This window comes from Brucella ciceri, from assembly GCF_041930145.1.
In the GTDB taxonomy this organism is placed as follows: Bacteria; Pseudomonadota; Alphaproteobacteria; order Rhizobiales; family Rhizobiaceae; genus Brucella; species Brucella intermedia.
On record NZ_JBHEEV010000002.1, the window covers coordinates 512,295 to 624,580 of the forward strand.

A 112,286-nucleotide genomic window follows, 5' to 3' on the forward strand; every position below is an offset into this window, starting at 1 on the left:
TGCAGCACAGCCAGAACAAGAACCGTATAGGCAAACACGCGGTGCACGAACTGGACCGTTTTCGGGTTCTCGAACAGGTTGCGCCACCATGGCGACTGGATGAACAGATCCGACGGCACCACAGCACCATCCATCAGCGGCCATGTGTTATAGGTCAGACCGGCATGCAGCCCGGCCACGAGCCCACCCAGGTAAATCTGCACAAGCACGGCGAACACGATCCAACCCGCAAAGCGCTGGACCGACCGTTCCGCCGGTCGTTCGCTATAGGTGACAAGGCCCCGCGCAATGTAGAATACCGCCGTTATGATGACGCAGGCCGTCGTCAGATGGATCGCCAGGCGATACTGGCTGACGCTCGTCAGCTCGCTCAGGCCGGAGGCCACCATCCACCAGCCGATAGCGCCCTGCAGGCCGCCGAGCGCCAGCAGACCCAGCATGCGGTATTTGAGGCCACCCCGGAGGCGTCCCGTCACCCAGAAGAAGGCCAGCGGAACGGCGACCAGAAACCCGACAAAACGCGCAAGCAGGCGATGCGCCCATTCCCACCAGAAAATGTACTGGAATTCCTCCAGCGACATGCCCTTGTTGATCTGCTGATACTGGGGAATCTGGCGATACTTGTCGAACTCTTCCACCCATTCGGCATGGTTCAGCGGCGGAATGACGCCGTGAATGGGCTTCCATTCGGTTATGGAAAGGCCAGAACCCGTCATGCGTGTGGCACCGCCGACCATGACGATGGCAATCAGCACGACGAAAACTGCATAAAGCCAATAACGCACGAGGCGACGGTCGCGGTCCTCTTTCGATGACCTGCCCTGTCCTACACGCTGCGCCGTTGCTGCCGTCATGCCATTCACCCTTCGATAACAAGAGAAGGATACATGCCGCATAGGTGAAGCCGTTACAAGTTGGTGTCACGCGACATGCCGCCGCGTTTTTACCCTTTCACTGTCACCGTTCACCGGTTAGTGAAGAAACGGGAAAAGGAGAACTGCGCCATGCCCGTTCGGCTGAAGAAACTGATCGGCACTTTTTTGCTGGTTGCACTGGTTATCATCTACGCGGTATTCGCGACCATTATCGCCGTGGCGCATCTGGCCCAGTCAAGCGCGTGGGTGCATCTCCTTTATTTCTTCGTGACCGGCATTCTGTGGGTTCTGCCAGCCATGGGCATCATCTGGTGGATGGCGCAGCCACCACGCAAGAAACAACATTAATCCCCTCCGAGGAAGCTGCAGACAATGGCGGGTGAAGTCGCAGCGCACGTTCTGACGGATTTCAGCGAGATCGCGCGGCTCTGGAAAGATGCCGAGGCCGTTCACGGCGCGCCCCAATCGCTCGAATGGATCGATAACTGGCGCGCCATCGTCAATGCCGACAGTTTTGTCGTCGGGCTTTTTCACGGAACCACGCCGATCCTGCTCGTGCCGCTGGAAGCTGTCAGCCACAGGGGTGTAAAAATTGCGCGCTATCCCGGCGGAAGCCACGCCAATTGCAATTTTCCCTGGCTCAGCAAGGAATTTGATGGCGTTGCCGGTCGCGAGGCAGTCAATCAGCTACTCGGCATCATCCGCAAGGTGCGACCGGACATCGATGCACTGTCGCTGACACGCCAGTTTTCTGAAATGCAGGGTGCAGTCAACCCACTGCTTGCTCTCGGAAAAGCGCCCAATCCAAATCCGGTTCTCGCCGTCTCTCTTAATGGCGGCTTCGATGCCGTGCTTGATCGCGCCAATCGCAAGCGAAAGCTGAAAAAGCATCGCCAGCACGACCGCCGCTATGAGGAAAGCGGAGGCTGGAGAATTGACGCACCCCGAAGCCCTGCGGAGTCAGAAAAGGTTCTCGATCTCTTTTTCGCGATGAAGGCGCAGCGTTTTCGGCAAATGGGTATCAGCGACCCATTCTCCGACGAGAATGTGCGCAATTTCTTCAAAGTCTTTTTCTGCGCGGGCCTGACGAAAGATCATCAGTTGAACGAATTGCGCTTTCTTGAGGTGGGCGGGACCATACGTTCGATCATCGGAAAGGTGTTCGGCGTTGCAGGACCGACCGTTGAGTTCGGCGCAATCGCACAAGATGAACTGATGACGGCAAGTCCGGGTGAATTCCTCTTCTTCGAGGATATCAGCCGTAGTTGCGGTGAAGGCCATTCGGTCTACAGTTTCGGCATTGGCGACGAGCCCTACAAGCGCGAATGGTGCGACATCGATCTTGCGATCTATGACACGCTGGTGCCGCTATCAGCCAAGGGCAGGTTTTTCACGGCGCTGCAATCAGCCCGCAACGCGGTCGCCGGAAGCCTCAAGCGCAATCCGCGTCTCTGGGGCATGGCCAAGGCGCTGCGCAGCAGGTTCGCGAAAAGGTAGAGCGTGCTGGCGATCCGATTCAGGAACCCGTTGCAAGACATTGTTCCAGAATCAGATTCCGGCAATCAGGCCGGTTCGTCCATCAAAATGACGACGTCTTCATAACCACCTTGGTCGAGGTCGAGCGCGGCGAGCGCGACGCCCTTGTCGTCCGGATCGACAATGCTCATCACCACGGAAGCGGGTCCATCCGCAATGCGCCCGATCTGTTCCGAAGACGACGGACCGCACTCTACGACGACAAAATCATAGACCGTTTCCAGCGCGTCGAGAATGAGCGGCAGGCGATCGGCGGAGCGCATGGCGATTTCGGGATCCGCCTCCCCTAGCGGCACAACGTGAGCCTGTGAGAACCGGTCGCTGTGGATGACCTCGTTGAAACGCCGCTCGCCGGACAAAAGCTCGGTAATGCCGGGCAGATGCGTACCGTCCAGCATGGCCAGACCTACAATTCCCTGAGCAGTCATATCCACGAGAATCGCCCGCTTGCCGCGATCCGCGAATTCACGCAACAGACGCACCGTCCCCGCCGATGCCTTGTCACCTTCGGGAGAAACAACCACGATGCGCTTCTCCTTACCGCTGGCAAGCAGATCGGCGACAGCTTCCACACCATTGGGATTATGCTGGCGCGTTTCGCGCTGGCTGGTCTTGTCCCGCCTGATCATGGGAAACTCCTCCACGGTTTTCCGTGCATCCGAAACCGGTGGCCTCACCGCAAACGGCATATTCCATGAACGGCGCGGTGCCACAATTGTTTCATTCGAAACTGCATCGCCGCCTTCGGCTCTCGATGGCGGCACAGCAGCAGCTTCGGCGGCAGCGGCAATAACCGGCATCTCGATTTCCTCCACTGCGGCAGCCCTCTGGCCACCGGTCGTCACGAAGGCCCGACCGCTGAACAATTCACGCAGCAGAACGAAAATAGACAGCAGCAGCAGGCCCGCCACGAAAGTCGAACCGACGATCGGCAATATCATCGGATAATAGGGAACCGCCGGGGTTTCCGCCGAAGAAAAGACGCGGGCATCGACCGGCACATAGTTGCGGTCGGTACGGGACGCGGCTTCGCGATAGCGCGTCAGATAGGTTTCAAGAAGCTGGCGCTGTGCCGCCGCTTCGCGCTCCAATGCGCGCAACTCGACTTCCTGATCGCCAGCCTGTGCCGCCTGTGCCTTCACCCGGTTCAGTTCGCGATTGAGTTCGTCCTCGCGAAGCTTTGCTGCGGAGACTTCATTGTCGAGGCTGGCAACGAGCTTGCGGCCTTCGTTCCTGATCTGCTGGTCGAGATCGGCGAGCTGCGAACGCAGCGCCTTGATACGCGGATGGCCATCGAGAAGTGTCGTCGAAAGATCGGCAATCTGGGCATTGAGCTGGATGCGCCTTTCGGCAAGACGCTGCATCATTCCGGAAGCCAACACATCCGGCAGCGTGTCGATGGGCGCACCGGAGGCGAGCGCCTTGCGAATGCTTTCCGCCTTGGCTTCCGCAGAAGCGCGGTTGGTGCGAACCCGGGTGAGTTCGGTCGAGACTTCAGAAAGCTGCTGTGTCGCGATGGTGCTGTTGCTCTGCCCGGTCAGAAGCCCGCGCGAAGCACGGTAATCCGCAACCTTCCTTTCCGCGTCGCGGACACGGTTGCGCAGGTCGTCAATTTCAGGGGCAAGCCAACCGGTCGCATCGTCGTTCGATTCAAGCTTCGCGGCCTGTTGAAACAGGATGTACTGATCGGCCAGCGCGTTGGCGACATTCTTTGCCGTTTCCGGGTTCGCCGACGTATATTGCACCACGATGACGCGCGAAGCAGTAACGGCAAAAACCTGCATGTTCTTGCGCAGTTTCTGCAAGACGCGCTCTTCCGGGGTCAGGCGCTCCGGATCGGTCCGCATGCCAAGCATGATGAGAACGCGGGTCCAGGGCTTCACTTCCGTTGTCGTGAAGGCTTCATTGCTGGTCAACTTGAGCTCGTCGGAAACTTTCTTGAGAAGATCGCCGGAGGAGAACACCTCGACCTGGCTCTTCACCCCTTCGGCATCGAAAAGCGGACGCTCGGCAGAAGTCTCGCCGTTGGGGCGGGTATAGATGGATTCACGGGCCTCGATCATGAGGCGTGCTTCGGCGCGGTAATCCGGTGTCAGGAGAAGGCAAATGGCCCAGGCAAGCGCCGCCATGAGAAGCGCGCCGCCCACAATGAACAGCCAGTGACGGCGCAGGCTGGAGAACAGCGCACCGATATCAATATCTGCGTCCCTTGATAACGGATCGACTTCTGCCATTCCCCATTCTCCATGGACTTCGCGAGTGCGCTTGCGCGCGTGATCGCTCTCGCCCGCGTGGGATGAAACACCCCCGAATCTGGGCGGAAGGTAAAGGAACAAGGTAACCAGAGGGTTAAGCAGGGTAAGTTCGCCACCGTGACGAAGCATAAAGATTTTGCACCGGACCCTGTCTTCTTTACCAGCCATTAACCCTAATCAATCGATAACGCTTGCAACCGATATTCGTAATCGCGCTGTCGGTACCGCGTCGATTGCGTGCGTTGAGAAATATTGCTTTTCGGAAGAACCGAGGCGGAAAATGACGGCGAAGACAATTCAGAACAAGCGCAAAGGCCACACTCTGCTCGTGGCACTCGGCCTTGCCGCCATGACGCTTTCTGCCTGCTCCAGCTATCGCCCTGCCCCGCCCGCTTTCCACGAGGCGCTGAACCAGCCCTATATGCTGGATGCCGGCGACCGGGTGCGTATCACGGTTTTCGAGCAGCCGAGCCTTACCAATACCTATAGCGTCGATCAGGCTGGCTATATCGCTTTCCCGCTCGTGGGCAGCATTCCGGCACGCGGCAAGACATCCAAACAGCTGGAGGGCGTCATCGCATCCAAGCTGCGGGGCGGCTATCTGCGCGACCCTGACGTCAGCGCTGAAATCGACCGCTATCGTCCGATTTTCGTGATGGGCGAAGTGGGTGCTGCCGGCCAGTATTCCTATGTTCCGGGTATGACCGCGCAAAAAGCGATCGCCGCAGCGGGCGGTTTCAGCCCGCGCGCCAATCAGGAGAATGTCGATATCACGCGCCAGTTCAACGGCAAGGTCCTGACGGGCCGCGTGCTGATTTCCGATCCCATCCTGCCGGGCGACACGATCTATGTGCGCGAACGTCTATTCTGATGGCGATTGATGGCTGATGATACCAATGCCTCCCCGCTGCGCATCCTCCACTGCTTCCGCGAACCGACCGGCGGGCTCTTCCGCCACGTCCGCGATCTGGTGGGCCTGCAGGCGGAAAAAGGCCACGCGGTCGGCATTGTCTGCGACGCAACGACCGGCGGTCCGCGCGAAGACGCGCTTATGGAGGAATTGCGGCCAAAGCTCGCGCTCGGCCTTCACCGCATTGCCATGCAGCGCCGTGTCGGACTGGGCGATGCAGCGGCAGCCTACAAAACATATCGCATCATCAAGAAATTGCAGCCGGACATATTGCACGGACATGGCGCCAAGGGCGGCGTCTATGCGCGTTTGTTCGGCTCAGTCTTACGGGTATTAAGGTCTCGCGTAGCCCGTATCTATTCACCGCATGGCGGAAGCCTGCATTTTGACAGAAAGACGCGCCGCGGCGGCGCCGTCTTTCTGATCGAGAGGTTGCTGGCCCCTCTGACCGATGCGGTGATGTTCGTCTCGAACTTCGAAAAGCGTATTTACGAAGAAAAGGTAGGGAGGCCCTATGGCCTTCATGCCGTCATCTATAACGGCCTGGCCGAAGATGAATTCATACCCATCGCCGACGCAGCCGGTGCCAGCGATTTTCTGTTCGTGGGCACGATGCGCGAACTGAAGGGACCGGACGTCATGATCCGCGCCCTTGCCCGCCTGCGCGACCGGAACCAGCGCGCCCTCACCGCGACCATGGTGGGAGACGGCGCGGAAAAGCCCGGCTTCATCGCCCTTGCCGAAGAACTAGGCCTTTCCGGGCAAATCCGCTTTCTGCCCGGCATGGCTGCGCGCGAGGCCTTTGCCCTGGGGCGTATAATGGTGGTTCCGTCACGCGCCGAAGCGTTTCCCTATATCGTTCTGGAGGCGCTCGCTGCCGGAAAGTCCGTCATCGCCAGCAATGTTGGCGGCATTCCCGAAGTGTTTGGGCCTCGCTCCCCCGCACTGGTGGAGCCGGAGGAGGAGGCGCTTGCGCATAAGATGCTGGGCGTTGCGGATGATCCCGCAGCGTTTCGCGCCGCGATGCCGGACGCGGCGCGGTTGCATGAGCGTTTCAGCCTGCAAACCATGGCCCACTCGATCGAGACGATCTATTACGAGGCACATCCCGACCGGACAGTGCCGGAAGATTGACGGATACCCCTCACCCAACCATCGCGGCGAAGGGTTCGGAGGCGGACACAGCTCTGTCCACCTGTGACCGAAATCCGCCCCGCGCCGCAAAATAGATATAGTGGAAGGCGTCGGCACGCCCGCCGATCAACGATATATCCTCGCGTTGCCATTGCCAGGGCAGCATGTCCAGCTTGTCTTCAAACGGGTCGGATATGGTTGCGGACCAGAACGCGGCGACGCCGTTCGGCTTCAATGCCCGTTTCACCACCCTGAGCCCATCGTCCTCGTAGATGACTCCGTTGGCGGCGCGGACGGTAAAATCCGGTCCATTATCCGTATCCATCAGTATGGCATCATACCGGTCCTGCTCAGCGCGAAGGACATCCATCACGTCGGCAACCCGGACATCGACCCGCGGATCGTTCAGCGGATGATCGGCAAGATGGCCGATATGGGTCCGGTTCCAATCCACGATCTCTGGAACAAGCTCGCACACCGTCACCCTGGCGTCGGGTCCAAGCAAGTCAAGCGCGGCCCGAAGCGTGAAGCCCATGCCGAGCCCCCCGATCAGCATGTGTGACACCGCCCGTCCGTGCAGGCGAAGCGACCTCTCTGCCAATACGGTCTCGGACTGAAAGTTGACGTTCGACATCAATTCCAGGCCGTTATAACGGATTTCATAGATGTGATCGCGTTTTCGCAACAGAATTTCATCGCCGGCATGATTGCCCGCTCTCGCCAGTTCGGCCCAGATAGTCATGATCAACCCTAGCGCGCCTTGTCGAATGCCGCTAAGGGCTCGGACAAAACCGCATCAAAACAAACAGTTAATACGACCTTCAAAGGTCGCAGCGTGAATTGCTCTCATCAGGATTTTGGGTCGCTGTGCGGTCAGGCGCGCAGCAACCCCATGACATCGTCCGATCTGGTGCCGATCAGGAGTGGGAAGAGAGCCTGCCTGTTGACGGCAATATGCGCCGAACAGTTCGACGGCAAAATGCCGCTTGCTGCTTTATCTTCCAACGGTTCCATATCACCGTCCTAGGCAATATAATCCGACAAGGCAAGCCTTGCGGCTGCTTGGGTTGCGACAACTGGCGCATACCAGCAGCGGCTGCCAATGCTGTAACAGTGCGGGCAGAAATCTTTTTATTTTAGCCGTTGCTAACAGTAACGGCTTTCAGTCATGTATTTAATCGAGTGTTTACCTAAGCCATAAGCTTGTCCGGCGACGTTTATATTCTGCTTAGGACTTTGGGGCTAATCACTACGCGTCATTTTATGATCAGGGGCAATGTTGTGCGAGATAATGATGCGCTTTCTCCTTTTGGCCGAAAAGCCATGGAAGCCAGCAGCAAGCAGGATGCCGGGACACACGGTCCCGTGAAACTCGGCCCCCTTGCGCGCCAGATGGCAGAGCAATATCAGCGCGAAACATTTTCGCCGCTGATGTTGAGCGGCGTCATGCGCATGGTGGAGTTCGGGCTTGTCTTCCTGTCCGGCATTGCGAGCTTTCTGCTTTATGTCGGCCTCGGTACGCATCTCATCTTCTATTACCCACTCACAATCATCGCGGGGGGCGCGCTTTTCGTCCTGATGATGGAGATCAACGACGGCTATCAGATCAACGTGCTGCGCAGTCCAGGCCGTTATCTGCGGCGGCTGTTCATCAGCTGGGCTGCCGTACTGGGAACGCTGGCCATCGCCGGCTTCCTGATGAAGTCCTCCTCCGATTTCTCGCGCGGCTGGTTCCTTTACTGGGCGCTCAGCGCCTGTGTTCTACTCGTGCTCTCGCGTCTCTTCATCGCCTGGAAAATCAAGCGCTGGGCACGAAACGGCACGATGGAACGCCGCGCCGTCATCGTTGGCGGGGGGCCCAATGCAGAACTGCTCATTCGATCACTGGAACAGCAGCCCGACAACGATATCCGCATTTGCGGAATTTTCGACGATCGCGATGACAAGCGCTCGCCGCCCATCGTCGCGGGTTATCCCAAACTCGGCAATATCAATGAATTGATCGAGTTCGCCCGCATTGCCCGTATCGACATGCTGATCGTGTCGCTGCCGATCAGCGCCGAAGCCCGCGTGCTGGCCCTGTTGAAAAAGCTCTGGGTCCTGCCTGTCGATATTCGCCTTTCAGCCCTCAACAATCACCTGCGTTTCCGCCCGCGTGCCTATTCCTATGTGGGCGCGGTGCCAATGCTGGATATTTTCGACAAGCCGATCAACGATTGGGACTCCGTCGCCAAACGCGTCTTCGATGTCGTGTTCAGCATTCTGGGCATCGTTCTGCTTTCGCCCATCATGATCGGCACGGCGATTGCCATCAAGCTGGACAGCAAGGGTCCTGTGATCTTCAAGCAGAAGCGGCATGGCTTCAACAACGAAATCATCAATGTCTGGAAGTTCCGGTCGATGTACACCGAGATGTGCGACCCTTCTGCGAAGCAGGCCGTTACCAAAAACGACCCTCGCGTCACGCGTGTCGGGCGTTTCATTCGCAAGGCTTCCATCGACGAGCTGCCGCAGTTCTTCAATGTTCTGGCAGGCTCCCTGTCTCTCGTAGGCCCACGCCCGCATGCGGTCGCAGCCCATTCGCATAATGTACTCTATAACGAAGTGGTCGACGGCTATTTCGCACGGCACCGCGTGAAGCCCGGCGTCACCGGGTGGGCGCAGATCAACGGCTGGCGCGGCGAAATCGACAATGAAAACAAGATCCGTATGCGGACGGAATTCGATCTCTACTACATCGAAAACTGGTCGCTCTGGCTTGATCTCAAGATTCTGTTCCTGACGCCGATACGGCTCCTCAATACGGAAAACGCCTATTGACCAGCGTTGCGCAAAGGCTTGACGGAAATCCGCGTCCAGCTTTGACGCTGCCGGCGGATGCGGCGCGCAAGCGCGCGCTCAACCGCCTCATCGCCAACAGCGCAATCGGCCTCGGCGTCTTTCTGCTCGGCTTTGTGATGAGCGAGCCTGCGCCGTATGAACTCTACATGGTTGGCCTTATCGCGCTGGCATTGCTGTTCGGCCTGCGGTTGACGCGAACCAGCCTGATGCTGCTGGCGATCCTCGCGGTGTTCAATTTCGGCGGCATGATCTCGGTCATGCAGATGGCTGACGTCAAGAAAGCCCCGCTCTATATTGCCGTTTCGCTGTTTCTGGCTTTTACATCGGTATTCTTCGCGGCGGTGATCGAAGCAGACTACCGGCGCCTGCGAACCATCTTCAACGCCTATCTTCTCGTCGGCATGCTCTCGTCCCTCCTCGGCATTGCAGGTTATTTCGGTCTTTTCCCGGGAGCGGAAAACTTCACGCGTTATGGACGCGCGCAAGGCGCTTTTCAGGACCCCAATGTCTATGGGCCCTTCCTGATATTGCCGCTGACCTGGACGCTTTATCGCATCATGCGCGGGAGCCTGCGCGATGTGGCTGTCTATCTGCCGCTCTGCTGCCTGCTCACGCTTGGCGTACTGGTGTCCTTTTCGCGCGCGGCATGGGCGATGGTCCCCCTGTCTTTCGTCGTATTGTTTGGGGTGCTGTTTCTACAGACCAACAGCAATCGCTTCCGCCTTCGCCTGATCGCAATCGGTCTCCTTGCCGTTGTGGTCATCATTCTCGCGATCCTGATTATCCTGCAGATCCCCGGCGTCGGCGAGTTCTTTCGCGAGCGCGCACGTCTTGAACAAAGCTACGACAGCGCAAGGCTTGGACGTTTCGCGCGGCATTGGCTTGGAATGGTTCTGGCCACGCAGCGTCCTCTGGGTATCGGGCCGCTGGAATTCGGGCCGATGTTCGGCGAAGACACCCACAATATCTGGCTCAAGGCCGTGCTCGACTATGGCTGGATCGGCTTCATGGCTTTTCTGACACTGACATTTCTGACACTCGCGATCGGCTTCAAGCTGCTGTTTCGCAATCGCCCCTGGCAGCCATTTCTATTGGTGGCCTATGCAACCTATCTCGGGCATGTCCTGATCGGCAATGTCATCGATACCGATCACTGGCGTCATTTTTATCTGCTTTTCGGAATAATCTGGGGTTGTGCGGGGCTGGAATACAAGTATCAGCTTTCACTCAAACTCAAAGAAGGCTCAGGAGAGCAGAACCTTGCAATTCGCGATATACGCCGCCGCAGCCCTCTTTGAAATTGCCGGATGCTTCGCCTTCTGGGCATGGTTGAAACTCGACAAGTCACCGCTCTGGCTGGCGCCCGGCATGGTGTGCCTCGCATTGTTCGCCTATCTGCTGACACTGATTGAAAGCAATGTCGCCGGTCGCGCCTACGCGGCTTATGGCGGCATCTATATCATCGCGTCGATCCTTTGGATCTGGTTCGCAGAGGGCGCCCGCCCCGATCGCTGGGATGTCGTCGGCGCATGCACGGCCTTCGCCGGTACATGCATCATTCTGTTCGCGCCGCGCTCCTGATTTCGAAGCTGAGACCTGCAGCGCGCCTATAAGCGAGATGCCTGGAATTCGCCGCCGCCCATAAGCTTAGAGAGACGGGACGGACGCGGTTCTACTTCGATTACCCAGACCGCATATTGGCCCGGCATGTTACACCAGACATTCGCCCGGCGACGACCGTCAATCAGGATGTCCGTGTCCTGCGTGCGGACCACAACCAGACACCCGTCGACATAACGGGGCGCTTCCTCTGTCCGCACTTGCTTTTGTGCTGATCGGGCATCGCTGACTTTCTGCATCTGATCGAGAAGCTCACCAATACGGCGGTTCGACCATTTCTCACGGACGACATTTCCCCGAAACACGTCGACCCGCCGAAGGCCGTAAAGCCGGGTCCACTCGCGCGCCAATCTCTGGATCGCCAGCACCCCGTCGCGATGAAAGAAGAACAACGGCAATATATTCTCCCAGACCGGCTCGCGATTGACCGCCAGATGCGCCCGCCAGAAATCAAGCGTCTTGAAAAGGTGACTGATTCTCATCCGACGATACCCTCCTTCCCCCAATTTATTAGGAGAGGCATAGCTGCTATCGAAGGTGACAGATTGTCACAATTTCTTCACAATTTCGACACAATGCGCCGCTGCCGGATTGGAGCAACGTTTGCGATATCGCGCATGACGCAAAGTCCGTGTGCAATTTAACAGTTTCGAGAAATTATCCCTTGCGCACCAAGTCGTTATATTCTACGGCTTTCCCCGGCTCGGAGCGTAGCGCAGCCCGGTAGCGCACTTGACTGGGGGTCAAGGGGTCGTGGGTTCGAATCCCGCCGCTCCGACCATTTTTCCCCTTAAAATTTAATGCCTTGCAATTCCTTTCAATCGGGACTGCAATGGCATTGAAGGGAACGAAACGGAATCCAGGTCCCGTAAAGAGCGCCAGAAGTCCGGAATAATACTGAAAATTCCCGCACAGTTCCCCGACTCACTCTCCGCTGTTTCAAAAGAAAAATCCACTACCAGTAATTAGCCCGGCAGGGGGAATGTGGGGAGCCAATCCCCGAACACGGAAATTCGTTCAGAACGAGTGAAGAGGAGTTTGACTACACTATAAGATTGCGGTTACTTGCAGCGCGTTGGGGAACTATTGGGAGGGGGCCAATGATCGCCAGGCGTGACAATAATCGTTGCAATTGGACGTACAGCGAATTTGCGTCAGAACGATTTGGCGCGTGGGTCGGTTATAAACTTGACCCGATCAAGAAATCCGAAGGCAAGACCATTTATATTGCTGGAGCTGTTCGCTCCAATGGCAAGGTTATGGCTAATACCCAAATCGGCCTTGGTCACACGCCGGAATTCGCCATTGAGGAGTTTCTTAGAAATAACGGAATGCCGGTATCCGAAACAGCGCAGAAGAATTTCGCCAGGCTATTGTAAATTAAAACAAAGATTCGGAACGAGAGAAAAACTCGTGAGGTGCCCCCGTGTTTCATTCAAGCGGGAAACCAATAGCACGCCTTCCAACGATTGCATTTTTCATTTCGGATGCGTAACAAAATGACGTGATTGAAATGATCGCGCGTCCCAGAGGCGGTCCCGGGTAGAACGCCGTGGGTTCGAATCCCTCCGCTTCAACCCTTTCCTCCCCCCAAACCTTTATTTTCATACGATCTTTCCTTTGCACATAAAGTGCAAATCGGATTACCTCTGCCATGGTTGGCATGGAGGAGAGCATGAGGAACGTTCTGGTCACCGGTGGAAGTCGCGGCATCGGTCGCGCTGCTATCCTGCGCAGTGCGGCGCAGGGTTGGTCCGTGGCCTTGAATTATGCCGGGAACGAACGGGCTGCACAGCAAACAGCGGCCGAAGCAGCGAGGCTCGGTGCGAAAGCGCTGGCCATCCAGGGCGACATATCCAGCGAAGAGGACGTGATCGCCATGTTCGACAAGGCCGAAGCGGGGCTTGGTCCGCTGAAAGGCGTGGTCCTGAACGCCGGCATCGTGGCCCAGACTATGCCGCTTGCGGACATGAGCGCCGAGCGCCTGAAAACCATGTTCGACGTGAATGTTTATGGCACATATCTGTGCGCCCGCGAGGCGGCGCGACGCTTGCAGCCGGACAGCTCCATCGTCATCGTTTCGTCCATGGCGTCACGTCTCGGGTCGCCCTTTGAATATGTGGATTATGCCGGAGCGAAAGGTGCACTCGATACGCTGACGATCGGCCTGTCGAAGGAACTGGCGCCAAAGGGCATCCGGGTCAATGCGGTGCGACCGGGCCTGATCGATACCGATATTCATGCAAGCGGAGGCAACCCGGATCGCGCGGCGCGACTGGGCGCCGGTACGCCGGTGGGGCGGGCCGGAAAGGCGGAGGAGGTCGCCGAAGCCATTTTCTGGCTGTTGAACGACGCTCCCGCTTATGTCACCGGCACATTCATCGATGTTGCCGGCGGACGCTAGAGCGCTTCGGATTTAAACGGAATCGTCGGAAGCGCTCCAAGTATTTGTTTGCCGCGTTTTCCAACGCAAAACCGCTTCGCATTTTTGCTGGAAATGCTCTGGACGAGCGGTCATCGCTCGAAACTATTTCTCACGGAGCTGATAGGTTTCCGCGATGTAGCGATAGCCCTCACCTTCCCGCTTGAGATAGGCCAAGGCGGGAAACGGCATATGATAGCCGATGAAGGGCAGCCTGTCCGTCGCGATCATGTCGAACATGCGCTTGCGGGTCTGGACGGCGGCCTCCTTGTCGATATCGAAGGAAACGTGCCATTCGGGCCGCTGCAAGGTGATGACGAAATGGTTTGCCGTGTCCGAGATGAGCATGAGTGACTTGCCGCCCGTTTCGATCCGGAAAGCAAGGTGACCCGGCGTGTGGCCGTAGGCGGCCACGGAATGGATGCCGGATACGACCTCGCTGTCATCCCCCAGAAACGTCATCTTGTCGGCCAGAGGCTTGACGTTTTTTGCCACCATTTCGGCAACTGTCTTCGCGGGACTGTCGAGCCGCGCGGGGTCTGTCCAGAAATAGAACTCCTTCTGTCCCGCCGCGTATCGGGCATTGGCGAAGGCTGGCTTGCCGTCTTCCATCAACCCACCGATATGATCGGGGTGGAAATGGCTCAGCACGACCAGCGAGACATCATCCGTCTTGTAACCAGAGGCTTCCAGCGCGCTGGCCAGCCTGCCGAGCCCCGCCTCGCGAGCGCCAGCCCCCATGCCTGTGTCGAACAGCACAAGCTCCTTGCCTGTATTGATGAGCACCGGTGTGAAACTGTTGACGAAACGGTCAGCGGGCAGAAGGTTTTCCTCGAGAAGTGCGGCGACCGCCTTCGGGTCCTGTCCCACCGCATAAGTCTTTTCGGGCGCCTCGCCTGCCCTGCGCCCATCGGAAAGGGTGGTGATTTCGAAATCACCGAACTGGAAACGATGGAAGCCCGGATTTTCTACCTGTGAAGGATTTGGCACTTTGGAACCGCCTGTTTCGGCTGCTGCCCTGGCAAGCTCCAGCGGCGACAAGGCCAGTCCGGCCCCGGCAGCAGATGCTGTAACAATGAAATTACGTCTTGAGATGGTCATGGATCGATCTCCCGGCATAATCTGTGGTTAAGAACGGTAGAATACGCGAAAAAGCTCCCTGATACATGGGATGCGTGATCAAGTTTCTGTTGGGCTTTCCAGAAGCGTCAATCCTCTTGCCTCTGCCAGCAAGAATCACTATTTAAAATGCCGCGCGGGACGACCTGCGCCAGTGTTCGCATCGGGGACGGCCCCATAGGAGGAAGTCCTATGGCAGGACCGATCGAACAATTTGCAATCAAGCCCATCGTTGAACTTGGCGAAATCGGCGGACAGCCGGTTGCTTTCACCAATTCCGCACTTTTCATGATGCTGACAGCGCTGAGCGCGGCTGCATTCATGTTCCTCTCGTCCAAAAGGGGCAGCGTGGTCCCGGGACGCTGGCAGTCCTCCGCCGAGATTCTCTACGAATTCGTGTCGAAGACATTGCGCGAGAATGCCGGTGAGAAAGGCATGACCTTCTTCCCCCTCGTCTTCTCGCTGTTTCTGTTCATCCTGTTCGCCAATCTGATCGGCATGTTTCCCTACGCATTCACGGTGACCAGCCATATCATCGTGACCTTCGCGCTGGCCATGCTCGTCTTTCTGACAGTGACGATCTACGGGCTTGTGCGCCACGGCTTCGGGTTCTTCCGGCTGTTCATGCCTGCGGGCGTACCGGTCGTGCTCGCACCGATCATCGTGCCGATAGAGATCATGTCCTATATCTCGCGCCCGGTCAGTCATTCAGTCCGTCTCTTCGCCGTCATGCTGGCGGGGCACATCACGCTGAAGGTCTTTGCCGGCTTCGTCATCGGGCTCGGCAGCCTTGGAACGCTAGGCATATTGACCGCCGTACTGCCGCTTGCCATGACCGTCGCGCTGACGGCGCTCGAATTGCTGATGGCGATCATTCAGGCTTATGTCTTCACCATGCTGACCTGCATGTATCTCAACGATGCACTGCATCCGTCGCACTGATCAAGGACTTCGCAGGAAGGACGACCTTCCTGCCCTCATCAACGAACGGGACGGCCCGTTCAGAACCCTCATCAGGGAGCATTAAAATGGCATGGATTTATCTGGCCGTGGCCGGGATTCTCGAAGTTGTCTGGGCCTTCTTCATGAAAAAATCGGAAGGGTTTTCCCTTCTCAAACCGAGCGTCATCACCATCGTGACGATGATCGGCAGCTTCGCTCTGTTGTCGATAGCCATGCGCAGCCTGCCGCTCGGCACGGCCTATGCAATATGGACGGGTATCGGCGCGGTGGGCGCTTTCGTGGTGGGGATCGTCATCCTCGGCGAAGCGGCCACCTTCTTCCGCGTCGCAAGCGTGACGCTGATCCTCGCCGGTATCATCGGATTGAAACTCTCATCCAGTTGATCCAGTTCGCCTACAAAAGAAAAGGGAGGCAAAAGCCTCCCTTTTTCATGGGTTAGAGTCGATCAGCGAACCTGATCGAGAAGACGCTTGCATTCGAGCAGGTCGAATAATGCCTCCTGCAACAGCGAGCGATTATCCTTCGACGGACGCCTTCCATCAGCGCCAATGGGACCATCTTCCTCGCCCTTCAGGAGACCGAAAAGCTTGCGGGCCGGTTGCGGCGCCTTGATGCCGCTAGGCAAAGCCATTTCATTATCCGCCGCCTCTTCGGCAGCCCGCTTGTCGGCGGCGGCCTGCTTCTGGCGCGTGATCGCCTCTATGGCCTGCACGTCGCCATTGCCAAGCGCGATGATGAACTGCGCATTGTTTTCGCGGAGCAGACGCTGCACACCCTTGATGGTGTAGCCCTGATCATAGAGGAGATGGCGAATGCCCTTCAGCAATTCCACGTCGAGCGGGCGATAATATCGGCGGCCACCGCCACGCTTCATTGGCTTGATCTGGGTAAAGCGTGTTTCCCAGAAACGCAGCACATGCTGCGGAAGATCGAGGTCCTCCGCTACTTCGCTGATCGTCCTGAACGCATCAGGGCTCTTGTCCATTCCACTTGCCCTTTCCAGAGGTTCGGGTTTCGCCGTCGCGGCGCAACCTCGCCGATCCAGATAGTTCAACTCGCCAACGCGAACGCGCTTGCTACACAAAAGGCGTTTCAGCATCGGATTTTAAAGGACGGGGAGTTAACAATCTCCAGCATGCAAAAAGGCACGGCTCAACGTCATTCAAAACCGGACGGCGCTCAACGCAAACTCTTTCTGAAAAACCTGCCATTTTTCAGATTGCAATATAGCAAAGCGATTCGCCCTGCAAAATCCATTATATAATATCAGAGCTTTATAAGCATCCCTTCACGCAGAACGGAAGGCAGCGCGGCTGGCACCGGCGCATAGTTAGAGCGGTTCCTGTTCTAACAGGAACGCCGGAACCGCTCTGACTACTTGTTTTATCGCATTATCCAACACATCGAAGCGGGTTAAGAAATCAGTCCAGTGAACTGATTTCACCGCGTAGACGTTTCACACTTTTGCTGGAAATGCTCTAGCCATGCAAATGGCAACCTGCATCAGGCAAAAGCCGGTCCCTTTGCGCTTGACCCGGGGTCAGGCGCAGAAGGAACCGATGTCAGTTTGAGATGATGGCGCAAAAACAAAAATGCCGCCCGTTGGGCAGCATTTCAGGAATTATTTCTGGCTTTTGGCTTCGCGCTTCTGATGTTCCTGCAGAATACGCTGCTTGAGAACGTTAGAAGCTTTGAAAGTCATCACACGGCGGGGAAGAATTGGAACTTCCTCGCCTGTTTTCGGATTACGGCCAATGCGCTCGTTCTTGTCGCGAACCTGAAATGTCGCGAAGGACGACAATTTCACCGTTTCGCCGTTGACGATAGCGTCACAGACTTCGTCGAGGATCATCTCGACAAGAGCCGCCGACTCCGTTCTGGAAAGGCCTACCTTCCGGTAAACAGCCTCTGCCAGATCAGCTCGCGTGACCGTTTTACCTCCCATGACCGAACCTGCCTGGTTAGCGTTTGAACAGATAATATCCTTACGTGACAGGACGTTACACAAATAAAAGCGCAACGGTCAAGCAGCGAGTTTCCTCACGGCAGATCAAATTTATCGCTTACCAACGCAACAGAACCGCGCCCCAGGTGAATCCGCCGCCCATTGCCTCCAGAAGAACGAGGTCGCCCTTCTTGATGCGACCGTCCGCAACAGCGGTTGCGAGCGCCAGCGGAACCGAGGCAGCAGAGGTGTTGCCATGACGGTCAACGGTGATGACCACCTTGTTTTCCGCAATATTCAGCTTCTTGGCGGAAGCGTCGATAATGCGCTTATTGGCCTGGTGCGGGACGAACCAGTCGATATCCTCGGCAGTAAGGCCGGTTTCATCGAACGAGGCCTCGATAACGTCGGTGATCATGCCGACTGCGTGCTTGAAGACTTCGCGGCCTTCCATGCGCAGGTGGCCGACGGTCTGCGTCGTGGACGGGCCGCCATCGACAAAGAGCTTTTCCTTGTGATTGCCGTCCGAACGCAGGTTGGCGGCGAGAACGCCGCGATCCGAGGTCAGGCCATTGCCCTCGGCGGCTTCCAGCACGAGCGCACCGGCGCCATCGCCGAAAAGAACGCAGGTCGTGCGGTCACTCCAGTCGAGAATACGCGAAAAGGTTTCCGCGCCAATGACCAGAACGCGCTTCGCCATGCCGCCGCGGATATAGAGGTCCGCCGTGGTGATGGCATAGATGAAGCCGCTGCACACGGCCTGCATGTCGAATGCAAAACCGGTGGTGATTCCAAGCTCGCGCTGGATTTCCACGGCACTGGCCGGAAACGTATGGTTGGGTGTGGAGGTGGCCAGCAAGACGAGATCGATATCGGTCGGCTGCAAGCCTGCATTCTCGATCGCCGCGCGCGCTGCTGCGGTGCCAAGCGAAACCGTGGTTTCATCGTCGCCCGCAATGTGACGTTCACGGATACCCGTGCGCTGCACGATCCATTCGTCCGAGGTTTCGATGATACCTTCGAAATCGGTATTCTTCATGACCCGCTTCGGCAATGCCGAACCGATACCCCGCACGACAGATCTTATCATCTCTTATTTCCTGTCCTTACATGCGACCGGCGCGGCGAACATCGTGCGCGCAGTCGAGAATTCTGGCCCTACACATAACCGGTAAAAGTTACTTCACCGCTTCGGCGCCGAAGGATATCCGGCAATCCGCAAGTCTTTCAAATGCACTTCCTGGATGGCGTTGCGGAATTCAAGCCTTCGCAGCCTCGTCACCTTCACTCGAAACATGCGGATGACTGTGGTGGAAATGCGCCAGATCGGCCTCGATCTTTTCCAGAAGGCGATTTCTCACCATGTCATAGCCGACTTCCACCGCCGAACAGAAGCCTTCGGCATTCGCGCTGCCATGACTTTTGATAACAATTCCGCTCAAGCCAAGGAAAACGCCGCCATTGACCTTGTTCGGGTCCATTTTCTCGCGCAGGCGGTCGAACGCGCCCTTGGCGAAAACGTAGCCAATCTTGGCAAGCAGCGTGCGGCTCATGGCCTGACGCAGCAGCTCCGCCATCTGGCGGGCCGTGCCTTCCGCGGCCTTGAGCGCGATATTTCCGGTGAAACCTTCGGTCACGACCACATCCACCGTACCCTTGCCGATGTCGTTGCCTTCAACAAAACCGGAATAGGCAAGTCCTTCAAGCGGCGTATCGCGCAGAATCTGGCCTGCTTCCTTGATCTCGTCGAGGCCCTTGACCTCTTCCGTGCCGACATTGAGAAGCCCGACGGTCGGCTTGCGCACCTCGAACAGGGCACGCGCCATACCCGCGCCCATGACGGCATAGTCGACGAGCTGGCGCGCATCGGCGCCAATGGTGGCGCCTATATCGAGGACGATGCTTTCACCGCGCAGCGTTGGCCAGATGCCCGCAATCGCCGGACGCTCGACATCCGACATCATACGCAGGCAAAACTTGGACATGGCCATAAGCGCGCCGGTATTGCCGGCGGAGATACATGCCTGGGCGTCGCCGGTCTTTACGGCCTCAATGGCCTGCCACATGGACGATTTGCCACGACCGGCGCGCAGGGCCTGGCTTGGCTTGTCGTCCATGCTGATGGCAACCTCGCTCGCGCGGAACTCCGATGCGGCCTTCAGCTTCGGATAGCGTGCCAGCACCGGCTCCACCTGCGCGGGGAGACCGAAGAATATGAAGCGGATGTCAGGATGACGCTCAAGCGCCTTCGCTGCGCCGGGGATGACCACTTCAGGGCCAAAATCACCGCCCATCGCGTCAATCGAAATTTTGATCACTCTTGATTATTCCTGTGCGACCCTGCTCCTGCTCTGCCTTTTGCAGCAGACAGGTTTTCGGCGAAAATAGTGCTTTTGCGTTTCCACACAACCAAATTCTGACAAACTCACTGTGAATTACGGCTTCTTTTGCCATTCCGAAAGTTTCGCAAATGGCGAAACGGGCTTCTCTTCCCCATCATCGTCCCCGAAAACCTTCGGCTCGCTATCGTCCGGCAAGCCTGGCTTGCGGGGATAGGGATCGATGGCGAGATCGAAGAATTCCTCCGCAATCGCACCGACATCGATCTTGTCGCCGACAAAAACTTCCGGACTGTCCGCGCCTTCCGCATCGAGCAGCATTTCGCCGCTATCATCAAGCTGAATTCGCGCCAGCCGTGAATTTTTCGGCACGAAAATCGTATCGACTTCCTCGGCAATGCTGTTGGTCAGCGGTTCCAGCGTCACGACGCAGGATTGAACGATTTCCGCGTCGATACGGCCACGCACCCGGATACCATCCTTTTTCCAAGGCGTAATCAGAAACTCTGCGGCAAAGGCATTCACGGCCTCAAGCCCATGGTCTGCCGCGAGCGCTGCGCGCTCTTTCTCATCCGTGCCTATTTTCACCGTTACGCCCTTTTGCGGCAGGTGAAGAACCGGAACAGGATAGGTGAGCGCCGGTTTATCAGTCATTCTCATTGGCCTTTTTCAGCATTGTTCGTTGGCGCAAAGTCGCCTTTGGCGCGCATCTTATCCGAAAACTGTTTTACACTTTTCAGGATGCGCTCTTAAGTTTTGTTCCCATGCATGTCTCCCAAAACCGGTTCCCACTTTTCGGAGACATGCTTTAGTCTGCATCCATATAGGAAATGTCGCCTGCCACCAAAGCGTCGTCTGCAATTTTTTGCAGCCGGTCGCGGCACGCCAGCACATATTCAGCCAAATGGTGGGCATGCGGCCAGAATTCGAGATCCGGGCGGATGTTTCGCGTCAGGGCCGCCGCCAGCGCATCGCCATCATTCGCGTCGAGCGCCTCGCCATAAGCCGCGACGCGGCCATAGAACATGCGCGCAAGCTTTTTCATGCGCTTCGGCACGCCCTGGTCGCCGATGCCCAGTTCGCGAAGCGAATGGTCGACATCCTTGAAAAACTCGTCGGCGATTTCCTGCGCGAGATCGGCAAGCGCCCTGTTTTCTCCCCTCATGCGGTGAAGCGCGAGGAAAATATGAAGGGAAAGCATTTCATAACGGCCCAGCGGCGTGTCAGGCACCTGAAATTGTGCATAGAACCGTTTTTGCCGCGCCGCCGCCACGATCACCTCGTAAACGCGAAGCATAATTGCCTCGTTTGCTTTGGATTTGCGGCGGAAAAGTTGGAGAATCATGTCCGTACGACCGTTCCAGTTGCATAAATAAGCAAGGTGGTTTACCGAAGTTCTCCCGACGGCGAAAGTGCCGCGCTGATTTAGAATGTATGGAGAGGTCTTTGTTGCAGCGAATTTTTCCAAGCATGCGCACGCAGCGTGCTCTTCTCGCAGGCACGGCAATTCTCGTCTCAGTGGCGCTTGCGGGGTGCAATACTGCATCCACGCTTAATCCGTCCGAAACTCTGACAGAGGGTTACGTACTCGATCAGAACGCGCTTGATTCGGTCCCTGTCGGCTCCAGCCGCGAGCAGGTGCTTCTGGCGCTCGGCACGCCGTCCACCACCGCGACCTTCGACAATGAAGTGTTCTATTACATTTCGCAGAAGCGTTACCGCGCCGCGCAGTTCATGAAGCCGAAGATCATCGAGCGACAGATCCTCGCCATCTATTTCGACAAGGACGGCAAGGTCGAGCACATCGCCAATTACGGCCTGAAGGACGGCAAGCTGTTCGATTTCGTGTCGCGCACGACGCCGACCGGCGGCAAGGACCAGAGCTTCCTCGGCCAGATCATTCAGGGCGTGTCCAAGGCCCCGACATCCTTGCCGGGCGCCGCAGGCGGCCCCAGCAACTGATCCTGCCGATACCTCCAAAACGAAAAACCCGCCTTCACGGCGGGTTTTCTTTGTTTGAAGCTCAGTCCGTCAGGACATATGCGCCAGCACAGCCAGCAGCAGCAGGGCCACGATGTTGGTGATCTTGATCGCCGGATTGACGGCTGGACCGGCAGTATCCTTGTAGGGATCGCCGACCGTATCGCCCGTCACCGATGCCTTGTGCGCTTCCGAACCTTTCAGGTGCTTCACGCCATCGGCATCGGTAAACCCGTCCTCGAAGCTCTTCTTGGCGTTGTCCCATGCACCGCCACCAGATGTCATGGAAATTGCGACGAACAGGCCATTGATGATGACGCCCAGAAGCGATGCACCAAGGGCTGCAAAGGCCGCAGCCTTGGAGCCTGAAATAAGCAAAACGCCGAAATAGACGACAATCGGCGCCAGCACAGGCAGGAGCGACGGGATGATCATTTCGCGGATTGCCGCCTTCGTCAGAAGATCGACCGCACGGGCATAATCCGGGCGTTCCTTGCCGGTCATGATGCCCGGCTTCTCGCGGAACTGGCGGCGCACCTCCTGAACCACCGCGCCCCCGGCCCGGCCCACGGCGGTCATCGCCATGCCACCGAACAGATAAGGGATAAGGCCGCCAAAGATCAGTCCCGCAACTACATAGGGGTTGGAGAGATCGAAGGAGACAGGCCCCATATCCGCGAAATAGGGATAGGTCTGCCCGTTGGCGGCAAAATAGGCCAGATCGTTGGAATAAGCCGCAAACAGCACCAGCGCACCAAGCCCCGCCGAACCGATGGCGTAGCCCTTGGTGACAGCCTTGGTTGTGTTGCCCACGGCATCCAGTGCATCGGTGGCCTTGCGGACTTCCGGGTCGAGACCGGCCATTTCCGCGATGCCGCCGGCATTGTCGGTAACCGGGCCGAAAGCATCGAGCGCTACGATCATGCCCGCAATGCCGAGCATGGCGGTAACGGCGATAGCGGTCCCGAACAGGCCCGCAAGCTGGTAGGTCGAGATAATGCCGCCAACGATCACGATTGCCGGAAGCGCGGTCGATTCCAGCGAAACCGCCAGCCCCTGGATGACGTTGGTGCCGTGCCCCGTCACAGAGGCCTGCGCGATGGAATTGACCGGGCGCTTGTTGGTGCCGGTATAATATTCCGTAATCACCACGATCAGACCGGTAACGATGAGGCCGATCAGCCCGCAGATGAAGAGATTGGTGCCAGTGATGCTTTTTCCGGCGACCGTTCCGATCTCGCCCCAGCCGATCGTCAGCGTGTTGGCGACGGCAAGCCCGACAATGGAAAGCAGGCCCGTTGCGATCAGCCCCTTGTAGAGCGCGCCCATGATGGAGCCATCGACGCTGAGCTTGACGAAGAAAGTGCCCACGATCGACGTAATCACGCAGGCGCCGCAGATCATCAGCGGATAGAGCATGACGCTTGAAAGAACATCCGATCCGTTGAAGAAGATCGCGCCGAGAACCATGGTGGCAACAACTGTCACCGCATAGGTTTCAAACAGGTCGGCGGCCATGCCTGCGCAATCGCCGACATTATCGCCGACATTGTCCGCAATGGTCGCGGGGTTGCGCGGGTCATCCTCCGGGATACCGGCTTCCACCTTGCCGACGAGATCTCCGCCAACGTCTGCGCCCTTGGTGAAGATGCCGCCGCCAAGACGCGCAAAGATGGAAATAAGCGAAGCGCCGAAGCCGAGCGACACCAGCGCATCGATAACGGTGCGATCAGAGGGCGCGTAACCAAGCCAGACGGTGAGAATGAAATAGTAGACGGAGACGCCGAGCAGCGCGAGCCCGGCCACCAGAAGACCGGTAATGGCCCCGGACTTGAAGGCCAATTCCAGCCCCCCGGCAAGGCTGAGCGATGCCGCCTGCGCAGTGCGCACATTGGCGCGAACCGAAACGTGCATTCCGATGAAGCCGGTGACGCCCGACAGAACTGCACCGATCAAAAAGCCGATTGCCGCACTGATCGACAGCAGATACCAGGCGGCGAGAAAAACCACGACGCCAACGATGGCAATCGTTGAATATTGTCTTGTGAGATAGGCTGAGGCACCCTCGCGGATGGCTTCAGCAATTTCCTGCATGCGCTGCGTCCCCTGATCGGCTGCGAGAACCGAACGGATCGCCCATATGGCGAAAAGAACGGAAAGCACGCCGCAGGCAATGACGAGAACTAAGACTGCCACTCCCATTTGCATAAAGGCCAACTCCCATTGAGCGCATCCCGAAAAATGTGAAACGATTTTCGGAAAATATGCGCGGCCACCCAGACAATTGGAGCGCCGGCCTGCCGCAACAGATCGGAACGCGCTCCATAGCTCGCGCTGGCTGCCGTCTGACCGCGAGCCGCGATGTCGGCAGACACGTGCGCAGGATAGGCCCGAAAACCCCTCCCCGGACCCGACTGAGCGGCATGGAAGTGCCTGAAGCCAATGCAAGATACCGGGCTTCTTCGGTATATTCGCCAGGAAACTTACGCCTTGGATTCAATGAATTGGCGCGATTCCCTGCATTTCAGCATTCTCAATGCCGCGCGACCAACATGCGAAACGGTTTAACAAACGTCAAGTCGTTCTTTGCCAGCGTACAATGAAAGAAGGGCTGCGATTTCTCACAGCCCTTCTTTCAGGATTATCGTCGGCGAAGCCGGATCAGCGCGGCTTCACGCCACGGCTCTCGCCACGAATGACAAACGCCAGACGATCGAGCACGGCATTGACCAGCTTCGGCTCTTCCTCCGTATAGAAGGCCTTGGCGATATCGACATATTCCGACACGATGACTGCCGTCGGCACGTCCTTGCGCGTCTGCAATTCCCATGCACCGGCGCGGAGAATGGCGCGCAGCGTCGAATCGAGACGCGACAGCGGCCAGTCCTCCGTCAGCGCCTGATGGATCATCGGGTCGAGCTTCAGCTGCTCATCCACGACGCCGGCTACGATTGCGCGGAACCATTGCGGATCGGCATCGAGATACTGCGTGCCGTCCACTTCCTTGCCGAGGCGGAAAGCTTCGTATTCGGCCACCACTTCCAGGACGCCCGTCCCGGCCACATCCATCTGATAGAGCGCTTGCACGGCAGCAAGACGGGCGACGCCGCGCTTGTTGGCCATGCGCGGGGCATTGGGAGTCGGGCGGCCTCCGGTAGAAGAACTCATAACGATCAGACTCCGAACTTCTTGCGCAGGTCGATCATGGTCAGTGCGGCGCGGGCAGCAAAACCGCCCTTGTCCTTGTCAGCGCGGCGGGCGCGAACCCATGCCTGCTCTTCGTTCTCGACGGTCAGGATGCCGTTGCCGATGGCGATGCTCTCCTCGACCGAAAGGTCGGTGAGCGCGCGACAGGATTCATTGGCAACGATATCGAAGTGATAGGTTTCACCACGGATGACCGTGCCCAGCGCGACATAGCCATCATATTCCGTGCCGCCATTTTCTTCACCGTCGAGCGCAAAGGAAATCGTCGCCGGAATTTCGAGAGCGCCGGGAACCGTCACGACATCATAGGTCGCCCCTGCCTCATCCAAGGCTGCCTTTGCGCCATCCAGAAGCGCGTCGGCGAGATCATCGTAGAAACGCGCTTCAACAATAAGCAAATGCGGCGCATGCGCCTCGTGCTTGGACATGAGAGACTCCATGACAAATCTTGCGGACCGCAACGATTGCGGTCAACGCTTAAAATCGGGAAATGCTGTTACAGCTTTAGAGTTTTAGGCTCTAAGCCTATTTCTGATATTGCGCAAGCCTTGCTGCGTATCGTGCCAGCTGGTCGATCTCGATATTTACCTTATCGCCCGCTTTCCGCTCGCCCCATGTTGTGACTTCCAGCGAGTGGCGGATCAGGAGCACATCGAACTCGTTTCCATCGACACCATTGACCGTCAGCGACGTACCATCAAGGGCAACCGAACCCTTCTGGGCGATGAACGGTGCCAGTTCTTCCGGCGCGCGCAAGGTGAAACGCACGGCGTCGCCCTCTTCCTTGCGGTCGATGATTTCAGCCTGTCCGTCCACATGGCCGGAAACCAGATGACCGCCCATTTCGTCGCCAAGCTTCAGCGAACGCTCCAGATTGATGTTGCGTCCGTTCTGCCAAGCGGAGATCGTGGTGAGGCGCAGCGCCTCTTCCCATGCCTCCACCTCGAACCAGCGGGCATTGGTGCCTTTTTCCGGCAGCGCCACCACCGTCAGGCAGACCCCGGAACAGGCAATCGACGCGCCCAGTTCAATCGTTTCCGGGTCATAGGCGGTCTCGATACGCAGAAGGACGCCTTCATTCAGCGGCTTGATCCGGTCAACCTTGCCTATATCGGTGATAATGCCTGTAAACATCAAATCTTCCTTACATATTCTGCATAGGCATCGTCGCCATAGCGCGCCTGCCTCAGAATTTTGAATTCGTCTGCGATATGGGTTTCAAGGCCGTCCACGGCAACCCCATGTTCCGAGCCGATTTCAACCGGCGAACGGAAGATGGCAAGCCGGTCCACCAGCCCCTCGTCGAGAAAGCTCTTTGCAACGCCCGCGCCGCCTTCAACGAGAACCGAGGAAATGCCCTGCGCGGCAAGATCGTCCATCAACTCGGGCAATGCGATGCGGCAATCGTCGGCTTCGGTCGCGAGGATGCGGCAACCGGCAGCCGTCAACTCATAACGCCGTTCGGGCGACGCCTCCTCGCCGCAGGCGATCCACAAGGGCTGGGCATCGGTGGTCTGTACGAGTCTTGACGAAAGCGGCAGGCGCAATCCGCCATCGAGCACCACGCGGACCGGCGAACGCTGTCCCAGCCCCCGAAGGCGGCAGTTCAGAACGGGATCATCCGCAAGCGCTGTTTCAATACCGATCAGGATAACATCTGTCTGCGCGCGGAGGATATGGGACTGCGCACGCGCAATCGGTCCCGTTATCGCGACCTGTCCCTCGCCGCGCCTGCCGATCATGCCATCAGCGGAAAGCGCAAGTTTCAGAATCACTTCCGGGCGCTTCTTCGCAGATCGATTCAGATAGCCCGCCAGATCGTCGGCAGCCTGATCGGCGAGAATGCCGGGTACGACCTCTATCCCTGCTTCACGCAGGATGGCGAAGCCCTTTCCGCTGACCCGCTCGTCCGGATCGGTCGCCGCCGCCACGACACGCGCCACCCCTGCCCGCACCAGCGTTTCGGCGCAGGGCGGCGTGCGCCCGTGATGGGCGCATGGCTCCAGCGTCACATAAGCCGTCGCGCCACGCGCGGCGTCTCCCGCCTCCGCCAGCGCCTGCGGTTCCGCATGGGGCCTGCCGCCCAGCGCGGTCACGCCGCGCCCGACGATGACGCCATCCTTGACAATGATCGTGCCGACGGACGGATTGGTGCCGGTCAGCCCCTTGTGACGGCGCGCATAACGGATCGTCGCCTCCATGAAGCGAACATCATCCGAAGTCACGTCCGAATGCGGAAACTTGCTGCCACTCATGCTCAAGCGTCCAGATCGTCCTCGGTTTCAGGAACCGTCAGCTCGTCGATGACATTGTGGAAATCGACGGCCTTGCTGAAATTGCGATAGACTGACGCAAAGCGGATATAGGCGATATCGTCGATGCCTTTCAGCGCATCCATGGCCAGCCGCCCGATCTCGTCGGAGGTGACTTCCGCTTCGCCTGAACTTTCAAGCTGGCGGACAATGCCTGAAATAGCCCGTTCAACCCGGTCATTATCGACATCGCGCTTGCGCAACGCCACCTCGATGGACCGCGTGAGCTTGTCGCGATCGAAAGGAACGCGACGCCCGCTTTTCTTCACGACCATCAGGTCGCGCAACTGCACGCGCTCGAAGGTCGTGAAACGCCCGCCGCAAACCGAGCAGACACGACGCCGGCGGATGACAGCACCGTCTTCCGCCGGGCGGGAATCCTTCACTTGCGTATCTTCAGACTGGCAATAGGGACAACGCATGGAACTCTTTCAATTTCAATATCGGCAGCTTCAAAACTGGCAACCTTAACACTGGCAATGGACCGCTCATATGTGGGGTCACTCCCCTTGAAAACTCAAGAGCGCGCTCTCCGTAGCCGATTCCTGCCGATCATAGCCGATTAGTGGCAATCCACCTACCGGATGGGAGAATGAAAAAAACCCCGCTCAACAGGGTTGAACGGGGTTTTCTCTCGATCATGGAAACCGGCTTATCCCTGATAACCGTACATCGGGAAACGGTCGGTAAGCGCGATGACCTTTTCCTTCACGGCCTGTTCGACAGCGGCATTGCCTTCGTCGGAATTGGCAACCTTCAGGCCGTCGAGAACTTCGGCGATCAGCGAACCGATTTCCTTGAATTCAGCAACGCCGAAACCACGCGTCGTGCCGGCAGGCGTGCCAAGACGAACGCCGGACGTGACGAACGGCTTTTCAGGGTCGAACGGAATGCCGTTCTTGTTGCAGGTGATGTTGGCGCGGCCAAGAGCAGCTTCTGCACGCTTGCCCGTCGCGTTCTTCGGGCGCAGGTCAACCAGCATCAGGTGGTTGTCGGTGCCGCCCGAAACAATGTCGAGGCCGTGGGACTTCAGCTCTTCGGCCAGTGCGCGCGCATTGTCGACGACGTTCTTCGCATAGAGCTTGAACTCCGGCTTCAGTGCTTCCGCGAAGGCGACAGCCTTGCCAGCGATGACGTGCATCAGCGGGCCACCCTGAAGGCCGGGGAAGACAGCCGAATTGATCTTCTTGGCGATGTCGGCATCGTTGGTGAGGATCATGCCGCCACGCGGACCGCGAAGCGACTTGTGCGTCGTCGTGGTGCAGACATGCGCATGCGGGACCGGCGAAGGATGAACGCCACCGGCAACCAGCCCGGCGATATGCGCCATGTCGACCATGAGATAGGCGCCGACTTCGTCGGCAATCTCGCGGAAGCGCTTCCAGTCCCAGATACGCGAATAGGCGGTGCCACCGGCAAGGATGAGCTTCGGCTTGTTTTCGCGTGCAAGGCGGGCAACTTCGTCCATGTCGAGCAGGTGGTCGTCCTTGCGGACGCCGTAGGAAACGACATTGAACCACTTGCCGGACATGTTGACCGGCGAACCATGCGTCAGGTGGCCACCGGAATTCAGGTCGAGGCCCATGAACGTGTCGCCCGGCTGGAGCAGCGCGAGGAACACGGCCTGGTTCATCTGGCTGCCGGAATTCGGCTGAACGTTGGCAAATTCTGCGCCGAAGAGCTTTTTGGCGCGTTCGATGGCCAGTTCTTCCACAACGTCGACATACTGGCAGCCGCCGTAATAGCGCTTGCCCGGATAGCCTTCGGCATATTTGTTGGTAAGGATGGAACCCTGTGCTTCCAGAACAGCGCGCGAAACGATGTTTTCCGAGGCGATCAGCTCGATTTCATGACGCTGACGACCGAGTTCGTTGCGAATTGCACCGAAAATCTCGGAATCGATGTCCTCGAGGCTTGCATTGAAGAAAACGTCGGAAGACGCGTTCTTGGCGGCGGCGTTGGCTTGAGACATGTTTCACACCCTCCGGGTTAGCCGGTAAAAGCTATATGGATGAGGCGCATTATCACACTTGAGCGCACAAGGCCAATGGCCGCAAAGCGAAAAGCTTATTCCAAAATGCGGCAAACCGATTTGATAATTGAGCCAAGACGAAAAAGCCGCCCGGAACGGGTCCGGACGGCTTGAAACGCGCAGTCGAGATGAGAATCAGGTGTCGGTGCCAAGCGCGAGGGCCGTTGCACCGTCCATCTTGTAAATGTCGTCGCGGAACTGCACCACGCCGTCGCCGGTGGACCATGCGGAAATGTAGACGAAGTGCAGCGGAACCGGATCGGCAACCTGGATCGGCGTGTTCGTACCCGACTTGATCGTATTTTCGATGGTCTGGCGATCCCAACCGGCCGTGTTCTTCAACAGCCATACGTCGAGATCGCGGACATTCTGGACGCGGACGCAGCCGGAAGAGTCGAAGCGCATGAGCTTGTTGAAATAGCTCTTCTGCGGCGTGTCGTGCATATAGACCTGATGCTGATTGTGGAAGTTGATCTTGGTCGAGGACATGGCGTTGATCTTGCCCGGGTCCTGACGGAACATCAGCTTCACTGCATCATCCGTGTTCCAGTCCACGGTTTCAGGCGCAACTTCCTGACCGGACTGGTCGTAGAGACGGATTTTGTTCTTCGCCAGATATTGCGGATCCTTCCGCATCAGCGGAATGATGTCCTTCTGGATGATCGACTTGGGCGCGGTCCAGTAAGGATTGAGAATGACTTCGTGAATCTTTGAGTTCAGGATCGGCGTCTGGCGATCGATCTTGCCGACAACCGCCGTATGACGCTGCACGACGCTGCCGCCTTCAACGGCTTCGATGCGCGCGGCCGGAATGTTGACCATCACGAAACGCTGTTCCTGCATGCCCTGATCGGCCAGTGGCGAAAGCCGCTGGAGATTGGTCTGGAGCTGTCCGAGGCGCGTATTCGCGTCCACGTTCATCGCGGCATAGGTGAACTGCCCCATGACGCCATCGGCAGGCAGGCCGTGACGGGACTGGAAGCGCTTGACGGCAGCATCGACATAGGTGTCGAACGAGCTGGAAAGACCGGCTTCCTGCGGCAGGTCGCCGGAAATCATGAGACGCTTGCGCAGCGCCTGCACGGCGGGATCGGTCACGCCGATCTGGAGCTTTGCATTGCCCGGCACGCTCGGCCAGCCGCCGCGACCGGCAATGTCGGTATACTGCGCGATGGCAGTCTGGAGATTGCCGACCGTCTGGGGGCTCAGAACCGGCTGGTTGGTCGCGACGCGTTGTCCGCCCGTTGCACGGGCATCGAACTGGTCGTCCCAGTTGCCGCGCCGCGGCGCTGCGATAACATCAGTCAGAACCTGCTGGGCATAGGCCGAGGAAACCATGGCGGAGGCTGCCACGGAAAGGCCGGCGGTTGCCGCGCCGCGCAGGAAACTGCGGCGATCTACTTTGAAAGCATCGGCTGGTCTGTCGGTCTTGGTCATCTTGCGTAGTCCCAAAAGGCTAACCGCTCGCGCGGGATCTTCCCAGAGAATATCAGCAATAGTTCAGCAAGGCGATATCCGGACAGAAAGCGATGCGACGATGCCCGCTTATCCGAAATTCGACTTTCGAGCCCATTCCTGAATGAAGGAGGCACAATATTGCCCGTGCCATTGTAAAACGCTTATGTCGTTTTTTATGGCTTAATCATGTCGCATGGCCGGAATTTCAAGCCACGCGCCTTACGATTGAGAGCTTCACAGCGCCTTATTCTTCTCAATGGCAGCCTGTTGTGACAGTTCTGCAACAAACCATCAGTCAGCCAGAGGCGGCGAGCCGAGATCAGAGGCGGTATGCGATGCTGTCGTTCCAGAAGCGGTCGAGACGCTGCAGCGACTTGTTCATCGCCATGAATTCATCGACCTGAATACCGCCAATCTGCTCGATGGAAGAGATATGGCGTTCGTAGAGCGCGGCCACCTGATCGGCGATGGCATTGCCCTTGTCCGTCAGGCTGACGCGCACCGAACGGCGGTCGACACGCGAGCGCTGATGATGGATGAAGCCCATCTCGACCAGCTTCTTCAGATTGTACGAAACGTTGGAGCCGAGATAGTAACCGCGCGAGCGCAGTTCGCCTGCCGTCAGTTCCGAATTGCCGATGTTGAAAAGCAGAAGCGCCTGCGTCGCATTGATGTCGCTCTGGCCGTTGCGGTCGAACTCGTCCTTGACGACGTCGAGCAGGCGGCGATGCAGGCGCTCGACCAGCTGGAGGGCTTCCAGATAGAGCGAGCGAAGTGCGGTTTCCGGTGTCGTGAGCGGAACGGACAACTCCGTCTTGCGCTGTGCGTTGATCATTTCTTTTGCCTCTCTGCCGGAGCCGCATTCCATGAAACCATGATGCAGCTCTCTGTCCTGTTTTACGCGGTGTATTGTTTCTCACCGTCTTGAGAGCAATTTAGGGGAGATGCATAAAATTCGACTTAAAAGTCAGCCTTAACAGTAACTTACCGGCAAAATTGGCCATTCAGGCTTAATGTTTGCTTACTCCGCGGCGACCTTGAGCCTGCTCCGCAATGCGCTGTTTTGGCGTAAAATGCCGGTTTTCCGGGCCTTGGAAAGCGCGTCACATTAAACTTTCGTCATTTGAGAAGTATGTGGACAGGAGCTAGTTACCGGCTATCAACATTCCATTGGAGGGACCATGACGCTTCGTTTCGCACAGTATTTTGTGGTCGGCGGACTGTTAAGCTTTACCGGCTTCACGAATTTCGCTCATGCCGAACCCGTTTCCGCCGCTCCGCAAATGACCATGTACAAGGACCCTTATTGCGGCTGCTGCGACGGCTGGGCCGAACATATGAAAGCCGCCGGGTTCAATGTGACCGTGAAGGTCGAGGAAGCGATGGACAGCGTAAAGGCAAAACATGGTGTCGCCGCCAATCTTGCCTCGTGCCACACGGCGGTCGTCGATGGATATGTCATTGAGGGGCATGTTCCGGCTGGCGCGGTCAAGCGGCTTCTGGCGGAACGTCCGCAGGCAACGGGGCTGACCGCCCCCGGAATGCCCATGGGCTCGCCCGGCATGGATATGCCGGGCAGCAAGGCCCAAACCTATGATGTGCTGCTTTTCAAAGGCCAGATGACGAAGCCCTTCGCCCGCTATGAAGGAACGCAGCCGCTATAGAATCTATATCGGCAGGCTCGCGCGGGCCTGCCGTTTCTTCTCAAAGAAGAGCAGAATGCGAAATGCGATAAATATGACGATGCAGGCCGCGTTGAACCCGACCGTGAGCGGCTTGTACTCGAAATGTCGCGAAAAAACGGAATAGATGGCGATTTCGCCGAGTGCTGCCACGAACCATAGCACAGGCCCCCAGGGCGCCCGCATCCATAGTCCCGTTGCCGCGACCGGCATCAGAACAGCCAGAGCGACGACCGCCGTCTGCCAGGTCCATGGCATCAGGTCGAACCGCCACAGAAGCCCGGGATGAATACCGATCAGCCTGACCCAGTAGAACACACCGCTGGCCAGCGCCACGAGCGCGAGTATCCGGATGAACCATGTGAAGGCCCATTCGGTTCCGCTGGGCTGGATATGCTGGCGCAGCTCGTTCATATGCATCAGGAGATCCTCACAAGGTCAGTTCCCCGTCGCCGAGATTTGCAAAATAGGCGTTGACCTGTTCGGGCTTCACGTCATCGAGCGTTGCAGGCTTCCATGTCGGCGCGCCGTCCTTGTCGATAAGCAATGCGCGAACGCCCTCATAGAAATCATGCCCTTCCAGCATGCGGTTGGCGATGCGGTATTCCATGCGCATGCAATCGTCGAGATCGAGCGCGCGCCCATCGGCAATCTGGCGGAAAGTGACAGCGACACTGGTCGGGGAGCGCGTGGCGATCACCTTCACAATGTCCATTGCGGCCTTGTTGCCGGCTTCCGCTTCTTTTTCCAGCGCGGCCATGCAGTCGGCAAGCGTTGCGCCCGAAAAACACTCCGCAATGATCTGGCGGGTTTCGACGGAGGTTTCAAAATCGGGGTACTGGCTGCGCGTCAGCGCCGCGTCGATGTCGGCGGTAGCGATGATGTCTTCGCGCAGGTCATGCAGATCGCTTGCGGCGACCGCATGGGTTGCGATCCCGCTCTGCAGGCAGTCGCCCCAGCGGATGCGGTTGCCGGTGAGCGCCAGATAATACCCGAAATTATCATGCAGATGCGGGAGAAATGCGCTACCCCCTACATCGGGGAAGAAGCCAATGCCGGTTTCCGGCATGGCAAACATGGTGTTTTCCGTCACGATGCGATGCGAACCATGAACGGAGATGCCCGCGCCGCCGCCCATGACGATGCCGTTGATCAGGGAGATATAAGGTTTTGGAAAACGGCCAATGCGCGCATTGAGCCGATATTCGTCGCGGAAGAATTCGTAAGCTGGTGTTCCGGCCTGACCGGACTTGTAGGCAGCGACCACATCGCCGCCGGCACAGAAGGCCCGCCCCTCGCCTTCGAGAATGACGCATGCCACTTCAGGGTCGTCTTCCCAGGACTGCAATGCGCGGTCGAGCGCCAGAATCATCTTATGCGTGAGCGCATTGAGGGCTTCGGTCCGCGTAAGCTTCACAAGCCCCGCTTTTCCCTTGCGTTCAAAGCTGATTTCGCTGCCACCGCCGAAGTCAATCTGCATATCGTGTCTCCCGTTCCTGTAAATGGGTAGAAAGTGAGACGCCCCGCGTCAATCCTGCACAGGTCAATGTTCTTGGTTTCGGCACTTTTCCCATGATAAACGAAGCGCATCCGATACTAGTGGATTGAATTTGACGTTTGATATCCGTCCGATATTAATCCCGTTTCAAACGTCAAATTCGAAAATCCACTAGATCCATAAAGTTACCGGTGGTCTTTTTGACCAGCCCTGCGATTTCATGTTCCAGGGCCTCCATTCTCGGGAATAGCCTCATGACCGATCGCCAGTCCAAATATCTGCCCGCCAATATCAGCCAGCATGTCGATGACGTCACCGGCAGCAGACGCCTGCGCCGCATGCGCAAGGCCGACTGGTCGCGCAGGCTCGTGCAGGAAACCCGGCTGACGGTCGATGATCTTATCCTGCCGTTCTTCCTGACCTATGGCACCGGCGTTGCCGAGCCCGTGGAAGCCATGCCCGGCGTCGAGCGCTATTCGGTCGACATGGCAGTGCGCATGGCGGAGAAAGCCGCCAAGCTCGGCATCCCCGCCATCGCGCCCTTCCCGCGCGAGAAGCTGGAAGTGAAGACCGAGGACGGCGCTTTCGTCGCAAGCCCGGACAATCTGATCAATCGCGCCGTGCGCGCAATCAAGAAGGAAGTGCCGGAAATCGGCATTATCACCGATGCGGCGCTCGACCCGTTCACCACGCATGGCCATGACGGCATCCTGCGCAACGGCGAAATCATCAACGACGAATCGGTCGCCATGGTGGTTCGGGGCGCGCTTTCGCAAGCCGAAGCCGGTGCCGACATCATCGCACCTTCCGACATGATGGACGGTCGCGTCGGCGCCGTGCGCCAAGCGCTGGACGAACATGGCTTCTGCCACATTCCCATCATGTCCTATGCAACCAAGTTCGCTTCCGCCTTTTACGGTCCATATCGCGACGCCATCGGCACGCAGGGCCTGCTGAAAGGCGATAAGAAGACCTATTATCTCGATCCGGCCAATCCGGAAGAAGCCGTGCGCGAAGCCGAGCAGGACATTGCCGAAGGCGCGGACATGCTGATGGTCAAGCCGGGCCTGCCCTATCTCGACATCATCCATCGCCTGAAGAGCGAATTCCGCCTTCCCACCTATGCCTATCAGGTGTCGGGCGAGTATGCGATGATCAAGGCCGCCGGGATCAACGGCTGGATCGACGAAGAAAAGGTGATGATGGAAAGCCTGCTCGCCTTCAAGCGCGCCGGCTGTGATGGAATTCTCACCTATTTCGCAATCGAAGCAGCTCAAAAGCTTAAACAGCAAGGCTGACCGGCAAGGCACCCTTTCGGGAAATCATCACATTTCCTTGAATCCGCCGGTTTTGGTTCCCATGTTGATGACTGTTCCGCCGAGGTGGCGGGGCAGCGCCGGTTGTCAAATCCCCCCGGGCGCTTCTTTTGAAACGACTGGAAGGAAAAATGTCCGACCATATCCTGCACGGCGAAGTCATGGGCCCGCGTTATGAAAGCCGCGCATTTTTTGAAGGCGTGCGCACGCGCCGCATTATGGCTTTTCTCATCGATTACCTGATTGTTTTCCTGCTCTGCATCCCGGCAGCAATCGTCATCGCAATCCTGGGCATAATCACGCTCAGCCTCGGCTGGATGCTCTACGGCATCATGTTCCCGATGGTGGCGCTGTTTTATGTCGCGCGGACCCTGGGCGGGCCGCAGCAGGCCACCAAGGGCATGCAGATGATGAATATCAAGCTCGTCCGGCTTGAAGGCGGCACGGTCGATCCCATGCTCGCAATCGTCCATACGGTCCTGTTTTGGGGTCTGAATGTCGTCCTGACGCCGCTGATCCTGCTTGCAACGCTGGTTCTCGACCGCAAGCGCACCGTGCACGATCTTCTGCTCGGCACGGCTGTCATTCGTTCTGATCGATAAACGACAGAGCATTTCCTGATTCTTCATGAAACACCGGAAATGCTCTGCTTTTTTATCGGCCATCCTGGCGCGAAAACCGGCTCCCACTTTTCGGGGTGCGCTTCAGATCAAAAAAATTCAGAGCCGGCTGCGCAAAATGCCTATTGACGTTTTGTGCGGTCGGCTCAATCCTTACAAAAAGTATCGTGATGGTTTCGGTATTGCCATTTCGTGGATATTGAATGACCCATCAACCGCAACAGTCTCCGCAGTTCTTTCTGACAGCTCCGTCTCCCTGCCCGTATCTCGAAGGCCAGATGGAGCGAAAAGTCTTTACGCATCTGGTCGGCGACAAGGCGAACGAAATCAACGATCTCCTGACGCAGGGCGGTTTCCGCCGATCCCAGAACATAGCCTATCGTCCGGCCTGCGAATTGTGCCGGGCCTGCATATCCGTTCGCATCCTTGCCGGAGAGTTCAAGATGACGCGCAACATGCGGCGCGTCTGGACGCAGAATAACGATCTGATCGGACGCGTGCACAAGGCCCAGCCCAGCACCGAGCAATATGCGCTTTTCCGCGATTATCTCGATGCGCGCCATCGCTCGGGCGGCATGTCGGACATGACGGTTCTCGATTATGCGATGATGATCGAGGATACGCATGTGAACACGCAGATCATCGAATATCGCAAGCGCGGCCCGGAAAGCTTCATCAGCGCCAAGGGCGATGGAGAGCTGGTCGCGGTAGCACTTACCGACGTGATGGCCGATGGTCTGTCGATGGTCTATTCGTTCTTCTCACCGCATATGCATGATCGGTCGCTTGGCACCTATATGATCCTCGATCATATCCAGCGCGCGCATGCCGCCGGTCTGCCGCATGTCTATCTCGGCTATTGGGTCGAGGGATCACGCAAGATGCAGTATAAAATCCGCTTCACACCGCAGGAGCACCTTGGCCCCCGCGGCTGGCAGCGGTTCGAGGGCTAGCCTACCAGCGGTTTTTCCATGGGATATGAGAGCTCTCCGCCGCGCCTTATCTCCGCTTCGCCTACCGCTACATACCCTCGTCCGGCATAAAAACGGCGCGCTGTTTCGGTACTGACAAGACGCGCAACAGCCACCTTTCGAAATAAAAGATATTCCTCGAGTTTTGAAATGAGCGCCTTGCTGACACCATGAAAGCGAAATTCCGGCGCAACATAATTCAGCAGGATCTCTCCCTCATCCGTCGCCAGCCCCACACCGGCTATGGCATTCCCTATTTCAGCAACGAGCATCAGTTGAGATGGAGCTTCAATCCACTTGAACACGTTTTCAGGCGTCTTGTTGGCTAGCCACGGCGCGAGGATATCATCGCGATTATGGTGATCTGCCTCGCACAGTTCACTGATCGAACGCCTTAAAATCTCGCAATGAGTACAGCGTCATTGAGTAAGGCCGGACGAACCTGCATGATTTTCTCCTTACAACACGACCCGCTGGGTCGTGTTGTAAGTAAAGCCGCAATCAGCTCGAAAATCGATCACAACTTGTAGGCTCTCGAGCAGCCTCCAACTGCAAGTTTAAAACTTGCCTGAACGCGGGAAGCCCTTTGGCACCAGACGGCCCGCAGAGGCGCGCGCGCCGATCCATTCCACAAGCTCTTCCTTGCTGCGATTGAACGTGCGCTCTGCCGAATCCTGCCAGGAAAGTCCTTCGGCAATTGCAAAGGTGCGGACGTCGGACACACCGCCATCCTTGTATTTTTGCAGGCGCACGCCCTTGCCGCGGGTCATTTCCGGAATGTCGGAAAGCGGGAAGACCACCATCTTGCGGTTCTCGCCGACCACTGCGATATGATCGCCGGAAACACGCTGGCAAAGCTTCGCCTCGTCCGGCGCCTTCACGTTCATCACCTGCTTGCCCTTGCGGGTATTGGCCACAGCCTCGCTTTCGGGAACGATAAAACCGTTACCCTCGTGGCTGACGAGAAGCAGTTTCGCCGCCGGATCGTGCACGAAGGCTGTCAGAATGTCCTGATCGTTTTCCATATCGACAAGGATGCGGATCGGCTCTCCATGTCCGCGACCGCCCGGAAGCGTATTCGCGCCGATGGTGAAGAACTTGCCGCCTGTCGTGAAGAACAGGAGCTTGTCGGTCGTCTCGGCATGGAAAGCGAGCTTGAGCTTGTCGCCCTCCTTGAAGGCGAGCGTCGAGAAATCGGCCAGATGCCCCTTCATCGCCCGCAGCCAGCCCTTTTCGGATACAACGATCGTGACCGGCTCGCGCTCGATCATTGCCTGATGGATATCTTCCAGATCGTGGGTTGGCGCGTCGGCGAAGGTCGTGCGGCGCGCACCAAGTTCGGTCTTCGGGCCGAACTTTTCGCGTACCGACTTGATTTCGGCGCTGATCTTCTTCCATTGGCGCGTGCCGGAGGCGAGCAGCCCTTCAAGGTCCGTCTTCTCCACCGTGAGGTCATCGAACTCCTTGCGGATTTCGAATTCCTCAAGCTTGCGCAACGAACGCAGGCGCATGTTGAGGATCGACTCGGCCTGAACGTCGGTCAGTTCAAAGGTGCGCATCAGGTCCTGTTTCGGCTCATCCTCCTCACGGATGATGCGGATCACCTCATCAAGGTTGAGATAGGCGATCAGCAGGCCGCCGAGAATTTCCAGGCGCCGTTCTATTTCCGCCAGCCGGAATTGCGAACGGCGGACGAGCACTTCCTTGCGATGGTCGAGCCACTCGCGCAGGACGGCTCCCAGCGACAGGACATTCGGCACCTTGCCGTGCGACAGCACGTTCATGTTGAGCGAAACGCGGCTTTCCAGCTCGGTCAGCTTGAACAGCGATTCCATCAACAGTTCGGGATCGACCGTCCGGTTCTTCGGCTCCAGAACGATGCGAATGTCTTCCGCCGACTCGTCGCGAACATCGTCAAGCAATGGAAGCTTCTTTGCCAGAAGCAGTTCGGCGATCTTTTCGATGAGGCGCGACTTCTGCACCTGATAGGGAATTTCGGTGATGACGATCACCCAGGTGCCGCGATTGCCCTCTTCCTTTTCCCAACGCGCGCGGACACGAAACGCGCCGCGGCCCGTGCGATAGGCATCGAGGATATTGCCGTGCTCTTCGACAAGAATGCCGCCGGTCGGGAAATCCGGGCCTCGCACCTTGCATTTCAGCAGAGCTGCCGGATCGGTCTCGGCTTCGCGCTTCAGTTCTTCCCATTGTTCGGGCGAGGTAACAAGTTCCTCCACCGGCGCTTCGGGATGATTGATCAGATAGAGCGCCGACGAGCAAAGCTCCGCCACATTGTGCGGCGGAATGTTGGTCGCCATGCCGACCGCGATACCGGCGGAGCCGTTGGCGAGCAGGTTCGGGAAAGCGCCGGGAAGGACGATGGGTTCCTCGTCTTCCTCATTATAGGTCGGACGGAAATCGATGGCGTTTTCGTTGATGCCTTCGAGCAGCAGCGTCGCGACTTCCGTCATACGCGCTTCTGTGTAACGCATGGCGGCAGCATTATCGCCGTCGATATTGCCGAAATTGCCCTGCCCGTCCACCAGCGGATAACGCACCGCGAAATCCTGCGCCAGACGCACCAGCGCATCATAAATCGATGCGTCGCCATGCGGATGGAACTTACCCATCACGTCGCCGACGATACGGGCGCATTTCGCATAGGCCTGATCGGGATTGAGGCGCAGCAGGCGCATGGCATGCATGATGCGGCGATGCACGGGCTTCAGGCCGTCGCGCACGTCCGGCAGCGCGCGATGCATGATCGTCGACAGCGCATAAGCGAGGTAACGTTCCTCGAGAGCCGATTTGAGATCGACCCGCTCGATGTGTTCTTCGCCGTCGTCCGGCGGAATCAGACTTTTTCCCATGTCTCTTCGTACCAACTGCGCGATTCGCCAGCAAGAGTTCAGGAGAACCAATCCAGTACATTAGTGTGCAATAGTCGCAATCCTGCCGCCATTTGCGTCCTATAGAGCTATCAGGGTGAATTTCCCCCGCTGCAATCGCAGGCTGAGGAAATCATGTTGTTATTGCGAGTGATTTCCGCCTATGAATGCCGCGCTACATCAGAGCGCCGATCCGATTGGAACAGATCGGCGCTCTGATCCTTTGTTTTGATGCGCATCTCATCCGAAAGCCGTTTCACGCTTTTCGGGATGCGCTCTAAAGATCAGGCAGGAGCTTCGAATGCAGGTTTTCGTCAATATCAGGCCAGCGGCACGTGTTCTGGCTGCCGGAACAGCGCTTTCGCTGGTATTCGGCAGTGCTGCCATGGCCGCAGACGCCAATGCAGTCGCCGAGCGCATCAAGGCGCTCTATGCCAAACAGGGTGGCGAACTGAGCTTCGCCAATGTCCAGGCGAGCGGCTCCGACATCGTGCTTCAGGGCACCAAGATCAAGCTGCCGACCATCGGCGAAAAGGAAACCGCCATCGGTGACGTGACGCTGCAGAACGTTCAGGATGCACCGGACGGCGGCTACAGCATCGAGCAGGTCACCGTGCCCGACCTGGCGCTTGCCGGTGAGACCGACAAGAACGACAAGGCCGAAATGAAGGGCCTTGCCCTGCAGAACGTGCACATTCCGTCGGAAAAGGCCAAGGGCCCGCTCGACAGCGTCGTCATGTATGACAAGCTGAAGGTCGATGAAATCCTGTTCGGCACGCCGGGCAAAGACGGCGCCACGGTGAAGGGCTTCGACCTGTCGCTCGACACCACCAACAAGGCCGAGAAGATCGGCTATGTCTGGACCATCGCCAATATCGACGCGACATTTGAAAAGGGCGGCAAGAACCCGCTGGCGCCGCTCGACATGAACACGTTCAACGGCTCGCTGACCTCGAAGGGCAGCTGGTCGCCGACTTCCGGCGACACGTCGCTGGACCAGCTGGAGCTTGAGGCGAAGGAACTCGGCAAGATCAACATCACCGGCAGCCTCGGCGGGTATGATCTGGCATTCCTCGAAGCCGTCCAGAAGACGCAGGAAAACATGAGCAAGGCCGATGCGGACAAGGACGCCGCCGGTCTCGCCATTCTTGGTCTGGCGGAACAGCTCAACCTAAAGAACCTGTCGATCCGCTTCGATAACGATACCCTGACCCAGAAGGTCCTGGATTATTATGCGAAGCAGCAGGGCGCGGACGGCAAGCAGCTCGGCGAGCAGATGAAGATGATGGTTCCGCTGATGGCGACACAGCTCAAGAACCCGGAATTCGCCCAGCAGCTCAAGGTCGCGGCCGACAAGTATTTCACCGATCCGAAGTCGCTGACCATCAGCGCATCGCCGGATCAGCCGGTGACCTTCGCGTCCATCGTTGCGACCGCATCGCTGGATCCGACCAAGATCATCCAGCTTCTGAAAATCAGCGTCGACGCCAACAACTAGAGCATTTCCAGCAATAGCGCGAAGCGGTTTTGCGCTGAATAATGCGGCAAAACAAATACTTGGAGCGATTCCGACCATCCCGTTTCAATCGGAAGCGCCCCAGAATGAAAAAAGCCCGGTGCATTTCCACCGGGCTTTTCTCTCAGTTGATAAAAAACCCGGCTCAAGGCCGGGTTTTTCTTTCTGTAAAACCGCTCAGCTCTTCTGTACCGGAGCCAGCCGGATATGCAGGTCGCGCAGCTGCGCGGGCGTCACATCCGAAGGCGCGTTCATCAGGAGATCGAGCGCCTGCTGGTTCATCGGGAACAGCGAGATTTCGCGCAGGTTCTTCGCGCCGACCAGAAGCATGATGACACGGTCGATGCCGGCGGCCATGCCGCCATGCGGAGGCGCGCCGTACTGGAATGCGCGATAGAGACCGCCGAAGCGCTCTTCCACGTCCTGCTGGCTGAGGCCGACCTTCTCGAATGCCTTGACCATGACGTCCGGCAGCTGGTTACGGATCGAGCCGGAAGCAATTTCAAAGCCGTTGCAGACGAGATCGTACTGGTAAGCCTTGATCGCCAGCGGGTCCTGGTTTTCCAGCGCGTCCATACCGCCCTGCGGCATGGAGAACGGGTTGTGCGCGAAGTCGAGCTTCTTGTTGTCCTCGTCCCATTCGTAGAACGGGAAGTCGATGATCCATGCCAGTTCGAAACGGTCACGATCGACGAGGTTCAGTTCTTCACCGGCGCGCGTGCGGGCGTCGCCCGCGAACTTGTAGAACTTGGACGGCAGGCCAGCCACGAAGAAGCAGGCGTCGCCATCGCCGAGGCCGAGCTGGTTGCGCAGCGCTTCGGTGCGTTCTTCGCCGATGTTCTTGGCAATCGGGCCGGCGCCTTCAAGCTTGTCGCCTTCCTTGCGCCAGAAGATATAGCCGAGGCCCGGCTGGCCCTCACCCTGCGCCCAGGAATTCATGCGGTCGCAGAATGCGCGGCTTCCGCCGGTCTTGGCCGGGATTGCCCAGACTTCGACCTTCGGATCGTTGGCGATCATGTTGGCGAAGACCTTGAAGCCCGACCCTGCAAAATGTTCGGTCACGGCCTGCATTTCAATCGGGTTGCGCAGGTCCGGCTTGTCCGAACCATAGGTGCGGATCGCATCGTCATAGGCGATGCGGCGGAATTTCTGCGTCACCGGCTTGCCTTCGGCAAATTCTTCGAAGATGCCGCGCATGACGGGCTCCATCGTTTCCCAGACTTCTTCCTGGGTCACGAAGCTCATTTCGAGGTCGAGCTGGTAGAACTCGCCCGGCAGGCGGTCGGCACGCGGGTCTTCGTCGCGGAAGCAGGGCGCAATCTGGAAGTAGCGGTCGAAACCAGCAACCATCAGAAGCTGCTTGTACTGCTGCGGCGCCTGCGGCAGCGCGTAGAACTTGCCCGGATGAATACGGCTCGGCACGAGGAAGTCGCGCGCGCCTTCCGGCGAGGAAGCCGTCAGGATCGGCGTGGTGAACTCGTTGAAACCGATCTCGGTCATGCGGCGGCGCATCGCGGCAATGATCTTCGTGCGGCTCATGATGTTCTTGTGCAGCGTTTCGCGGCGCAGGTCGAGGAAGCGGTACTTCAGGCGAATGTCTTCCGGATAGTCCGGTTCGCCGAAGACCGGCAGCGGCAGTTCCTTGGCAGCCGCCAGCACTTCGATTTCCGTTGCGAAGATTTCGACTTCGCCGGTCGGCAGGTTGGCGTTGACCGCATCGTCTGCGCGGGCCTTCACTTCACCATCGACACGGATAACCCATTCGCCGCGAACGGTTTCGGCAACCTTGAAGGCGGGCGAATCGGGATCGGCCACGATCTGGGTAATGCCGTAATGATCGCGAAGATCGATGAAGAGAATGCCGCCATGGTCACGGACGCGGTGAACCCAGCCGGAAAGGCGAACGTTGGAACCAACGTCCGTCTTGCGAAGGGCTGCGCAGGTATGGCTGCGGTAACGGTGCATGATTTCTGCCTTTTGGTAAGATAAATCAGTGCAGGCAAAGCGCTGCAAATTCTGGCGGAAAAGCGCATTTTGACCAGGTTTTGTCAAGTCTGCACTCTCTGCAAGCGTCGAGGTTCGGGCGCCTTGACGCAAAGTATCGACAAAAAACACTATTTGCACTTGTTATACGGCGCGTTTTGCGCATTCTTTCGCGACAAGCGGCCGCGCTTTCTCTAAAAGGTAACCATGCATCTTATTACGACGACAGAGGCCCTCGAAGAGGCCGTATCCGCCCTTGCCAAATCCGATTTCGTCACAGTCGATACGGAGTTCATCCGCGAAACGACGTTCTGGCCGGAATTGTGCCTTATCCAGATGGCCTCGCCCAACCACACGGCGCTCGTGGACGCTCTCGCGCCGGGACTGGACCTCGCACCCTTCTTCAGCCTGATGGCCGACGAAAAGGTGGTCAAGGTTTTCCACGCCGCGCGGCAGGACATCGAAATCGTCTTCCACCTCGGCGACCTGATCCCCTCTCCCGTCTTCGACAGTCAGGTGGCAGCAATGGTCTGCGGGTTTGGCGACGCCATTTCCTACGACCAGCTCGTCCAGAAGGTTACGGGCAAGCACATCGACAAGTCATCGCGGTTTACCGACTGGCGGCGCCGCCCCCTTTCCGAAAAGCAGCTCGACTACGCGCTGGCGGACGTGACCTATCTGCGCGACATCTATCTCTATCTGAAGCAGGAACTTGAGAAAGAGGGTCGCAGCGAGTGGGTGAACGAGGAAATGGCGGTGCTCACTTCCCGCGAAACCTACGACCTTCATCCCGACGACGCATGGCGGCGGGTGAAGGCGCGCGTTCGCAAGCCAATCGAGCAGGCGATCGTGCAGGCCGTTGCCGCCTGGCGCGAGCGCGAAGCCCGCGAACGCAATGTGCCGCGCGGACGCATCATCAAGGACGACACGATTGCCGAGATCGCCCAGCAGCAACCGCGCGACGCGGAAGCGCTTGGACGTCTTCGTTCCATCCCCAAGGGCTGGGAGCGTTCCGCTCAGGCTGCCGGTCTGGTCGCTGCGATCCAGTCGGCGCTTGAAATCCCCAAGGAAGACCTGCCGAAATTGCCAAAGCAGTCGCATTCGCCGGAAGGCAGCGCAGCGGCAGCCGATATCCTCAAGGTCCTGCTCAAGCTTGTGACAGAGGAACACGGCGTCGCGGCAAAGATCGTGGCGAGTTCCGACGACATCGACAAGATCGCCGCGGAAGGCGACAATGCAAACGTGCCTGCCCTGCATGGCTGGCGCCGCGAGGTTTTCGGTCAGAAAGCTCTCGATCTCATCGACGGCAAGATCGGCATCAAGTTCGAGAACCGGCGGATAAGGGCGGTGGAGTTAGGGCAATAAGGCAGTAAGGCAGTAAGGCAGTATGTGAATGCTCGCGCTGAACATACTGCCTTCCTGCCCTACTCGCTTACTGCCTTATTCCCTTGTCCCCTCAATCGCGCCGTCGCCGACCGCGAAATAGATGTTCTTGCCCGTCAGTTTCGCCAGTTGCTGCAACCGGCCTTCGGGGCGGTCTGAAATCAGATCGGCGAGATCGCCGGGGACGACCAGCGCAATCCCGTTTTCTTCCTCGCGCCAGAAAAGACGCGGGATGACGCCCGGCATCGAAGCCGACAGAAGGTAGACCACGCGCAGAAGCGCCCCGAGCAGTTTGGCCCGTTCGCGCAGACGCGGTGTGGCGAGCTGCATGATCTCCGGTGCGATTTCGTCCTCGATCAGCCCTTCGTGACGATAGTAATTGGCAAGCGCCATGAAGGAACGTCCTTTATGGTCGATGCCGCCGAACGAGCCATGGGCGATGATGTTCAGCGCCTGCGAGCCGCGATAATCGGGATGCGCGCGCCAGCTTATGTCGGCCACGAGACAGGCGGCCTGCCTGTAGCGCGCCTCGTCATCGGTTTCGTCAAAACCGAGTACCGGCAGGGACAATGTCGTCCACGTCGCCAGCTCACGGGCATGGCGCGGAGAGCGCGAGCGCAGAATGGAAAACTCTTCCGCCGAGGCCAGGAGCGGATCGAGAAGCTGCTCGTTCTTGGGCAATAGCGAATAAAGATAGCCTTCGCGCACGCCGAGCGCCGAGAAAACGATCTTGGAAGGCTTCATCAGGCGGATCGTCTCAAGCAGCACCGTCGCGCCGTAGGACAAGAGCTGGCGGCGGTTCTTCGAAACTGCCTCGATGCCGCGCATCGTGTCGAGATTGCCCTTGGCGACGCGCTTCAGGAAGCTTTGTGCCTCCACCGGGTTCATCTCGTAGCCGTGCATGACGTGCAGCGGATAATTCTTCGCCGTCATATGCAGCTTGGCAAGGTTACGCCACGTGCCGCCTACGGCATAGAAAACCTGTCCCTGATGAGCTTTCAGAAGCGTCGCCTTCGCCAGTTCCGCGCGCGCAATCTTCGTCGCCTCGGGCAGTTTCTCGTTGGACATATCCTGCAAGCGCAGGCCGCCGAGCGGCAAGGTGATCCCCTCGCCCACCTCGTGGTCATCCACGGCGACCAGTTCTAGGCTGCCGCCGCCAAGGTCGCCCGTCACGCCCTTCGGCTTGTAGAAGCCGGAAATGATGCCGAGCGCCGAATAATAGGCTTCTTCCTTGCCGGACAATACCTCGATGTGCCGGCCAAGAATGGCTTCCGCCTGAGCGATGAAGTCGGGGCCGTTCTTCGCTTCACGCGCGGCGGCAGTCGCCAGCGCATGAATGGAAACCGCGCCCGCCTGTTCGGCCAGGGCGCGAAAACGTTTCAGCGCGCGAAGCGCCGCCTCAACGGATTTCTCGTTGAGCTTGCCGGTCTTTGCGAGGCCTTTGCCAAGGCCGCAGAGAATCTTTTCGTTGAAAAGCACCGTCGGCGAACGGACGATGCCTTCATAAATGACGACACGGATCGAGTTCGAGCCAATGTCGATGACCGCAACGGGTTTCAGCCCCTTGAGGCGGCCTTGTGCTACAGCTGGACTCATGCAGTCGTTTTTCTTTCCGCCTGCGCACGCTTGCGATGCGCGATAAGGCGGGGGGCCGAAGACTTCAGCGACTTTCCGCGACCCGACAGGCTAGGATTGGTCATGAAATATTCCTGCGCGTTGAAAGCTTCCTCTCCTGCCTCTTTTTCTATCCGGCGAGAGGTGCCGTCCGCAAGTAGCTGATAGCTCTGTTGGTTATCAATTATGTTGGCAAACATGATTTGCGACAGGATTTGCTGATGCACTGTGGCATTTGTGATCGGAACGAGGGTCTCCACGCGGCGATCAAGGTTGCGCGGCATCATGTCGGCGGAACCGATATAGACGATTGCCTTGTCGGAGGGCAGGTCGTTGCCGTTTCCGAAGCAGAAAACGCGGCTATGCTCCAGAAAACGCCCGACAATCGACTTGGCGCGGATATTGTCCGAGAGCCCCGGAACGCCGGGACGCAGGCAGCAGATGCCGCGCACGACGAGATCGATCTGCACGCCAGCCTGGCTCGCCATGTAGAGCGCGTCAATTATCTGTGGATCGACCAGCGCGTTCATCTTCATCCAGATCGCAGCCGGACGTCCAGCCTTCGCATGCGCCACCTCATCCTCGATGTGCTTGAGGATTCGGGCGCGCAGCGTGAAGGGTGAAATCGCGATCTTCATTTCCTCGGCAGGCTGGGCATAGCCGGTAATGAAATTGAAGATATGCGCCACATCGCGCGCAATATCCGCATCCGAGGTGAAGAACGACAGGTCGGTATAGATGCGCGCCGTGATCGGATGATAATTGCCGGTGCCCAGATGCACATAGGAGCGCAGCTTCTGGTCTTCACGGCGCACCACGAGCGACATTTTGGCGTGTGTTTTCAACTCGATGAAGCCGAACACCACCTGAACGCCCGCGCGTTCCAGATCGCGCGCCCAGCGAATGTTGGCTTCCTCATCGAAACGGGCTTTCAGCTCCACCAGCGCCGTCACCGACTTGCCTGCCTCGGCTGCATCGACCAGCGCGCGCACGATCGGGCTGTCGTTGGAAGTGCGGTAAAGCGTCTGCTTGATGGCCAGCACGTCCGGGTCGGCTGCGGCCTGCCGCAGGAACTGCACCACAACGTCGAAGGATTCATAGGGATGATGGACCACGATGTCCTTTTCGCGAATCGCAGCGAAGCAATCGCCGCCATGTTCGCGAATGCGCTCGGGGAAGCGCGGATTGTAGGACACGAATTTCAGGTCTTCACGCGGGATCGAAACGATCTCCGAAATCATGTTCAACGCCAGCAGGCCTTCGTGCACGCTGATCCGGTTTTCCGAAACGCCCAGTTCCGTCGCCACGAATATGCGCAACGCTTCGGGCATTTCGCCGTCGAACTCGATGCGGATCACCTGACCGCGGCGGCGGCGCTTCAACGCCGTTTCAAAGAGACGAACCAGATCCTCGGCCTCTTCTTCCACTTCGATATCGCTGTCGCGGATGATGCGGAACGTACCGGCGCCACGCACTTCATAACCGGGGAAAAGCCGCCCGATGAACAGGCTCACCGCATCCTCGATGGTGATGAAACGATAGTCGTTGGTCTGCTCGGTCGGCAGTTGGATAAAGCGCTTCAGCGCGACCGGAATGCGCAGGAGCGCGGTCATCGGATGATTGTCGGCGCGGCGCGCAAGCTGCAACGCGATGGAGAAGCCAAGATTCGGAATGAACGGGAACGGGTGCGCAGGATCGATGGAGAGCGGCGTCAGGACCGGGAAAATCGTTTCGAGGAAGTGGTTTTCAAGCCATTCCTTTTCGGGCCGGGAAAGCGCGGAGGGGCGGACGATCTCGATGCTTTCCTGTTCCAGTTCCTCGCGTAGCGCGCGCAGACGCCCCTGCTGTTCTTCCTGCAGCCGCCCCACTTCGTCCAGAACGAAATCGAGCTGTTCCTGCGGCGTGCGCCCATCGGCACTGCGCAGCGCCACGCCAGCACGCACCTGTGCGGCAAGTCCGGCGATGCGAACCATGAAGAACTCATCGAGATTGGCGGCGGAGATGGACAGGAAGCGCAGGCGTTCGAGCAGAGGCTGGCGCATGTTTGCGGCTTCTTCGAGAACGCGGCGGTTGAACTGCAACCAGGAAAACTCGCGGTTCACGAAGCGGTCGGCGCTCTGCATCAGTTCGCCGTTCAAAGCTTTGTGAACCTCGGGGTCCGCTTCCATATCGGGAACGACGGTTGGGTTGGGGGCCAGTCCGGCTGTCATCTCGTGGTTCCCGCCTTCGGTCACGCTGGGGGTTTCGCTCGCCATAACGCTGTTTTCGCTCATGTTTCCTGTCCCGACCGCCACCGGAACATTCCGGCTCCGTCTGTCTGTTTCTCCGCGCATCCTGATCGAAAATTGCTTCGCACTTTTCCGGACGCTCGATAAGCCTATGGCTGTCATATGACAGTTTGATAGCAAATAGCTTGAAATGTCCTCAGAATTGATGAAAACGCTTCCGGAAACAAGACTTTCGCGGTACACGCATGCCAATGTCCAGCATGATCCTGTCCGGCACCCGGCGCAAGACCATGCCCATACCGCCCATCGACCAGAACCGGAGCATGTTATGTCCGATCACATCATTCCTCACTTTCAGAACGACGCCGGCCATGCTGCCATCGAAATCGGCGTGAAGGAATTCATGTGCGTCGGTGCCAACCCGCCTTTCGATCATCCGCACGTGTTTCTCGACATGGGCGATGAAAGCGAAGCCGTTTGCCCGTATTGCTCGACGCTCTATCGCTACAATGCAGAGCTCCATGCCGACGAAACCGTTCCGGCTGGCTGCGCCTACGAAGCACCTGCCGATAAGGCAGCCTGATCACGGCTGTTGATCCGGGCCGAACTCCGGATGGTCTCACCGACATGAGCAGAGGGCGCATATTGATTGCCGGGGCCGGAGTTGCCGGCCTGTCGGCAGCGCTGGAACTGGCAGCACGCGGCTGGAACGTCCGGCTCGTCGAAAAGGCAGAAACCCTTTCGGAAGTCGGCGCTGGCCTGCAACTTGCCCCCAATGCAATGCGCCACCTGCAACGGCTCGGCGTGGCCGACCGTCTTTCCACCCAGGCTGTCACGCCGGAAGCGCTCTACCTCATGGACGGGCGCAAGGCGCGCGCACTGATGGAAATGAAGCTCGGCGACAAGGCCCGCCAGCGCTGGCACCATCCCTACGCCGTGTGCCATCGCGCCGACCTGCAATTGGCACTGCTCGACGCCTGCCGCGAACAGCCGGGCATCGAGATCAGCCTCGGCGCAGAAATCACAGATCATCACGTCGAGAACGGGACCGTTGTGGCCACCGTCCGCCTTGGCAATTCCGAAGAGCCTGCCGACGCTGCCTATCTGATCGCCTGCGACGGGGTCTGGTCGGCTGAACGATCCAAGGCAGGTTTCAGCAAGGCGCGGTTCAGCGGGCATATTGCGTGGCGCACGACGCTTGCCGCCAGCGCCCTGCCCGCTTCCTTCCTCAACGCCATGCCGGAACGCAAAGCCGTCTCAGCCTGGCTCGGCAACAAGGCGCATTTCATCGCCTATCCGGTCAAGGGCGGCAGTTTCTTCAATTTCGTTGCCATCACGACCGGCGAGAATCCCGGTGAAGTCTGGTCCAGAACCGGCGACCTCGCGCGTCTGCGCTCCATCTACGCCGATTGGGGCGCGCCCGTTCGCGACGTGCTGGCGGCTGCCGATGAGTGGACCTACTGGCCGCTTTTTGAAATGCCGGATGCTCAATTCGTCGGGCCGGACCGGACGATTTTTCTCGGCGACGCATCGCACGCGGTCACGCCTTTTGCGGCGCAGGGCGCTGCCATGGCGATCGAGGATGCGGCGGCGCTGGCGCAGGCGCTGGACGGCAGCGACCGCGAAGCCGGGCTGAGGCGCTTCGATGCGGTCCGCAAGGAGCGGATCGCTGCGGTCGCCAAACGGGGCCAGCTCAACAGGTTTGCCTATCACGCCACCGGTATTTTTGCGCTTGGCCGCAACACGCTCTTCGCCCTGCGCAGCCCGGACAGCTTCCTCAAGGATCTGGACTGGCTTTATGGCTATGACGCTATTGCGGCCATGCGGGACCAAGGCAGGTCCTGACCCTAGGCCGCGTCGCGTGCGGCTTCCAGCGCTGCAACATCGATCTTGACCATCTTCATCATGGCATCGGCGACGCGCTGGCGCACGTCCGGCGGACCGTCCTGCAGGATATCCAGCAGCATGTCCGGCACGATCTGCCACGAAAACCCGTATTTGTCGGTCAGCCAGCTGCATTCCATCGGCGAGCCGCCTTCCAGCAGCTTTTCCCAGAACGCATCCACTTCCGCCTGGTCCCTGCATCGCACGATCAGCGAACTTGCCGGTGAAAACTTGAACTGGGGTCCGCCGTTCAGGCCGCATATTTTTTGCCCGTCGAGCGTAAAGTTCACCACAACCGGCTGGTTCTCGTTTTGCTGATGGCCATGCCTGAAACGGATGGCCCCGTCGATCGAAGCCGGTCTTCCGCACGCGCGGAAGACCGAAACATAGTGGTTGGCGGCTTCTTCAGCATTTCCGTCGAACCAGAGACAAATCGTCAAACCTGACATTTTCTCCTCCATTGTCCGGGGTAGTCATTCTCCCGAATGCTAGCCCATGACCTTTTTGGCTTCTTCCATGTCCATCCACATGATCTCCCAGATATGGCCGTCGAGATCCTCGAAGCTGCGTCCATACATGAAGCCGTAATCCTGCTTCGGGCCGGGGTCGGCCTTTCCGCCAGCGTTGACCGCCTTCTCCACAGTCGCATCCACTTCGGCCTTGCTTTCCGCCGACAGACAGACCAGCACCTCGCTGACCGTGTTGGCATCGGCGATCTTCTTCGGCGTGAACTGGCTGAACTTGTCGTGATCGAGGATCATCACGTGGATCGTATCCGAAAAGACCATGCCGGAAGCCGTTTCGTCCGAGAACATTGGGTTCCGGGTGGCGCCGATGGCTTCGTAGAAGTTTGTCGACTTCGCGACATTCTTCACAGGCAGGTTCACGAAAATCATTTTCGGCATGGGATTTCCTCCGTTGGTGGGCCGGCGGCCCGCTCCTGTTTTTTCGATTATCTATCGCCTGCCCGGTTCCCCGGCGATAACAAGGTCGAGCCTTCCGGCGCAGAACTCACGCAATTGGCATCGGAAGAACTCAAAGTTCGCTTGTACATAATGGCATATAAGTTATAATTAGCAACCATGAAGTTAGAAAAAATAACCAACTCGCAAAAACCATCGGCGAAGCGCAGCTATGACGATGCTTGTGCGGCGGCCCATGCCCTTGATTTGATTGGGGAACGCTGGTCGCTTCTGGTGATGCGCGAATTGATGTTCGGCCCCAAACGCTTCAGTGATTTGCGGGCTGACCTGCCGGGCGTGAGCGCCAATGTCCTCACGCAACGCCTTGAAGGGCTGGAAGAAGCAGGCATTCTTTGCAAGAAAAAACTGCCCCCTCCCGCCTCGGTCCAGGTCTATGAGTTGACCGAGTGGGGTTATGAGAGCGAACCTATTCTCCAGACACTGGGCCGATGGGCGGCGCGCTCGCCGAAACATGATCCCAACCTGCCGATTTCGACCGTTTCCTTCCTGCTTTCGCTGCGGACCATGATCGATCATGACAGGGCTGCGGGCCTGCGGGCGGTGATCGGCCTTTGTCTGGAGGCGGAAGACTTCACGGCTCATCTTGACGATTCCGGGGTTCGGATCGAACGCGGCGCGGCGCAGGAATATGACCTGCATTTCGAAAGTTCACCGCGTATGCTCGCCGCTGCCATCTATGGCGGGCAACCTCTTTCGGCGCTGGAAAGCGCCAGTGTTCTCAAGGTCATGGGCGACCGCGCGCTTGCAGAAAAATTCGTGACGCTGTTCCCGCTTCCCGACAAGGCCCCACTGCCTGAATAAGATATGCAACTTTTTGGTTGCTTATTTCGCCCCTACCCCTATATTGGCAACCATGAAGTTGCCAATTACGGAGGATGCAATCATGACCGTTGAAAGCAATACCGACCGCATTGTGAAGACTGTGGACATCCGCGCGGGGATTGACCGCGTATGGCGCGCCCTCACCGACCATGAAGAATTCGGGAGCTGGTTCCAGGTCAAGCTCGACGGCCCGTTCATCGTCGGCACCAGGTCGACCGGACACATCACCTATCCGGGTTTCGAGCATGAACCGTGGGAATCCTTCATCAAGGAAATGAAGGCTCCGTCCTATTTTGCCTTCACATGGCATCCTTACGCGGTGGACCACAGCATTGACTATTCCAAGGAGCCGCCGACCCTGGTGGAGTTCAGGCTGGAACCGATCGAGGCGGGAACGCGGCTGACGGTGATCGAAAGCGGTTTCGATGCCCTGCCCGCAGAACGCCGGCCGCTGGCGCTGCGGATGAACGAAGGCGGCTGGGAGGAACAGGTCGGCAACATCAAGAGACACGCCGAAAATGGACGATAGGCCAGAAATGACCGGCACGGACATGTCCATGGTTTTCGCAGCGCTTGCCGATCCAACCCGGCTGGCGCTCATCGAGACCCTGAGCGACGGCGAAAGCCGCTCGATCGTGGTTCTGTCGCAGAATGGCAGCATCACCCGGCAGGCCGTCACCAAGCACCTGTCCGTGCTGGAGCAGGCAAATCTGGTCGAACGCGAAAAGGTCGGCCGGGAAAGCCGGTTTCGGCTGCATCCCGCCCCGCTTGTCGACGCCCGCGCCTATCTCGCGAGCGTTTCCAGCCAGTGGGACGGTGCACTCCAGCGCCTGCGCCGGTTTGTCGAAGATTAGGGTTGCCTGAACAGAAGCGACGAAGTGCCCTTCACGAAGCCAAGCTTCTCGTAGAAGGGCACAAGCCGATCCGGGCAGTAAAGCTCGAAGCTTTTCACGCGCTTCAGCTTTTCATGGTGGAGTATGCGCTCCACAAGGGCCTGTCCGAGGCCCTGCCCGCGATAATCTTCGGCCACAATGACATCGAAGATCATCGCCTTGAAGGTGAAATCGCTCAGCACGCGCGCAAAACCCGCAATACGGTCATTGCCATCAGACAGAACAACAGCAGGTCGCAATGGGCCAGCATATGGGTGACGTCTTCCAAGCTGCGCTCCCTGGTCCCATTCGTTGCAATAGAATGTGTGGAACTCCTGATAGCGCTCGGCTGGAAGCTCTTCGATCCATTGAATATTCGTCACAATGCCCCCTGCTGTTCTCGTAAAAACACCCGCCGGCGGACCGGCGGGTGTTTTAATTTCGAGCGATGAGCCTGATCAGTGCAGGATCTGGCTGAGGAACAGCTTGGTGCGTTCGTGCTGCGGATTGTCGAAGAACTCGTCCGGCGAGTTCTGCTCGACGATCTGGCCCTGATCCATGAAGATCACGCGGTTGGCGACCTGACGGGCAAAGCCCATTTCGTGCGTCACGCAGATCATGGTCATGCCTTCGGCGGCAAGGCTCACCATCGTATCCAGCACTTCCTTGACCATTTCCGGGTCGAGAGCCGATGTCGGCTCGTCGAACAGCATGACTTTCGGGTTCATGCACAGTGCGCGCGCAATGGCGACGCGCTGCTGCTGGCCGCCGGAAAGCTGGCCCGGATATTTGTTGGCCTGTTCGGGAATCTTCACACGGGCCAGATAATGCATGGCGATTTCTTCCGCCTGCTTCTTCGGCATCTTGCGCACCCAGATCGGCGCCAGCGTGCAGTTTTCCAGAATCGTCAGGTGCGGGAAGAGGTTGAAGTGCTGGAACACCATGCCTACTTCGCGGCGCACTTCGTCGATCTTCTTCAGGTCATTGGTCAGCTCGATGTTGTCGACGACGATCTTGCCCTTCTGGTGTTCTTCCAGACGGTTGATGCAGCGGATCATGGTCGACTTGCCCGAGCCCGACGGGCCGGCCACAACGATGCGCTCGCCGCGCATGACCTTCAGATTGATGTCGCGCAGAACGTGGAACTCCCCGTACCACTTGTGCATGTTGGTGATTTCGATGGCGACATCGGTTTTGGAAACCTGCATCTTTGAACGGTCAACTTCCACTCCGAGCTCGGATTGCGGGAGGGCGCTTTGTGCACTCATTTCCATTATTCCCTTTATTCTTATCGTTTATGACCCGTATCGAGGCGTCGTTCCATGAATATAGAGTATCGCGACATTGCGAAACAGAAAATCCAGAAAACGAAGCCCGCAAAGATCAGACCAGTAGCAGGCGTCTGTGGAGAAGCCCAGTTAGCGTCGGCGAAGTTCTGACGGACGATGCCCAACAGGTCGAACATGCCGATGATGTAGACAAGGCTCGTATCCTTGAAGAGACCGATGAAGGTGTTGACGATTCCCGGAATGACCAGCTTCAGCGCCTGCGGCAGGATGATCAGTCCCGTTTTCTGCCAGTAGCTGAGGCCAAGCGCATCCGCGCCTTCATACTGCCCGCGCGGAATGGCCTGGAGGCCGCCGCGCACCACTTCCGCCATATAGGCCGAAGCGAAAAGCGCCACGCCGATCAAGGCACGCAGCAACTTGTCGAAAGTCACGCCCGGCGGCAGGAACAGGGGCAGCATGACGCTGGCCATGAATAGCACCGTCACCAGCGGAACGCCGCGCACCATTTCGATGAAGATGATCGAGAACGCCCTGATGACCGGCAGCTTTGAACGCCGTCCGAGCGCCAGCACGATCCCCAGCGGCAGCGACACGGCGATGCCGACAAAGGACAGGACAAGCGTGACCAGCAGCCCGCCCCACAGCGGCGTTTCCACATAGGGAAGGCCGAACCAGCCGCCGACCAGCAGGAAGAAGGCGACAATCGGAAAGACGAAGAAGAACAGGATCGCGTTGAGCCCCTTCTTCGGCGCCTTCGGAATCAGGAGCGGCACCAGAAGAACGGCGAAGATCAGCGCCGTCAGGTTGACGCGCCAGCGCTCCGAAATCGGATAGCGGCCATAGAGAAACTGCTCGTATTTCGCATTCACGAAAGCCCAGCATGCGCCCGACCAGCCTTCCGGCTGTGCGCCGCCCTGCGCGACGGTGAGGCAGGCGGTGCGATCCGCACCGGTCCACACGGCCTTGACGAACAGCCATTCGATGATCGGCGGAAGAAACCAGGCCACGACCAGCAGGCCGAGAATGGTCAGCGCCGCATCGACGGGCGTTGCGAACAGGTTGACGCGCAGCCAGTGGGAAAGCCCCTGCACCGAGCGCGGTGGCGCTTCGCCATCCACCATCTGCGTGCGTACATATTGGAGATCTGCGTTTTCCATTGTCATCTCTCCACCAGCGCCATCTTGGCATTGAACCAGTTCATGAGGCCCGAGGTAATCAGGCTGATGCCGAGATAGATCACCATCCAGATCGCCACGACCTCGACCGATTGACCCGTCTGGTTGAGGATCGTTCCGCCGACGGCGACAAGATCGGGATAGCCGATGGCGATTGCGAGCGACGAGTTCTTGATAAGGTTCAGATACTGGCTCGACAGCGGCGGGATGATGATGCGCAGCGCCTGCGGCACAATGATGAGGCGCATCGTCTGGCCGGGACGCAGGCCAACGGCATAGGCCGCTTCCGTCTGCCCCTTGTTGACGCCCAGAACACCGGCGCGGACCGTCTCAGCGATGAAGGACGCGGTGTAGAAGGACAGCGCCAGGAACAGGGCGAGGAACTCCGGCTTGACCTGCGCACCGCCGGTCAGATTGAAGGTCCCCAGTTTCGGCAAATCGAACGAGATCGGAAAGCCGGTCGCGATCAGCGCCAGGACGGGCAGGCCGATGATGAGCGCCGCCGCCACGCGTATCGTGTGGAAAGGCTGGCCCGTCGCCATCTGGCGGCGCTTTGCCCAGCGCGCAATGACGATCGAAGCCACGATGCCGATGAGCAGCGCCACGGGCAGAAGCCATGCCCCCTCGCCCCATACCGGCGCGGGCATGAAGAAGCCGCGATTGTTCATGTATGTGCCGAGCGGCAGGGCGATGCTGTCGCGAGCCTGCGGCAGCACCGAAAGCACGCCGAAATACCAGAAGAAGATGACGAGCAGCGGAGGAATGTTGCGGAAGACTTCGACATAGACCGTGCAGATCTTGCGGATCAGCCAGTTGCGCGAAAGCCGCCCGATACCGACCAGAAATCCGATGATTGAAGCCGTCACGACACCGAGCGCGGCGACGTAAAGCGTATTCATCAGGCCGACCAGAAAGGCCCGGCCATAGTTCGAGTCGCTGCTGTATTGAATGAGCGTCTGACTGATATCAAAACCGGCGCGGCCACTGAGGAAACCGAAACCGGACGCGATGTTCGCACGCTGCAAATTGGTGACCGTGTTGCCCACGATCCAGTAGATTGCCCCGATGACCACCCCGAAGACGATCACCTGATAGAAGATGCCGCGAACCCGCGGATCATACAGGAGCGAGGTTCCGCCGCTATCTTGGCGGCGTTCAGTTGCAGAATAGGAAGCCATATGTTTCCTGTGCCTCTCGGCTGACAGCATCAAACCCGAAAAATTGACTTGGCCGCCTTTGCGGGCAACGCCTGAAATCGGAATATCGAATGCCGAACCGTTCGGTCCTGCCGTTCCTGTCCGGGCTCGGTTCGAGCCTTCGAGGACTGCAAGACGCGGTTGAATTCCAAAAAGCAGCTTGTCAGCATCCTATGCCCGGCAGATGCGGGATCGACAGCAAACGGACAAACTGCAAAGCCGACAAATCCGGCGGGCGCTGCTGCACCCGCCGATGATCAGTCCGGAGAGTAATGCCCGTCAGCGGACGGGGATGCCATATTGCAGGCCGCCCTTGTTCCACTGGGCATTGATGCCGCGTGCAATCTTGAGCGGGCTGCCGGAGCCGATGTTACGCTCGAAAATTTCGCCGTAATTGCCGACGCCCTTGATGATCTTCACCACCCAATCGTTCTCGAGACCGAGATCGGTGCCGATCTTGGTGTCCGCTTCCACGCCGAGAAGACGCTTGATGTCCGGGTTGTCAGACTTCTTCATCTCTTCGACATTGGCCTGCGTGATGCCATATTCCTCGGCGTTGAGCAGCGCGTTGTGCACCCAGCGAACGACGTCCGTCCACTTGGAATCGCCCTGACGAACGGTCAGGCCGAACGGCTCCTTGGAGATGATTTCCGGCAGGATGACATGATCGTCGGGATTGGCGAGCGCCAGACGAACGCCGTAAAGGCTGGACTGGTCGGTCGTATAGGCGTCGCAACGGCCGGAATCGTAAGCGGCGTTCGCTTCTTCGATCTTTTCGAAGACCACCGGATTATATTCCATCTTGTTGGCGCGGAAATAGTCGGCCATGTTCATTTCGGTCGTCGTACCGGCCTGAACGCAGATGGAAGCGCCGGAAAGCTGCAATGCGGAATTGATGCCCGACAGCTTCTTCGAATTGATCATGAAGCCCTGACCATCGAAGTAATTGATGCCGGCAAAATCGAGGCCGAGCGCAGTGTCGCGGCTGATGGTCCAGGTCGTGTTACGGATCAGGACGTCGATTTCGCCTGACTGCAGGGCCGTGAAGCGCTCCTTGGCGTTGAGCGGCGTAAACTTCACCTTCGCCGGATCACCGAAAATCGCAGAAGCCACGGCACGGCAATAATCTACGTCGAAGCCGGACCACTCACCCTTGTCGTTGGGGGAAGAGAATCCAAGCAGACCCGTATTAACGCCGCACTGTAGAAAACCTTTCGCCTTCACATCGGAAAGCGTGTCAGCGGATGCTCCCGAAGCTACGCAAAACAGCGCCGCCGCACCCAATACACCCGTCATAAGAGTTTTTTTCATCTGGCCTGCAACCTTTTTCGTTCCCTGGAGAGCGCCGGACCTATGGCCCATGGCGTCTCTTGTTGCTTTATTTTTTGCATAAACCCGTTGGATAAGTCGCGTGACCTCCCAAGCCCATGCCCTACAACAGCTTGCCCTCGCCCGAGACCGCTATCCGGTCTTCAATTTTTCTTTTGAGCGCAGTGACAAACCTGTCGCCTTCACGGGTCTTATCGAAGGCGAAATTTTGTCTTTGGTCAAGGCTTTAACGCAGGCGAGCGAAAAGGCTTTCAAAAAAGATGAGGGAGAAATATTCGAAAATTTACACGATTTCCCGATTTCTGGGTAGGAAGGTCGTCGGGTGCAGCCCACATTGCACGCGAGGACGGAGCACAGGTTTTTTCAAATAAACACAGATTGTTAGGCAGTACTACCATACCAGATGGGCCGCGATTCCGGCAATTTCCGGTAGAAATCAGACGCGCGGCATCGTGCTTTCGTCGTCCAGAGAAAAAATAATATTTCGCGTGGCCATATAGCGAGCCACCCACCAGGTCGTGACGAATCCGATTGTCAGACCGGCGACCACATCCGTGGGGTAGTGCGCCCCGGCTGCGAGCCTGCTTATTCCGAAGAGAATGCAGATCATAACGGTAAGGATGCGCCAGCGCGGCAGGAATATCCAGAGCGAAACCATCATGACGCCAGCCATCATGGAATGGCCGGAAGGGAAGCTTTCATAGAGGAACTGGCCCTTGAAAGGCGAGAAATAGGCTGCGCCGACGTCATCGAGCAGGAACGGGCGTGCCCGGCCAATCGCGAGCTTGCCGATTTCGACCGGCACACTTGCGACGATGATCGAGGTCAGGATGAGCGTTGCCCAGCCGTGGAGCTTCACCAGCCACGCTCTGGCGCCGGAACGCAATTTCGGTGAGAGCAGTATCGCCGTGGCGAGCCATACGACGATGCCGATTGCAAGCCATACGACGGTGCGAATCGCATCCGTTACCGTCCGCAGGAGCTGCATGATGAAATTGGTGCTTTGCGCGGTCACGCGAATGATGTCCGCATCCCACAGATGCAGCACGAGAATGATGAAGGGCAGAAGCACGACGATTGCTGTCATTTCCAGCGTCCACGAGGACGGCGCGCCCTTATAGGCCGGACGCAGAAGAGCTTGAAGGAGTTCCAGCGCTGCGCGAAAGGGATAAAGAAAAGTGCTTCCCGTGCCTGACGCCGCCATACTGAAATGTCCTTTCACAAGCTTATTACGCAACAAATGGCACGCGAGGTTGCATCCGGAACGCGCGCATCCTATCCAAGTATTCAAAATTTCCGCCGCAGACGGAATCGCAGATCTTTTTGCCGCAGCCGACCTTGATGCGACCCGGCAGAATCCTCTCTTTCGAGAATCGGCAGGCGAGAATCAGCGGGATAGCATGCAACATGGTCTGGAGGCATTTTCGTGACTAAGCAGCAGGTCAAGACAGAGAAGCTGGGTATAAACACGCGTCTCGCCCACGACGGTTATCAGCCGCGCGACTATCATGGCTTCGTGAACCCACCCGTTGTCCGTGCCTCAACCGTGCTTTTCCCCGATGCGGAAACAATGGCGACCGGCGGCCAGAAATACACCTACGGCACGCGCGGCACGCCGACCAGCGATGCCCTTTGCGCCGCGATCAACGCGCTGGAAGGTTCGGCGGGCACGATCTGCGTCCCGTCCGGCCTTGCCGCCGTCACGGTTCCGCTTCTCGCTTTCCTGTCGCCCGGCGACCATGCGCTGTTCGTCGATTCGATCTACAATCCGACCCGCCATTTCGCCGATACGATCCTCAAGCGCTTGGGCGTGGATGTCGAATATTACGATCCGGAGATCGGGTCCGGCATCGCGAAGTTGATGCGTGCGAACACCAAGGTCGTGTTCACGGAATCGCCCGCCTCGAACACGTTCGAGATGCAGGATATCCCCGCTATCGTCGAAGAGGCGCACAAGGGCGGCGCCATCGTCATGATGGACAATACATGGGCCACCGCGCTCTACTTCAAGGCGCTCGATTTCGGCGTGGATATTTCCATCCACGCCTCGACCAAGTATCCGTCCGGCCATTCCGATATTCTGTTCGGCACGGTATCGGCCAACGAAAGATGCTGGCCGCAGCTTCTGGAAACGCACGGAACGCTCGGTCTTTGCACTTCGGCTGACGACACCTACCAGATATTGCGCGGCATGCGCACCATGGGCGTGCGGCTGGAACAGCACCGCAAGAACGCGCTGGAAATCGCGCGCTGGCTTGAAGGCCATCCGGCGGTTGACCGCGTGCTGCATCCAGCGCTGGAAAGCCATCCCGGCCATGAAATCTGGAAACGGGACTTTTCCGGCTCCTCCGGCATTTTCTCCATCGTGCTTGCCGGCGGCGGGCAGAAGGAAGCCCATGCCTTCCTCGATGCGCTGGAGATTTTCGGCCTTGGCTATTCCTGGGGCGGCTATGAAAGCCTCGCGGTTCATGTCCGCCTCAATGACCGGACCATCGCCAGGGGCGACTATCCGGGACCGGTGATCCGCCTGCAGATCGGTCTGGAAGACGTGCCGGATCTCATTGCCGATCTCGAAAAAGGTTTCGCGGCAATTTGATACCGAGGCACTGAGATACTCAATCGCCGCAGGGGCTTAACAAAAGCGCGATGAGTCAGGCTCATCGCGTTTTGTCTATGCGGGCTTTGCAGCGGTTGCCTTGCGCGACTGTGCGCGCGCCGTCTTGCCCGCTGCCTTCAGCGGCTTCGGCTTTGTTTCCGACAGCCCTTCAACGACGGCCTCAATCATGGTGCAGGCGACGAAATCCGCCTGCATCTCCTCCCGCAATGCCTCCCGGTCGACAGATCGTGCTTCGTTCGGCTCATGCCACAGCACCACGCCTACCCTCACAGCGGGTTGCAGCCGCCGCAGACGGCGCACCGCAAACCGGGCGTGACGCGCCGCCTGCCGGTCCAGAAAACAGATCATCAGCGTATCCCTGCCGGAAATATCCAGCGCCTTCAATCTGGCGGGAGTGAGCGCATCATGCGCGACCGCCTCTGCCGAGGCGCCCTGCACGGCAAGCACCTGCGCCAGCATGACCGCCGCCGTGTCATCGAGCCCCCTTCGCCCGCCGAAGGTCAGGAGCGACCGACCTTCGCCGGAAGGAAGCTCCAGATCGGTTTTGCTGCCATCGCCATCAGGATTTTCAATCGCGATCTCTTCATCGTCGCCCTCCTCCTCGGTTGCAATCTGCTCCAGATTGGCCACCAGCGTCTTCGTGCTTTCAGTGACGATCTGCAACTGCTGCTCTGTCAGCACGCTGCGAAGCCGGTCGCGCTCCGCCATCAGAAGTGCGGGAACAGCAACCGAGCCGTAGAACTCGACCAGATATTTCTGTTCCAGCATTTCCTCGGCATTGTCAGTGGCTTCATCCGGGTCGCCTGCAAGGAGGCGTTGATAGAGGCGTTCCTTCGGGTCAAGCACAGGCTCGTTGCCGAAGAGGATTTCCAGGAACTCGAATTTCGGTACATGGCGGCCCAGCACCACGAGGCAGACCGTCAGAGGCGTCGACAGAACGAGCCCGACCGGCCCCCACAGCCACGCCCAGAAAATGGCCGACACGATGATGGCAAGCGGCGACAGGCCGGTGCGTGAACCATAAAGCCACGGCTCGATCACGTTGTTTATAAGAAGCTCGATGACGACGAACAGCCCGATCGTCCAGAGAAGCAGGTTCCAGCCGGGCGCCACGGCAAAGGCAAGGAACAGCGGCAAGATGGCCGCGATGACCGGGCCGATATAGGGCACGAACCGCAAGACGATTGCCAGCATTCCCCACAGGGCCGCGTTGGGGATGCCGAGAATCCAGAGACCGAAGGCGAGAGGCACACCATAGGTTATATTCACCACGAGCTGCGTCAGCAGATATTGGCCGACCCGCTTTCCCGCATCCTGCAAGGCTTCGGTCGTTCGATGAAGATCGCCGTAACCCACCAGCCTTATGAAGCGGTCGCGCAGTTCCTCCCTTTCGAGCAGCATGAAAATCACCACGACAACGACGAGACCCGTCGTCGCCAGCGGTCCGATAAGCGGTTCGATGATGCTCCTAAGCGTTTCCACCGGATGGCGTGGTGCGAATATCTGGACAAGGAGCGGCTTTTCCTCGGGCTCATCGGAAGGGAGCGCCTGCGTTTTCTGTTCCGGCCGGTTGATTTCCGTGCCTATGCGCTCGGCGAAGCTGTTCAGCCTGTCGAAGAAACTGTTGTCGGAACCCGCTTCCTTGAGTGTCCTGATCTTCTCGATGATGTTGTACTGATAGTATGTAACATTCTGCGCGACTTCGGAAACCTGGAAGGCAACCACGGCGCTGAAAACGGCCACGATCAGGAAGCCGCCCGCCACGCTGGTAATCACCGCGAACAGGCGCGGAAGGCCCGCCCGGCGCAGAAAGGCGACGATCGGCGCCAGCGCGAATGTCAGCAACACCGCGATGGCAAGCGGCAGAAACACATCCTTTGCAAAGTAAAGGATGGCGACGGTGACCGCCATTGCTGCCAGGGTGGGCAGACGCGGCGGCGCCGACGTGATCGGCCGCACGGCAGAATCCGGATTGTCGATATTTTCCATGAACCCCTCTTTTGCCGCTTTATGACTTTCGGCTTGTCAGCCGGGTAACTGCAAAAGGCGCGTTCGGTTCCATAGAACGAGGGAACATATAATAAATTTAATTAGCGGGTACTAATAATAATATTACGCGGAATAAATTGCCTGCAATGGAAGTCAATATTAATATAATTCAAATACAGAAATCGGCCAGATTGAAGCATCTGCAGGAAGTTATGGGGGATACCGTGTCGTTAAAGGCAGCAACGAGCTTAATCAGTCGCAACTTATGGAAAGCTCTGCTTACTCTACTATTGGTAGCGGCTTCTTCATTCGCACACGCCCAGCAAACGCCGAGGCCTGTTCAGGTGGGTGTGTATGTAAGCGAGCCTTTCGTCAACAAGGAAGGCGATTCCTACTCCGGCATGGCCATCGACATCTGGCACGATATCGCCACGCGGATGAATCTTGCTTCGCAATATGTGGAATATCCCAACTATGGGGAGCTGGTGAAAGCTGTTTCCGAAGGCAAGGTTGAAGCAGCCGTCACCAATCTCACAATCACGGAGAGCCGGGCTGAAATCATCGATTTCACGCATCCATGGTTCGATGCGGGCCTGCGCATCATGATCCACACCCAGGCGGGCAGCGGCTGGGACGATCTGATCAATCGCCTGGATGATGCCGGGCATCTGGCGACCTATGCGTGGATATTGTTCATCCTCCTCGCCGCTACGGTGGTGCTGACGATTTTCGACCGGCGTTTTGATGAAGGTTTTCCAAAGCGGTGGCGCGAGGGGCTTGCGGAGAGCTTCTACCACGTCGTTTCCATTGCCACTTCGGGCAAAACCTCGCGCAAAAACCTGTTCGGCTGGGTGGGACGCGTCTGGCAGACATTCTGGATGGTGTTCGGCATTGCGATCATCGCCTATGTGACTTCATCGGTTACCAGCGTCATGACGGTCGCCCATATCGACAACAGCATTTCCAGCCTGTCGGACCTGCAAGGGAAATCCGTGGGCGTGCGCGCGGGCAGTGTCGCGGAGCAGTTCCTGAAATCACGCTCCATCGCGACCGTGCCTTTCGATCACCTGCCTGAAGCCGTCGGCGCGCTCGTGAACGACGAGATTGCGGCAATCGTCGGCGACGGTCCGGTCCTCGACTATTATGCCCATCAGCATGCCGACCAGCCTATCGATCTCGTCGGCAATGTGTTCAGTCCGGACAAATATGGCTTCGCCTTCCCGCGCCAGAGCGAACTTGTCAAACCGGCGAGCGTGGCGATCATCAGTGCCCATGAGAATGAGGAAATCCCCAAGCTGAAAGCCAAATATTTCGGCCCCGAGAACTGATGCGCAGACGCAAAAAAGGCGGCCAGTGGCCGCCTTTTTCATTTCCGCCAGTGATTTACCGACCCGCGACGATCGACGAAATGATGCCGGTTGCGATGCCGATCAGCAGGTAATCGTTGTTGACCTTGACCCAGTGATAACCACGCGGCGGCTGGCGCAGCTTGTAGCGCGAATAGTTTTTCACGACGTGACCGCGATAGTTCGGCGGCAGGCGGTTGCCCTTCCTCCAGCTCTGATGACGGCGGTCGTCATATCTGCGCGCATCATATTTCGGGCCGCCCTTGTGCATCTGGCCGTGAGACGGCTTGCCGTGATGCGACGGATAAGACTGTGCCATCGCAGCAGGCGCGGCGAGAAATGAAAGGGCAGTGAGAGCAATAACGATCCGCTTCATATCGGCTTTCCTTTGTTACATTCGATGGGAGGACAATGCGCCCGCCAATGTGAATGCCAAGTGAATGCGCCCATTAAATTAATTTAATGATTTCATCGGCCTGGCACAAAGCAGCAGCCCCGCATTTCCCATCCGTGCAAAATGCGCTAGGTAAAGCCCGAATACATGCGCACCCGCAAGGGCAAGGCTCAGAGGACTGGATCATGATGAACTGGGTTTTCATTCTGCAAGGCGTTATCGCGTTCGGACTGGCCGCATTGGCCATCGCGGTCATCCTGCGCCATCGCCGCCACTGACGCCGGTTCGCACCGCTATATTTTTGCCTGGACCTTGCCGGTCCGACGCAACCGAATTTGAGATCGATCGTTCATACATGGTCTGGTATTTTTTCTGGAGGAGATGGGGATGCGGAAAGTAGCACTTGGGCTGGTTGCCCTTCTGGCCATAACGGGCTGCACCACTACGGAAAAGGATCTTTCCATCGGCACGGGCGCCGGGGCCATCATCGGCGGCATTGCCGGTGGCGGACGCGGCGCCTTGATCGGCGCCGGTGCGGGTGCGCTGGGCGGCCTGCTGGTGCGTGAACTGCGCAACGGCAATTGCCAGTATCGCGACCGTCATGGCCGCATCTATGTGGCGCGCTGCCGGCGATAATCCCCAAACCGTGCAAGGTTGTCGAAAGCGCCGGTTCTCCGGCGCTTTTGCTTTCGGGGATTGCGGCCCGCCTGCCCTCGCTGGAACCTTCCCGCGCCGATGGCGTTTTACTGGAAATAACGACAGGGAGAACTCCGATGAAGCTTGCTCTCAAAGCCGCCCTTGTTGCCCTGGGCGTGTTTGCGGCGGGCGCAGCGCAGGCGGCGAACGCCATTTCCACCACCAATCTCAATATCCGCACCGGCCCCGGCACGCGCTATGCGACGCTGGGCTCCATCCCGAGCGGAGCGCCCGTGACGGTGCGCGGCTGCACAGCCGGCTACGGCTGGTGTCAGGTGAGCTATGGCCCGACCTTTGGCTGGGCCTCGTCACGCTATCTCGCGTTCAGGGAAGGAACTTCCGGCGGATATTCCGATGATTTCGGTCGAACCGCTGCGTTGATCGGCATTCCGCTGATCGCCGGCCTTGCCATAGGCTCGGCCCTCAATGATCGTGACGATTACTGGTATCGCGACCGTCGCTATTACCGGAACAGACATTGGGATCGTCGCGACTGGCGTGACCGCCCGCGCTGGCATGGCAATCACGGGCCGCGCGTCTACCTGAGGCAGCGCGGACCGGACGGCCCGCACGGTCAGTGACTGACAATTCACGTAGAGACGGCAAACGCCGCGAAGCGAACCACTTCGCGGCGTCTGCGCGCAGTTTTGTCGAGTTTCGCGCTAAAACCTGCATTATCGGATTACGGAAAGCGTCGCCCTCGACAGGTGCCGCAGGGAAGCGATCAAGCAAATAATTGATGAGGCGAAGATGGCGATCCCGGCAGGATTCGAACCTGCGACCTACGGCTTAGAAGGCCGGTGCTCTATCCAGCTGAGCTACGGGACCTGATCTTTCGATTAAGATCGAAGATATTCAATGAATGCAAGGCTTTGATGGCAAAGCCCTGCCGAACTAACCTATTGCCGGGCCTGATGCAATTGTCAGGCCATACAGGCAATCAGTGCGTCCAGGGCATCGTCCGGTCGAACCGGAAATTGTCAGAATAGGAAACCTTGCGGCGCTTCTGCTCGTTCGGCTCGAAAACGCGATAGGCGATGCCATTGCGCTTCGCATAATCGACGGCTTCCTCCCGGGTGGCGAAGAAAAGACGAATCTGGCTCTTCATATCGCCGGAAGACGTGTAGCCCATCAAAGGCTCGACCATGCGCGGGCTTTCCGGCTCATATTCCAGAAGCCACTGGTCTGTCTTGGCCTGACCGGACTGCATGGCAGTCTTAGCTGGACGGTAAATACGTGCAACCATTTGAAGAACCCTGAACTGCTTTGCTCCGCCGGGGAGCTGAAAATCCACCAAGGCAATAGTTTACACGTGAATGCATGTCAACGCGATAAAGACGCACGCCACAGCCTCTGCCGGGGCATCCAAAGTGTCGACCATTTAAACCTTGGGGAAGATGGTCGGAGCGGCAGGATTCGAACCTGCGACCCCCTGATCCCAAATCAGGTGCGCTACCAGACTGCGCTACGCTCCGTCGCTTTCAAGCGGGTGCGGCTTCACTAGATAATCAAACGAGATAAAGCAAGAGGCAAAATTGTCAGATTGCGCTTTTTCCCTTCAATCCGAACAGGATGGCGGGAAGAGCGGGTTTTCGCAGTATTTCGCTCGCCGCCCTCGACGTCCCGCCAGCATGAGCGCAACCTCCGGCAGCAGAAACCGGGTCGCTTGCAACGGATAAAGCCATTCTCCGTCCGAAAGTAGCAGAATCACCGAATTGACAGCGCTGGTAAAGTAAGCTTACCAATTATCTGCCTACATAAATTAGCAACGCACCACATGACTGCCGTTCGGGGAGAGAATGGCCGTTCATTGCATAACCGTCGGCGAAATTGCGGCGGCGTATTTCATGTCAAGGAAAGGAACGCATATCCAGGAAGGGAGGACTGATGCCCTGGAATCAAGTTTATGACCCTTTGGGAAGCATGTTCTTGTCGACATTGCTTGCCGCCTTGCCGATTGTCGTCCTGCTGGGCGGTATCGGCTTCTTTCACATCAAGGCGCATACCGCAGCCATACTTGGTCTTCTTACAGCGCTTGTGATTGCAGTTGTCGGCTTCGGGATGCCCGCCGACATGGCAGGCGCCACTGCCGTTTACGGTGCCGCCTACGGACTTCTGCCCATTGGCTGGATCATTCTCAACGTCATCTTTCTTTATCGGCTGACAGAACAGACCGGCCAGTTCAACATCCTGCGCGATTCCATTGCGGGCATCACGCCGGACCGCCGTCTCCAGCTTCTCTTTATCGCCTTTTCGTTCGGCGCCTTTTTTGAAGGTGCCGCGGGTTTCGGCACGCCTGTCGCTGTGACTGCCGCGATGCTGATGGGACTGGGTTTTGCGCCCCTGCCCGCAGCAGGGCTTTCGCTCATCGCCAACACCGCGCCGGTCGCCTATGGCGCGCTTGGAACGCCGGTCATCGCGCTTTCGGCGGTGACGGGGATAGACTTGATGCAGCTGTCGGGGATGATCGGGCGTCAGCTCCCGTTCTTCTCCGTCCTCGTGCCTTTCTGGCTGATCTGGGCCTTTGCCGGGCGCAAGGGCATGCTGGAAGTCTGGCCTGCGCTGCTGGTGGCGGGCGTGGCCTTCGCCATTCCGCAATATCTGGTCTCCAATTTCCACGGGCCATGGCTGGTGGATGTGGTGGCTGCGATCTGTTCGATGGCAGCGCTGGCGGGGTTCCTGCGGGTCTGGCAGCCGAAGCGGATATGGACGTCGACGGGACAGGAAGGCGAAGTGGATGCAGGCCCCATGCCCGCACCGCCGAAACATTCCACCGGAACCGTTTTCCGGGCATGGACCCCGTGGCTTATCCTTTCGGTGTTCGTGTTCCTCTGGGGCACGCCGCAGTTCCGGACATGGCTCGATTCGCTGTGGGTGTGGAAAATGCCGATCCCCTATCTGCATAACATGGTGTTCAAGGTTCCGCCGGTGGTGGCCGAAGCGCATTCGGAGGCCGCGATCTATACGCTCAACCTGCTTTCGGCCACCGGCACCGGCATCCTTCTCTCGGCAGTGGTGGGCGGGCTGGTGCTGGGCTTCAACCCGCTCCGGCTGCTGAAGGAATATGGCAGGACGGCCTATGTGGTCCGCTTCTCGCTGATCACGATCTCGGCCATGCTCGCGCTCGGCTATGTCACGCGCTTTTCGGGAACCGACGCGACGCTCGGGCTCGCCTTCGCGCAGACCGGCTGGGTCTATCCGTTCTTCGGTGCGATGCTCGGCTGGCTCGGCGTGGCGCTGACGGGCTCCGACACGGCATCGAATGTGCTGTTCGGCGGCTTGCAGAAGATCACGGCGGAACAGCTCGGCCTGTCACCCGTCCTGATGGCTGCGGCAAACTCGTCCGGCGGCGTGATGGGCAAGATGATCGACGCGCAGTCCATCGTCGTCGCCTCCACCGCAACGCAGTGGTACGGGCATGAATCGAAGATCCTGCGCTATGTGTTCTTCCATTCCGTGGCGCTTGCCGCCCTCGTCGGCCTTCTGGTGATGGCACAGGCCTACCTGCCGCCATTTACCTCCATGGTCCCGACAGAAACACTGCCGGCCATCACGCATTGACGTGATCGACCGGAAGGCAGACCCACGCGAGCCCCCGCTTGCGTGGGTTTTGTTTTGAGAAAGTTCCTTCCGGAACCAAACCCCACGCGCTGGCGTTCTCACTTCACTACCAACCAGCTGGAGACTGAATGTGAACAGAAACGGGCTTTATCTGATTATTGGCGCGCTGATCGTCGTGGCCGCAGGTCTGGCGATCTATGTCTATCGCGAAGAGACCAAACCCGCCGGGATCGAGATGAAAATCGGAGAAGGCGGCATTTCCATTCAGGAAAATTGAAATCGAATTCAAGTTATAAACATATAAACCGATTAAGATTTCAAGCGCTTACGCTTTGTGATGCAACGTTTTCGCCCTCGCCATGTTATTTGGGGCACCAGATAAAACGGAGGACCAAATGGGTATCCAGACTGTTTCCGATGAGCTTTATCGTCGTCATGAACGCGAATGGGCGGAGTTGCGCAACGCGGTTGAAGCAAGCGAAGCCAACCAACGGCAGCAGGAGAAGGCTTCCGGCCAGACCTCCTGCGATCATAAGACGTCTGGCCACCAGTAAGTCTTGCCACCCTGCCTCGAAACGCCGCGAAAGCGGCGTTTTTTGTTGCCGTCTCAGCGCTCGGGCAGCGCTGGGGCAGCGCTCGGGCAGCACCGGCGGCAAGCCCCGGTAACCAAATGCGAAGGAACAATTGGTAGCGTCTCCCCATCGCGATTCGAACAGGAGACAGACGATGGCTGCACGCAAACGCACCACCCGCTCGCCCAAGCGCTCCACCAAGCGTTCAGCCAAATCTTCGGGCTCGTCCACTCCCCTGCTCGCGCTGGCCGCCATTCTGGGTCTCGGTGCCTTCAGCCTCTGGGCGACGTCCCAGCACAAGAGCCCACAGGCTGCGATAACAGCGCTCTTCCAGCGCCCTGTGTCCAGGCCGGTTGCGCAGCCCGCCGCGAAAACGGAACCGAAGGCGACCGTCACCAGCAAGGCCCCTGAAAGCAAGTCACCGTCGAAGGATTATGGCGCTGCGGTCGGCCCGGTGCCACGCCCGTCCGCGCCCGTTGCGGCGCCCGCTCCGCAAAAGCCGGTGCAGCAGGCTGCAATCCAGACCGCCACCCCACCGCGCCCCGCAAATCAGGTCGTTGCGCCCCAGCCGCCCGCGGCTGCGTTGCGCTCAATGCCGCCGCGCGGCGTCAACACACCGGCAAGCTCGCCTTCGGTGATCTACGCCAAGGCGCGCCTCACCATCCACAAGAATGCCTGGGACAAGTCGCCATCCATCGGCGTCGTGGAAAAAGGCCGCGAGATGCGCTCTTATGGAAAGACCGGACGCTGGCATCGCGTGATCGTCCCGAAGACGAACATGATCGGCTGGGTGCATGAGGACCAGCTTATCGGCGGACGCAACAAGCCGGACAGCGCCAGCCTGATAACCGGCTCGATTGCCAAGAAGCAGCAAACCGCGACCGTAGCGCCGTCCAGACAGGCTCCGCGTCCAGCGCATTCCCGCATGGAGCCGCCAAAAGCTGTCGGCCAGAAGAATTGATCCAGAATGTTGGATCAGACCGCCTGCGCCATTGCTTCAAGCTGTCGGTCACCCGGCAGATAATCGAATCCTGCTTCAATCAGCGATGAAGTGTCCGCGACCAGATCGCCATAAAGCTGGTCGTAAAGCCCGCTTTTGCCCGCTGCCGAAAGCAGGAGCCGCATGACGACCGGCGGAACCGGCACAAGCCGCGAAGGCTTTCCCAAGGCAGCCCGCAGCTTCGTCACCAGTTCCTTCGTGGAACGTGGTTGTGGTTCAGCAAGGTGAAACACGCGCCCGGCAACCTTTTGCGCAGGCGCAACGCTTAGAAATGTCAGCGCGCGCGCGACATTCTCCAGCGACACAAAGCTGCGCCGGTTGTTTGCCAGACCGAAAGGCAGCGGCAATCCGCTGTCGCAGAGCCTTATCAGCGCTTTCAGGTTCGCCCGCGCTCTCGGGCCATAGACCAGAACCGGACGTGCGATGACGATCTCTATCCCGCTTAGTTCCCGCAGATCGGTTTCGGCCCTGGCCTTGGCGCGCCCATAATCGTCACGCGGCTTCAGCGGCATGTCCGGCGTCAAGGGCGACGGGTTTCCCGCGACCGTATAGATCGTGGATACGAAAACGAAGCGCTTTACACCGGCCGCCTTTGCCCTGGCGGCAAGTTCCACCGCCAGCCGATGATTGACCGCATCGAATGTTGCGGCATCGGGACGTTCCGCGCCCGTCCGATGCGCGAGTGCCGCACAATGGACGACTGTTTCCACGCCTGAAAGGTCCGGACCGGACAGCGCGTTTCGGGACAGAGGCAGCACTTCGTGCCCCTCACCGGCCAACATTTGCGTCAGTGCGCTTCCGATGAAACCGCCTGCCCCTGTGACCGCTATCCTCATCCTCAGCGTTCCGGCTGTTCGCTGTCGGCCAGAACCTGTGCGGCGAGCGTGCGCGTGATGCGGCTTTTCTGCTCCAACGCCGCGCGGTCGAGCTTGTCGACGATGCGGATTGCAGACAGAAGCGAGCGCTCTATCCGGCTGACCAGGTAGGCGACGACATGGGGCTCCACGCTCACCTGCCGGTCAGCAAAGAGCTTGTGAATGACGCCTGAAAGCAGCAAGTCGTCCGGTTCGGCGATTTCCACGACGGTCGCAGCCTTGAGGCGCGACGCAAGATCGGGAAGCTTGACGTTCCAGTTCGCGGGCCACAGCCGTGAGGTCATGAGCAAGGAAGGTCCAATTCCCTGCGCCGCATTCTGCCGGACGCTGTTGATGAGGTGGAAAAGCCCCGTTTCATCGAAAGGCGTGGCGCCAATATCGTCGATCAGCACGGGATATTCGGCAGCGCCATTCACGGCTTCTTCGGTGATGCTGGAAGGGTCGACCAGAAGCGCGCCCGTTCCGGCCCGCCAGATTTCCGCCAGATGCGTCTTGCCCGAGCCGGTCGGTCCGGCAAGGATGGTGACGGGCGACAGCCAGTTCGGCCAGCGGTCGATGAGGTCGACGGCGGCCCGGTTGGAGCCCGTGACGATCAGGTCCTCCCGGTGGTAACCGGGCTGATGCTCAAGGTTCAACGGAATCTGGCGCGGTGCCTCACGCATCGCAGCCTCCTGCACATCCTGTTGTAACGCCCGGCCCGTCACGACCCAATTTCATTTCTCTCTGCCCGCACTCTCGCCCGCCTCGATCAGCGGCCCCGCATCCGGGTCCGGCTGATGGTAGGCAGGATCATACATCGGTGAGTGGAGATAGCTATTCAATGCGAACCGCACAAGCACCCCGACCGCCGCCGCGGCAGGCACCGCCACCAGCATTCCGGTGAAGCCGAACAGCGAGCCGAAGGCGAAAAGCGCAAACATGAGCCAGACCGGATGCAGGCCCACGGACGAGCCGACGAGCTTCGGCTGGAGGATGTTGCCTTCCACGAACTGGCCAAGGAAAAACACGCCCGCGACGGCGCAGATCATGATCCAGTCGGGCCAGAACTGGACCAGCGCCACGCCGATGGCGAGCGCCAGCCCGACAAAGGAGCCGATATAGGGAATAAAGCTGATGAGACCGGCGAAAAAGCCGATCAGCAGGCCGAAATTGAGCCCCGTCAGCGTAAGGCCGATGGCGTAATAGGTTCCAAGAATGAGGCAGAGCGTTCCCTGCCCGCGAATGAAACCGGCAACGGCGGCGTTCATCTCGCGTGCGATGCGGCGCACGGTGTGAAGCTGGCGGCGCGGTACCCATGAATCGATGCTCGAGACCATGCGGTCCCAGTCCAGAAGCATGTAGAATGCGACCACCGGTGTGACGACGAAAAGGCCCGCAATATCGATCAGCGATTTCCCCGAATTCCACAGGGACTGAAGCAAGGTCGAGAGGAAACCGGCGCCTTGCTGGAGCAGCGAGCTCAGATTCTGCTGAATGACGGAACTGTCAATGCCGATATATTTCTTCAGCCACTGCGAATCCTCATTCGCCAGAAGCGATTGCAGCTGGGTGATGTATTCGGGGATTTTGGAAATGAAATCCGCAAGCTGCGTTGCGAGGATCGGCACGACGATCATCAGGCCGAGGACCAGCGCCATCAGGAAGATGAGCAGGATGACGACCGTGGCGGCAAGCCGCGAAAGGCCGAGGCGCTCCAGCCGGTCCGCAACGGGATCGAGGAAGTAGGCCAGCGCCATCCCGGCCACGAAAGGCAGCAGGACGGAACTGAACACGACGAGAAACAGGACGAAGACCGCGACTGCGCCCACCCAGAACATCGCCTGACGGCGCACCGAAGAGCCGGTCAGCGCACCGACTTCCACATTGACGTGAATGTCGCCGTCGCGAACCTTCGCTTCCGATTGACGGATCGTTCGGCTGGCGGTGGTGCGCGTGGGTGTCGGTTTCTTGACCATGTGCGTCCATTTTAAAGGAAAACTGTTGGATAGAACCAGTCCTGATAGCAGAACGGCGTTACGGATGTCTTATTGCAGTCGCGGACAAGTTAGAACGGTTGCCGAGGATTGCAATGTCTGTGCGAAAGGCCTGACGAAACACAACCTTTCTGTCGGATGATGGGCAGCGCTTTACAATTTTAGTCGGAATTCTGCGCTGTTTCACTCTTTTCGGGCCTTGTGGCCTTGCAGGCAGCGCCGTCTCATGGCATTGCGCGCACATTCTCTGTTTATCGCATTTTTCCTGAGCAAAACCGTTATACGCTTTTGCCGAAAATGCATTAGACAACTGCGTGGATAAGCGCCCATTTCAGGAGCAGGCCATGACCATGGAAAACAAGCCCGCCAATAAGCCCGCCGACAAGTCTGCCGCCCATAATGGCCTGACCTATGCGCAGGCTGGCGTCGACATCGATGCCGGCAACCTGATGGTCGAGAAGATCAAGCCGCTCGTGCGTTCCACGCGGCGCCCCGGTGCGGACGGAGAGATCGGCGGCTTTGGCGGCCTGTTCGACCTCAAGGCCGCAGGCTTCAAGGACCCGGTGCTCGTTGCCGCCAATGACGGCGTCGGCACCAAGCTGAAGATCGCCATCGACGCCGACAAGCACGACACGGTGGGCATCGATCTGGTTGCCATGTGCGTCAACGATCTCGTTGTTCAGGGTGCCGAGCCACTTTTCTTCCTCGATTATTTTGCGACCGGCAAGCTTTCGCCGGACCAGGGCGTGGACATCGTTGCGGGCATTGCCGAAGGATGCCGTCAGGCCGGTTCTGCGCTGATCGGCGGTGAAACCGCTGAAATGCCGGGCATGTACCGCGACGGCGATTACGATCTTGCCGGTTTCGCGGTTGGCGCGGCTGAGCGCGACCGCCTGCTGCCGCGCGGCGACATTGCCGAAGGTGACGTCATTCTCGGTCTGGCTTCGTCCGGCGTTCATTCCAACGGATTTTCGCTGGTGCGCCGCATCGTCGAGCTTTCCGGCCTCGGCTGGAAGTCCGATGCGCCGTTCCAGCCGGGCGCGACGCTCGGTGAAGCGCTGCTCACCCCGACGCGTATCTATGTGAAGCCGCTTCTCGCCGCGATCCGCGCTTCGGACGGCATCAAGGCGCTGGCGCACATCACTGGCGGTGGTTTTCCCGACAATATTCCGCGCGTCCTGCCGGAAGGTCTTGCCGCCGAAATCGACCTTGCCTCCATTTCCGTTCCGCCAGTCTTCTCATGGCTTGCCAAAACCGGCGGCGTCGCGCCGAACGAAATGCTGCGCACCTTCAATTGCGGCGTCGGCATGATCGCTGTCGTGAAGCCTGAAAAGGTCGATGAAGTCGTGGCAGCGCTTGCCACCGAAGGCGAAAAGGTCGTCACGCTGGGCCAGATGGTCAAGCGCGAAAAGGATGGCGTCGTCTACAAGGGCCAGCTTGCGCTATGAGCCGCAAGCGGGTCGTCATCTTCATTTCGGGCGGCGGCTCCAACATGGAAGCGCTGATCCGCGCCGCGCAACCTGCGGATTTTCCAGCCGAAATAGTGGCCGTATTCTCCGACAAGGCAGAAGCTGGCGGTCTTGCCAGGGCGCAAGGCGCAGGCGTTGCGACGCAGGTCTTCAAGCGCAAGGATTACGCCTCGAAGGATGAGCATGAAGATTCCATTCTGGAAGCCCTTGCCGCGTTGCAGCCGGACATCATCTGCCTTGCCGGTTACATGCGCCTTCTGTCGGGCCGCTTCATCGCTCCCTATGAAGGCCGCATTCTCAACATTCACCCTTCCCTGCTGCCGCTCTTCCCCGGACTGCACACCCATCAGCGGGCGCTGGATGCGGGCATGAAAGTCGCAGGCTGCACCGTTCATCTGGTGACCGAGGGGATGGATGAGGGTCCAATCCTGGCGCAGGCCGCAGTGCCGGTGCGCGCCGGAGATGATGCTGAAACACTTGCAGCGCGCGTCCTCAAGGCCGAGCACCAGCTTTATGCCGCCGCCCTTCGCAAATTCGCCGCCGGAGAGGCAGGGGATCGGGCAGAGATTCAGGCAGATAGCGTAATTGTCAGCGTCTGATCCGCGGCAAAATCATCACACACGAAGTTTTTTGTTAACAAAACTTTAATTTCCCGCAAAAAGCTCTAATTCCCCCTCGTAACGGAACTTGCTTCGGCAAACCCCGTTAAGAGTCGTGGAAAGCGATTCTTTCAATATGTTTTCAGAAGAGGACAAAGACATGTCTCTCCGTTTCTCGACTTCCTTCCTTTCGGCAATGGCCGTGGTTTCCGGCCTTGCGGTTACGGCTCCAGCTCTCGCAGCCGACTTCGTAGCTCCTCCCGCTTCGGGTCGTACCCAGCCACGCTCGGAAGTCGGTATGCTGTCCTGCGACATCTCCCCGGCTATCGGCGTAATCATCGGCAGCCAGCAGGATGTGGATTGCGTATTCCGGCCTGCCCGCGGTCGCGGCCCGATTGAGCATTACACCGGCACCATCACCAAGCTCGGCGTCGATGTCGGCTTCATCAATGGTGGCCGTGTCGCCTGGGCCGTATGGGCTCCGAGCGTTCGTCCGGAAGGCGCGCTTCAGGGCCGTTATGTCGGTGCTTCCGCCAATGCAGCCATCGGCGTCGGCTTCGGCACCAATATCCTGACGGGCGGTTCGTGGAAGACGATTTCGCTTCAGCCGATTTCGCTTCAGGGCCAGCGCGGCCTGAATGCCGCCGTGGGTGTTTCCAAGCTGAAACTGCGTTACGCCGGCTAACGGGCAGCGCGAATAAACAACAACGCCGGGGCGCATATATAGTTTATATATGCGCCCCGGCGTTGTTGGATTAATATTTATGCATTTATTTTGCGTATCCAGATCTTGGTATCGTGCACCGCAAGCCCGCCATAGGGAGCTGCCGGTTCGGCGCCGATCAGGATGTTGATCCCCTCGCCGCGCTCGAAGGTGGAATTGGGGAAAATGCCCTCGGAAACAACGACACCGCGTTTTTGCCCCGCGCGCAGCACGGCATAAAGCACCAGCTCGCCGCGATGATTGCCGATCTCGATGCGCTCGCCGTCCTCTATGCCAAGCTCTGCCGCATCGTCGGGATGGATCAGTAGTTCGGGCCGGATTTCCTTGGCAAGCGATGTCGGCGTCTCGGCAAAGGTCGAGTTCAGGAAATTATGGGCCGGTGAGGTCGTCATGCGGAATGGATGTTCGGAATCCGCCGTTTCAATCACTTCCCAATGGTCCGGAAATTCCGGAATGGAATGATGAGGCCCCTGAAGTCCCATGACTTCCGGCGGCTTGTTGGGCGAAGGGCTTCCCGTCCAGTCCGGGCGGAAGCGGAACTTGCCGTCCGGCCATTTGAAACCGTTGATATAATGCGCTTCCTCGAAGGGCGGTTGCAGATCGACAAACCGCTTTTCCTTCAATTCGTCGAAATGCGGCAGATCGCTATTGGCATTCATGTTGTCGATCAGCGTGCGCTCGTCCAGGTCGAAGCCCGGCAGATGCCCTACGCCAAGCCGTTTCGCCAGTTCGTTGATGACGAAGATGTTCGGACGCGCATCGGCAAGCGGCTCGATCAGCTTCGGCCCGAGCACGACATGCTGCTGCCCGCCGCCGCGATAGATATCGTCGTGTTCGAGGAATGTGGTCGCAGGCAGGACGACATCGGCCATCTTCGCCGTATCCGTCATGAACTGCTCATGCACGGCAACGAACAAATCCTCGCGCGCGAAGCCCTTGCGGACCAGCCGCTGTTCCGGCGTCACATTCATCGGATTGGTGTTCTGGATCAGCATGGCCATGACGGGCGGCCCGCCATAAAGCGCTTCCGGGTCACCGGTCAGGATGCGTCCGATCTTCGACTGGTCGAGAAAGCGGAGGCTCACATCCTGCATGGCGCGACCTTCGATCTCGCGCTTGTCCATCTTGAAGATGCCGGAATTGGAATGAAACGCCCCGCCGCCTTCATGAAGGAAAGCGCCCGTCACGCAGGCGATCGAAGCGGCAGCATGCATGTTGACCGCGCCATTGCGCTGGCGGGTGAAACCATAGCCGAGGCGGAAATAGGTTCGTTTGGTCTTGCCGACGAGATGAGCAAATGCCTCAATCTCTTCAACGGACAGGCCGGTGATCGCAGCCGCCCATTCCGGCGTGCGGGTCTGAAGATGCTTTTCAAGCCCCTTCGGATCGTCGGTATAACGCTCCAGATAATCCCAGTCAGCCAGACCGTCGCGGAACAGCACATGCATGACCGCGCAGGCAAAGGCGCCATCGGTTCCCGGCTTCAGCACGATGCCCATATCCGCCTGCCGGACTGTCGCATTGGCATAAACGTCGATGACGACGATCTTGGCACCGCGTTCCTTGCGCGCGCGGACCGCATGGGTCATGACATTGACCTGCGTTGCGGCGGCATTGGTGCCCCAGATGACCACGACATCGGCCTTGGCCATTTCACGCGGATCGGGACCGGTCAGGCTGCCGGTTCCGGCGAAATAGCCGGTCCAAGCCATATTGGTGCAGAAACTGTCGAACTGGTTGGAATAACGCTTGGCAAAGCGCAGACGATTGATCGAGTCGCGCTGCACCAGCCCCATCGTGCCTGCATAATAATAGGGCCAGACGCTTTCGCTGCCATAATCCTGTTCGGCTTTCAAAAAACGCTCTGCGATGAGATCAAGGGCTGCTTCCCACGAAGCCTGCTTCCACTGCCCCTCACCTTTTGCACCGGCGCGAACCAGCGGGTGCTTCAGGCGGTCGGGGTGATGCACACGCTCCGCATAGCGCGCCACCTTGGCGCAGATGACGCCAGCGGTGTAGCTGTTGTCCTTTGCGCCGCGCACGCGCCCGATGGTGCGCTCGTCGAGAATTTCCACGTCGAGTGCGCAGGTTGACGGGCAATCATGCGGACAGGCCGAATGACCGATCTTGATATTCGAAATGGGAGCGTGCTGGTTCATACTACTTTATTAGCTCAAGCCACTTGCCGCAGAAACGAATTTCTGCCGGAAGATTGTAACTGTGACGAAATAAATTTTCACGACAGGCGCAATGAAATCGCGCCGAAGACAATCAGCCCGGCAGCTACAAAGCGCGGCAGGCCGACTTTTTCTTTGAGTACCACGAAGGAAATGAGCACGCCGAAGAGGATCGCCGTCTCCCGCAGTGCCGCCACGACGGCAATCGGGGCCATGGTCATCGCCCAGAGCGCCAGGCCATATGACCCCAATGTGCCCACCCCGCCGATCATGGCCGGTCGCCAGTGATTGCGCAGGTAATGGAAGAAGCGGTCCGGCTCGCGATAGAATGCCCAGCCGGCAAGCGGTATGGCGTTCATCAGGAACAGCCACAGCGTATAGGAAATCGGCTCTCCCGAAACGCGGACGCCAAGGCCATCGATGATCGTATAGCTGGCAATGAAACCGGCATTGGTGAGAGCCAGCAAGGCCGTGCGGCTTGAAGCACCGCGATTTCTGCGCCGGGCATCAAGCGCCATCGCCAGCACCCCGGAACAGATAAGGATGATGCCAAGCCAGCTTTGCCAGCCCATGACCTCGCCCACCAGAGGCGCGCTCACCAGCGCCACCAGCAAGGGCGGCGTGCCGCGCATGATCGGATAGGCTTCGCTCATGTCGCCGGATTTATAGGCCGCGGCCACCAGCGACATATAAAAGGTCTGCGTGACCGTCGACAGAAGCATGTAAATCCAGCTTGCGGGATTCGGCAGCGGCAGAAAAGGCACGATGAAAAGGGCGATCAGCCCCGCAGCGCCGGTAACGCTGGCGGCGCTGAAGAACTTGTCTCCGCTCCCCTTTACGATTGCGTTCCAACTCGCGTGGAGAAACGCGCCAAAGAGGACGATCAGAAGGACGCCACCAGACATTTCGGGACTCGACTCAGAGGATAAGGAGCAGATGTTGAAGGTTGTATGTCACATTTGTGACAGGAGAGATATTGCAGCAACGACGCAGTGTCCGTTCCAGAAGTCGCGATTTTCAAACCGGCCTGCCGCTTTTTGATTGAGACATCGGGGCGTTTTGCCATTCCCTGCCTCTTGCCGAAAACAGGCCGACATGAAACAAGCGCAGCCATGAACTATCGTCACGCCTATCACGCCGGAAATTTCGCGGATGTCGTCAAGCACGTCATCCTGACCCGTATTGTCGAATATCTGAAGCGCAAGGATCAGGCCTTTCGCGTCATCGACACCCATGCGGGCATCGGCCTCTATGACCTGAAAGGTATCGAGGCTGGGAAGACCGGCGAATGGACGGGTGGCATCCACCGCATCGTGGATGCGGTGAAGAAAGGGCAGATCGAGCAGCCAGCGCTGGAATTGCTGGAGCCCTATCTCGCCGCCGTCCGCGCCGTCAACGAAGGCGAAAAGCTTCGTCATTATCCGGGTTCGCCGCTTGTCGTGCGGCATCTTCTGCGCAAGCAGGACCGTTTGTCCGCGCTGGAACTGCACCCGCAGGATTCGGCCAGGCTGGCAAAACTCTTCGACGGCGACTATCAGGTGCGCGTGACCGAACTCGACGGATGGCTGGCGCTTGGCGCGCACCTTCCGCCGAAGGAAAAGCGCGGCATGGTGCTGGTTGATCCGCCTTTTGAAAAGGAAGGCGAATTCGACCGTCTGGTCGACGGGCTGGCCAAGGCGCACAAGCGTTTCGGCGGCGGCATCTTTGCACTGTGGTATCCGGTGAAGGACCGCAGGGAAACCGAACGGTTCACCAGACACTTACGTGAAACCGGCATTCCCAAGATCATGCAAATCGAGCTTGCGATTCGCGCGCCTTCCGCAGAACCGCGCCTCGATGGCACGGGCATGATTGTAGTCAATCCGCCTTTTACACTCGAAAGTGAGATGCAAACCCTGCTTCCCTGCCTTACCAAGCTTCTGGCCGAGGAAAAGGGGAGCAATTTCAGCATCAAGTGGGTGCGCAGCGAGACGGATCGCACTTGACCCGGAGAATTTGCTAGCAGAAACTGCGCCTCGACGAGGCTTCGATCAGTACAGAATTCAGCGAGCTGGCTCGCAATTTCGGACAGGATAGAGATATGCAACGAACCCTGGATCGCATCGGACAGTTTTCACGCGCAGCCGCTTTCGCCGCAGCCGTCCTTCCCCTGACGCTGGTTTCCCTGCCAGCGAGCGCCGCAGACTATCTTGCCCCGGCACCCGCAGGTGTTGCGGATGCGGGCGCGTGCAGCCAGCAGAGCGTGCTGCGTTCCGTGGTTTCCGATTTCGGCTATCAGGTGCGCCACGTCCCGAACCTGCCGCAGGTCGGCATTTCGGCCATGAGCGACGTTCAGCTGACGCGGTATGAGCCGAAGACCAACCCTGCCCAGATCGAGCGCACCTATTGCAAGGCGACCGCCGTTCTGAGCGACGGCCAGTACCGCTCGGTCTGGTATATGGTCGAGGAAGGTCAGGGCTTTGCCTCCATGGGCCGCAACGTCGAGTTCTGCGTCGACGGTTTCGACCGCTGGTATGTATACGACGCCCGGTGCCGCGTTCTTCGCTAGTGGTCTGATCCGACATTTGCATCCCTCGGATATGAGCGCTGAGCAAATGTCGGAATCAAAAAGACCACTAGTAGCTTTATGAATCTAGTGGATTTTTCGAATTTGACGTTTGAAACGAGGTCTCTATCGGGCGGGTATCAAACGTCAAATTCAATCCACTAGTGGTCTGATCCGGCATTTGCATCCCTCGGATATAAGCGCCGAGCAAATGTCGGAATCAAAAAGACCACTAGTATCTGCTCTTGGAGTCGCCATGCCGGTCTCCCGCTTTTTGATTCAGACACTGACGCCTTGAGCAACGATTGAGTGGAGGGCACATGCTGCGGAAGTTTGGCGCTGCTGCGATTACGTTGCTTGCAGCGGCAACGGCGAATGTTCTGGCGGCCCTGCCTGCACGCGCTGATGATATTCCGGGCGAGTTCGATTTCTACGTCCTCGCCCTTTCCTGGTCGCCAAGCTATTGCGCATCGGAAGGCCCACGCGCCAACAAGCAGCAATGCGGCACCAGCCGGCCTTTCGGTTTCGTGGTGCATGGTCTCTGGCCCCAGAACGAATGGGGTTATCCGGCGAACTGTCAGGTGGACAATAACCGAAGCGGCGGCAGCTATGTGCCGCGGCGGATTATTTCCCGCCTGTCGGACATCATGCCTGCTGCGGGCCTCGTCGCCTATCAATGGCGCAAGCACGGCAGTTGCTCGGGCCTTTCACAGAGTGATTACTTCGCCACGCTGCGCAACGCTTTCGATCAGGTCAACATTCCGCCCAGCCTGCGCAATCTGGCCAGCGGGATGGCGGGCGGGCGACGCGTTGACCCTATCCTTGTCGAAAAAGCCTTCATCGCAGCCAATCCCGGCATGAAGCCGGACGGTATTTCGATCAGTTGCAAGCGGAATTACCTGCAGGAAGTCCGCATCTGCATGACAAAGGACCTGCAATTCCGTTCCTGCGATGAGGTGGACGCCAATGCCTGCCGAAGCCGCTCCGTGATGATGCCCGCCACGCAATAGACCCTACATAGCCCGTTCAGGAAATTACGATGACACAGATTCTCTATTCACCCGCTTCGCCCTATAGCGCGAAGGTTCGCATGGCCGCCCATCACGCCGGCATTTCGTTTGAAAGCGTCATCGTCAACACTTCGGCGGAACCGGCGGATCTGATTCAGGCCAATCCGCTCGGAAAGATTCCGACGCTTTTGACGGATGACGGCAAGGCCGTCTTCGACAGCCGCGCGATTACCCAGTACCTGAACCGGGTTTCAGGCAACAAGCTTTTCCCGCGCAACGCGGAAAAGCGCACCGATGCCGAGCGCTATGAAGCCATCGCCGACGGTCTGTGCGACGTGCTGCTGGCCCATGTCTATGAACGGCGGATGCGCCCCGAAGAGAAGGTCCACCAGCCCTGGCTCGACCTGCAATGGCGCAAGGCCGAGCGGGCGCTCGACCTTCTGAACGAGGCGCCGCCGCGCCTTGCGGGCAAGCTGCATGTGGGGCATATCGCCGTTGCCGCAGCGCTTGGCTATCTGTCGCTGCGTTTTGAAGGCAAGTGGGAGCGCAACCGCTCCAAGCTCAAGCGCTGGATGAAGCGTTTTCAGGAGCTACACCCGGAACTGACCGAACTTTTGCCGCGCGGCTGATTGGTTTGAAAAGAAGAAAACCCCGGATTTTCCGGGGTTTTCTTTTGCGGATCACTCGCTTTTATCGATCGCCTGCAAAATGCGGTAAGCGGCCTTTATGCGTTCATCGTTTGGATAATTCCGGTTGGCGAGCAAAACAATGCCGGTCTTCTTCGCGGGCACAAAGCCCGCATAGGCGCCAAAACCCTTGGTCGAGCCGGTCTTGTTGATGAACATATCCGCCGAGGGCGCGTGCGGGGGATCGAATTTCTCGATCTTGTGCGATTTCAACGCCATATCCGACGAATTGCCAGCGAGAAGCGTCTTGAGCGTGACCGGATAGGTATAGATTTCCCAGCCGAGGCCCTGATTGTTCGCCCCGACACGGTAATAACCCGTATGCGTGGCGGCGACGGCTTTCTGGAAGTCGGTCGCAAGCGAGGCGCTGTCGATATTCAGCTCCACGAAGCGAAGGAGATCGGGCGCCGTGGTCTTGATGCCATAAGCCTCCGCATCCCGCGTGCCGCTCGCCACCCGGATCGGCTTGTCGGCCTTGGCGTAGCCAGAGGCATAGTCCTTCATCCGGCTTTCCGGCACATGGACGAAAGTGTTCTTCAGACCGAATGCGGGCAGAAGCTTCTGCTCCATCAACACATCGAACGGCTGGCCCATGCTGCGCGCTGCGAGGTAGCCGAACAGCCCGATGCTGGGGTTCGAATAACGGCGCTGGGTGCCCGCCCGGTAATCCGGCTTCCACTTTCTGAAATAGGCCAGCATGGAACTGTCGTCGGTGACAGCGTCAGGGAACTGCAAGGGCAATCCTCCCGGCGTATAGGTTCCAAGATCCAGCATGGTGATCTTGTCGAAACTGCTGCTCGCAAGTTCGGGAGCCCATCTGGTCGCGGGATCGGACGGGGAAAATGCGCCGGTAGCCAATCCATAGCCGCCAAGCGTCGCGGTGAAGGTCTTGCTGATCGAGCCAATTTCGAAAATCGTATCCTCATCGACTTTCTGCCCGCTTTCCTTCGACGCCACCCCGTAACCGAAGAAGTGGCTTTTGCCATCGATGCTTATGGCAACGCCCATGCCGGGGATTTTCTGCCCGGCCATGAGCGGGCGCACGGTCTCATCGACAATGCGACGAAGTTCCTCATCATTTATAGTGCCTGCCGCCAGCGCGCCGCCGGCGGGGATGATGGCTGAACCAGCAAGGAAACCAATCAAAAGCGTCGTATATTTTCTCATGACAGATGAATAAACCTCATGATTATGCATTCGGCTGCGTCTCAACCGAGACATAGCCGTCGCTGCGCGATCTATTATACTGAAACCCGCTTCCCACGGGATATAGGCCTTTCAGGCCCTGCTGATATACGATGCTTGCGCTGCGGCGACAAACGACGTTATCTAGCATTTGGCATTAGAAAAATTTGGGTCTCCATGGTTCGTCCGCATCTCCCGCTCAATTCGCTGCGCGCCTTCGAAGCGTCGGCGCGCCACCTCAGCTTCACCAAGGCCGCGATCGAGCTTTGCGTCACGCAGGCCGCTGTGAGCCATCAGGTCAAAAGCCTTGAGAACCGGCTGAATGTCACGCTGTTCGAGCGCCTGCCGCGCGGGCTGATGCTGACCAGCGAAGGGGAAACGCTGCTCCCCACATTGAAGGACGCATTCGACAGGATTGCCGGAACGCTCGAACGTTTCGAGGCGGGGCATTACCGGGAAATATTGCGGGTTGGCGCGGTGGGGACGCTGGCCGTCGGCTGGCTTCTGCCACGTCTGCGCGACTTTCAGAATCGCTATCCGTTCATCGACCTGCGGCTTTCGACCAACAACAACCGGGTGGATATTGCGGCGGAGGGGCTGGATTACGCCATCCGGTTCGGCAGCGGCGCCTGGCACGGCATCGATGCAACGCGATTGCTGGAAGCGCCCTTGTCGCCGCTTTGCATTCCCGAACTTGCGCGCGAATTGCGAACACCGGCCGATCTTGCGCGCCACACGCTGTTGCGCTCCTACCGTGCCGATGAATGGGCGCAGTGGTTTCTGGTGGCAGGCGTCACGGGCGACATGCCCCTGCCCCGAAGCATCATGTTCGATTCGTCGCTTGCGATGATGGAAGCCGCCATGCAGGGAGCGGGTATTGCACTTGCGCCGCCGCTGATGTTTTCCCGGCAATTGCTGTCGGAAACCATCGTCCAGCCATTCGAAACGACGGTGACGATGGGCAGTTACTGGCTGACGCGGCTGCAATCGCGCGCGGAAACCGAAGCGATGTCGGCTTTTCGCGGCTGGCTGACAGATGCCGCGACCAACTGAGCCCAAAAACGGCGCAACAAAAAACCGGGCAGTTGCCTGCCCGGTTTTCCGTGTTCAATTATCAGATAATTAGAACTTGTAGCCAACGCCGACGCGGATGTCGTGGGTGTCGAGCTTGTTACGGACCGACTCGGTGCCAAGATCATAGGTCTTGTTGCCGAACTGGGTGTAACGGTATTCGACGCGGCCCAGGATGTTGTCCGTGAGCTTGGCTTCCAGACCTGCACCAGCAGTCCAACCAACGCGGAACTTGCTTTCGTCGTCAAAGCCGTTGTCGAGCTTGACCTGCTTACCAGCAACACCGGCGGTGATGTATGGCATGACCGGGTTCAGGTCGTAGCCGAGACGGCCACGCAGCGAGCCTTCGAAGCCTTCCTTGACTTCCAGGCCGTTCTTGGACTTCTTGGCCCAGGAGTAGCCGGCGTCGCCTTCAACACCGTATACGAACTGGTCCTGCTGGAAGTTCCAGCCAGCGTAAGCGCCAGCCTTCATGTCGTCCGGCTTGATGCTGCCGTCGGTGTTGGTCTTGACCTTATTCCAGCCGTAGCCGAGGTACAGACCGGTGTAGCCGCCAGCCCAGCTGTACTGCGGAGCCATTTCGACCGGAGCCGGAACAGGAGGCTGTTCCTGGATGGCGTCAGCAGCGAAAGCAGTCGCAGAGAACGGCAGCAGCGCAGCCGAGGCGATTACGAGAGACTTAAGAGTGCGCATAGCATTCTCCTTACACAAATTACCTTTTGCGCGGTCCCTTATCGGGCGGGCGACATTGGGAGTAATCGTCCATGCCGCGCTGACAGGACCGACATATCGGCGGTAATTGCGGCACGAAATGCCCGCTTCTGTGGAGAGAACCTGACGAGAACGTGGCAAAATTGCGATGTTGCATTATCGCAACGCCCGTTGCTGGCACCTATATAGTGGGAGGATGGTGTCGGTGGCGCCGCACGCCGCCCGACCAGACGAAACGAAGTCGCTGAAATCCCTACAATTTTGTCAGCTATGAATGTTGCGGATGCTATTTTTAGCTGCAATTTTCCGACCGAAGTGGCATGAAATCGATTGAAGAATCTCGATAAGAAAGTGTTTACCGTGTTGAATGATCACGAGCCTCGCCTGCTTGCCAAATGTCCGGTTCTGGTAACCGGCGGCGCACGGCGCATTGGAAAGGCAATCGTCGAAGACCTTGCCGTCCATGGCTTCCCGGTCGCCATACACTGCAATCACTCCATCGATGACGGCGCGGCCCTTGCCGCAGCCATAAACGAACAAGGCGGAAAGGCCTGTGTCGTGCGCGCCGACCTTGCCTCGGAAACCGATGTCCGCAACCTTGTCCGGGATGCAGCGAAGCAGCTCGGGCCGATCCGGCTTCTGGTCAACAATGCATCGCTGTTTGAAGACGACCGTATCGGGCAACTGGACATGGCACTGTGGGACAAGCACTTTGCGATCCACCTTAAGGCGCCGGTCCTGCTGGCCGAGGAAATGGCGAATGCCCTGCCCGACGGCGAGGACGCGCTTGTCGTCAATGTAATCGACCAGCGCGTATGGAAGCTCAATCCGAACTTCTTTTCCTATACGCTTTCGAAGACGGCGCTGTGGAATGCCACCCGAACCATGGCGCAGGCGCTCGCGCCGCGTATCCGGGTCAATGCAATCGCGCCGGGCCCCACATTGCCGAGCGAACGGCAGAAGCCGGGCGATTTTGAACAGCAGGTCGAACAACTTCTTTTGCAGCGCGCGCCGGAATTGTCGGAATTTGGGCGTACTGTTCGCTATTTCTGGGAAAGCCGCTCCGTCACCGGCCAGATGATCGCCCTTGACGGCGGACAGCACCTGGCATGGGAAACCCCGGATATTGCAGGAATTACCGAATGACTGGAAACCGCAAGAACAATGAGGATGCTGTCGCCAACCTGCCGCCCGACGACGAGCAGGACGTGGCCGGTATCATCATTGGCGACGCGGAGACCGAAGAGGATGACGAGAGCGACGATATAGTCGAAGCTCCCGCATCGCCATCGGCTGCCGACTCCATCCAGTGGGATTCCTCCGATGGCCTGCCGGATATCGAAGGCCTGAGCGGGCAGGACATCATCAATGCTTTCGTGAAGCGCCTGCCGAATAATCCGGGCGTCTATCGCATGTTCAACAGCGATGGCGACGTGCTCTATGTCGGCAAGGCGCGCAATCTCAAGAAGCGCGTGTCCAACTATGCGCGCGGCATCGGCCATTCCAATCGCATAACGCGAATGATCCGCGAAACGGTGACGATGGAATTCGTCGTCACCCGCACGGAGACGGAAGCCCTGTTGCTGGAAGCCAATCTCATCAAGAGATTGCGCCCGCGCTTCAACGTGCTGATGCGCGACGACAAGTCGTTTCCTTACATTCTGCTGACCGGCGACCATCGGGCACCCGGCATCTTCAAGCATCGCGGCGCCCGGTCGCGCAAGGGCGACTATTTCGGCCCCTTCGCTTCCGCAGGTGCCGTAGGCCGCACGATCAACGCGCTACAGCGCGCCTTCCTGCTGCGAACCTGCACGGATTCGGTTTTTGAAACACGAACCCGCCCCTGCCTTCTCTATCAGATCAAGCGCTGTTCCGGCCCCTGCACGCATGAGATCAGCGACGCGGACTATGCCGAGCTGCTGAGCGAGGCCAAGGCGTTTCTTTCGGGCAAGAGCCAGTCGGTCAAGGATCATCTGTCAGCCGCGATGCAGGCCGCATCGGCGGACCTCGATTTCGAGCACGCAGCCGTTTACCGGGACCGTCTGGCGGCGCTCTCGCATGTCCAGTCGCATCAGGGCATCAATCCGCAGACGGTTGAAGAGGCAGACGTTTTCGCCATCCATCAGGAAGGCGGCATGACCTGCATTCAGGTCTTCTTCTTCCGCACCGGCCAGAACTGGGGCAATCGCGCCTATTTCCCGAAAGCCGACAGTTCGCTCGGTCCCGCGGAAGTTCTCGGTGCCTTCCTGTCGCAGTTCTACGACGACAAGCCATGCCCGCGTCTCGTCCTGTTGTCCGAGACCGTGGAGGAACAATCGCTCATCGCCGAAGCGCTCTCGACGCGCGCCGGACACAAGGTGCAGGTCAACGTGCCGCAACGCGGCGAGAAGAAGGACCTTGTCGATCACGCGCTCACCAATGCGCGCGAGGCGCTTGGGCGGCGGCTTGCCGAAACATCGTCGCAGGCCCGTCTTTTGCAGGGTATGGCCGAGACCTTCGGCCTGTCGCACCCGCCGCGCCGGATCGAGGTCTATGATAACTCCCACATCATGGGCACGAACGCTGTCGGCGGCATGATCGTCGCCGGGCCGGAAGGCTTCGTCAAAAATCAGTACCGAAAGTTCAACATCCGCTCGACCGACATTACGCCGGGCGACGATTTCGGCATGATGCGAGAAGTCATCGAGCGGCGTTTCTCTCGGCTGGTCAAGGAACACGGCACGCCGGAAGAACCGACCGACGCCGAAGTGACGGATACGTTTCCAGCCTGGCCAGATGTCATCCTGATCGACGGCGGGCAAGGCCAGGTGGGCGCCGTGCGGCAAATTCTTGGCGAGCTTGGCATCAGCCATCTTGTCAATGCCATCGGCATCGCGAAGGGCGTCGACCGCGAAGCGGGACGCGAACGCTTCTTCGTGGAAGGCAAGCAGGCCTTCACGCTGCCGCCGCGCGATCCGGTGCTCTATTTCATCCAGCGTCTGCGCGACGAGGCCCACCGGTTCGCCATCGGCACGCACCGCGCCCGGCGCAAGAAGGAAATGGTCAAGAATCCGCTCGATGAAATCGCGGGAATCGGCCCGTCACGCAAGCGTGCCCTCCTGCATCATTTCGGAACCGCAAAGGCGGTTTCGCGTGCTGCGGTCGAGGACCTCATGCAGATCGACGGCATTTCGGAAGCCATGGCGCGGACGATCCACGACCATTTCCGGGATCGATGACACAAACTTGTCCGGGAATCATCTACAAGCGTCATTAGAGCGCATCCTGAAAAGTGTGAAACGGCTTTCGGATAAGATACGCGTCAAAACAAAGGATTAGAGCGCCGATCTGATCCAATCAGATCGAAACGCGCTCTAAGTCTCGGGCGAACATGTTAGCGGGAGTTGATTTTATGTCATATCCCTGTTGATGTGCGACTGACAAACATGCGGCGGAACGAATGCAGAAGAATCATACCCTCTCCCTACCCAATATCCTCACTTATGGCCGGATCATCGCCGTGCCTCTTGTGGTGTTGTGTTTCTTTATCGAGGGACGGCTGGAGTCGAGCGATTTCGCCCGCTGGACAGCTCTCGGATTGTTTGCCGTCGCCAGCATCACCGACTTTTTCGACGGCTATCTCGCCCGCATCTGGAAACAGACATCGACCATCGGTCGCATGCTCGACCCGATCGCCGACAAGCTTCTCGTATCGGCCATCCTGCTGCTGCTTGCCGCTGACGGCACGATTGCCGGCTGGACGCTTTGGGCCGCCATCATCATCCTTTGCCGCGAAATCCTGGTTTCGGGCCTGCGCGAATATCTTGCCGAGCTGAAGGTCAGCGTTCCCGTTTCGCGCCTTGCCAAATGGAAGACGACCGCACAGATGATCGCTCTTGCATTCCTGCTGGCAGGCCCTGCGGGTGACAAGATTATGCCCTATGTAACGGAAACAGGCATTGTCCTGCTTTGGGTATCGGCCCTCCTGACGCTTTACACGGGCTGGGATTACTTCAAGGCGGGCCTCAAACACGTGATGGATTGATCCAGTGGCGGTAAAACTCGTCTATTTCGCATGGGTGCGCGAGAAAATCGGCAAGGGCGAGGAGACTATCGAACTCCCCTCACCCAAAACTACCGTCGGTGATCTCATCGGCCATCTGAAATTGCTTGGGCCGGAATATGATGCCGCTTTCGAGCATGAGCACGTCATTCGCGCCGCGATCAATCAGGAACATGCCGAGCATGATGAACTGGTGAATGACGGCGACGAAGTCGCGCTCTTTCCGCCCATGACGGGAGGATGAGATGAGCGGGCAAGCTCCATGCCCACTGTTCGTCGGCATAAGAAGCGAAGATTTCGACACGGCGGCGGAACTGCGCAAGCTCGAACAGGGGCGCACGGATATAGGCGCCATCGTCACCTTTACCGGTCTTTGCCGCGATGAAAGCGGCACGCTTTCCGCGCTGGAACTGGAGCACTATCCCGGCATGGCCGAAGCGGAAATCAACCGCATCGCCCGACAGGCCATCGCGCGCTGGCCGATAACCGCGCTTACGATCATTCACCGTTACGGGCTTATCAGGCCCGGCGAAAACATCGTTCTGGTCGCTGCGGCCTCGTGGCATCGCCACGCGGCTTTCGAGGCCGCCTCGTTCCTGATGGATTACATGAAAACCGATGCTCCGTTCTGGAAAAGGGAGCATCTCGCCGACGGTTCTGTCGGGGGATGGGTATCGTCCAAAGACGAAGATGAGAAGATGCGCGAACGCTGGAAACAGTCCTGATCTTCCGATCAGGGGGTTCGCTATTGATCTCAATTTTCCATTTTAATCGCGAATTAACTATTTAACCCCCTAGAATAGTGGGTAATTTAGCTGGCGTGTTCTTGCGCCGCCACAATTTTCACACGAAGATTTCGCTATTGTCGATATCATGAATCAGATGCCGACAGGCGATGATGATAGACAGACTGGAATCCGCATCAGCGCCATCTGTCTTGCAACAAACAACGCATGCGGGAACGGAAGTTTCGGGCTTTAACGATGCGAAATGGATTGGCGAAAACCCTTTCAATTGCTGCGGCACTTGTGGTCGGCATTGGCGCGCTTGGCGGCGCTGCCTTGTTCCTGACCACCTCGATGCCGACAAGCAGCTTGGCGGCGGAAAAGACCGTCAGCGGCAAGGTCGTGTATCGCGAGCGGATCGCGCTGCCGCCGGAAGCAAGCCTGACGGTCCAGCTTTCCGACGTCTCGCTGGCCGACGCCCCCTCCAAGGTCATCGGCGAAACGCGGATCGAATCCGTTCAGGGATCGCCGATCCCGTTTGCCATCAACTTCGATATGGACCAGATCCAACCCGGCCATAGCTATGCCTTGCAGGCGCGCATTTCGGCGGGCGACACGCTATGGTTCGTCAATGACGAACGCTATGCGATCGATCCGGAAAACCCCGGCGAACCTGCGGAAATAAAGGTTGTGATGGTGCGCAAGAGCGGTGACGAAGGCGCTGCCATCGGCATCGAGGGCAAGGACTGGCTGGCGGAAGATATTCAGGGCGGGGGCGTGATCGACAATGCCCAGACGACCCTGACGGTTTCGACGGATGGCGCGGTCAGCGGGTCGGGCGGCTGCAACCGCTATTTCAGCAAGGCGACCGTGACCGGGGAAAATATTTCCTTCGCCGAGATCGGATCGACCTATGTCCAGTGCCCGCCTGCCCTCATGAACCAGGAACGCAAGTTCCTCGACGTGCTCGGCAAGACCCGGTCCTACAAGATCGATATGGGCAAGCTCGTTCTCTTCGACGACGAAGGGAAGGAAGTGGCAAGGCTCGCGCAGAGCCTTTGAAACCTGTTTCCGGCATCGCCCAGACAACAAAAAAGCCCGCCGGGAAGGCGGGCTTTTTCTTTATATTCTCGTTGGGATCAGCCGACGATTTCGGTGCCCGAGAACCAGTATGCGATTTCTTCCGCAGCGGTTTCCGGAGCGTCCGAACCGTGTACGGAGTTTTCGCCGATCGACAGGGCGAATTCCTTGCGGATGGTGCCTTCATCAGCGTTTGCCGGGTTGGTCGCACCCATGACTTCGCGGTTCTTGGCGATGGCGTTTTCGCCTTCCAGAACCTGAACGACCGTCGGGCCGGAAGACATGAATTCGGTCAGTTCGCCGAAGAAAGGGCGATCCTTGTGAACAGCATAGAAGCCTTCAGCTTCACGCAGGCTCATCCAGACGCGCTTCGAAGCGACGACGCGCAGGCCAGCTGCCTCGAGCTTGGCGGTGATTGCGCCGGTCAGGTTGCGGCGGGTCGCATCGGGCTTGATCATGGAGAAGGTACGTTCGATTGCCATTATGACACCTTGTGCTGGAATTTTCAGAAAAGTGAGGCTCTATACCGTCGATAGGCCCGATTGCCAAGAGGCGAACCGATTAGCACCTTGAGACGACAGAAAATTGATTGCATAGATGATGCCGCGCCGATTCAGCCTTGCAGAAGCGGCGCCAATGGGTGGTCAGGGGGTTCTCGTGGAACAGCATTTTCAAATGTTCGCCTATTACAACCGATGGGCAAATGAACTGGTCTATGCCGCCGCGGCCCAGTTGAGCGACGAGGAATACAGGCTCGATCTCGGTCTCTTCTTCGGCTCCATCCATCGCACACTCAATCATCTGCTCGTCGCCGACCGCATCTGGATGAAACGCTTCACCACGGAAGGGGATCATCCGAAGACGCTTGATGCGATCATTTCCGACAATTTCATCATGCTGCGCGATCTGCGGCAGGCGGAAGACGCGCGCATATGCCGCTATGCGGACGGCCTCGACACACAGAAGCTCGGCGGGCGCTACAGCTACACGGCGCTCAACGAAATGCGCACGATAAGCCAGCGGCTTGCCCCGTCGCTTGCCCATATGTTCAACCACCAGACGCACCATCGCGGACAGATCCATACCGCGTTTACCAGACTGGGAACGGAAGCGCCGTCGCTCGATCTCATGCATTTCCTGCGGACGGAAGGCGGACGGCGTTTCGCCTGACTGATGTTGATACTTGCGGAAACGCTTCAAGCCGTGCAAAAGCGCTTTCATCATGCTTATCCTTGACGACATCTCCGTAAGAATTGCCGGACGCCTCCTTATCGACCACGCCAGCGTAACGTTGCCGGCGGGATCGAAGACGGGTTTCGTCGGCCGTAACGGCACCGGCAAATCCACGCTGTTTCGCGTCATCACGGGCGATCTCGCGCCGGAAACCGGCAGCATCTCGCTTCCGAAGAACACCCGTATCGGCCAGGTCGCGCAGGAAGCGCCCGGCACCGACGAAGCGCTGATCGAAATCGTCATGAAGGCGGACAAGGAGCGCGCGGCGCTTCTGGAGGAAGCGGCCACCGCGACCGATCCGCACCGCATTGCGGAAATTCACACCCGCCTTGCCGATATCAACGCTCACTCTGCGGAAGCGCGCGCCGGCGCCATCCTGTCCGGTCTCGGTTTCAGCGCGGAAGCGCAACGCCAGCCGGCATCGGCCTTTTCCGGCGGCTGGCGCATGCGCGTCGCACTGGCTGCGGTTCTCTTCGCCGAGCCGGACCTGTTGCTGCTCGATGAACCGACCAACTATCTCGACCTTGAAGGCGTGCTTTGGCTGGTCGATTATGTGAAGCGCTATCCGTACACAGTCATTATCATCAGCCATGACCGCGATCTCCTGAACTCGGCCACGTCGTCGATCATGCATCTTGACCAGAAGAAGATCAGCTTCTGGCGCGGCAATTACGACCAGTTCGAGCGGCAGCGGCATGAGATGCTGGAATTGCAGCAGAAGGCCCATGCCAAGCAGGAAGCCCACCGCAAGCACATGGAATCCTTTGTTGAGCGTTTCCGCGCCAAGGCCAGCAAGGCCCGTCAGGCGCAATCGCGCATGAAGGCGCTGGAAAAGCTCAAGCCAATCGAGCTTTATGTGGAAAGCAATGTGCAGCCGTTCCGCTTCCCGGATGCGGAAAAGAAGGCCGCCTCACCGATCATCGCTCTGGACAACGCCGATGTGGGCTACGTGCCGGGCAAGCCGGTGCTGCGCAATGTGACGCTGCGCATCGACAATGACGACCGCATCGCGCTACTCGGTTCCAACGGCAACGGCAAGTCGACGCTGGCCAAGCTGATTGCCGGTCGCCTGACGCCCGAAAAGGGCACGCTCACGGTTTCGCCCAATCTGAAGGTTGCCTTCTTCGCCCAGCACCAGCTTGACGATCTGGTTCCCGAGGACAACGCCATCGAGCACGTGCGCAAGCTGATGCCGACAGAACCCGAGGCCAAGGTCCGCGCGCGCGTTGCGCAGATGGGCCTTTCGACCGAAAAGATGCTGACACCAGCCAGGGATCTTTCCGGTGGTGAGAAAGCGCGCCTCCTGATGGGACTTGCGACCTTTCACGGCCCGAACCTGCTGATCCTCGACGAGCCGACCAACCATCTCGACATCGACAGCCGCGAAGAGCTTGTGCATGCGCTCAACGCTTTCAACGGCGCAGTGATCCTGATCGCCCACGACCGCCATCTGATCGAAGCGACGATGGAACGGCTGTGGCTGGTCCGCGAGGGCGGCGTGAAGACGTTTGAAGGCGATCTCGACGAATACCGGCAGATCGTTCTGGCCGACGCCAAGGGAGAACCGGTTTCCGACCGCGACGACAACGCCAGGGTCAACAAGGCCGAGCAGCGAAAACTCGCCGCCCAGAAACGCGAAGCCATGGCGCCGCTGCAAAAAAAGATCAAGGAAACCGAAGCCTTGATGCAGAAGCTGCAGAAACAGATTCAAGTCTTCTCGTCACAGCTCGAAGACCCGGCTCTTTACGAGAAGGAGCCTCAAAAGGCGATCCGGATCAACAAGGAGATGAGCGATGCACGCTCTGCCCTTGCGGATGCAGAGGACAAATGGCTGGAACTCTCCACCGAATATGAAGAAGCGATGGCGGACTGATCCGCCACCGCTGGCAAGTCATTGCGCTGCAGTGGCAATCACAGCACGAAGAAAACTATATAGACCAAACCGATGATCGACGCGCCAGCGATCCGCAGTGCCTTCGGCAACGGGCGCGGTGCGTAGCGCACCGCAAGAACTGCGAGAATGGCGGTCAGGATCGGAAAAGCCACGAACATGGCCAGATAGCCGCTCGATCCCTCAAAGGATGAACCGAACCAGCCCAATTCCGCCATCGGAACGAGCGCGATAAAGGCGGCAAGTGCGGACAGCAGCAACAGCAGAATGCGGTCGAAAATCGCAGCGCCCATCTGCGCTTCCTCAGCCTTGAGGACGCAGGCGCGTGCGCATCAATGCATAAAGCCCGAAGGCACCGAGGATCAGGCCGATGGTCGTATAGACCTCGTTGGGCGTTTCCGCCCCTCGCCGCAACACCAGATCGGCCTTTGAAATCTGAAGCCCGTCTGTATTTCCCTGCACCAGACGAAATGCATAAAGCCCCGGAATGACGGGATCGATGTCCCCGGCACTCTGGCGCAGAACACTGCCATCCTGCGGGCGGTCCGTGTTGATGGAACCGGTAGTCGAGGCAAAGTCGAGCCCCTGCGAGAGAACCGGCTGTCCGTCGCGGCTGACGGCAAGCGTCACCGCCGAGCGCCGTTCCGCAGGCACATAACCCGGCAGAGGCGTGGCATCGATGAACACGCGCACCGGCCCATCAGCCGCCGACAGCCTGACTTCCTGAATCTTAAAACCGCTCTGCCGGTTTTCCAGCATGGTCCAGCGGCCAATTTCGCTGCCGGTGAAATGGCGCACATACCACGGATAGCCAATGGCAAGACCAAAGCCGGCGACGGCCATCAAGATGAATAGCGTCCTCATTACGCTTTGCGCTCCCAGCGGCGGTCTGGCGTCTGCTGCCAGTAAGTCAAATCGTGGTTCTCCGCCTTGAAACTTTTCCATTGCCCCCGGGCAATATCGAGTTGCTCCTGATCGTGCCCGTCGAACATGACGACGAGGCGTTCATAGGCGTCCGCCTGTTCCAGCCCGGCGCCTTCGACGAGAAAGCGCACAGTCGCGCCATTCGGATTGGCTTCACTGGTGGTCAGCAATACCGGCTGGTGTTCGGGATGAGGCTCCTTGTCGGTGCCATGCGCCACGAAGGACGTGTCGGAAAAGGTCCAGAGCAAGCCGTCAAGCGCATCGCGTCTTTCCTCGCTGACGGTCTGGATCGTGACGCGCCAGCCGCGCCCCAGCGACCGCTCGACCAGGCCGGGCAAGGCTTCATCGAGTGTCGATTCCGTCAGGTGATAGAAGAGGATTTCCGCCATGCACTATCCGTTTCGCGAACGGGTGGAGAAACTGATTCCGCTTCTCCACCCATCCCTTTGTTCAGAAAAGATTTTAGCTTTCGAAATGATCCCGGACAAGGCGGTCCAGCAGGCGAACGCCATAGCCGGAAGCCCATGTCTGGCTGTATTCGTTTGCTGGCGAACCCATGGCCGTTCCGGCAACGTCGAGATGCGCCCAAGGGGTCTCACCGACAAAGCGCTTGAGGAACTGTGCCGCCGTGATCGATCCGCCGTAACGGCCAGCGCTGTTCTTCATATCGGCGAATTTCGAATCGATCATCTTGTCGTATTCGGTGCCGAGCGGCAGGCGCCACAGCTTTTCACCCGTCGACTGACCCGCATCGTAAAGCTGGTCCGCAAGCTCGTCGTCGTTGGAGAAAAGACCGGCATGATACTGGCCGAGCGCGACCATGACCGCACCCGTGAGGGTGGCCAGATTGATGATGAATCGCGGCTTGAAACGGTCGTTCGTATAGTGCAGTGCGTCGGCGAGGACGAGACGGCCCTCCGCATCCGTATTGATGACTTCAATCGTCTGTCCGGACATCGAGGTAACGATGTCGCCCGGACGCTGGGCGTTGCCGTCAGGCATGTTTTCCACAAGGCCGATAACGCCGATGGCATTGACCTTCGCCTTGCGGCCAGCCAGAGCGCGCATCAATCCGGTGACGGCTGCCGCGCCTCCCATGTCGCCCTTCATGTCTTCCATGCCAGCGGCTGGCTTGATGGAAATGCCGCCCGTATCGAACACCACGCCCTTGCCGACGAATGCGACCGGCTTTTCCTTGCTCTTCGCGCCCTGCCATTCCATGACGACAAGACGCGGCGGGCGGACAGAGCCCTGCGCCACGCCGAGAAGCGCGCCCATGCCGAGCTTCTTCATTTCCTTTTCGCCGAGGACTTCGACCTTGACGCCAAGCTTTGCGAGCTTTTCGGCTTCCTGCGCGAACTCCACAGGCCCCAGAATATTGGCAGGCTCGTTGACGAGATTGCGCGCCTGGATAACGCCGTCCGCCACCGCTTCGGCAACTTCGAGGGCCCGCTTCGCAGTGTGGGCATCCGCGACGCAGATGTTGATCTTCGCAGCGTGTTTCGGATCGCCATTTTCCTCATCGTTCTTGCGCGTCTTGTAGCGTTCGAACTTGTAGGAGCGCAGCATCATGCCCAGCGCCAGATCGGCGGCTTCATCACCGGCGATGGTGGTTTCAGGCAGTGCCAGCGTCACGGTTGCGCGCTCCGCCTTGCCGATTCGTGAAAATGCCGCGCCGCCGATCTTCAGCCAGTCGTCATTGCCAAGCTTGCCCGGCTCGCCGACGCCGACCAGAACGATCTTGTCGACACCGCTGGAAGTCGTCTCGATCGCTTCCGCCGTCTTGCCCAAAGCACCGGTGAACCCGGAAATTTCAGCAATACGCTTGATCTTTTCCGCACCGCCAGCAGCCGCGGCCGCCTCGTCCGCAAAGCCGCCGCCCTTGGCGACGAGCACGATGGACACGCCTCTTTCCGGTACTGCAAAATCGCTGAAAGAGATCGAAGGACGTTTAGACATGACAACTCCAAACCTGATGTCGATTTAAGAATGACACGATTGTGTCGCGACTTTTCCCCACTCATGTGAGACGAATATGGCGAAACAGCAAGAGTGGAACCAAGATTGTTCCAGTTTTAGGCCGAGGAAAACCGTGCAAGACACAATTGCGAGCCTGTCTTACCCGCTCGATGCAAAAACTGGTTGCCTTGAGCCGACTCATCGCTCATTAACGGGACCCGTTAACAGGAACACGAGAGCTGGCATCTTCGTGATGGTTTTAGTAATCTGTTAACCGCGTTTATTGGGTCAATCTTAGCCAAGCGTCATTAAGTTTAGTCATTGTCACGAGTGCCGCAGCCTTTTCGGATGCGCGCTCCTTCAACGGAACCGGGATGTAGACTCCACCTATGCGATTGATCGAGTTGTACATCCTGCGCCGGGTGGCGATCATGTTCCTCGCAGTGCTTGGCGCTGCGGTCGGGATCACCTGGACCGTGCAGGTGCTCCAGCGCATCGACTTCCTGACCACAAGCGGCCAGACATTCCAGACGATCGTTCAGTTCAGTTCGCTGTTGATTCCATCGGCTATTCCGCTCGTGATGCCGTTTGCGCTGATCATTGCGATCACGCAGACGCTGTCCACCATGAACCAGGATTCCGAGCTGGTCGTCATCAATGCGTCCGGCGCACCGCGCAGCGCGGTCATGCGCCCGATCCTGATTCTTGCCGCCGTCATTTCCGTCGTGTCGTTTCTGGTCGCTAACTATGTCGATCCCTATGCGCGCATGAACATGCGCGCCATGATCGCCAATGCCAGCGCCGATCTCATGAATGTCATCGTTCAGGAAGGCAATTTCCGCAAACTTGCCGACAATCTCTATATCCAGGTGGCGGAACGACGCGCCGATGGCAGCATTGGCGGGCTTTTCATCGCCGATTCCCGCGATCCGGCGCTCGATCTCATCTATTATGCCGCCGATGGCGCGATTGCTTCGACGCCGACCGGCGACATGCTGCTGATGCAAAACGGAGAGGTGCAGCGCCGTGACGTGTCGGATGGCACGGTTTCGATCATCAAGTTCAATTCCTATGCGTTCGACCTCAGCCAGTTTGCCTCGGCGGGCGATGATTTCGTCATCTATGCCAAGGACCGTCCGCTTTCCTATCTGCTGAACCCGGACCCGAACGACCCGATCCTCCAGACGCGCCCGCTGCGCTACAAGGCCGAATTGCACCGGCGGCTGACGCAATGGCTCTATCCGGTTGTGTTTGCGATGATTGCGCTGGCGTTCGCAGGCGATTCCCGTTCGCATCGCGAAGCCCGCGTGTCGGCGTCCTTCTCGGCGATCAGCACCGCTCTTCTCGTCTATTGGGCAGGCTATTTCGCCTCTGACCGCGCCGACAAGGATGCAGGCTACATCGTCCTCATGTATCTGGTCCCGGCCGCCGTCATTCTCGTGACGGGCTTCGCGCTCGCCACCGGGCGGCGGATCGGCCTGCCGGACAAATGGAACGACCGCATTCTCGACGGTTTCGACAGTTTGAGACGCCGGGGCTCGGCGCTCTATGCCCGCCTCACCGGACGTTCGCGCAATAATGCCGGAGGAAAGGCATGATCGGCTGGACGCTTGGGCGCTATTTCTTCATCCGCTATGTGCAGATCACCTTCTATTTTCTGCTCGGCATTTTCGCCTTGTCGCTGCTTCTCGATTTCACCGAGAATGCGAGCAAGCTTTCAAACCTGCCGGACTATTCCGTGTGGGCGGCGCTCGGCCTTTCCGCCATGCGCGTGCCCTTCATCATGCAGCAGATGATCCCCTTCGTCGCCCTGTTCTCGGCAATGGCGACGCTCATTTCGCTCAACAGAAAATATGAGCTGGTCGTCGCACGCTCCGTCGGCGTATCGGCCTGGCAGTTCCTCCTGCCCGCCTGTTTCGGCGCGTTCCTGTTCGGCATCGCCACGATCTTCATTCTCAATCCGTTCGCCGCCTATGGCTTCGCCAAGGCCGATGAAATCGCATCGACATGGAAGACCGGCAAGGTTACCGACGTTTCCGCGCTGCGCGATCCATGGCTGCGCCAGAAGACCGATGAAGGCGAGACCATCATCGGCGCGAAAAGCATTCTGGATCAGGGCGCGACGCTGGCCGACGCGACTTTCATCCAGTTCGATGAGAAAAAGAACATCAGGGAACGTTTCGACGCGCGCAGGGCGCAGCTCAGGGACGGTCACTGGGAGCTTACCGACGTGACGCGATTCGCGCGCGGTGAAGAGCCACAGAAAATGGCGAGTTTCCAGATCGAGACGCAGCTGCGTCCCGAATATGTGGAAGAGAAGCTCGCGACGCCCGACACGATCCCGTTCACGCAGTTGCGCCACAAGATCGAGGTCGCGCGTTCCTTCGGCTACTCCGCAAACGCATTTGACATGCAATACCAGTCACTTCTGGCTTTGCCGGCATTGCTGATGGCGATGACTCTCATTGCTGCAACAGTGTCGTTGAAATTTGTGCGATTTGGTCAGTCAGGAGCTATGATTCTGGGTGGCGTTATCGCAGGCTTCATGCTTTATGTCGTTTCGGTGCTGGTGAAGGCATTCGGGAATGCGGGATTCGTTCCGCCATTCGTGGCTGCCTGGGTGCCGGTTATTATCGCGACATTTTTTGGTGTCTCCTTTTTGTTGCATAAGGAGGATGGTTAGTGGGTTCGAGTAACGCCCGCATGGTATTGCCCCATTCGCTCTCGCGCCTGACGCGCGGGACGGCCTTGGCGTGCGTCCTTGCTTTACCTTTCATTTCTGTCGCAGCCCTGCCCTCACCCGCATTGGCACAGGACGCTCTCGCTGCCAATTACCAGAGCGATCCGAATGCGCGCATGCTCCTGCAGGCCGACGAACTTGTCTATGATCGTGACGTTAATACCGTCACGGCTCAGGGCAAGGTGCGCATCGAATATGACGGCAATCATCTTGTCGCCGACAAGGTGACCTACAACCAGCAGACGCGGCGCATGACCGCAACGGGCAATGTCGAGATCGTCGAGCGCGACGGCAACAAGATCTACTCCGACCATATGGACGTCACCGACAGTTTCCGCGACGGCTTCGTAAACGGCCTGCGCGTCGAGACGACGGATAACACCCGTTTCGCCGCCGAAAGTGCCGAACGCAGCAATGGCGAAATCACGACGTTCAACAACGGCGTCTATACGGCCTGCGAACCCTGCGCGAAAAATCCTGACAAGCCGGTTCTGTGGCAAATCAAGGCGCGCAAGATCATCTGGAACAGCACGACCAAGACGGTCCGCTTCGAACATGGCCGCTTTGAATTCTTCGGCATGCCGCTTGCCTATTTCCCGGCATTCGAAATGGCCGACCCGACGGTGAAGCGCAAGAGCGGCTTCCTGTTTCCGGGCTTCTCCTATAAGGACGATCTGGGCGTCGGCATCAAGAATTCATATTTCTGGGCGCTCGCCCCGAATTACGACCTGACGCTGTCCACGACAGGCTACACCAAGCAGGGCTTCCTGACGGAAGCCGAATGGCGTCACCGCCTGGAAAACGGCACCTACAATCTTCGCATCGCGGGCATTCATCAAAACAAGCCTGAAGAATTCAGTGCGACTTCCGTAGATCGCTACGAAGACAACCGCGGCATGGTCGCCTCGAAGGGTGATTTCGAGCTGAATTCGCGCTGGCGCTTCGGTTGGGATGTGATGGCGCAGACCGACCGCAATTTCAGCCGTACCTACAGCATTGACGGTTATAATGCGGGCACGCAGGTCTCCAAGATTTATCTGCAGGGGATCAGCAATCGCAATTATTTCGACCTGAACTTCTATCGCTTCAATGTGCAGGAATCGCTGCTGTCGAACAATCCCAATGAGATGCACTCGAAGCAGCCATGGGTATTCCCGAGCCTCGATTACTCCTACACATTGCCGGAACCGGTCTATGGCGGCGAGCTGAACTTCAATACCAATCTGCAGGTTCTCTATCGCCAGAATGCGAATTACACGCCTCTAGGCACCAGATTCCCCCGCGTTCCCGGCTTTGACGGCACCAATGCGCGCCTGACCACCGAAGCGGAATGGAAGCGCACTTTCATCACGCCTGCCGGTCTGGTCATCACGCCCTTGCTGGCACTGCGCGGTGATGCGATTGGGGCCAATACGAACTTCAATCTGGCAGATGCTGGCTATACGGATGCACTCGTGCGTTCGGAAGCACTTCGCGCCATGGCGACCGCCGGGCTTGAACTGCGCTGGCCGATCCTGTTCTCGTCCACCAGCTCGACCCACATTCTCGAGCCGATCGCGCAGCTTTATGTTCGCAACAACGAACGGTATGCGGGTGAGTTGCCGAATGAAGACGCCCAGAGCTTCGTCTTCGACGCGACCAACCTGTTCTCGCGTGACAAGTTCTCCGGTTATGACCGTGTTGAAGGCGGCACGCGCGCCAATCTCGGTCTGCGCTATTCGGGTAACTTCAACAATAGCGACTGGGCTCTTTACGCCCTTGGCGGCCAGTCGTTCCAGCTGGGCGGCGTCAATTCGTTTGGCACGAGCGACTTCCTGAATGTCGGGGCAGATTCCGGCCTGCAGAGTGCACGCTCCGACTATGTTGCCATGATCGGCACGTCCAACTCGACGGGTCTGGCCCTCGCTGCCCGCGGACGGTTCGACAAGGACAGCTTCTCGGTTCGTCGCGGCGAACTTGAAGCCCAGCAGAGCTGGCAGAAGCTGACGATCTCCGCGCAATATGCCTATATCGCGCCTCAGCCTGCTTACGGATATAGTGATCTCCGTCAGGAAGTCACGGGTGCGGCCACAGCGCGTATCAACACGAACTGGCGCGTTTTCGGTTCGGGCACCTATGATCTGGTTTCCGAAACGCTGGTGCGCGCATCGTCTGGCCTTGCCTATGATGACGAGTGCTTCACTTACTCGATGAATTACGTCCAGACCCGTAACCCGGGCGATGACAAGGCGTCCCATGGCGTCGGGTTCAATATTTCGCTGCGCACATTGGGTGATATAGGCAGCGGTAACCAGACATTCTAAACTTGAGGGACCGGAAGCGTTGGAAATGCTTCCGGTCTTTCCATTTCATTCGACAAAGAAATTTTACACTTCACAGCTTAATCCGGCTTCCTTTTTGCAGTATTCAGAGGATGCAAGCTTCGCAAAATAGCTTTTGGGTCATTGTTTCGCCGCACTAGCTCATCTATACAGGCAGCTTATGATCAGCCGCTGATATGATTTTTGCTCGGCTGGATAGCGGCAATGACCATGATTGGGATATGTCCGGTAAGGATTGTCGTTCGTCGACCGGAAGGAATCGGGAAAGAAAGATGATGATTGCAAGACCTCTCTTCGCCTCCATGCTGAGCGCCGCAGTCTGCCTGACGACGCTTGGGACGGTTGCAGCTCCCGCATTTGCGGCTGGCGCAGGTTCTGAGGTCAAGGTCATCGTTTCCGGTAATGCCATCACCAACAGCGATATCCAGCACCGCATGGCCTTCTTGAAGTTGCAGCGCAAGGGCGGCAATCTCGCTCAGGTCGCCAAGCAAGAGCTGACCGACGAGATGCTGAAGCGCATCGAAATGAAGTCGCGCGGCATCGACATTTCCGACCGACAGGTCGACGAGGCCTATGCAGGATTTGCCACCCGCAACAAGATGAGTCTGGCGCAACTGAACCAGTTGATGAACCAGTCGGGCGTCACGCCGGACCATTTCAAGAAATACATCATGGTGCAGATGGGCTGGGGCCGTCTCGTCAGCGCCCGCTTCCGCGCAACCGGCATGGTCAGCGAGCAGGAAGCCGTCCAGCGCATGTTGAAGGACGGCGGCAAGAAGCCTGTCGCAACCGAATATCGCCTCCAGCAGGTCATTTTCGTGGTGCCTGCCTCGAAGCGCTCCCCTGCCTTGCTTGCCAAGCGCAAGCAGGAAGCCAACGCGCTCCGTTCGCGCTTCCAGAACTGCGACGCTACCCGCCAGCAGGCCAAGGGCATTCTTGACGTGACCGTTCGCGATCTCGGCCGCATCATCGAGCAGCAATTGCCGAACGAATGGTCGAAAGCGATCAAGTCCACTTCGGTCGGCGGCACCACCCCGCCGCAGGAAACCGAAAAGGGCGTCGAGTTCCTGGCTATCTGCTCGACCCGACAGGTATCCGACGATCGCGTTGCGCAGCTGGTTTTCTCCATGGAGGGGGCGGATTCCCCTGCCGGACAGGAAAAGAAGGCCGAACAGCTCAGCGAGAAATATCTGGGCGAACTGCGCGAGAAGGCGAAAATCATCAATCGCTGACAGTCAGCGCATCTTTCGATCTGATCGATCGCCGCTTTGACTGTTTGTTTTGGGCGCATCTTTTCCCGAAAATGGGCTACCGCTTTGGGGATGCGCTCTGGACGCCTTCATCCGTATTCAGTGGAATATTGACGTGATGTCCGCAGCACCGCTTGCTCCTCTCGCCATCAGCATTGGCGACCCGTCCGGTATCGGCCCCGATGTTGCGCTTGCGGCCTGGTTGCGGCGCGACGAGCTTTCGCTGCCGCCTTTCGCCCTGCTGGCGGACCCACAGCAGCTTGCCGCGCGTGCGCGGCATCTGGGGCTTGAAGTCCAGATCGAAGTCATCCCAACCACTTCTGCCGCAAGCGACGTCTTTGCGCATGCTTTGCCGGTGCTTCCGCTCAATAACACACTGACGGACAGCGTCGGCAAGCCATTGCCGGAAAACGCTGCGGGCATCATCGAAGCTATAGAACGGGCGGTCGAACTCACGCTGAAAGGTGAGGCTTCGGCGGTCGTCACCTGCCCGATTTCGAAGAAGCCGCTTTATGAAGCCGGGTTTCGGCATCCCGGCCATACGGAATTTCTGGCGGAACTCGCGAGCCAGCATATGGGCAAACCGGTAACGCCGGTCATGATGCTGGCCGGTCCGCAGCTCCGCGCCGTTCCGGTCACTATCCATATCCCGCTAGCCGAAGTGCCGGTCCGTCTGAACACTGCCGATATCATCGAAGTTTCGCGGATCACCGCCGCCGAACTGAAGGAACGCTTCGGCATTCCTGCGCCGCGTCTGGCCATATCCGGCCTCAACCCGCATGCTGGTGAAGGCGGGGCCATGGGCAAGGAGGATGACGCCATCATCCTGCCAGCAATCGAAGCGCTGCGCCGCGCAGGGATTAACGCTCGCGGTCCCCTGCCCGCCGATACGATGTTTCATGCATCCGCCCGCGCAACCTATGATGCGGCGGTCTGCATGTATCACGATCAGGCCCTTATTCCTGCCAAAGCGCTGGCTTTTGACGAAACGGTGAATGTGACGCTCGGACTGCCCTTCATTCGCACATCGCCCGATCACGGTACGGCTTTCGATATTGCGGGCAAGGGCATCGCCCGGGCGGACAGTCTCGTGGCCGCGATTCGCCTGGCGCGGCAACTGGCGGAAAACGCAGCGAACGGAAACGCATGAGCATAGACAACCTTCCTCCACTGCGTGAAGTGATCGAGCGGCATGATCTGATGCCGAAGAAGTCGCTCGGCCAGAACTTCCTTTTCGACCTCAACCTGACATCGAAGATTGCCCGACAGGCCGGCAGTTTGCAGGACCAGCCCGTGATCGAAGTGGGTCCGGGCCCCGGTGGCCTGACCCGTGCGCTTCTCGCACAAGGCGCTTATGTCACCGCAATCGAGCGCGATGAACGATGCCTGGATGCGCTTGCGGAAATCGAGGCGCATTATCCGGGTCGCCTGCGCATCATCTCCGGCGACGCGCTTGAGCAGGATTTTTCGACCCTGTTTCCAGAGGGACCGAAGCCGCGCATCGTTGCCAACCTGCCTTATAATGTCGGCACGCAGTTGCTGCTCAACTGGCTTCTGGTCGAGCCTTGGCCGCCCTTCTATTCGTCCATGACGTTGATGTTCCAGCGCGAGGTCGCCGAACGCATCGTCGCGACGCCCGACACCGATCATTACGGGCGCCTGGGCGTGCTTGCCGGGTGGAGAACCGTTTCAAAGATCAGCTTCGATGTGCCGCCGCAGGCATTTACGCCACCGCCGAAAGTCATGTCGTCGGTCGTCCATATCATTCCGCGTGAAGACCCGCTGCCCTGCGATGCAAATGCGCTCGGTCAGATCACGCAGGCCGCTTTCGGGCAGCGCCGCAAGATGTTGCGCCAGAGCCTGAAACCGGTTGGCGGTGCCGAGCTTCTGGCCAAGACCGGCATCGACGGAACGCGCCGCGCGGAAACGCTGAGTGTGGAAGAATTTGTGGCTCTGGCAAATGCCTATCGCCCGCCAAGATAGTCAGCGGTGACGGCTGCCCTTCCCTGAAGCTGGCTTCGTGGATTCGGGCGCATTCGGAATGACGGGCAGCTTCATTTCGTTGACGATCTGCCCCACATGGTCGATCTCCTCGCGGAAACTGTTCAGGGACGAACCCGTCAGTTTTTCGCCAGCATTGAGGCGCGCCGTCAGCGGATTGACATACTGCTCGCCGACCTTGAGTTCGTAATAAAGATGCGGACCGGTCGAGTAGCCCGTCGATCCCACATAGGCGATCACATCTCCCTGCTTGACATGTTCGCCGGGCTTCAAACCCTTTCGTGCCGATGAAAGATGCGCATAGGTCGTGCTGTAGCCGCCCTGATGGCGTATACGGACATATTTTCCATATCCCTTTTGATAGGAAATCAGCTCCACGACACCGTCACCTGCCGCCACGATGGGCGAGCCGATTGGCGCGTCGTAGTCGACGCCATTGTGGTGCTTGCGCACATGCAGAACGGGATGAACGCGCCAGCCGAAACCATCGTTGAGACGGCCATTCGGCAGGGGCTTCGGCATGAGATATTTCGCCATGGAAGAACCGTCTTCATTGAAATAGCCGGTGCCATTTTCGCTTTCATGACGATAAAGGCGGCGACTTTTGCCGCCGGTCGTGAACTCGACAAAAACCAGTTCCGGTTCCGTCTCGGCGCTCCTGCGGAACAGCAGGTCGATCAAATCCGGCTTTCCGGCGCCATCCAGCGAAACGCCGTTCTGCGCGGCCAGCTTCCCAACTTCGTCGACGATCGCCTTCGGCGCTCCTGCTTGCCCCAGACGCGAGGCAATGGAGCCGCTGCTGTCCGGCGCGCTTTGGGGGCGGTAGGCCGTCAGCATGGCGTCACGCGAGAGGCGTGCAAACAGACGTTCATCGCCCGTGGCGCGAAAAACGCCATCGTCGGCCCGTCCATAGATTGCCTTGCCGATATCACCGTGCTCGAAACGGGCGAGAGCGATGTGCTGTTCTCCATCGGTGTGCTGTCTGGATTTATCGACCAACAGTTCGAGATTGTCGCCGGGCACGAGTTCCGTCCGCGCCAGGGCTTCTTCCAGACGCTTGCTGTCCTCAACGGCGATACCGGCCGCTTGCAGCAACGCGCCCAACCGCTCACGCGACTGCGGCGCGACGATGATCTCGTGAACCTTTGCGCCGGTAGCGGAAGCCGGTTTGGCGAGGCTGACATTGATAGGGACGCCGCGCTCCAGTTCTTCCTCGGGCCGTTTTGGAAGAGATTTCTGTGCGGAAACAGCGCCGCGAAGTGTGTCGTCGATCTGGGCCCGGCTCTGGCCTTTCAGGTCAAGAACCACATGCTGGTAGGTATAAAGACGCGCGTCGCCGTCCTCGACACCTTCCGCGATATCGATACGCCGCGATACGGCGCTCGCCGGATCGCCGCCCATTGCGGGCGTCAGGCGCGCCTCTTTCGGTGCGGCGTGACTGTGAACCAGGGTTGCCGGATTGACCAGGACAGGTTGTGCGGCATGGCCGTGACGTACCAGAAGCCCTGTCGCAAACAGCAATCCCCCACCGGCGATAGCGGTGGCGGCCATCAGCGCCAGGCAGAACCGCAGATGCGTGTGCAGGGAAAAACGGACCTGCCGGAATGGCTTCAGGCTTTTGGAGGAAAGCGGTTCGCCCTTCAGGGCAGTGCCGAAGGCCGCAAGTTCTCGCTCCGCCGTTTCAGCAGACTGCGTTTCGCTTGCCGGGGCGCTTGGTTGGGCTGACCCGAAGACCATTCTGATGTTTCTCTACCGCTGGATTATTGACGGATAAGCGGTAGAGAGAGCGGCTAAAATAAGGCTGGCCGTGGCGATATCCACCGGAAGAGAACCACATTCAGCGAATTGTGAAGATCAGGCCTTCGCCCGGCCCCGGCGATGCTCGACCAGCATCGACCAGGTATAGAGCGCAAGCCCGGCCCAGATCAGCGCGAACGCACCAAGCTGTGCTGCCGAGAACGGTTCGTTGAAGATAAAAATCGCAAAGAAAAATAACATCGTCGGCGTCATGTACTGCATGAGGCCCAGCGTCGTATAGCGCAGCAGCTTCGCGCCGCCAGCATAGAGGATCAGCGGGATGGCCGTGAAAGGCCCCGCCAGAAGCAGCATTGAGACGTTGAATGCCGGGCCGGTGAAAAAATGATCCTGACCGGTCGCCGCCAGCCACAGCACATAGCCCAGCGCCGGGATGCACAGAATGAGCACTTCAAGCGTGAAGCCCTGCAGCGGCGGCATCGGCAGTGACTTGCGGAAGAAGCCATAGAGGCCGAAAGTCAGCGGCAGCACCAGCGATACCCAAGGCAAACCGCCAGCGTTGACGGTCAGAAGCAGCACCGCTGCGAAAGCAAACCCGACGGCGACATATTGAACCCTGGTCAGTCTTTCCCCGAGGAAAAGACCGCCGAGAACCACGTTGAACAGCGGATTGATGTAATAGCCAAGCGCGGCGCCCATCACCTGATCATGGGCAACGGCCCAGACATAGATCGACCAGTTGATGGTGATGAGCCCGGCTGTCAGGGCAGCCATTGCCAGCATGCGCGGCTGGCGCACGGCGTTGAGAATATCCCTGAACTGTCCAAGGGCCAGAAGAAGAAGAAGCGCGACCGGAACCGACCAGATCACGCGATGCGAAACCACTTCCATCGCCGGAATGTGACCGAGCGCCTTGAGATAGAACGGCAGCGCGCCCCAGAGCCCGTATGCTCCCAGCGCCATCAGGAATCCGCGCGCCCCATCAGAAAGGCGCATATCGGTGATGGTCTGGTCGGACATGCCTCTCTCCTCGACGAAATCACAATTGTTCGCGCGCCGGATGAGGCAGGCGAAGCATCGAACTTCACCTGCTATGCGCCCAACAATTCATAAAATCCATTCAATTAAACTGATCGAAGCATCAATTGTTGTGAACGGATGGCTTCACTCGGCAGCGGCCAGTCCCGCCATCGAGCGGTTCTTCATCAGCTTGTAATTGACCGAATCCATCAGCGCCTGGAAGGACGCATCGATGATGTTGTCCGACACGCCCACCGTGCGCCAGCGCGCGCCTGTGGCATCCCCGGACTCTATCAGAACCCGGGTGATAGCCGCCGTGCCGCCATTGAGGATGCGCACCTTGAAGTCCACCAGCTCGAGATCCTCAATCTCCGCCTGAAAGCGCCCCAAATCCTTGCGCAATGCGATATCGAGCGCGTTGACGGGGCCGTGTCCTTCGGCCACCGACATGCGGACCTCGCCATCGACCTCCACCTTGACCACGGCTTCCGAAACGGTCTTCAGCATGCCGTTGGCATCGAAGCGCCGCTCGACAAGGCAACGGAAGGAGTCGACCTTGAAGAATTCCGGTTGCGGCGTCAGCATGTTGCGGGCCAGAAGCTCGAAACTCGCATCCGCGCCTTCATAGGCATAGCCTTCCGCCTCGCGCTCCTTGACCAGCGCGATCAGCGTATCAAGCCGCACATCGTCTTTCGCGACGCGAATGCCCCGGCGCTCGAGTTCGGCGATGAAATTGGATTTTCCACCCTGATCCGACACCATGACGCGGCGGCTGTTGCCAACCGATTCCGGCGGCACATGCTCATAGGTCTGCGGTTCCTTGAGCAGCGCGGAGGCATGAATTCCGGCCTTGGTCGCGAAAGCGGAAGTGCCGGTATAGGGCGCCTGCTCCGTCGGTGGTCGGTTCAAGATATCGTCGAAGGCACGCGAAATGCGCGTAATGCTCTTCAGTGCAGCGGGCTTGATACCCAGTTCAAAACGTTTCGCCCAATAGGGCTTCAGCGCAAGGGTCGGGATCAGCGAAACAAGATTGGCATTGCCGCAGCGCTCGCCGATGCCGTTGAGCGTCCCCTGCACGTGGCGCACGCCCGCATCGATGGCCGCAAGCGAAACGGCAACCGCCTGTTCCGTATCGTTATGAGCGTGGATGCCAAGGCTTTCGCCGGGAACCACAGCCGTCACGGCAGCGATGATTTCGGCCACCTCCGATGGCTGCGTGCCGCCATTCGTATCGCAAAGAACGACCCAGCGCGCGCCTGCCGAATAAGCGGCCTTTGCGCAGGCAAGCGCATATTCGGGATTGGCCTTGTATCCATCGAAGAAATGCTCGCAATCGACCAGCGCCTCCCGCCCCGCCATGCGCGCAGCAGTGACCGAGGCAGTGATTGAATCGAGATTTTCCTCATTGGTGCAACCAAGCGCGAGCCGGACATGATAGTCCCAGCTCTTGGCAACAAAGCAGACGGCATCGGCGGAAGCCTGCAGCAGGCTGGACAGGCCGGGATCGTTGGACGCCGAAACGCCTGCACGCTTCGTCATGCCGAAAGCGGCGAATTTGGCGCGAGCAGTCTGGCGGCGCTTGAAAAACGCCGTATCGGTCGGGTTGGCACCTGGATAGCCGCCTTCCACATAGTCGACGCCCAGCTCTTCCAGCAACACGACAATCGACTTCTTGTCCTCCACGGAAAAATCAACACCGGGTGTCTGCTGCCCATCCCGCAGGGTGGTGTCATAGATGTAGATGCGTTCGCGTGCCATTATTCTGCCCCCTGCATTCGGGCTGCACAGCAACCACCCGCTTCAACCTCGTTCCGTCCTCGCACGCTTCGCAGCTGCGGGCGGACGGTAACTGTCTGCTGCCCATCCCGCAGGGTCGTGTCATAGATGTAGATGCGTTCGCGTGCCATTGTGCCTGCCTGTCGGTGGGTATGCTGCGGTTCGGTCAACCTTGCTGTTGCGGCCAGCTTTCAGTGTCGTGATCGGGATGCTGGTAGGAAACCATCGTTCTCACAAACTCGATGCTCTCCGGATCGCGTTCCGTTACATAGCCGGGAAGACTCGCAAGCTTCGGCACATAGGGCAGTTGCTTCTCGATCCCCCATTGAATGGTCGGCTCGATTTCCTCCGGGGCATCGAAAGCACCGATGGCAAGCGCGATTCCATCAGGCGCTTCATAGGTAAGCGGCGTGCCGCATTCAGGGCAGAATCCCCGCTGCACGTGATTGGACGAACGGAAGCGCTTCGGCTCGTTGCGGGTCCATTCGAGCTTCGCCTTGCTGACGGAGACCAGCGGCGCATAAAAATTGCCAAACGCTTTCTGGCACATGCGACAGTGACAGATCGATGGGGAGCCCATCGCGCCGTCGACCCGAAAGCGAACCGCACCGCACTGGCATCCGCCGGTATAGACCGGTTTATTATCAAGCGTCATATTACCCTCCCTGTTCCACAAGCCTGCCAGAGCGGTTCCGATTAAGACGGAATGGCGGGAACCGCTCCAGGCATTAGCCTACCACATCCCAGCTGGTTATGCGTTCGCCCGTTGCCGGGTTCTTGCCATCCTTGAGCTGGATACCTTCGCCGAGCAGTTCATCGCGAATGCGATCAGCCTCGGCCCAGTTCTTCTCATTGATGAAGCGCAAACGCTCCGCGATACGTGCTTCGACGGCTTCGCTATCCACCTCTGCCTTTGCAAAGACCGGAATGTCATCCGCCGTCACGAAATGCGGATCGAAAAAGCCCAGCAGCGCCATGCCCTCGCCCAACCCGGTGACATCCCGCGCCTTGAAAGCCTTGCGCAAGGCCGTGATAGCCGTCCAGCTGTTCAGGTCGTCAGACAGAGCCTCGACCACTTCGCCGACCGCCGTCAGCTTTTCCGGCACCGTGAAATTCCTGTCGCGCAGCAGGCCGTACCAGCGATGCAGCTCCTCGGCGGATTCCGCCAGCCGCTGCGCCGTCCAGTTGATCGGCTCGCGATAATGCGTCTGCAACATCGACAGGCGCGCCGCCAGGCCGACCCAGCGGTCACGCACATCAACATCGTCCCAGACACCCAGTTCCGGCAAGCCATCATTCAGCACATCGCGAATGGTGATGAAATTGCCAAGCGATTTCGACATCTTCTGCCCTTCGACCTGCAAGAAGCCGTTATGCATCCAGATGCTCGCCATACGCTCCGTGCCAAATGCGCAGCATGATTGCGCAATTTCGTTCTCATGATGCGGGAAGACGAGATCGATACCGCCGCCATGAATGTCGAACTGGTTCTTCAGCGGATCATCGCATTTGAGGCCACCGCCAAACGGCTCAAGCAGTTTGGCCATCGACATGGCCGAGCACTCGATATGCCAGCCCGGGCGGCCCAATACCGCGATACCAGCAGGAGACGGCCAGCCTGGCTCCCCTTCCTTCGACGGTTTCCATAAGACGAAATCCATTTCGTCCCGCTTGTAGGATGCCACGTCGACGCGAGCACCGGCCAGCATCTCATCCAGCGAGCGGCGGGCAAGCGCGCCATAGCGCGGCCCCTTCCGCTCGTTCATGGCGGATGGCGAGAAGAGGACGTGATCCTCGGCGACATAGGCTACGCCAAGCTTCACCAGACGGTCAATCATGGCGCGCATCTCGTCCATATGCTCGGTCGCCCGCGGCTGCACGCTTGGCGCCAGATTGCCCAGCGCCGTCACATCGGCCTGAAACTGCGCATTGGTGCTTTCCGTCACCCGGCGAATTGCTTCATTGAACGGCAGGTCAGGGTAATCGCGGGCCGCGCGGGCGTTGATCTTGTCATCGACGTCCGTGATGTTGCGCGCATAGGTGACATGATCTGCGCCATAGACATGGCGCAGCAGACGGAACAGCACGTCGAAAACGATCACCGGACGGGCGTTGCCTATATGCGCGAAATCATAAACCGTGGGGCCGCAGACATACATGCGCACATTGTCG

Annotated in this window: 110 protein-coding genes and 3 tRNA genes (2 of these 113 cut by a window edge); 55 read left to right on the plus strand and 58 right to left on the minus strand. The window is 58.5% G+C overall.

What is annotated here, in order from left to right; translation table 11 throughout:
* Positions 1-854, minus strand: partial view of a COX15/CtaA family protein gene (locus tag JNC63_RS05655; protein ID WP_025091385.1) — the 5' portion only. It extends 217 nt beyond the left edge of the window; 854 of the gene's 1,071 nt are visible here — the first part of the coding sequence; its start codon is at positions 852-854; its stop codon lies off the left edge, out of view.
* A 150-nt stretch (positions 855-1,004) separates the two neighbouring features.
* Here JNC63_RS05655 and JNC63_RS05660 point away from each other — a divergent pair, with 150 nt between their 5' ends.
* Positions 1,005-1,223: a DUF2842 domain-containing protein gene (locus tag JNC63_RS05660; RefSeq protein ID WP_021587765.1), complete on the plus strand. Its 219-nt coding sequence runs from the start codon at positions 1,005-1,007 to the stop codon at positions 1,221-1,223.
* A 24-nt stretch (positions 1,224-1,247) separates the two neighbouring features.
* Complete coding sequence (locus JNC63_RS05665; protein WP_006466511.1) at positions 1,248-2,372, plus strand: GNAT family N-acetyltransferase; 1,125 nt, start codon at positions 1,248-1,250, stop codon at positions 2,370-2,372.
* Positions 2,373-2,437: 65 nt separating this feature from the next.
* Here JNC63_RS05665 and JNC63_RS05670 read toward each other — a convergent pair whose 3' ends face one another.
* A complete protein-coding gene (locus JNC63_RS05670; protein ID WP_025091384.1) occupies positions 2,438-4,645 on the minus strand; it encodes a GumC family protein in 2,208 nt (735 codons plus the stop codon).
* Positions 4,646-4,946: 301 nt separating this feature from the next.
* Between JNC63_RS05670 and JNC63_RS05675 the strand changes: the two genes are divergently transcribed.
* Both JNC63_RS05675 and JNC63_RS05680 read left to right on the plus strand, forming a co-directional pair.
* Positions 4,947-5,537 (plus strand): polysaccharide biosynthesis/export family protein, encoded by a 591-nt coding sequence (locus JNC63_RS05675; RefSeq protein ID WP_025091383.1) that lies wholly within the window; start codon positions 4,947-4,949, stop codon positions 5,535-5,537.
* A gap of 9 nt (positions 5,538-5,546) precedes the next feature.
* On the plus strand, positions 5,547-6,710 hold the full coding sequence (locus JNC63_RS05680; RefSeq protein WP_025091382.1) for a glycosyltransferase family 4 protein: 1,164 nt from the start codon (positions 5,547-5,549) through the stop codon (positions 6,708-6,710).
* 10 nt (positions 6,711-6,720) lie between these two features.
* Here the strand turns inward: JNC63_RS05680 and JNC63_RS05685 are convergent, their stop codons facing one another.
* Together JNC63_RS05685 and JNC63_RS05690 are read right to left on the minus strand one after the other, a co-directional pair.
* A complete protein-coding gene (locus JNC63_RS05685; RefSeq protein WP_025091381.1) occupies positions 6,721-7,452 on the minus strand; it encodes a spermidine synthase in 732 nt (243 codons plus the stop codon).
* A gap of 131 nt (positions 7,453-7,583) precedes the next feature.
* Positions 7,584-7,724 carry a hypothetical protein gene (locus JNC63_RS05690; protein ID WP_021587771.1) on the minus strand — a complete coding sequence of 47 codons (141 nt, stop codon included), beginning with the start codon at positions 7,722-7,724 and terminating at the stop codon, positions 7,584-7,586.
* Between the two features lie 249 nt (positions 7,725-7,973).
* On the opposite strand from JNC63_RS05690, the gene JNC63_RS05695 reads away from it, so the two are divergent.
* From JNC63_RS05695 to JNC63_RS05705, 3 genes are read left to right on the plus strand one after another with little or no spacing between them, the layout of a single operon-like run.
* The gene (locus tag JNC63_RS05695; protein ID WP_152848912.1) at positions 7,974-9,530 is read left to right on the plus strand and encodes an undecaprenyl-phosphate glucose phosphotransferase; all 1,557 of its coding nucleotides are present in this window, start codon (positions 7,974-7,976) and stop codon (positions 9,528-9,530) included.
* A complete protein-coding gene (locus JNC63_RS05700; RefSeq protein ID WP_006466506.1) occupies positions 9,527-10,849 on the plus strand; it encodes an O-antigen ligase family protein in 1,323 nt (440 codons plus the stop codon). Before JNC63_RS05695 ends, JNC63_RS05700 begins: the two co-directional genes overlap by 4 nt.
* On the plus strand, positions 10,812-11,132 hold the full coding sequence (locus tag JNC63_RS05705; protein ID WP_006466505.1) for a YnfA family protein: 321 nt from the start codon (positions 10,812-10,814) through the stop codon (positions 11,130-11,132). The genes JNC63_RS05700 and JNC63_RS05705 overlap by 38 nt, the downstream gene beginning before the upstream one ends.
* Before the next feature lie 26 nt (positions 11,133-11,158).
* On the opposite strand, the gene JNC63_RS05710 is transcribed toward JNC63_RS05705, so the two are convergent.
* Positions 11,159-11,653 (minus strand): hypothetical protein, encoded by a 495-nt coding sequence (locus JNC63_RS05710; RefSeq protein ID WP_025091378.1) that lies wholly within the window; start codon positions 11,651-11,653, stop codon positions 11,159-11,161.
* Positions 11,654-11,875: 222 nt separating this feature from the next.
* Here JNC63_RS05710 and JNC63_RS05715 point away from each other — a divergent pair.
* The 3 genes from JNC63_RS05715 (at position 11,876) to JNC63_RS05725 (ending at position 13,575) form a co-directional block, all read left to right on the plus strand.
* A tRNA-Pro gene (locus tag JNC63_RS05715) sits at positions 11,876-11,952 on the plus strand.
* A gap of 319 nt (positions 11,953-12,271) precedes the next feature.
* Positions 12,272-12,550, plus strand: a complete 279-nt coding sequence (locus tag JNC63_RS05720; RefSeq protein WP_006466504.1) for a hypothetical protein — start codon at positions 12,272-12,274, stop codon at positions 12,548-12,550.
* 296 nt (positions 12,551-12,846) lie between these two features.
* A complete protein-coding gene (locus JNC63_RS05725) occupies positions 12,847-13,575 on the plus strand; it encodes an SDR family oxidoreductase (protein ID WP_025091377.1) in 729 nt (242 codons plus the stop codon).
* A gap of 123 nt (positions 13,576-13,698) precedes the next feature.
* Here the strand turns inward: JNC63_RS05725 and JNC63_RS05730 are convergent, their stop codons facing one another.
* Positions 13,699-14,694 carry an MBL fold metallo-hydrolase gene (locus tag JNC63_RS05730; RefSeq protein ID WP_039852505.1) on the minus strand — a complete coding sequence of 332 codons (996 nt, stop codon included), beginning with the start codon at positions 14,692-14,694 and terminating at the stop codon, positions 13,699-13,701.
* Positions 14,695-14,904: 210 nt separating this feature from the next.
* On the opposite strand from JNC63_RS05730, the gene JNC63_RS05735 reads away from it, so the two are divergent.
* Both JNC63_RS05735 and sugE read left to right on the plus strand, forming a co-directional pair.
* On the plus strand, positions 14,905-15,654 hold the full coding sequence (locus JNC63_RS05735) for a F0F1 ATP synthase subunit A (protein ID WP_025091375.1): 750 nt from the start codon (positions 14,905-14,907) through the stop codon (positions 15,652-15,654).
* Between the two features lie 86 nt (positions 15,655-15,740).
* Entirely contained in the window at positions 15,741-16,058 is a 318-nt protein-coding gene (gene sugE / locus JNC63_RS05740) for a quaternary ammonium compound efflux SMR transporter SugE (protein WP_006466500.1), read from the plus strand.
* A gap of 62 nt (positions 16,059-16,120) precedes the next feature.
* On the opposite strand, the gene JNC63_RS05745 is transcribed toward sugE, so the two are convergent.
* The 6 genes from JNC63_RS05745 to JNC63_RS05770 all read right to left on the minus strand — a co-directional run bounded on the left by JNC63_RS05745 (position 16,121) and on the right by JNC63_RS05770 (position 21,304).
* Positions 16,121-16,660 (minus strand): MerR family transcriptional regulator, encoded by a 540-nt coding sequence (locus tag JNC63_RS05745; RefSeq protein WP_021587780.1) that lies wholly within the window; start codon positions 16,658-16,660, stop codon positions 16,121-16,123.
* A gap of 636 nt (positions 16,661-17,296) precedes the next feature.
* The gene (locus tag JNC63_RS05750; RefSeq protein WP_006472791.1) at positions 17,297-17,620 is read right to left on the minus strand and encodes an integration host factor subunit alpha; all 324 of its coding nucleotides are present in this window, start codon (positions 17,618-17,620) and stop codon (positions 17,297-17,299) included.
* Positions 17,621-17,738: 118 nt separating this feature from the next.
* Complete coding sequence (locus JNC63_RS05755; RefSeq protein ID WP_025091374.1) at positions 17,739-18,710, minus strand: beta-ketoacyl-ACP synthase III; 972 nt, start codon at positions 18,708-18,710, stop codon at positions 17,739-17,741.
* Positions 18,711-18,879: 169 nt separating this feature from the next.
* Positions 18,880-19,938, minus strand: coding sequence for a phosphate acyltransferase PlsX (gene plsX, locus JNC63_RS05760; protein ID WP_006466495.1), 1,059 nt, complete (start codon positions 19,936-19,938; stop codon positions 18,880-18,882).
* 117 nt (positions 19,939-20,055) lie between these two features.
* The gene (locus tag JNC63_RS05765; protein ID WP_025091373.1) at positions 20,056-20,613 is read right to left on the minus strand and encodes a YceD family protein; all 558 of its coding nucleotides are present in this window, start codon (positions 20,611-20,613) and stop codon (positions 20,056-20,058) included.
* 154 nt (positions 20,614-20,767) lie between these two features.
* Positions 20,768-21,304 (minus strand): ubiquinol-cytochrome C chaperone family protein, encoded by a 537-nt coding sequence (locus JNC63_RS05770; RefSeq protein ID WP_025091372.1) that lies wholly within the window; start codon positions 21,302-21,304, stop codon positions 20,768-20,770.
* Between the two features lie 101 nt (positions 21,305-21,405).
* On the opposite strand from JNC63_RS05770, the gene JNC63_RS05775 reads away from it, so the two are divergent.
* Positions 21,406-21,921: an outer membrane protein assembly factor BamE gene (locus JNC63_RS05775; RefSeq protein WP_006466492.1), complete on the plus strand. Its 516-nt coding sequence runs from the start codon at positions 21,406-21,408 to the stop codon at positions 21,919-21,921.
* Positions 21,922-21,990: 69 nt separating this feature from the next.
* On the opposite strand, the gene JNC63_RS05780 is transcribed toward JNC63_RS05775, so the two are convergent.
* The 9 genes from JNC63_RS05780 to ldtR form a co-directional block, all read right to left on the minus strand.
* A complete protein-coding gene (locus JNC63_RS05780; RefSeq protein WP_021587783.1) occupies positions 21,991-24,147 on the minus strand; it encodes a sodium-translocating pyrophosphatase in 2,157 nt (718 codons plus the stop codon).
* A 453-nt stretch (positions 24,148-24,600) separates the two neighbouring features.
* A complete protein-coding gene (nusB, locus tag JNC63_RS05785; RefSeq protein WP_006466489.1) occupies positions 24,601-25,107 on the minus strand; it encodes a transcription antitermination factor NusB in 507 nt (168 codons plus the stop codon).
* A gap of 5 nt (positions 25,108-25,112) precedes the next feature.
* Positions 25,113-25,574 carry a 6,7-dimethyl-8-ribityllumazine synthase gene (locus tag JNC63_RS05790; RefSeq protein WP_006472785.1) on the minus strand — a complete coding sequence of 154 codons (462 nt, stop codon included), beginning with the start codon at positions 25,572-25,574 and terminating at the stop codon, positions 25,113-25,115.
* 97 nt (positions 25,575-25,671) lie between these two features.
* Entirely contained in the window at positions 25,672-26,280 is a 609-nt protein-coding gene (locus tag JNC63_RS05795) for a riboflavin synthase (RefSeq protein WP_006472784.1), read from the minus strand.
* A complete protein-coding gene (gene ribD, locus JNC63_RS05800; RefSeq protein ID WP_025091371.1) occupies positions 26,280-27,401 on the minus strand; it encodes a bifunctional diaminohydroxyphosphoribosylaminopyrimidine deaminase/5-amino-6-(5-phosphoribosylamino)uracil reductase RibD in 1,122 nt (373 codons plus the stop codon). Before ribD ends, JNC63_RS05795 begins: the two co-directional genes overlap by 1 nt.
* Before the next feature lie 2 nt (positions 27,402-27,403).
* Complete coding sequence (gene nrdR, locus JNC63_RS05805; RefSeq protein ID WP_006466485.1) at positions 27,404-27,880, minus strand: transcriptional regulator NrdR; 477 nt, start codon at positions 27,878-27,880, stop codon at positions 27,404-27,406.
* A gap of 230 nt (positions 27,881-28,110) precedes the next feature.
* Positions 28,111-29,430 carry a serine hydroxymethyltransferase gene (gene glyA / locus JNC63_RS05810; protein WP_006466484.1) on the minus strand — a complete coding sequence of 440 codons (1,320 nt, stop codon included), beginning with the start codon at positions 29,428-29,430 and terminating at the stop codon, positions 28,111-28,113.
* 195 nt (positions 29,431-29,625) lie between these two features.
* Positions 29,626-30,927: a L,D-transpeptidase family protein gene (locus JNC63_RS05815; RefSeq protein WP_025091370.1), complete on the minus strand. Its 1,302-nt coding sequence runs from the start codon at positions 30,925-30,927 to the stop codon at positions 29,626-29,628.
* 340 nt (positions 30,928-31,267) lie between these two features.
* Positions 31,268-31,783: a transcriptional regulator LdtR gene (ldtR, locus tag JNC63_RS05820; protein WP_025091369.1), complete on the minus strand. Its 516-nt coding sequence runs from the start codon at positions 31,781-31,783 to the stop codon at positions 31,268-31,270.
* Positions 31,784-32,129: 346 nt separating this feature from the next.
* Between ldtR and JNC63_RS05825 the strand changes: the two genes are divergently transcribed.
* Complete coding sequence (locus tag JNC63_RS05825) at positions 32,130-32,612, plus strand: DUF411 domain-containing protein (RefSeq protein ID WP_006466481.1); 483 nt, start codon at positions 32,130-32,132, stop codon at positions 32,610-32,612.
* 3 nt (positions 32,613-32,615) lie between these two features.
* Here the strand turns inward: JNC63_RS05825 and JNC63_RS05830 are convergent, their stop codons facing one another.
* Together JNC63_RS05830 and JNC63_RS05835 are read right to left on the minus strand one after the other, a co-directional pair.
* A complete protein-coding gene (locus JNC63_RS05830) occupies positions 32,616-33,050 on the minus strand; it encodes a DUF6163 family protein (RefSeq protein ID WP_006466480.1) in 435 nt (144 codons plus the stop codon).
* A gap of 10 nt (positions 33,051-33,060) precedes the next feature.
* Complete coding sequence (locus JNC63_RS05835; protein ID WP_006466479.1) at positions 33,061-34,110, minus strand: enoyl-CoA hydratase/isomerase family protein; 1,050 nt, start codon at positions 34,108-34,110, stop codon at positions 33,061-33,063.
* 272 nt (positions 34,111-34,382) lie between these two features.
* On the opposite strand from JNC63_RS05835, the gene hemB reads away from it, so the two are divergent.
* The 3 genes from hemB (at position 34,383) to JNC63_RS05850 (ending at position 37,017) form a co-directional block, all read left to right on the plus strand.
* Positions 34,383-35,426 carry a porphobilinogen synthase gene (hemB, locus tag JNC63_RS05840; protein ID WP_025091367.1) on the plus strand — a complete coding sequence of 348 codons (1,044 nt, stop codon included), beginning with the start codon at positions 34,383-34,385 and terminating at the stop codon, positions 35,424-35,426.
* Positions 35,427-35,575: 149 nt separating this feature from the next.
* Complete coding sequence (locus tag JNC63_RS05845) at positions 35,576-36,046, plus strand: RDD family protein (protein WP_006472776.1); 471 nt, start codon at positions 35,576-35,578, stop codon at positions 36,044-36,046.
* 221 nt (positions 36,047-36,267) lie between these two features.
* Positions 36,268-37,017, plus strand: coding sequence for an arginyltransferase (locus tag JNC63_RS05850; RefSeq protein WP_006466476.1), 750 nt, complete (start codon positions 36,268-36,270; stop codon positions 37,015-37,017).
* On the opposite strand, the gene JNC63_RS05855 is transcribed toward JNC63_RS05850, so the two are convergent.
* The gene (locus tag JNC63_RS05855) at positions 37,014-37,436 is read right to left on the minus strand and encodes a GNAT family N-acetyltransferase (protein ID WP_080556936.1); all 423 of its coding nucleotides are present in this window, start codon (positions 37,434-37,436) and stop codon (positions 37,014-37,016) included. The two genes, JNC63_RS05850 and JNC63_RS05855, sit on opposite strands and share 4 nt — an antisense overlap.
* Before the next feature lie 156 nt (positions 37,437-37,592).
* Positions 37,593-39,905 carry a DNA topoisomerase IV subunit A gene (locus JNC63_RS05860; protein WP_039852494.1) on the minus strand — a complete coding sequence of 771 codons (2,313 nt, stop codon included), beginning with the start codon at positions 39,903-39,905 and terminating at the stop codon, positions 37,593-37,595.
* A 319-nt stretch (positions 39,906-40,224) separates the two neighbouring features.
* On the opposite strand from JNC63_RS05860, the gene JNC63_RS05865 reads away from it, so the two are divergent.
* Positions 40,225-41,421 carry an aq_1923 C-terminal domain gene (locus JNC63_RS05865; protein WP_063620085.1) on the plus strand — a complete coding sequence of 399 codons (1,197 nt, stop codon included), beginning with the start codon at positions 40,225-40,227 and terminating at the stop codon, positions 41,419-41,421.
* A gap of 195 nt (positions 41,422-41,616) precedes the next feature.
* Here the strand turns inward: JNC63_RS05865 and aspS are convergent, their stop codons facing one another.
* Positions 41,617-43,404: an aspartate--tRNA ligase gene (gene aspS, locus JNC63_RS05870; RefSeq protein ID WP_006472405.1), complete on the minus strand. Its 1,788-nt coding sequence runs from the start codon at positions 43,402-43,404 to the stop codon at positions 41,617-41,619.
* 225 nt (positions 43,405-43,629) lie between these two features.
* Between aspS and rnd the strand changes: the two genes are divergently transcribed.
* On the plus strand, positions 43,630-44,787 hold the full coding sequence (rnd, locus tag JNC63_RS05875; RefSeq protein WP_006466472.1) for a ribonuclease D: 1,158 nt from the start codon (positions 43,630-43,632) through the stop codon (positions 44,785-44,787).
* Positions 44,788-44,862: 75 nt separating this feature from the next.
* Here the strand turns inward: rnd and ppx are convergent, their stop codons facing one another.
* Together ppx and JNC63_RS05885 are read right to left on the minus strand one after the other, a co-directional pair.
* Complete coding sequence (ppx, locus tag JNC63_RS05880) at positions 44,863-46,401, minus strand: exopolyphosphatase (RefSeq protein ID WP_006466471.1); 1,539 nt, start codon at positions 46,399-46,401, stop codon at positions 44,863-44,865.
* The gene (locus JNC63_RS05885) at positions 46,398-48,629 is read right to left on the minus strand and encodes an RNA degradosome polyphosphate kinase (protein ID WP_050791012.1); all 2,232 of its coding nucleotides are present in this window, start codon (positions 48,627-48,629) and stop codon (positions 46,398-46,400) included. The genes ppx and JNC63_RS05885 overlap by 4 nt, the downstream gene beginning before the upstream one ends.
* Positions 48,630-48,975: 346 nt before the next feature.
* On the opposite strand from JNC63_RS05885, the gene JNC63_RS05890 reads away from it, so the two are divergent.
* Together JNC63_RS05890 and JNC63_RS05895 are read left to right on the plus strand one after the other, a co-directional pair.
* Positions 48,976-49,230 carry a zinc-finger domain-containing protein gene (locus JNC63_RS05890; RefSeq protein ID WP_021587801.1) on the plus strand — a complete coding sequence of 85 codons (255 nt, stop codon included), beginning with the start codon at positions 48,976-48,978 and terminating at the stop codon, positions 49,228-49,230.
* Between the two features lie 44 nt (positions 49,231-49,274).
* Positions 49,275-50,492: an FAD-binding protein gene (locus tag JNC63_RS05895; RefSeq protein ID WP_006466468.1), complete on the plus strand. Its 1,218-nt coding sequence runs from the start codon at positions 49,275-49,277 to the stop codon at positions 50,490-50,492.
* A gap of 2 nt (positions 50,493-50,494) precedes the next feature.
* Here the strand turns inward: JNC63_RS05895 and JNC63_RS05900 are convergent, their stop codons facing one another.
* Together JNC63_RS05900 and JNC63_RS05905 are read right to left on the minus strand one after the other, a co-directional pair.
* The gene (locus tag JNC63_RS05900; protein WP_039852925.1) at positions 50,495-50,980 is read right to left on the minus strand and encodes a VOC family protein; all 486 of its coding nucleotides are present in this window, start codon (positions 50,978-50,980) and stop codon (positions 50,495-50,497) included.
* 39 nt (positions 50,981-51,019) lie between these two features.
* Positions 51,020-51,436 (minus strand): VOC family protein, encoded by a 417-nt coding sequence (locus JNC63_RS05905; RefSeq protein ID WP_006466466.1) that lies wholly within the window; start codon positions 51,434-51,436, stop codon positions 51,020-51,022.
* A gap of 177 nt (positions 51,437-51,613) precedes the next feature.
* Between JNC63_RS05905 and JNC63_RS05910 the strand changes: the two genes are divergently transcribed.
* From JNC63_RS05910 to JNC63_RS05920, 3 genes are all read left to right on the plus strand, one after another.
* Positions 51,614-52,315: a winged helix-turn-helix transcriptional regulator gene (locus JNC63_RS05910; protein WP_006466465.1), complete on the plus strand. Its 702-nt coding sequence runs from the start codon at positions 51,614-51,616 to the stop codon at positions 52,313-52,315.
* Between the two features lie 82 nt (positions 52,316-52,397).
* A complete protein-coding gene (locus JNC63_RS05915) occupies positions 52,398-52,865 on the plus strand; it encodes an SRPBCC family protein (RefSeq protein ID WP_039852923.1) in 468 nt (155 codons plus the stop codon).
* 7 nt (positions 52,866-52,872) lie between these two features.
* A complete protein-coding gene (locus JNC63_RS05920; RefSeq protein ID WP_006466463.1) occupies positions 52,873-53,190 on the plus strand; it encodes an ArsR/SmtB family transcription factor in 318 nt (105 codons plus the stop codon).
* On the opposite strand, the gene JNC63_RS05925 is transcribed toward JNC63_RS05920, so the two are convergent.
* The 5 genes from JNC63_RS05925 to JNC63_RS05945 form a co-directional block, all read right to left on the minus strand.
* Entirely contained in the window at positions 53,187-53,591 is a 405-nt protein-coding gene (locus JNC63_RS05925; RefSeq protein WP_235691656.1) for a GNAT family N-acetyltransferase, read from the minus strand. The genes JNC63_RS05920 and JNC63_RS05925 overlap by 4 nt on opposite strands.
* A 75-nt stretch (positions 53,592-53,666) precedes the next feature.
* Complete coding sequence (locus tag JNC63_RS05930) at positions 53,667-54,476, minus strand: amino acid ABC transporter ATP-binding protein (protein WP_021587807.1); 810 nt, start codon at positions 54,474-54,476, stop codon at positions 53,667-53,669.
* 20 nt (positions 54,477-54,496) lie between these two features.
* Positions 54,497-55,654 (minus strand): amino acid ABC transporter permease, encoded by a 1,158-nt coding sequence (locus tag JNC63_RS05935; RefSeq protein ID WP_039852490.1) that lies wholly within the window; start codon positions 55,652-55,654, stop codon positions 54,497-54,499.
* 2 nt (positions 55,655-55,656) lie between these two features.
* Complete coding sequence (locus JNC63_RS05940) at positions 55,657-56,850, minus strand: amino acid ABC transporter permease (protein ID WP_039852488.1); 1,194 nt, start codon at positions 56,848-56,850, stop codon at positions 55,657-55,659.
* Between the two features lie 297 nt (positions 56,851-57,147).
* Entirely contained in the window at positions 57,148-58,179 is a 1,032-nt protein-coding gene (locus JNC63_RS05945) for an amino acid ABC transporter substrate-binding protein (protein WP_006472421.1), read from the minus strand.
* Positions 58,180-58,279: 100 nt separating this feature from the next.
* Between JNC63_RS05945 and JNC63_RS05950 the strand changes: the two genes are divergently transcribed.
* Positions 58,280-58,507 carry a hypothetical protein gene (locus JNC63_RS05950; protein ID WP_006466457.1) on the plus strand — a complete coding sequence of 76 codons (228 nt, stop codon included), beginning with the start codon at positions 58,280-58,282 and terminating at the stop codon, positions 58,505-58,507.
* Positions 58,508-58,633: 126 nt separating this feature from the next.
* Here JNC63_RS05950 and lpxE read toward each other — a convergent pair whose 3' ends face one another.
* Positions 58,634-59,401 (minus strand): lipid A 1-phosphatase LpxE, encoded by a 768-nt coding sequence (gene lpxE, locus JNC63_RS05955; RefSeq protein WP_039852485.1) that lies wholly within the window; start codon positions 59,399-59,401, stop codon positions 58,634-58,636.
* 222 nt (positions 59,402-59,623) lie between these two features.
* On the opposite strand from lpxE, the gene JNC63_RS05960 reads away from it, so the two are divergent.
* Entirely contained in the window at positions 59,624-60,793 is a 1,170-nt protein-coding gene (locus tag JNC63_RS05960) for a cystathionine beta-lyase (RefSeq protein WP_374846130.1), read from the plus strand.
* A gap of 75 nt (positions 60,794-60,868) precedes the next feature.
* Here JNC63_RS05960 and JNC63_RS05965 read toward each other — a convergent pair whose 3' ends face one another.
* A complete protein-coding gene (locus JNC63_RS05965; protein WP_006466454.1) occupies positions 60,869-62,803 on the minus strand; it encodes an AI-2E family transporter in 1,935 nt (644 codons plus the stop codon).
* Between the two features lie 344 nt (positions 62,804-63,147).
* On the opposite strand from JNC63_RS05965, the gene JNC63_RS05970 reads away from it, so the two are divergent.
* On the plus strand, positions 63,148-64,131 hold the full coding sequence (locus JNC63_RS05970; protein WP_050791011.1) for a transporter substrate-binding domain-containing protein: 984 nt from the start codon (positions 63,148-63,150) through the stop codon (positions 64,129-64,131).
* Positions 64,132-64,186: 55 nt separating this feature from the next.
* On the opposite strand, the gene JNC63_RS05975 is transcribed toward JNC63_RS05970, so the two are convergent.
* Entirely contained in the window at positions 64,187-64,525 is a 339-nt protein-coding gene (locus JNC63_RS05975; RefSeq protein ID WP_374846132.1) for an RcnB family protein, read from the minus strand.
* A 405-nt stretch (positions 64,526-64,930) separates the two neighbouring features.
* On the opposite strand from JNC63_RS05975, the gene JNC63_RS05980 reads away from it, so the two are divergent.
* Both JNC63_RS05980 and JNC63_RS05985 read left to right on the plus strand, forming a co-directional pair.
* Positions 64,931-65,179, plus strand: coding sequence for a YMGG-like glycine zipper-containing protein (locus JNC63_RS05980; protein WP_021587819.1), 249 nt, complete (start codon positions 64,931-64,933; stop codon positions 65,177-65,179).
* Between the two features lie 137 nt (positions 65,180-65,316).
* Positions 65,317-65,820, plus strand: coding sequence for an SH3 domain-containing protein (locus JNC63_RS05985; RefSeq protein WP_006472428.1), 504 nt, complete (start codon positions 65,317-65,319; stop codon positions 65,818-65,820).
* Between the two features lie 170 nt (positions 65,821-65,990).
* On the opposite strand, the gene JNC63_RS05990 is transcribed toward JNC63_RS05985, so the two are convergent.
* The 3 genes from JNC63_RS05990 to JNC63_RS06000 all read right to left on the minus strand — a co-directional run bounded on the left by JNC63_RS05990 (position 65,991) and on the right by JNC63_RS06000 (position 66,714).
* A tRNA-Arg gene (locus JNC63_RS05990) sits at positions 65,991-66,067 on the minus strand.
* Between the two features lie 112 nt (positions 66,068-66,179).
* Positions 66,180-66,485: an ETC complex I subunit gene (locus tag JNC63_RS05995; protein ID WP_039852481.1), complete on the minus strand. Its 306-nt coding sequence runs from the start codon at positions 66,483-66,485 to the stop codon at positions 66,180-66,182.
* 152 nt (positions 66,486-66,637) lie between these two features.
* Positions 66,638-66,714: transfer RNA gene (locus JNC63_RS06000), tRNA-Pro, on the minus strand.
* Between the two features lie 412 nt (positions 66,715-67,126).
* Between JNC63_RS06000 and JNC63_RS06005 the strand changes: the two genes are divergently transcribed.
* The 4 genes from JNC63_RS06005 (at position 67,127) to JNC63_RS06020 (ending at position 70,333) form a co-directional block, all read left to right on the plus strand.
* Entirely contained in the window at positions 67,127-68,800 is a 1,674-nt protein-coding gene (locus JNC63_RS06005) for an L-lactate permease (protein ID WP_039852479.1), read from the plus strand.
* 130 nt (positions 68,801-68,930) lie between these two features.
* Positions 68,931-69,077, plus strand: coding sequence for a hypothetical protein (locus tag JNC63_RS06010; RefSeq protein WP_006466447.1), 147 nt, complete (start codon positions 68,931-68,933; stop codon positions 69,075-69,077).
* A 118-nt stretch (positions 69,078-69,195) separates the two neighbouring features.
* Positions 69,196-69,354 carry a hypothetical protein gene (locus tag JNC63_RS06015; protein WP_006472432.1) on the plus strand — a complete coding sequence of 53 codons (159 nt, stop codon included), beginning with the start codon at positions 69,196-69,198 and terminating at the stop codon, positions 69,352-69,354.
* Positions 69,355-69,526: 172 nt separating this feature from the next.
* Complete coding sequence (locus tag JNC63_RS06020; protein WP_039852477.1) at positions 69,527-70,333, plus strand: hypothetical protein; 807 nt, start codon at positions 69,527-69,529, stop codon at positions 70,331-70,333.
* Between the two features lie 14 nt (positions 70,334-70,347).
* Here JNC63_RS06020 and JNC63_RS06025 read toward each other — a convergent pair whose 3' ends face one another.
* Genes JNC63_RS06025 through JNC63_RS06035 form a run of 3 tightly spaced genes read right to left on the minus strand, consistent with a single transcriptional unit; the run spans position 70,348 to position 73,202 of the window.
* Positions 70,348-71,208: an NAD-dependent epimerase/dehydratase family protein gene (locus tag JNC63_RS06025; RefSeq protein ID WP_063882623.1), complete on the minus strand. Its 861-nt coding sequence runs from the start codon at positions 71,206-71,208 to the stop codon at positions 70,348-70,350.
* A gap of 2 nt (positions 71,209-71,210) precedes the next feature.
* The gene (gene hdaA, locus JNC63_RS06030; protein WP_006472435.1) at positions 71,211-71,909 is read right to left on the minus strand and encodes a DnaA regulatory inactivator HdaA; all 699 of its coding nucleotides are present in this window, start codon (positions 71,907-71,909) and stop codon (positions 71,211-71,213) included.
* A 51-nt stretch (positions 71,910-71,960) separates the two neighbouring features.
* The gene (locus tag JNC63_RS06035) at positions 71,961-73,202 is read right to left on the minus strand and encodes an AI-2E family transporter (RefSeq protein ID WP_006466441.1); all 1,242 of its coding nucleotides are present in this window, start codon (positions 73,200-73,202) and stop codon (positions 71,961-71,963) included.
* A gap of 362 nt (positions 73,203-73,564) precedes the next feature.
* Between JNC63_RS06035 and purM the strand changes: the two genes are divergently transcribed.
* The 3 genes from purM to JNC63_RS06050 all read left to right on the plus strand — a co-directional run bounded on the left by purM (position 73,565) and on the right by JNC63_RS06050 (position 75,973).
* On the plus strand, positions 73,565-74,668 hold the full coding sequence (gene purM / locus JNC63_RS06040; protein WP_050790995.1) for a phosphoribosylformylglycinamidine cyclo-ligase: 1,104 nt from the start codon (positions 73,565-73,567) through the stop codon (positions 74,666-74,668).
* Positions 74,665-75,288: a phosphoribosylglycinamide formyltransferase gene (gene purN / locus JNC63_RS06045; RefSeq protein WP_063882625.1), complete on the plus strand. Its 624-nt coding sequence runs from the start codon at positions 74,665-74,667 to the stop codon at positions 75,286-75,288. Before purM ends, purN begins: the two co-directional genes overlap by 4 nt.
* A 160-nt stretch (positions 75,289-75,448) precedes the next feature.
* Positions 75,449-75,973: a DUF992 domain-containing protein gene (locus JNC63_RS06050; RefSeq protein ID WP_039852914.1), complete on the plus strand. Its 525-nt coding sequence runs from the start codon at positions 75,449-75,451 to the stop codon at positions 75,971-75,973.
* A 77-nt stretch (positions 75,974-76,050) separates the two neighbouring features.
* Here the strand turns inward: JNC63_RS06050 and JNC63_RS06055 are convergent, their stop codons facing one another.
* Positions 76,051-78,171, minus strand: coding sequence for a molybdopterin oxidoreductase family protein (locus tag JNC63_RS06055; RefSeq protein ID WP_063882627.1), 2,121 nt, complete (start codon positions 78,169-78,171; stop codon positions 76,051-76,053).
* A gap of 77 nt (positions 78,172-78,248) precedes the next feature.
* The gene (locus tag JNC63_RS06060; RefSeq protein WP_374846135.1) at positions 78,249-79,094 is read right to left on the minus strand and encodes an EamA family transporter; all 846 of its coding nucleotides are present in this window, start codon (positions 79,092-79,094) and stop codon (positions 78,249-78,251) included.
* A 207-nt stretch (positions 79,095-79,301) separates the two neighbouring features.
* On the opposite strand from JNC63_RS06060, the gene JNC63_RS06065 reads away from it, so the two are divergent.
* The 4 genes from JNC63_RS06065 to JNC63_RS06080 all read left to right on the plus strand — a co-directional run bounded on the left by JNC63_RS06065 (position 79,302) and on the right by JNC63_RS06080 (position 82,373).
* The gene (locus tag JNC63_RS06065; protein WP_374846137.1) at positions 79,302-80,174 is read left to right on the plus strand and encodes a 23S rRNA (adenine(2030)-N(6))-methyltransferase RlmJ; all 873 of its coding nucleotides are present in this window, start codon (positions 79,302-79,304) and stop codon (positions 80,172-80,174) included.
* Between the two features lie 95 nt (positions 80,175-80,269).
* Positions 80,270-80,737: a phage portal protein gene (locus tag JNC63_RS06070; RefSeq protein WP_077684292.1), complete on the plus strand. Its 468-nt coding sequence runs from the start codon at positions 80,270-80,272 to the stop codon at positions 80,735-80,737.
* 317 nt (positions 80,738-81,054) lie between these two features.
* The gene (locus JNC63_RS06075; RefSeq protein ID WP_077684291.1) at positions 81,055-81,744 is read left to right on the plus strand and encodes a ribonuclease T2 family protein; all 690 of its coding nucleotides are present in this window, start codon (positions 81,055-81,057) and stop codon (positions 81,742-81,744) included.
* A gap of 29 nt (positions 81,745-81,773) precedes the next feature.
* Positions 81,774-82,373, plus strand: coding sequence for a glutathione S-transferase (locus JNC63_RS06080; RefSeq protein WP_006466432.1), 600 nt, complete (start codon positions 81,774-81,776; stop codon positions 82,371-82,373).
* Between the two features lie 51 nt (positions 82,374-82,424).
* Here JNC63_RS06080 and blaOCH read toward each other — a convergent pair whose 3' ends face one another.
* Positions 82,425-83,597: an OCH family extended-spectrum class C beta-lactamase gene (gene blaOCH, locus JNC63_RS06085; RefSeq protein WP_374846140.1), complete on the minus strand. Its 1,173-nt coding sequence runs from the start codon at positions 83,595-83,597 to the stop codon at positions 82,425-82,427.
* A gap of 195 nt (positions 83,598-83,792) precedes the next feature.
* On the opposite strand from blaOCH, the gene JNC63_RS06090 reads away from it, so the two are divergent.
* Positions 83,793-84,668, plus strand: coding sequence for a LysR family transcriptional regulator (locus JNC63_RS06090; RefSeq protein WP_374846142.1), 876 nt, complete (start codon positions 83,793-83,795; stop codon positions 84,666-84,668).
* Between the two features lie 69 nt (positions 84,669-84,737).
* On the opposite strand, the gene omp25 is transcribed toward JNC63_RS06090, so the two are convergent.
* Positions 84,738-85,379 carry an outer membrane protein Omp25 gene (gene omp25 / locus JNC63_RS06095; protein WP_006472445.1) on the minus strand — a complete coding sequence of 214 codons (642 nt, stop codon included), beginning with the start codon at positions 85,377-85,379 and terminating at the stop codon, positions 84,738-84,740.
* 348 nt (positions 85,380-85,727) lie between these two features.
* On the opposite strand from omp25, the gene JNC63_RS06100 reads away from it, so the two are divergent.
* The 6 genes from JNC63_RS06100 to JNC63_RS06125 all read left to right on the plus strand — a co-directional run bounded on the left by JNC63_RS06100 (position 85,728) and on the right by JNC63_RS06125 (position 91,226).
* A complete protein-coding gene (locus JNC63_RS06100; protein WP_077684289.1) occupies positions 85,728-86,543 on the plus strand; it encodes an SDR family oxidoreductase in 816 nt (271 codons plus the stop codon).
* On the plus strand, positions 86,540-88,615 hold the full coding sequence (uvrC, locus tag JNC63_RS06105; protein ID WP_077684288.1) for an excinuclease ABC subunit UvrC: 2,076 nt from the start codon (positions 86,540-86,542) through the stop codon (positions 88,613-88,615). Before JNC63_RS06100 ends, uvrC begins: the two co-directional genes overlap by 4 nt.
* Before the next feature lie 221 nt (positions 88,616-88,836).
* Entirely contained in the window at positions 88,837-89,421 is a 585-nt protein-coding gene (gene pgsA, locus JNC63_RS06110; RefSeq protein WP_006466426.1) for a CDP-diacylglycerol--glycerol-3-phosphate 3-phosphatidyltransferase, read from the plus strand.
* Positions 89,422-89,425: 4 nt separating this feature from the next.
* A complete protein-coding gene (gene moaD, locus JNC63_RS06115; protein ID WP_077684287.1) occupies positions 89,426-89,683 on the plus strand; it encodes a molybdopterin converting factor subunit 1 in 258 nt (85 codons plus the stop codon).
* Position 89,684: 1 nt separating this feature from the next.
* On the plus strand, positions 89,685-90,164 hold the full coding sequence (locus tag JNC63_RS06120; RefSeq protein ID WP_031352939.1) for a molybdenum cofactor biosynthesis protein MoaE: 480 nt from the start codon (positions 89,685-89,687) through the stop codon (positions 90,162-90,164).
* A gap of 258 nt (positions 90,165-90,422) precedes the next feature.
* Positions 90,423-91,226 (plus strand): YbaY family lipoprotein, encoded by an 804-nt coding sequence (locus JNC63_RS06125; protein WP_021587839.1) that lies wholly within the window; start codon positions 90,423-90,425, stop codon positions 91,224-91,226.
* Positions 91,227-91,303: 77 nt separating this feature from the next.
* On the opposite strand, the gene ndk is transcribed toward JNC63_RS06125, so the two are convergent.
* Entirely contained in the window at positions 91,304-91,726 is a 423-nt protein-coding gene (gene ndk, locus JNC63_RS06130; RefSeq protein ID WP_006466421.1) for a nucleoside-diphosphate kinase, read from the minus strand.
* Positions 91,727-91,901: 175 nt separating this feature from the next.
* On the opposite strand from ndk, the gene JNC63_RS06135 reads away from it, so the two are divergent.
* Together JNC63_RS06135 and JNC63_RS06140 are read left to right on the plus strand one after the other, a co-directional pair.
* Positions 91,902-92,414 carry a DinB family protein gene (locus tag JNC63_RS06135; protein WP_077684299.1) on the plus strand — a complete coding sequence of 171 codons (513 nt, stop codon included), beginning with the start codon at positions 91,902-91,904 and terminating at the stop codon, positions 92,412-92,414.
* Between the two features lie 52 nt (positions 92,415-92,466).
* A complete protein-coding gene (locus JNC63_RS06140; protein ID WP_077684298.1) occupies positions 92,467-94,350 on the plus strand; it encodes an ABC-F family ATP-binding cassette domain-containing protein in 1,884 nt (627 codons plus the stop codon).
* A gap of 38 nt (positions 94,351-94,388) precedes the next feature.
* On the opposite strand, the gene JNC63_RS06145 is transcribed toward JNC63_RS06140, so the two are convergent.
* The 4 genes from JNC63_RS06145 to JNC63_RS06160 form a co-directional block, all read right to left on the minus strand.
* Complete coding sequence (locus JNC63_RS06145; RefSeq protein ID WP_006472350.1) at positions 94,389-94,661, minus strand: hypothetical protein; 273 nt, start codon at positions 94,659-94,661, stop codon at positions 94,389-94,391.
* Positions 94,662-94,671: 10 nt separating this feature from the next.
* The gene (bspB, locus tag JNC63_RS06150; RefSeq protein WP_006466418.1) at positions 94,672-95,232 is read right to left on the minus strand and encodes a type IV secretion system effector BspB; all 561 of its coding nucleotides are present in this window, start codon (positions 95,230-95,232) and stop codon (positions 94,672-94,674) included.
* Positions 95,232-95,681 carry a DNA polymerase III subunit chi gene (locus JNC63_RS06155; RefSeq protein ID WP_075041634.1) on the minus strand — a complete coding sequence of 150 codons (450 nt, stop codon included), beginning with the start codon at positions 95,679-95,681 and terminating at the stop codon, positions 95,232-95,234. Before JNC63_RS06155 ends, bspB begins: the two co-directional genes overlap by 1 nt.
* A gap of 73 nt (positions 95,682-95,754) precedes the next feature.
* A complete protein-coding gene (locus JNC63_RS06160; protein WP_031347236.1) occupies positions 95,755-97,251 on the minus strand; it encodes a leucyl aminopeptidase in 1,497 nt (498 codons plus the stop codon).
* Positions 97,252-97,640: 389 nt separating this feature from the next.
* Here JNC63_RS06160 and lptF point away from each other — a divergent pair, with 389 nt between their 5' ends.
* From lptF to rsmA, 6 genes are all read left to right on the plus strand, one after another.
* A complete protein-coding gene (gene lptF, locus JNC63_RS06165; protein WP_006466415.1) occupies positions 97,641-98,849 on the plus strand; it encodes an LPS export ABC transporter permease LptF in 1,209 nt (402 codons plus the stop codon).
* Complete coding sequence (gene lptG / locus JNC63_RS06170; protein WP_006472346.1) at positions 98,846-99,934, plus strand: LPS export ABC transporter permease LptG; 1,089 nt, start codon at positions 98,846-98,848, stop codon at positions 99,932-99,934. The genes lptF and lptG overlap by 4 nt, the downstream gene beginning before the upstream one ends.
* Before the next feature lie 20 nt (positions 99,935-99,954).
* Positions 99,955-102,294 (plus strand): LPS-assembly protein LptD, encoded by a 2,340-nt coding sequence (locus tag JNC63_RS06175; protein WP_374846154.1) that lies wholly within the window; start codon positions 99,955-99,957, stop codon positions 102,292-102,294.
* Positions 102,295-102,584: 290 nt separating this feature from the next.
* Positions 102,585-103,544 (plus strand): peptidylprolyl isomerase, encoded by a 960-nt coding sequence (locus JNC63_RS06180; protein ID WP_006472344.1) that lies wholly within the window; start codon positions 102,585-102,587, stop codon positions 103,542-103,544.
* A gap of 136 nt (positions 103,545-103,680) precedes the next feature.
* Positions 103,681-104,712, plus strand: a complete 1,032-nt coding sequence (pdxA, locus tag JNC63_RS06185; RefSeq protein WP_006472343.1) for a 4-hydroxythreonine-4-phosphate dehydrogenase PdxA — start codon at positions 103,681-103,683, stop codon at positions 104,710-104,712.
* A complete protein-coding gene (gene rsmA, locus JNC63_RS06190) occupies positions 104,709-105,545 on the plus strand; it encodes a 16S rRNA (adenine(1518)-N(6)/adenine(1519)-N(6))-dimethyltransferase RsmA (protein WP_006472342.1) in 837 nt (278 codons plus the stop codon). The genes pdxA and rsmA overlap by 4 nt, the downstream gene beginning before the upstream one ends.
* Here the strand turns inward: rsmA and JNC63_RS06195 are convergent, their stop codons facing one another.
* From JNC63_RS06195 to cysS, 5 genes are all read right to left on the minus strand, one after another.
* Entirely contained in the window at positions 105,546-107,300 is a 1,755-nt protein-coding gene (locus tag JNC63_RS06195; RefSeq protein WP_113341855.1) for a M23 family metallopeptidase, read from the minus strand.
* A gap of 117 nt (positions 107,301-107,417) precedes the next feature.
* On the minus strand, positions 107,418-108,338 hold the full coding sequence (gene rarD / locus JNC63_RS06200; protein WP_006466408.1) for an EamA family transporter RarD: 921 nt from the start codon (positions 108,336-108,338) through the stop codon (positions 107,418-107,420).
* A 144-nt stretch (positions 108,339-108,482) separates the two neighbouring features.
* On the minus strand, positions 108,483-110,096 hold the full coding sequence (cimA, locus tag JNC63_RS06205) for a citramalate synthase (RefSeq protein WP_006472340.1): 1,614 nt from the start codon (positions 110,094-110,096) through the stop codon (positions 108,483-108,485).
* A gap of 184 nt (positions 110,097-110,280) precedes the next feature.
* Complete coding sequence (locus tag JNC63_RS06210; RefSeq protein WP_006472338.1) at positions 110,281-110,769, minus strand: GFA family protein; 489 nt, start codon at positions 110,767-110,769, stop codon at positions 110,281-110,283.
* 73 nt (positions 110,770-110,842) lie between these two features.
* Positions 110,843-112,286, minus strand: partial view of a cysteine--tRNA ligase gene (cysS, locus tag JNC63_RS06215; RefSeq protein WP_006472337.1) — the 3' portion only. The gene runs 74 nt beyond the window's last position; 1,444 of the gene's 1,518 nt are visible here — the last part of the coding sequence; the start codon falls outside the window, past its right edge; the stop codon is at positions 110,843-110,845.

Excerpts from the sequence above, each read along its gene's own strand:
- JNC63_RS05660 (WP_021587765.1), top strand. The coding sequence starts at position 1,005 with ATGCCCGTTCGGCTGAAGAAACTGATCGGCACTTTTTTGCTGGTTGCA.
- JNC63_RS05665 (WP_006466511.1), top strand. The coding sequence starts at position 1,248 with ATGGCGGGTGAAGTCGCAGCGCACGTTCTGACGGATTTCAGCGAGATC.
- JNC63_RS05670 (WP_025091384.1), bottom strand. The coding sequence starts at position 4,645 with ATGGCAGAAGTCGATCCGTTATCAAGGGACGCAGATATTGATATCGGT.
- JNC63_RS05675 (WP_025091383.1), top strand. The coding sequence starts at position 4,947 with ATGACGGCGAAGACAATTCAGAACAAGCGCAAAGGCCACACTCTGCTC.
- JNC63_RS05680 (WP_025091382.1), top strand. The coding sequence starts at position 5,547 with ATGGCTGATGATACCAATGCCTCCCCGCTGCGCATCCTCCACTGCTTC.
- JNC63_RS05685 (WP_025091381.1), bottom strand. The coding sequence starts at position 7,452 with ATGACTATCTGGGCCGAACTGGCGAGAGCGGGCAATCATGCCGGCGAT.
- JNC63_RS05690 (WP_021587771.1), bottom strand. The coding sequence starts at position 7,724 with ATGGAACCGTTGGAAGATAAAGCAGCAAGCGGCATTTTGCCGTCGAAC.
- JNC63_RS05695 (WP_152848912.1), top strand. The coding sequence starts at position 7,974 with ATGATCAGGGGCAATGTTGTGCGAGATAATGATGCGCTTTCTCCTTTT.
- JNC63_RS05710 (WP_025091378.1), bottom strand. The coding sequence starts at position 11,653 with ATGAGAATCAGTCACCTTTTCAAGACGCTTGATTTCTGGCGGGCGCAT.
- JNC63_RS05720 (WP_006466504.1), top strand. The coding sequence starts at position 12,272 with ATGATCGCCAGGCGTGACAATAATCGTTGCAATTGGACGTACAGCGAA.
- JNC63_RS05725 (WP_025091377.1), top strand. The coding sequence starts at position 12,847 with ATGAGGAACGTTCTGGTCACCGGTGGAAGTCGCGGCATCGGTCGCGCT.
- JNC63_RS05730 (WP_039852505.1), bottom strand. The coding sequence starts at position 14,694 with ATGACCATCTCAAGACGTAATTTCATTGTTACAGCATCTGCTGCCGGG.
- JNC63_RS05735 (WP_025091375.1), top strand. The coding sequence starts at position 14,905 with ATGGCAGGACCGATCGAACAATTTGCAATCAAGCCCATCGTTGAACTT.
- sugE (WP_006466500.1), top strand. The coding sequence starts at position 15,741 with ATGGCATGGATTTATCTGGCCGTGGCCGGGATTCTCGAAGTTGTCTGG.
- JNC63_RS05745 (WP_021587780.1), bottom strand. The coding sequence starts at position 16,660 with ATGGACAAGAGCCCTGATGCGTTCAGGACGATCAGCGAAGTAGCGGAG.
- JNC63_RS05750 (WP_006472791.1), bottom strand. The coding sequence starts at position 17,620 with ATGGGAGGTAAAACGGTCACGCGAGCTGATCTGGCAGAGGCTGTTTAC.
- JNC63_RS05755 (WP_025091374.1), bottom strand. The coding sequence starts at position 18,710 with ATGATAAGATCTGTCGTGCGGGGTATCGGTTCGGCATTGCCGAAGCGG.
- JNC63_RS05765 (WP_025091373.1), bottom strand. The coding sequence starts at position 20,613 with ATGACTGATAAACCGGCGCTCACCTATCCTGTTCCGGTTCTTCACCTG.
- JNC63_RS05770 (WP_025091372.1), bottom strand. The coding sequence starts at position 21,304 with ATGATTCTCCAACTTTTCCGCCGCAAATCCAAAGCAAACGAGGCAATT.
- JNC63_RS05780 (WP_021587783.1), bottom strand. The coding sequence starts at position 24,147 with ATGCAAATGGGAGTGGCAGTCTTAGTTCTCGTCATTGCCTGCGGCGTG.
- nusB (WP_006466489.1), bottom strand. The coding sequence starts at position 25,107 with ATGAGTTCTTCTACCGGAGGCCGCCCGACTCCCAATGCCCCGCGCATG.
- JNC63_RS05790 (WP_006472785.1), bottom strand. The coding sequence starts at position 25,574 with ATGTCCAAGCACGAGGCGCATGCGCCGCATTTGCTTATTGTTGAAGCG.
- JNC63_RS05795 (WP_006472784.1), bottom strand. The coding sequence starts at position 26,280 with ATGTTTACAGGCATTATCACCGATATAGGCAAGGTTGACCGGATCAAG.
- ribD (WP_025091371.1), bottom strand. The coding sequence starts at position 27,401 with ATGAGTGGCAGCAAGTTTCCGCATTCGGACGTGACTTCGGATGATGTT.
- nrdR (WP_006466485.1), bottom strand. The coding sequence starts at position 27,880 with ATGCGTTGTCCCTATTGCCAGTCTGAAGATACGCAAGTGAAGGATTCC.
- glyA (WP_006466484.1), bottom strand. The coding sequence starts at position 29,430 with ATGTCTCAAGCCAACGCCGCCGCCAAGAACGCGTCTTCCGACGTTTTC.
- JNC63_RS05815 (WP_025091370.1), bottom strand. The coding sequence starts at position 30,927 with ATGACCAAGACCGACAGACCAGCCGATGCTTTCAAAGTAGATCGCCGC.
- ldtR (WP_025091369.1), bottom strand. The coding sequence starts at position 31,783 with ATGATCAACGCACAGCGCAAGACGGAGTTGTCCGTTCCGCTCACGACA.
- JNC63_RS05825 (WP_006466481.1), top strand. The coding sequence starts at position 32,130 with ATGACGCTTCGTTTCGCACAGTATTTTGTGGTCGGCGGACTGTTAAGC.
- JNC63_RS05830 (WP_006466480.1), bottom strand. The coding sequence starts at position 33,050 with ATGCATATGAACGAGCTGCGCCAGCATATCCAGCCCAGCGGAACCGAA.
- JNC63_RS05835 (WP_006466479.1), bottom strand. The coding sequence starts at position 34,110 with ATGCAGATTGACTTCGGCGGTGGCAGCGAAATCAGCTTTGAACGCAAG.
- hemB (WP_025091367.1), top strand. The coding sequence starts at position 34,383 with ATGACCGATCGCCAGTCCAAATATCTGCCCGCCAATATCAGCCAGCAT.
- JNC63_RS05845 (WP_006472776.1), top strand. The coding sequence starts at position 35,576 with ATGTCCGACCATATCCTGCACGGCGAAGTCATGGGCCCGCGTTATGAA.
- JNC63_RS05850 (WP_006466476.1), top strand. The coding sequence starts at position 36,268 with ATGACCCATCAACCGCAACAGTCTCCGCAGTTCTTTCTGACAGCTCCG.
- JNC63_RS05860 (WP_039852494.1), bottom strand. The coding sequence starts at position 39,905 with ATGGGAAAAAGTCTGATTCCGCCGGACGACGGCGAAGAACACATCGAG.
- JNC63_RS05865 (WP_063620085.1), top strand. The coding sequence starts at position 40,225 with ATGCAGGTTTTCGTCAATATCAGGCCAGCGGCACGTGTTCTGGCTGCC.
- aspS (WP_006472405.1), bottom strand. The coding sequence starts at position 43,404 with ATGCACCGTTACCGCAGCCATACCTGCGCAGCCCTTCGCAAGACGGAC.
- rnd (WP_006466472.1), top strand. The coding sequence starts at position 43,630 with ATGCATCTTATTACGACGACAGAGGCCCTCGAAGAGGCCGTATCCGCC.
- ppx (WP_006466471.1), bottom strand. The coding sequence starts at position 46,401 with ATGAGTCCAGCTGTAGCACAAGGCCGCCTCAAGGGGCTGAAACCCGTT.
- JNC63_RS05885 (WP_050791012.1), bottom strand. The coding sequence starts at position 48,629 with ATGACAGCCGGACTGGCCCCCAACCCAACCGTCGTTCCCGATATGGAA.
- JNC63_RS05890 (WP_021587801.1), top strand. The coding sequence starts at position 48,976 with ATGTCCGATCACATCATTCCTCACTTTCAGAACGACGCCGGCCATGCT.
- JNC63_RS05895 (WP_006466468.1), top strand. The coding sequence starts at position 49,275 with ATGAGCAGAGGGCGCATATTGATTGCCGGGGCCGGAGTTGCCGGCCTG.
- JNC63_RS05900 (WP_039852925.1), bottom strand. The coding sequence starts at position 50,980 with ATGTCAGGTTTGACGATTTGTCTCTGGTTCGACGGAAATGCTGAAGAA.
- JNC63_RS05905 (WP_006466466.1), bottom strand. The coding sequence starts at position 51,436 with ATGCCGAAAATGATTTTCGTGAACCTGCCTGTGAAGAATGTCGCGAAG.
- JNC63_RS05910 (WP_006466465.1), top strand. The coding sequence starts at position 51,614 with ATGAAGTTAGAAAAAATAACCAACTCGCAAAAACCATCGGCGAAGCGC.
- JNC63_RS05915 (WP_039852923.1), top strand. The coding sequence starts at position 52,398 with ATGACCGTTGAAAGCAATACCGACCGCATTGTGAAGACTGTGGACATC.
- JNC63_RS05920 (WP_006466463.1), top strand. The coding sequence starts at position 52,873 with ATGACCGGCACGGACATGTCCATGGTTTTCGCAGCGCTTGCCGATCCA.
- JNC63_RS05930 (WP_021587807.1), bottom strand. The coding sequence starts at position 54,476 with ATGAGTGCACAAAGCGCCCTCCCGCAATCCGAGCTCGGAGTGGAAGTT.
- JNC63_RS05935 (WP_039852490.1), bottom strand. The coding sequence starts at position 55,654 with ATGGAAAACGCAGATCTCCAATATGTACGCACGCAGATGGTGGATGGC.
- JNC63_RS05940 (WP_039852488.1), bottom strand. The coding sequence starts at position 56,850 with ATGGCTTCCTATTCTGCAACTGAACGCCGCCAAGATAGCGGCGGAACC.
- JNC63_RS05945 (WP_006472421.1), bottom strand. The coding sequence starts at position 58,179 with ATGAAAAAAACTCTTATGACGGGTGTATTGGGTGCGGCGGCGCTGTTT.
- lpxE (WP_039852485.1), bottom strand. The coding sequence starts at position 59,401 with ATGGCGGCGTCAGGCACGGGAAGCACTTTTCTTTATCCCTTTCGCGCA.
- JNC63_RS05965 (WP_006466454.1), bottom strand. The coding sequence starts at position 62,803 with ATGGAAAATATCGACAATCCGGATTCTGCCGTGCGGCCGATCACGTCG.
- JNC63_RS05975 (WP_374846132.1), bottom strand. The coding sequence starts at position 64,525 with ATGAAGCGGATCGTTATTGCTCTCACTGCCCTTTCATTTCTCGCCGCG.
- JNC63_RS05980 (WP_021587819.1), top strand. The coding sequence starts at position 64,931 with ATGCGGAAAGTAGCACTTGGGCTGGTTGCCCTTCTGGCCATAACGGGC.
- JNC63_RS05985 (WP_006472428.1), top strand. The coding sequence starts at position 65,317 with ATGAAGCTTGCTCTCAAAGCCGCCCTTGTTGCCCTGGGCGTGTTTGCG.
- JNC63_RS05995 (WP_039852481.1), bottom strand. The coding sequence starts at position 66,485 with ATGGTTGCACGTATTTACCGTCCAGCTAAGACTGCCATGCAGTCCGGT.
- JNC63_RS06005 (WP_039852479.1), top strand. The coding sequence starts at position 67,127 with ATGCCCTGGAATCAAGTTTATGACCCTTTGGGAAGCATGTTCTTGTCG.
- JNC63_RS06015 (WP_006472432.1), top strand. The coding sequence starts at position 69,196 with ATGGGTATCCAGACTGTTTCCGATGAGCTTTATCGTCGTCATGAACGC.
- JNC63_RS06020 (WP_039852477.1), top strand. The coding sequence starts at position 69,527 with ATGGCTGCACGCAAACGCACCACCCGCTCGCCCAAGCGCTCCACCAAG.
- JNC63_RS06025 (WP_063882623.1), bottom strand. The coding sequence starts at position 71,208 with ATGAGGATAGCGGTCACAGGGGCAGGCGGTTTCATCGGAAGCGCACTG.
- hdaA (WP_006472435.1), bottom strand. The coding sequence starts at position 71,909 with ATGCGTGAGGCACCGCGCCAGATTCCGTTGAACCTTGAGCATCAGCCC.
- JNC63_RS06035 (WP_006466441.1), bottom strand. The coding sequence starts at position 73,202 with ATGGTCAAGAAACCGACACCCACGCGCACCACCGCCAGCCGAACGATC.
- purM (WP_050790995.1), top strand. The coding sequence starts at position 73,565 with ATGACCATGGAAAACAAGCCCGCCAATAAGCCCGCCGACAAGTCTGCC.
- purN (WP_063882625.1), top strand. The coding sequence starts at position 74,665 with ATGAGCCGCAAGCGGGTCGTCATCTTCATTTCGGGCGGCGGCTCCAAC.
- JNC63_RS06050 (WP_039852914.1), top strand. The coding sequence starts at position 75,449 with ATGTCTCTCCGTTTCTCGACTTCCTTCCTTTCGGCAATGGCCGTGGTT.
- JNC63_RS06055 (WP_063882627.1), bottom strand. The coding sequence starts at position 78,171 with ATGAACCAGCACGCTCCCATTTCGAATATCAAGATCGGTCATTCGGCC.
- JNC63_RS06060 (WP_374846135.1), bottom strand. The coding sequence starts at position 79,094 with ATGTCTGGTGGCGTCCTTCTGATCGTCCTCTTTGGCGCGTTTCTCCAC.
- JNC63_RS06065 (WP_374846137.1), top strand. The coding sequence starts at position 79,302 with ATGAACTATCGTCACGCCTATCACGCCGGAAATTTCGCGGATGTCGTC.
- JNC63_RS06070 (WP_077684292.1), top strand. The coding sequence starts at position 80,270 with ATGCAACGAACCCTGGATCGCATCGGACAGTTTTCACGCGCAGCCGCT.
- JNC63_RS06075 (WP_077684291.1), top strand. The coding sequence starts at position 81,055 with ATGCTGCGGAAGTTTGGCGCTGCTGCGATTACGTTGCTTGCAGCGGCA.
- JNC63_RS06080 (WP_006466432.1), top strand. The coding sequence starts at position 81,774 with ATGACACAGATTCTCTATTCACCCGCTTCGCCCTATAGCGCGAAGGTT.
- blaOCH (WP_374846140.1), bottom strand. The coding sequence starts at position 83,597 with ATGAGAAAATATACGACGCTTTTGATTGGTTTCCTTGCTGGTTCAGCC.
- JNC63_RS06090 (WP_374846142.1), top strand. The coding sequence starts at position 83,793 with ATGGTTCGTCCGCATCTCCCGCTCAATTCGCTGCGCGCCTTCGAAGCG.
- omp25 (WP_006472445.1), bottom strand. The coding sequence starts at position 85,379 with ATGCGCACTCTTAAGTCTCTCGTAATCGCCTCGGCTGCGCTGCTGCCG.
- uvrC (WP_077684288.1), top strand. The coding sequence starts at position 86,540 with ATGACTGGAAACCGCAAGAACAATGAGGATGCTGTCGCCAACCTGCCG.
- pgsA (WP_006466426.1), top strand. The coding sequence starts at position 88,837 with ATGCAGAAGAATCATACCCTCTCCCTACCCAATATCCTCACTTATGGC.
- JNC63_RS06120 (WP_031352939.1), top strand. The coding sequence starts at position 89,685 with ATGAGCGGGCAAGCTCCATGCCCACTGTTCGTCGGCATAAGAAGCGAA.
- JNC63_RS06125 (WP_021587839.1), top strand. The coding sequence starts at position 90,423 with ATGCGAAATGGATTGGCGAAAACCCTTTCAATTGCTGCGGCACTTGTG.
- ndk (WP_006466421.1), bottom strand. The coding sequence starts at position 91,726 with ATGGCAATCGAACGTACCTTCTCCATGATCAAGCCCGATGCGACCCGC.
- JNC63_RS06140 (WP_077684298.1), top strand. The coding sequence starts at position 92,467 with ATGCTTATCCTTGACGACATCTCCGTAAGAATTGCCGGACGCCTCCTT.
- JNC63_RS06145 (WP_006472350.1), bottom strand. The coding sequence starts at position 94,661 with ATGGGCGCTGCGATTTTCGACCGCATTCTGCTGTTGCTGCTGTCCGCA.
- bspB (WP_006466418.1), bottom strand. The coding sequence starts at position 95,232 with ATGAGGACGCTATTCATCTTGATGGCCGTCGCCGGCTTTGGTCTTGCC.
- JNC63_RS06155 (WP_075041634.1), bottom strand. The coding sequence starts at position 95,681 with ATGGCGGAAATCCTCTTCTATCACCTGACGGAATCGACACTCGATGAA.
- JNC63_RS06160 (WP_031347236.1), bottom strand. The coding sequence starts at position 97,251 with ATGTCTAAACGTCCTTCGATCTCTTTCAGCGATTTTGCAGTACCGGAA.
- lptF (WP_006466415.1), top strand. The coding sequence starts at position 97,641 with ATGCGATTGATCGAGTTGTACATCCTGCGCCGGGTGGCGATCATGTTC.
- lptG (WP_006472346.1), top strand. The coding sequence starts at position 98,846 with ATGATCGGCTGGACGCTTGGGCGCTATTTCTTCATCCGCTATGTGCAG.
- JNC63_RS06175 (WP_374846154.1), top strand. The coding sequence starts at position 99,955 with ATGGTATTGCCCCATTCGCTCTCGCGCCTGACGCGCGGGACGGCCTTG.
- JNC63_RS06180 (WP_006472344.1), top strand. The coding sequence starts at position 102,585 with ATGATGATTGCAAGACCTCTCTTCGCCTCCATGCTGAGCGCCGCAGTC.
- pdxA (WP_006472343.1), top strand. The coding sequence starts at position 103,681 with ATGTCCGCAGCACCGCTTGCTCCTCTCGCCATCAGCATTGGCGACCCG.
- rsmA (WP_006472342.1), top strand. The coding sequence starts at position 104,709 with ATGAGCATAGACAACCTTCCTCCACTGCGTGAAGTGATCGAGCGGCAT.
- JNC63_RS06195 (WP_113341855.1), bottom strand. The coding sequence starts at position 107,300 with ATGGTCTTCGGGTCAGCCCAACCAAGCGCCCCGGCAAGCGAAACGCAG.
- rarD (WP_006466408.1), bottom strand. The coding sequence starts at position 108,338 with ATGTCCGACCAGACCATCACCGATATGCGCCTTTCTGATGGGGCGCGC.
- cimA (WP_006472340.1), bottom strand. The coding sequence starts at position 110,096 with ATGGCACGCGAACGCATCTACATCTATGACACCACCCTGCGGGATGGG.
- JNC63_RS06210 (WP_006472338.1), bottom strand. The coding sequence starts at position 110,769 with ATGACGCTTGATAATAAACCGGTCTATACCGGCGGATGCCAGTGCGGT.